The sequence below is a fragment of the Xanthomonas sp. NCPPB 3582 genome (genome assembly GCF_041475735.2).
GTDB lineage: Bacteria > Pseudomonadota > Gammaproteobacteria > Xanthomonadales > Xanthomonadaceae > Xanthomonas > Xanthomonas codiaei.
Map to the genome: position 1 here is coordinate 4,681,084 of NZ_CM192968.1, position 113,781 is coordinate 4,794,864.

Annotated in this window: 100 protein-coding genes, 5 other RNA genes and 2 pseudogenes (2 of these 107 cut by a window edge); 60 read left to right on the forward strand and 47 right to left on the reverse strand. The window is 66.1% G+C overall.

Annotated elements, in window-relative coordinates:
- On the forward strand, positions 1–429 hold the 3' portion of the coding sequence (ilvD, locus tag ACCQ05_RS19865) for a dihydroxy-acid dehydratase (protein WP_228961877.1). The gene continues 1,410 nt to the left of window position 1, outside the view; 429 of the gene's 1,839 nt are visible here — the last part of the coding sequence; the start codon falls outside the window, past its left edge; it ends in the stop codon at positions 427–429.
- A gap of 256 nt (positions 430–685) precedes the next feature.
- On the opposite strand, the pseudogene ACCQ05_RS19870 reads toward ilvD, so the two are convergent.
- A pseudogene (locus tag ACCQ05_RS19870) lies at positions 686–1,703 on the reverse strand (integron integrase).
- Between the two features lie 1,135 nt (positions 1,704–2,838).
- Between ACCQ05_RS19870 and ACCQ05_RS19875 the strand changes: the two are divergent.
- The 8 genes from ACCQ05_RS19875 to ACCQ05_RS19910 all read left to right on the forward strand — a co-directional run bounded on the left by ACCQ05_RS19875 (position 2,839) and on the right by ACCQ05_RS19910 (position 8,144).
- Positions 2,839–3,819, forward strand: a complete 981-nt coding sequence (locus ACCQ05_RS19875) for an IS5 family transposase (RefSeq protein ID WP_372392214.1) — start codon at positions 2,839–2,841, stop codon at positions 3,817–3,819.
- A gap of 339 nt (positions 3,820–4,158) precedes the next feature.
- Positions 4,159–4,509: a hypothetical protein gene (locus ACCQ05_RS19880; RefSeq protein ID WP_372392216.1), complete on the forward strand. Its 351-nt coding sequence runs from the start codon at positions 4,159–4,161 to the stop codon at positions 4,507–4,509.
- 430 nt (positions 4,510–4,939) lie between these two features.
- The gene (locus ACCQ05_RS19885; RefSeq protein WP_506191529.1) at positions 4,940–5,446 is read left to right on the forward strand and encodes a YbbD-related protein; all 507 of its coding nucleotides are present in this window, start codon (positions 4,940–4,942) and stop codon (positions 5,444–5,446) included.
- A 285-nt stretch (positions 5,447–5,731) separates the two neighbouring features.
- Positions 5,732–6,049 carry a hypothetical protein gene (locus ACCQ05_RS19890; protein ID WP_372392217.1) on the forward strand — a complete coding sequence of 106 codons (318 nt, stop codon included), beginning with the start codon at positions 5,732–5,734 and terminating at the stop codon, positions 6,047–6,049.
- Between the two features lie 101 nt (positions 6,050–6,150).
- On the forward strand, positions 6,151–6,366 hold the full coding sequence (locus ACCQ05_RS19895; RefSeq protein ID WP_372392219.1) for a DUF4287 domain-containing protein: 216 nt from the start codon (positions 6,151–6,153) through the stop codon (positions 6,364–6,366).
- A 344-nt stretch (positions 6,367–6,710) separates the two neighbouring features.
- Complete coding sequence (locus tag ACCQ05_RS19900; RefSeq protein ID WP_372392223.1) at positions 6,711–7,085, forward strand: hypothetical protein; 375 nt, start codon at positions 6,711–6,713, stop codon at positions 7,083–7,085.
- Positions 7,082–7,408 (forward strand): hypothetical protein, encoded by a 327-nt coding sequence (locus ACCQ05_RS19905; RefSeq protein ID WP_372392224.1) that lies wholly within the window; start codon positions 7,082–7,084, stop codon positions 7,406–7,408. The genes ACCQ05_RS19900 and ACCQ05_RS19905 overlap by 4 nt, the downstream gene beginning before the upstream one ends.
- A 436-nt stretch (positions 7,409–7,844) precedes the next feature.
- Positions 7,845–8,144 (forward strand): DUF5655 domain-containing protein, encoded by a 300-nt coding sequence (locus ACCQ05_RS19910; RefSeq protein ID WP_228962276.1) that lies wholly within the window; start codon positions 7,845–7,847, stop codon positions 8,142–8,144.
- 73 nt (positions 8,145–8,217) lie between these two features.
- Here ACCQ05_RS19910 and ACCQ05_RS19915 read toward each other — a convergent pair whose 3' ends face one another.
- Both ACCQ05_RS19915 and ACCQ05_RS19920 read right to left on the reverse strand, forming a co-directional pair.
- Entirely contained in the window at positions 8,218–9,042 is an 825-nt protein-coding gene (locus ACCQ05_RS19915) for an IS3 family transposase (RefSeq protein ID WP_228964733.1), read from the reverse strand.
- Positions 9,042–9,356, reverse strand: coding sequence for a DUF1153 domain-containing protein (locus ACCQ05_RS19920; protein ID WP_372390370.1), 315 nt, complete (start codon positions 9,354–9,356; stop codon positions 9,042–9,044). The genes ACCQ05_RS19915 and ACCQ05_RS19920 overlap by 1 nt, the downstream gene beginning before the upstream one ends.
- Before the next feature lie 275 nt (positions 9,357–9,631).
- On the opposite strand from ACCQ05_RS19920, the gene ACCQ05_RS19925 reads away from it, so the two are divergent.
- Complete coding sequence (locus tag ACCQ05_RS19925) at positions 9,632–9,904, forward strand: protein kinase family protein (RefSeq protein WP_228962277.1); 273 nt, start codon at positions 9,632–9,634, stop codon at positions 9,902–9,904.
- A 271-nt stretch (positions 9,905–10,175) separates the two neighbouring features.
- Here the strand turns inward: ACCQ05_RS19925 and ACCQ05_RS19930 are convergent, their stop codons facing one another.
- Entirely contained in the window at positions 10,176–10,607 is a 432-nt protein-coding gene (locus ACCQ05_RS19930; RefSeq protein WP_228962278.1) for a winged helix-turn-helix transcriptional regulator, read from the reverse strand.
- 134 nt (positions 10,608–10,741) lie between these two features.
- On the opposite strand from ACCQ05_RS19930, the gene ACCQ05_RS19935 reads away from it, so the two are divergent.
- Both ACCQ05_RS19935 and ACCQ05_RS19940 read left to right on the forward strand, forming a co-directional pair.
- Positions 10,742–11,620 (forward strand): SDR family oxidoreductase, encoded by an 879-nt coding sequence (locus ACCQ05_RS19935; RefSeq protein ID WP_104543118.1) that lies wholly within the window; start codon positions 10,742–10,744, stop codon positions 11,618–11,620.
- Positions 11,621–12,306: 686 nt separating this feature from the next.
- Positions 12,307–13,764, forward strand: a complete 1,458-nt coding sequence (locus ACCQ05_RS19940) for an OprO/OprP family phosphate-selective porin (RefSeq protein ID WP_228962279.1) — start codon at positions 12,307–12,309, stop codon at positions 13,762–13,764.
- A gap of 404 nt (positions 13,765–14,168) precedes the next feature.
- On the opposite strand, the gene ACCQ05_RS19945 is transcribed toward ACCQ05_RS19940, so the two are convergent.
- Complete coding sequence (locus ACCQ05_RS19945; RefSeq protein ID WP_228962280.1) at positions 14,169–14,537, reverse strand: winged helix-turn-helix transcriptional regulator; 369 nt, start codon at positions 14,535–14,537, stop codon at positions 14,169–14,171.
- A gap of 191 nt (positions 14,538–14,728) precedes the next feature.
- Here ACCQ05_RS19945 and ACCQ05_RS19950 point away from each other — a divergent pair, with 191 nt between their 5' ends.
- The gene (locus tag ACCQ05_RS19950) at positions 14,729–15,712 is read left to right on the forward strand and encodes a quinone oxidoreductase family protein (RefSeq protein ID WP_372392225.1); all 984 of its coding nucleotides are present in this window, start codon (positions 14,729–14,731) and stop codon (positions 15,710–15,712) included.
- A 60-nt stretch (positions 15,713–15,772) separates the two neighbouring features.
- Positions 15,773–15,848: non-coding RNA, sX9 sRNA (locus ACCQ05_RS19955), on the forward strand.
- Positions 15,849–16,430: 582 nt separating this feature from the next.
- On the opposite strand, the gene ACCQ05_RS19960 is transcribed toward ACCQ05_RS19955, so the two are convergent.
- The 6 genes from ACCQ05_RS19960 to msuE form a co-directional block, all read right to left on the reverse strand.
- On the reverse strand, positions 16,431–17,432 hold the full coding sequence (locus tag ACCQ05_RS19960; RefSeq protein WP_228964937.1) for an NADP-dependent oxidoreductase: 1,002 nt from the start codon (positions 17,430–17,432) through the stop codon (positions 16,431–16,433).
- Between the two features lie 58 nt (positions 17,433–17,490).
- Entirely contained in the window at positions 17,491–18,351 is an 861-nt protein-coding gene (locus tag ACCQ05_RS19965; protein WP_228964938.1) for an oxidoreductase, read from the reverse strand.
- A gap of 159 nt (positions 18,352–18,510) precedes the next feature.
- Entirely contained in the window at positions 18,511–19,242 is a 732-nt protein-coding gene (locus ACCQ05_RS19970; protein WP_372392227.1) for a TetR/AcrR family transcriptional regulator, read from the reverse strand.
- A 104-nt stretch (positions 19,243–19,346) separates the two neighbouring features.
- The gene (locus ACCQ05_RS19975) at positions 19,347–20,378 is read right to left on the reverse strand and encodes a methionine synthase (protein ID WP_372392228.1); all 1,032 of its coding nucleotides are present in this window, start codon (positions 20,376–20,378) and stop codon (positions 19,347–19,349) included.
- Positions 20,379–20,407: 29 nt separating this feature from the next.
- Positions 20,408–21,391: a DUF1852 domain-containing protein gene (locus ACCQ05_RS19980; RefSeq protein WP_228964941.1), complete on the reverse strand. Its 984-nt coding sequence runs from the start codon at positions 21,389–21,391 to the stop codon at positions 20,408–20,410.
- Between the two features lie 162 nt (positions 21,392–21,553).
- Complete coding sequence (gene msuE / locus ACCQ05_RS19985) at positions 21,554–22,147, reverse strand: FMN reductase (protein WP_372392230.1); 594 nt, start codon at positions 22,145–22,147, stop codon at positions 21,554–21,556.
- A gap of 178 nt (positions 22,148–22,325) precedes the next feature.
- Here msuE and ACCQ05_RS19990 point away from each other — a divergent pair, with 178 nt between their 5' ends.
- On the forward strand, positions 22,326–23,240 hold the full coding sequence (locus ACCQ05_RS19990) for a LysR family transcriptional regulator (protein ID WP_372392231.1): 915 nt from the start codon (positions 22,326–22,328) through the stop codon (positions 23,238–23,240).
- Positions 23,241–23,415: 175 nt separating this feature from the next.
- Positions 23,416–24,294 carry a methylenetetrahydrofolate reductase gene (locus ACCQ05_RS19995; RefSeq protein WP_372392232.1) on the forward strand — a complete coding sequence of 293 codons (879 nt, stop codon included), beginning with the start codon at positions 23,416–23,418 and terminating at the stop codon, positions 24,292–24,294.
- A 59-nt stretch (positions 24,295–24,353) separates the two neighbouring features.
- Here ACCQ05_RS19995 and ACCQ05_RS20000 read toward each other — a convergent pair whose 3' ends face one another.
- Entirely contained in the window at positions 24,354–25,304 is a 951-nt protein-coding gene (locus tag ACCQ05_RS20000; RefSeq protein ID WP_506191530.1) for an IS481 family transposase, read from the reverse strand.
- 337 nt (positions 25,305–25,641) lie between these two features.
- Between ACCQ05_RS20000 and ACCQ05_RS20005 the strand changes: the two genes are divergently transcribed.
- Complete coding sequence (locus ACCQ05_RS20005; RefSeq protein ID WP_372392234.1) at positions 25,642–27,591, forward strand: choice-of-anchor X domain-containing protein; 1,950 nt, start codon at positions 25,642–25,644, stop codon at positions 27,589–27,591.
- Between the two features lie 720 nt (positions 27,592–28,311).
- On the opposite strand, the gene purU is transcribed toward ACCQ05_RS20005, so the two are convergent.
- The 6 genes from purU to ACCQ05_RS20035 all read right to left on the reverse strand — a co-directional run bounded on the left by purU (position 28,312) and on the right by ACCQ05_RS20035 (position 35,482).
- The gene (gene purU / locus ACCQ05_RS20010; RefSeq protein WP_372392235.1) at positions 28,312–29,163 is read right to left on the reverse strand and encodes a formyltetrahydrofolate deformylase; all 852 of its coding nucleotides are present in this window, start codon (positions 29,161–29,163) and stop codon (positions 28,312–28,314) included.
- A gap of 214 nt (positions 29,164–29,377) precedes the next feature.
- On the reverse strand, positions 29,378–29,770 hold the full coding sequence (locus ACCQ05_RS20015) for an XVIPCD domain-containing protein (protein WP_228963413.1): 393 nt from the start codon (positions 29,768–29,770) through the stop codon (positions 29,378–29,380).
- Positions 29,771–30,568: 798 nt separating this feature from the next.
- Positions 30,569–31,444: an NAD(P)-dependent oxidoreductase gene (locus ACCQ05_RS20020; RefSeq protein ID WP_228963411.1), complete on the reverse strand. Its 876-nt coding sequence runs from the start codon at positions 31,442–31,444 to the stop codon at positions 30,569–30,571.
- 35 nt (positions 31,445–31,479) lie between these two features.
- The gene (locus ACCQ05_RS20025; protein WP_372392236.1) at positions 31,480–32,577 is read right to left on the reverse strand and encodes an NADH:flavin oxidoreductase/NADH oxidase; all 1,098 of its coding nucleotides are present in this window, start codon (positions 32,575–32,577) and stop codon (positions 31,480–31,482) included.
- A gap of 80 nt (positions 32,578–32,657) precedes the next feature.
- Positions 32,658–33,539, reverse strand: coding sequence for an NAD-dependent protein deacetylase (locus ACCQ05_RS20030; RefSeq protein WP_372392238.1), 882 nt, complete (start codon positions 33,537–33,539; stop codon positions 32,658–32,660).
- A 674-nt stretch (positions 33,540–34,213) separates the two neighbouring features.
- Positions 34,214–35,482 carry an MFS transporter gene (locus tag ACCQ05_RS20035; protein WP_372392239.1) on the reverse strand — a complete coding sequence of 423 codons (1,269 nt, stop codon included), beginning with the start codon at positions 35,480–35,482 and terminating at the stop codon, positions 34,214–34,216.
- 97 nt (positions 35,483–35,579) lie between these two features.
- On the opposite strand from ACCQ05_RS20035, the gene ACCQ05_RS20040 reads away from it, so the two are divergent.
- Together ACCQ05_RS20040 and ACCQ05_RS20045 are read left to right on the forward strand one after the other, a co-directional pair.
- Positions 35,580–36,467 (forward strand): LysR family transcriptional regulator, encoded by an 888-nt coding sequence (locus ACCQ05_RS20040; RefSeq protein WP_372392240.1) that lies wholly within the window; start codon positions 35,580–35,582, stop codon positions 36,465–36,467.
- Positions 36,468–36,621: 154 nt separating this feature from the next.
- Positions 36,622–37,290 (forward strand): VOC family protein, encoded by a 669-nt coding sequence (locus tag ACCQ05_RS20045; protein ID WP_372392242.1) that lies wholly within the window; start codon positions 36,622–36,624, stop codon positions 37,288–37,290.
- Positions 37,291–37,624: 334 nt separating this feature from the next.
- On the opposite strand, the gene ACCQ05_RS20050 is transcribed toward ACCQ05_RS20045, so the two are convergent.
- From ACCQ05_RS20050 to ACCQ05_RS20060, 3 genes are all read right to left on the reverse strand, one after another.
- On the reverse strand, positions 37,625–38,074 hold the full coding sequence (locus ACCQ05_RS20050; RefSeq protein ID WP_372392243.1) for a hypothetical protein: 450 nt from the start codon (positions 38,072–38,074) through the stop codon (positions 37,625–37,627).
- Positions 38,075–38,670: 596 nt separating this feature from the next.
- On the reverse strand, positions 38,671–39,477 hold the full coding sequence (locus ACCQ05_RS20055; RefSeq protein ID WP_372392244.1) for a TatD family hydrolase: 807 nt from the start codon (positions 39,475–39,477) through the stop codon (positions 38,671–38,673).
- A 594-nt stretch (positions 39,478–40,071) separates the two neighbouring features.
- Positions 40,072–40,989 (reverse strand): LysR family transcriptional regulator, encoded by a 918-nt coding sequence (locus ACCQ05_RS20060; protein WP_372392245.1) that lies wholly within the window; start codon positions 40,987–40,989, stop codon positions 40,072–40,074.
- A 140-nt stretch (positions 40,990–41,129) separates the two neighbouring features.
- Between ACCQ05_RS20060 and ACCQ05_RS20065 the strand changes: the two genes are divergently transcribed.
- From ACCQ05_RS20065 to gvpU, 8 genes are all read left to right on the forward strand, one after another.
- Entirely contained in the window at positions 41,130–42,182 is a 1,053-nt protein-coding gene (locus ACCQ05_RS20065) for a Rieske 2Fe-2S domain-containing protein (protein ID WP_228963395.1), read from the forward strand.
- 18 nt (positions 42,183–42,200) lie between these two features.
- Positions 42,201–43,160, forward strand: a complete 960-nt coding sequence (locus ACCQ05_RS20070; RefSeq protein WP_372392246.1) for a PDR/VanB family oxidoreductase — start codon at positions 42,201–42,203, stop codon at positions 43,158–43,160.
- A gap of 258 nt (positions 43,161–43,418) precedes the next feature.
- A complete protein-coding gene (locus ACCQ05_RS20075; RefSeq protein WP_228963391.1) occupies positions 43,419–44,732 on the forward strand; it encodes an NCS2 family permease in 1,314 nt (437 codons plus the stop codon).
- Positions 44,733–45,063: 331 nt separating this feature from the next.
- Positions 45,064–46,608, forward strand: coding sequence for an adenosine deaminase family protein (locus ACCQ05_RS20080; protein ID WP_228963389.1), 1,545 nt, complete (start codon positions 45,064–45,066; stop codon positions 46,606–46,608).
- A gap of 149 nt (positions 46,609–46,757) precedes the next feature.
- A complete protein-coding gene (locus ACCQ05_RS20085) occupies positions 46,758–47,942 on the forward strand; it encodes a nucleoside hydrolase (protein WP_372392247.1) in 1,185 nt (394 codons plus the stop codon).
- Between the two features lie 102 nt (positions 47,943–48,044).
- Positions 48,045–49,505, forward strand: coding sequence for an AtzE family amidohydrolase (locus ACCQ05_RS20090; RefSeq protein WP_228962786.1), 1,461 nt, complete (start codon positions 48,045–48,047; stop codon positions 49,503–49,505).
- On the forward strand, positions 49,505–51,085 hold the full coding sequence (locus ACCQ05_RS20095; RefSeq protein ID WP_372392248.1) for a gamma-glutamyltransferase family protein: 1,581 nt from the start codon (positions 49,505–49,507) through the stop codon (positions 51,083–51,085). The genes ACCQ05_RS20090 and ACCQ05_RS20095 overlap by 1 nt, the downstream gene beginning before the upstream one ends.
- Positions 51,086–51,311: 226 nt before the next feature.
- Positions 51,312–51,779 (forward strand): gas vesicle accessory protein GvpU, encoded by a 468-nt coding sequence (gvpU, locus tag ACCQ05_RS20100; RefSeq protein ID WP_104543064.1) that lies wholly within the window; start codon positions 51,312–51,314, stop codon positions 51,777–51,779.
- 4 nt (positions 51,780–51,783) lie between these two features.
- Here the strand turns inward: gvpU and ACCQ05_RS20105 are convergent.
- From ACCQ05_RS20105 to ACCQ05_RS20115, 3 genes are all read right to left on the reverse strand, one after another.
- Positions 51,784–51,859, reverse strand: a non-coding RNA gene (locus tag ACCQ05_RS20105) — sX9 sRNA.
- A 351-nt stretch (positions 51,860–52,210) separates the two neighbouring features.
- Positions 52,211–54,712, reverse strand: a complete 2,502-nt coding sequence (locus tag ACCQ05_RS20110; RefSeq protein WP_372392249.1) for a S9 family peptidase — start codon at positions 54,710–54,712, stop codon at positions 52,211–52,213.
- 111 nt (positions 54,713–54,823) lie between these two features.
- Complete coding sequence (locus ACCQ05_RS20115; protein WP_372392250.1) at positions 54,824–55,711, reverse strand: alpha/beta fold hydrolase; 888 nt, start codon at positions 55,709–55,711, stop codon at positions 54,824–54,826.
- Positions 55,712–56,076: 365 nt separating this feature from the next.
- Here ACCQ05_RS20115 and ACCQ05_RS20120 point away from each other — a divergent pair, with 365 nt between their 5' ends.
- A complete protein-coding gene (locus ACCQ05_RS20120) occupies positions 56,077–57,018 on the forward strand; it encodes a LysR substrate-binding domain-containing protein (protein WP_372394193.1) in 942 nt (313 codons plus the stop codon).
- A 416-nt stretch (positions 57,019–57,434) separates the two neighbouring features.
- Here ACCQ05_RS20120 and ACCQ05_RS20125 read toward each other — a convergent pair whose 3' ends face one another.
- Positions 57,435–58,328, reverse strand: a complete 894-nt coding sequence (locus ACCQ05_RS20125; protein WP_104543058.1) for a LysR family transcriptional regulator — start codon at positions 58,326–58,328, stop codon at positions 57,435–57,437.
- A 318-nt stretch (positions 58,329–58,646) separates the two neighbouring features.
- Between ACCQ05_RS20125 and ACCQ05_RS20130 the strand changes: the two genes are divergently transcribed.
- The 8 genes from ACCQ05_RS20130 (at position 58,647) to ACCQ05_RS20165 (ending at position 65,285) form a co-directional block, all read left to right on the forward strand.
- Positions 58,647–59,933, forward strand: coding sequence for an allantoate amidohydrolase (locus ACCQ05_RS20130; RefSeq protein ID WP_506191531.1), 1,287 nt, complete (start codon positions 58,647–58,649; stop codon positions 59,931–59,933).
- The gene (locus tag ACCQ05_RS20135) at positions 59,923–61,179 is read left to right on the forward strand and encodes a pyridoxal-phosphate-dependent aminotransferase family protein (protein ID WP_372392251.1); all 1,257 of its coding nucleotides are present in this window, start codon (positions 59,923–59,925) and stop codon (positions 61,177–61,179) included. The genes ACCQ05_RS20130 and ACCQ05_RS20135 overlap by 11 nt, the downstream gene beginning before the upstream one ends.
- Positions 61,176–62,066, forward strand: a complete 891-nt coding sequence (gene puuE, locus ACCQ05_RS20140) for an allantoinase PuuE (protein ID WP_372392252.1) — start codon at positions 61,176–61,178, stop codon at positions 62,064–62,066. Before ACCQ05_RS20135 ends, puuE begins: the two co-directional genes overlap by 4 nt.
- Positions 62,063–62,458, forward strand: coding sequence for an oxalurate catabolism protein HpxZ (gene hpxZ, locus ACCQ05_RS20145; RefSeq protein WP_372392253.1), 396 nt, complete (start codon positions 62,063–62,065; stop codon positions 62,456–62,458). Before puuE ends, hpxZ begins: the two co-directional genes overlap by 4 nt.
- Positions 62,455–62,946, forward strand: a complete 492-nt coding sequence (uraD, locus tag ACCQ05_RS20150) for a 2-oxo-4-hydroxy-4-carboxy-5-ureidoimidazoline decarboxylase (protein WP_372392254.1) — start codon at positions 62,455–62,457, stop codon at positions 62,944–62,946. The genes hpxZ and uraD overlap by 4 nt, the downstream gene beginning before the upstream one ends.
- Complete coding sequence (gene hpyO / locus ACCQ05_RS20155) at positions 62,943–64,364, forward strand: FAD-dependent urate hydroxylase HpyO (RefSeq protein WP_372392255.1); 1,422 nt, start codon at positions 62,943–62,945, stop codon at positions 64,362–64,364. Before uraD ends, hpyO begins: the two co-directional genes overlap by 4 nt.
- A complete protein-coding gene (gene uraH / locus ACCQ05_RS20160) occupies positions 64,334–64,693 on the forward strand; it encodes a hydroxyisourate hydrolase (protein WP_104543044.1) in 360 nt (119 codons plus the stop codon). Before hpyO ends, uraH begins: the two co-directional genes overlap by 31 nt.
- Positions 64,694–64,811: 118 nt before the next feature.
- Complete coding sequence (locus ACCQ05_RS20165; RefSeq protein ID WP_228962796.1) at positions 64,812–65,285, forward strand: YehS family protein; 474 nt, start codon at positions 64,812–64,814, stop codon at positions 65,283–65,285.
- Between the two features lie 574 nt (positions 65,286–65,859).
- Here the strand turns inward: ACCQ05_RS20165 and ACCQ05_RS20170 are convergent.
- A complete protein-coding gene (locus tag ACCQ05_RS20170; RefSeq protein ID WP_372392256.1) occupies positions 65,860–67,977 on the reverse strand; it encodes a methyl-accepting chemotaxis protein in 2,118 nt (705 codons plus the stop codon).
- Positions 67,978–68,160: 183 nt separating this feature from the next.
- Here ACCQ05_RS20170 and hrpB point away from each other — a divergent pair, with 183 nt between their 5' ends.
- Both hrpB and ACCQ05_RS20180 read left to right on the forward strand, forming a co-directional pair.
- On the forward strand, positions 68,161–70,662 hold the full coding sequence (gene hrpB / locus ACCQ05_RS20175; protein ID WP_372392257.1) for an ATP-dependent helicase HrpB: 2,502 nt from the start codon (positions 68,161–68,163) through the stop codon (positions 70,660–70,662).
- A gap of 454 nt (positions 70,663–71,116) precedes the next feature.
- Positions 71,117–71,548, forward strand: a complete 432-nt coding sequence (locus ACCQ05_RS20180; protein ID WP_104544324.1) for a hypothetical protein — start codon at positions 71,117–71,119, stop codon at positions 71,546–71,548.
- On the opposite strand, the gene ACCQ05_RS20185 is transcribed toward ACCQ05_RS20180, so the two are convergent.
- The 3 genes from ACCQ05_RS20185 to ACCQ05_RS20195 form a co-directional block, all read right to left on the reverse strand.
- Positions 71,503–72,027 (reverse strand): alpha/beta fold hydrolase, encoded by a 525-nt coding sequence (locus ACCQ05_RS20185; protein ID WP_372394197.1) that lies wholly within the window; start codon positions 72,025–72,027, stop codon positions 71,503–71,505. The genes ACCQ05_RS20180 and ACCQ05_RS20185 overlap by 46 nt on opposite strands.
- Before the next feature lie 112 nt (positions 72,028–72,139).
- On the reverse strand, positions 72,140–72,691 hold the full coding sequence (locus tag ACCQ05_RS20190) for a pseudouridine synthase (protein ID WP_372392258.1): 552 nt from the start codon (positions 72,689–72,691) through the stop codon (positions 72,140–72,142).
- Between the two features lie 108 nt (positions 72,692–72,799).
- Positions 72,800–73,654, reverse strand: coding sequence for a class I SAM-dependent methyltransferase (locus tag ACCQ05_RS20195; protein ID WP_372392259.1), 855 nt, complete (start codon positions 73,652–73,654; stop codon positions 72,800–72,802).
- 233 nt (positions 73,655–73,887) lie between these two features.
- On the opposite strand from ACCQ05_RS20195, the gene ACCQ05_RS20200 reads away from it, so the two are divergent.
- From ACCQ05_RS20200 to ACCQ05_RS20215, 4 genes are all read left to right on the forward strand, one after another.
- Positions 73,888–74,856, forward strand: coding sequence for an aldo/keto reductase (locus ACCQ05_RS20200; protein WP_372392260.1), 969 nt, complete (start codon positions 73,888–73,890; stop codon positions 74,854–74,856).
- 91 nt (positions 74,857–74,947) lie between these two features.
- Complete coding sequence (gene curA / locus ACCQ05_RS20205) at positions 74,948–75,976, forward strand: NADPH-dependent curcumin/dihydrocurcumin reductase (protein ID WP_372392261.1); 1,029 nt, start codon at positions 74,948–74,950, stop codon at positions 75,974–75,976.
- A gap of 65 nt (positions 75,977–76,041) precedes the next feature.
- A complete protein-coding gene (gene dkgB / locus ACCQ05_RS20210) occupies positions 76,042–76,845 on the forward strand; it encodes a 2,5-didehydrogluconate reductase DkgB (protein WP_372392262.1) in 804 nt (267 codons plus the stop codon).
- A 274-nt stretch (positions 76,846–77,119) separates the two neighbouring features.
- Positions 77,120–77,422 (forward strand): hypothetical protein, encoded by a 303-nt coding sequence (locus ACCQ05_RS20215; protein WP_372392263.1) that lies wholly within the window; start codon positions 77,120–77,122, stop codon positions 77,420–77,422.
- Positions 77,423–77,565: 143 nt separating this feature from the next.
- Here the strand turns inward: ACCQ05_RS20215 and ACCQ05_RS20220 are convergent, their stop codons facing one another.
- The gene (locus tag ACCQ05_RS20220; protein WP_167394749.1) at positions 77,566–77,982 is read right to left on the reverse strand and encodes a hypothetical protein; all 417 of its coding nucleotides are present in this window, start codon (positions 77,980–77,982) and stop codon (positions 77,566–77,568) included.
- 217 nt (positions 77,983–78,199) lie between these two features.
- Between ACCQ05_RS20220 and ACCQ05_RS20225 the strand changes: the two genes are divergently transcribed.
- Positions 78,200–78,997 (forward strand): DUF2884 family protein, encoded by a 798-nt coding sequence (locus ACCQ05_RS20225; protein WP_372392264.1) that lies wholly within the window; start codon positions 78,200–78,202, stop codon positions 78,995–78,997.
- Positions 78,998–79,127: 130 nt separating this feature from the next.
- Here ACCQ05_RS20225 and ACCQ05_RS20230 read toward each other — a convergent pair whose 3' ends face one another.
- The 5 genes from ACCQ05_RS20230 to ACCQ05_RS20250 all read right to left on the reverse strand — a co-directional run bounded on the left by ACCQ05_RS20230 (position 79,128) and on the right by ACCQ05_RS20250 (position 83,218).
- Positions 79,128–79,829 (reverse strand): alpha/beta fold hydrolase, encoded by a 702-nt coding sequence (locus ACCQ05_RS20230; RefSeq protein WP_372392265.1) that lies wholly within the window; start codon positions 79,827–79,829, stop codon positions 79,128–79,130.
- 168 nt (positions 79,830–79,997) lie between these two features.
- Complete coding sequence (locus ACCQ05_RS20235; RefSeq protein ID WP_228962806.1) at positions 79,998–80,426, reverse strand: organic hydroperoxide resistance protein; 429 nt, start codon at positions 80,424–80,426, stop codon at positions 79,998–80,000.
- A gap of 112 nt (positions 80,427–80,538) precedes the next feature.
- Positions 80,539–81,000 carry a MarR family winged helix-turn-helix transcriptional regulator gene (locus ACCQ05_RS20240; protein WP_228962807.1) on the reverse strand — a complete coding sequence of 154 codons (462 nt, stop codon included), beginning with the start codon at positions 80,998–81,000 and terminating at the stop codon, positions 80,539–80,541.
- Between the two features lie 382 nt (positions 81,001–81,382).
- Positions 81,383–82,477 carry a cell division protein ZapE gene (gene zapE / locus ACCQ05_RS20245; protein WP_228962808.1) on the reverse strand — a complete coding sequence of 365 codons (1,095 nt, stop codon included), beginning with the start codon at positions 82,475–82,477 and terminating at the stop codon, positions 81,383–81,385.
- A gap of 78 nt (positions 82,478–82,555) precedes the next feature.
- On the reverse strand, positions 82,556–83,218 hold the full coding sequence (locus ACCQ05_RS20250) for an alpha/beta hydrolase (RefSeq protein WP_104543719.1): 663 nt from the start codon (positions 83,216–83,218) through the stop codon (positions 82,556–82,558).
- Positions 83,219–83,284: 66 nt separating this feature from the next.
- Between ACCQ05_RS20250 and ACCQ05_RS20255 the strand changes: the two genes are divergently transcribed.
- The gene (locus ACCQ05_RS20255) at positions 83,285–84,160 is read left to right on the forward strand and encodes an EamA family transporter (RefSeq protein WP_372392266.1); all 876 of its coding nucleotides are present in this window, start codon (positions 83,285–83,287) and stop codon (positions 84,158–84,160) included.
- 93 nt (positions 84,161–84,253) lie between these two features.
- Positions 84,254–85,486 (forward strand): type III secretion system effector protein XopR, encoded by a 1,233-nt coding sequence (gene xopR, locus ACCQ05_RS20260; RefSeq protein ID WP_372392267.1) that lies wholly within the window; start codon positions 84,254–84,256, stop codon positions 85,484–85,486.
- 175 nt (positions 85,487–85,661) lie between these two features.
- On the opposite strand, the gene ACCQ05_RS20265 is transcribed toward xopR, so the two are convergent.
- Positions 85,662–86,987, reverse strand: a complete 1,326-nt coding sequence (locus tag ACCQ05_RS20265) for a GTP-binding protein (protein ID WP_372392268.1) — start codon at positions 86,985–86,987, stop codon at positions 85,662–85,664.
- A gap of 61 nt (positions 86,988–87,048) precedes the next feature.
- On the opposite strand from ACCQ05_RS20265, the gene ACCQ05_RS20270 reads away from it, so the two are divergent.
- Entirely contained in the window at positions 87,049–87,435 is a 387-nt protein-coding gene (locus ACCQ05_RS20270) for a MerC domain-containing protein (protein ID WP_372392269.1), read from the forward strand.
- 92 nt (positions 87,436–87,527) lie between these two features.
- Here the strand turns inward: ACCQ05_RS20270 and ACCQ05_RS20275 are convergent, their stop codons facing one another.
- The 3 genes from ACCQ05_RS20275 to ACCQ05_RS20285 form a co-directional block, all read right to left on the reverse strand.
- A complete protein-coding gene (locus ACCQ05_RS20275) occupies positions 87,528–89,246 on the reverse strand; it encodes an ExeM/NucH family extracellular endonuclease (RefSeq protein WP_372392270.1) in 1,719 nt (572 codons plus the stop codon).
- A 284-nt stretch (positions 89,247–89,530) separates the two neighbouring features.
- Positions 89,531–89,606: non-coding RNA, sX9 sRNA (locus ACCQ05_RS20280), on the reverse strand.
- Positions 89,607–89,666: 60 nt separating this feature from the next.
- Complete coding sequence (locus ACCQ05_RS20285) at positions 89,667–90,185, reverse strand: c-type cytochrome (protein WP_104543729.1); 519 nt, start codon at positions 90,183–90,185, stop codon at positions 89,667–89,669.
- A 282-nt stretch (positions 90,186–90,467) separates the two neighbouring features.
- On the opposite strand from ACCQ05_RS20285, the gene ACCQ05_RS20290 reads away from it, so the two are divergent.
- The 4 genes from ACCQ05_RS20290 to ACCQ05_RS20305 are packed head-to-tail and all read left to right on the forward strand — an operon-like array spanning position 90,468 to position 93,388.
- Positions 90,468–91,112, forward strand: a complete 645-nt coding sequence (locus tag ACCQ05_RS20290; protein ID WP_104543731.1) for a DUF4198 domain-containing protein — start codon at positions 90,468–90,470, stop codon at positions 91,110–91,112.
- Positions 91,113–91,134: 22 nt separating this feature from the next.
- Entirely contained in the window at positions 91,135–91,443 is a 309-nt protein-coding gene (locus ACCQ05_RS20295; protein WP_104543733.1) for a DUF3649 domain-containing protein, read from the forward strand.
- A complete protein-coding gene (locus ACCQ05_RS20300; RefSeq protein ID WP_372392271.1) occupies positions 91,440–93,056 on the forward strand; it encodes a PepSY-associated TM helix domain-containing protein in 1,617 nt (538 codons plus the stop codon). Before ACCQ05_RS20295 ends, ACCQ05_RS20300 begins: the two co-directional genes overlap by 4 nt.
- Positions 93,053–93,388 carry a DUF3325 domain-containing protein gene (locus ACCQ05_RS20305; RefSeq protein WP_372392272.1) on the forward strand — a complete coding sequence of 112 codons (336 nt, stop codon included), beginning with the start codon at positions 93,053–93,055 and terminating at the stop codon, positions 93,386–93,388. The genes ACCQ05_RS20300 and ACCQ05_RS20305 overlap by 4 nt, the downstream gene beginning before the upstream one ends.
- A 207-nt stretch (positions 93,389–93,595) precedes the next feature.
- Here the strand turns inward: ACCQ05_RS20305 and ACCQ05_RS20310 are convergent, their stop codons facing one another.
- The 3 genes from ACCQ05_RS20310 to ACCQ05_RS20320 all read right to left on the reverse strand — a co-directional run bounded on the left by ACCQ05_RS20310 (position 93,596) and on the right by ACCQ05_RS20320 (position 95,197).
- The gene (locus ACCQ05_RS20310) at positions 93,596–94,123 is read right to left on the reverse strand and encodes an RES family NAD+ phosphorylase (protein WP_372392273.1); all 528 of its coding nucleotides are present in this window, start codon (positions 94,121–94,123) and stop codon (positions 93,596–93,598) included.
- Positions 94,120–94,494, reverse strand: a complete 375-nt coding sequence (locus ACCQ05_RS20315; RefSeq protein WP_228962817.1) for a DNA-binding protein — start codon at positions 94,492–94,494, stop codon at positions 94,120–94,122. The genes ACCQ05_RS20310 and ACCQ05_RS20315 overlap by 4 nt, the downstream gene beginning before the upstream one ends.
- 85 nt (positions 94,495–94,579) lie before the next feature.
- Entirely contained in the window at positions 94,580–95,197 is a 618-nt protein-coding gene (locus tag ACCQ05_RS20320) for a TetR/AcrR family transcriptional regulator (protein WP_372392274.1), read from the reverse strand.
- Between the two features lie 128 nt (positions 95,198–95,325).
- Here ACCQ05_RS20320 and ACCQ05_RS20325 point away from each other — a divergent pair, with 128 nt between their 5' ends.
- From ACCQ05_RS20325 to ACCQ05_RS20360, 8 genes and pseudogenes are all read left to right on the forward strand, one after another.
- Entirely contained in the window at positions 95,326–96,489 is a 1,164-nt protein-coding gene (locus ACCQ05_RS20325; RefSeq protein ID WP_372392275.1) for an isovaleryl-CoA dehydrogenase, read from the forward strand.
- 10 nt (positions 96,490–96,499) lie between these two features.
- A complete protein-coding gene (locus ACCQ05_RS20330; RefSeq protein WP_372392276.1) occupies positions 96,500–98,110 on the forward strand; it encodes a carboxyl transferase domain-containing protein in 1,611 nt (536 codons plus the stop codon).
- 234 nt (positions 98,111–98,344) lie between these two features.
- Positions 98,345–100,372, forward strand: a complete 2,028-nt coding sequence (locus tag ACCQ05_RS20335) for an acetyl/propionyl/methylcrotonyl-CoA carboxylase subunit alpha (RefSeq protein WP_372392277.1) — start codon at positions 98,345–98,347, stop codon at positions 100,370–100,372.
- A gap of 98 nt (positions 100,373–100,470) precedes the next feature.
- A complete protein-coding gene (locus ACCQ05_RS20340; protein WP_372392278.1) occupies positions 100,471–102,552 on the forward strand; it encodes a S9 family peptidase in 2,082 nt (693 codons plus the stop codon).
- A 158-nt stretch (positions 102,553–102,710) separates the two neighbouring features.
- A pseudogene (locus ACCQ05_RS20345) lies at positions 102,711–103,388 on the forward strand (transposase); the annotation flags it as partial.
- Between the two features lie 70 nt (positions 103,389–103,458).
- Positions 103,459–103,534: non-coding RNA, sX9 sRNA (locus ACCQ05_RS20350), on the forward strand.
- A gap of 468 nt (positions 103,535–104,002) precedes the next feature.
- A complete protein-coding gene (locus ACCQ05_RS20355; protein ID WP_372392279.1) occupies positions 104,003–105,205 on the forward strand; it encodes a putative peptide maturation dehydrogenase in 1,203 nt (400 codons plus the stop codon).
- Positions 105,206–105,233: 28 nt separating this feature from the next.
- Entirely contained in the window at positions 105,234–105,470 is a 237-nt protein-coding gene (locus tag ACCQ05_RS20360) for an NHLP-related RiPP peptide (RefSeq protein WP_372392280.1), read from the forward strand.
- 75 nt (positions 105,471–105,545) lie between these two features.
- Here the strand turns inward: ACCQ05_RS20360 and ACCQ05_RS20365 are convergent, their stop codons facing one another.
- The 4 genes from ACCQ05_RS20365 to aceB form a co-directional block, all read right to left on the reverse strand.
- Positions 105,546–108,029 carry a putative peptide modification system cyclase gene (locus ACCQ05_RS20365; RefSeq protein WP_372392281.1) on the reverse strand — a complete coding sequence of 828 codons (2,484 nt, stop codon included), beginning with the start codon at positions 108,027–108,029 and terminating at the stop codon, positions 105,546–105,548.
- A 3-nt stretch (positions 108,030–108,032) separates the two neighbouring features.
- A complete protein-coding gene (locus ACCQ05_RS20370) occupies positions 108,033–109,109 on the reverse strand; it encodes a GGDEF domain-containing protein (RefSeq protein WP_228962826.1) in 1,077 nt (358 codons plus the stop codon).
- 190 nt (positions 109,110–109,299) lie between these two features.
- Positions 109,300–110,595, reverse strand: coding sequence for an isocitrate lyase (aceA, locus tag ACCQ05_RS20375; protein WP_104543761.1), 1,296 nt, complete (start codon positions 110,593–110,595; stop codon positions 109,300–109,302).
- Between the two features lie 162 nt (positions 110,596–110,757).
- A complete protein-coding gene (gene aceB / locus ACCQ05_RS20380; RefSeq protein WP_228962828.1) occupies positions 110,758–112,374 on the reverse strand; it encodes a malate synthase A in 1,617 nt (538 codons plus the stop codon).
- A gap of 119 nt (positions 112,375–112,493) precedes the next feature.
- On the opposite strand from aceB, the gene ACCQ05_RS20385 reads away from it, so the two are divergent.
- On the forward strand, positions 112,494–113,450 hold the full coding sequence (locus tag ACCQ05_RS20385) for a LysR family transcriptional regulator (protein ID WP_372392282.1): 957 nt from the start codon (positions 112,494–112,496) through the stop codon (positions 113,448–113,450).
- A 164-nt stretch (positions 113,451–113,614) separates the two neighbouring features.
- Here ACCQ05_RS20385 and ACCQ05_RS20390 read toward each other — a convergent pair.
- Positions 113,615–113,690: non-coding RNA, sX9 sRNA (locus ACCQ05_RS20390), on the reverse strand.
- Between the two features lie 48 nt (positions 113,691–113,738).
- Between ACCQ05_RS20390 and ACCQ05_RS20395 the strand changes: the two genes are divergently transcribed.
- Positions 113,739–113,781, forward strand: partial view of a helix-turn-helix domain-containing protein gene (locus ACCQ05_RS20395; RefSeq protein WP_372392283.1) — the start only. Its footprint extends 632 nt past the window's final position; the window shows 43 of its 675 coding nt (coding positions 1–43); the start codon lies at positions 113,739–113,741; its stop codon lies off the right edge, out of view.

The following is a 113,781-nucleotide window of genomic DNA, read 5'->3' on the forward strand; positions in this document are numbered from 1 at the left end:
GGCGATGTCGTGGTCATCCGCTACGAAGGCCCCAAGGGCGGCCCCGGCATGCAGGAAATGCTGTATCCGACCAGCTACCTGAAGTCCAAGGGCCTGGGCAAGCAATGCGCCCTGCTCACCGACGGCCGTTTTTCCGGCGGCACCTCCGGCCTGTCGATCGGCCATGCGTCGCCGGAAGCGGCGGCAGGCGGCGCGATCGGGCTGGTGCGCGACGGCGACAAGATCCTGATCGACATCCCCAAACGCTCGATCGATCTGCTGATCTCCGACGAGGAACTCGCCCTGCGTCGCGCAGAGCAGGATGCCAAGGGCTGGAAGCCGGCGGAGCTGCGCCCACGCAAGGTCACCACGGCGCTGAAGGCGTACGCGTTGCTGGCGACCAGCGCGGACAAGGGCGCGGTGCGGGACAAGGCGTTGCTGGATGGTTGAAGCTGGCTGCTACGATAGATCGAGCAGGCGTCAGATGGCCGCATAGCGCAGTTGTGCAGGAGTGATACGTCGTGGCTCACGGATGCATTCGCGCCCATCTGCGAATGCGCGCAATGTTGGGTGGGTCGCGCTCGGCCAGTGCAGCAACTGGCTGCCGTCATCGCGCACAATCGAGTCTGAAAAGCGTGTCTCAGGCGCAATCATGGTGGCTTGCTTGGCAGCAAGCGGCCATCCGCTGCATCAGTCGCGCGGCAGCTCACGCTTCATCACCAACACTGCCCAGCCCATCCAATGGGCTGCGAACCGCCGACGCACCGCGTCCCAGCACATGCGTGTAGATCTGCGTGGTGGTCATGTCCTTGTGCCCCAGCAGCTCCGGTCCGGTGCGGATATCGTGGCCGTCCTTCAGCAGATGCGTGGCGAACGAATGCCGCAACGTATGGCAGGTCGCCGGCTTAACGATGCCAGCCTGCTGCCGTGCCGACTGCACCGCACGCTGCAGAATTTCTTCGAAGACATGGTGCCGGGCAGGCCTGCCGCTGCGCGGATCCCGCGACCGGCGCGCAGACGGGAACAGATAGTGCCACCCCGGCTCAACGTCGGCATTGGGATCCTTGCGCGCCAACGCGTGCGGCAAGAAGACCCGACCGGCACCGGCAGCCAGATCCGCCGCATGCACTAACAGTGCGCGTTCGCGTTGCCGCTGTAGCGCCTCCCGCAGGCTGTGCGGCAACGGCACCCAGCGGTGCTTGCCCCCCTTGCCATCGCACCACGATCTCGCCACGCGCGGCATCCACGTCCTCGATGCGCAGGCGCAGGCCTTCCATCAACCGCATCCCGCTGCCGTACAGCAGGCTGCCGATCAGCCAGCACGGCCCCGCCAGCACCGCCAGCAGACGTGCCACCTCCTCGCGCGAAAGCACTACCGGAATGCGCCTGGGCCGCTTGGCGCGCACCAGGTTTTCCTTCCACGGCAGCTCGATGCGCAGCACTTCGCGGTAGAGGAACAGCAACGCGGCCAATGCCCGGTTCTGCGTCCCCGCAGACACCTGCCCATCGGTCGCCAAGCGGGTGAGGAACGCCTCGACCTCCGCCTGCTCCATCTGCGCCGGATGGCGCCTGCCGCTGGCCAGGATGAAGCGCCGTATCCAGCTCAGGTAGGCCTGCTCGGTGCGTAGGCTGTAGTGCCGAACCCGCAGGCGGTCACACACCTGATCGAGTAGCCGAAGCGGTGGAGGTGCTGTTATGCCGTTGTTCTTGAGGGTGTATCTCATACGCCTGCGTCCTTGCTGGATAACACTGAAAGCATCCGGATGGTCGCGGCCGCTTGCCATCGTGCAATCCCGTGACCCCGGCTAGGAATTCCCCGTTCACAAAGTGCCAGCAATCGAAGATACTCAGCGAAACACCGAATTTCGGCGGTTCAATAGTTGTTAGGCAGCTTGTGAAGCATCAATCCCACTCATGGCAACAAGCTGGCTCGGTTGCGCTTTGGCGCTACACGGAGAATCAGCGCAATTACCCTGGTTGGAACCTCTCGGCGGATGTGGCGGGCTGTGTCTCCCTGCTCGCCTTGCTTGATGCGCTTGAGGCAGACGGAGTTGCCGCCTCTCGTACCCTAAGCGTCACACGGCCTACGGCAGCAATTCTTCGCGTTCCAGACAATCGCTCATCCGCTTGGCTTGCCCCATCAAAGTTCCTCTTATCGTTCTCGCCAGATCAAGCTAAATGGACCTTCCCTGAGTCACTGGATCCGGCCATGCTCACTGTGGGCGCAGATTGGCTGGCTCCGCTTCGGCAATGCGTCGCGGGCATTGCTCGTGGTGAAGGTGACTATTCCATTGGAAATTCCGGCAATAACAATCTTCAACTCTGGTTTTGGTGGCAGCCGGCCGCTGCCTAACAATTCATTCAAGCCGACGTCGCTTCGCGGCGCGGCTTAATTCAGGCGTTAGGCTTCAGAAAAGCATGGGTACTACATACCGATTCATTGCCGCTCCATCCGAACCATCCGAAGTGCTCGGATGGTTCAGGTCGCTGCCGTCGCCGCCCGAGGAAGTGTCCACAGGCCGCGGGTCTACCCTCTACTTTAGGGAGTGCGGTCCGCTCATCTACGGCGCAAACGGAAGTATTGATCCAATGATGTCTCCCGTTGCGACGGTCTTCCTACCGCAGACGCGTCGCGGCTCACTATGGACGGTTGGTGAAGTTCACTTTTTGGCAACGCCGTTGCGCCAGCAGTTCCCTGGGCTTCACAAAATCAGCTCCGCGTTCTCAGAATGGCTCGCACACTTTCCATGCATCTACACAAACAAGAACAAAGAAAATGAGTTCGGCTACTATCTAGGGAAGGTCTGATCAACTCACCACAGATGCGCGACACTAGCGTCTCATGTAGAGGACTCATCCATGCAGCTGACGTTCGGTGACGCTGAGGGCCTGGGCAAGCGTAAGCAGACCCGGCGCGAGATATTTCTGGCCGAGATGGAGCAGGTCGTTCCGTGGCAGCAACTGCTCGGGCTGATCGCGTTGCACTATCCTACGTCGGGGCGGCCAGGTCGGCAGCCGTACGCACTGGCGACGATGTTGCGGATTCATTTGCTGCAGCAATGGTATGCGTTGAGTGATCCGGCGATGGAAGAAGCGCTGCACGAGATCCCGACCTTACGTCGCTTTGCCCAGCTCGGTGGGTTGGACGACATTCCCGACGAGACCACGATTCTCAACTTTCGGCGCCTGCTGGAGACCCATGGCCTTGCCGCACGGATGCTGGAAGTGGTCAACGCGCATCTGGCGCGCAAGGGCCAGAGCCTGCGGTCGGGCACGATCGTCGATGCGACGCTGATCGCTGCGCCCAGTTCGACCAAGAATGCCGACCATGCGCGCGACCCTGAGATGCATCAGACCAAGAAGGGCAACCAGTGGTATTTCGGGATGAAGGCGCATATTGGTGTGGATGAGTTTTCCGGTCTGGTACATCACGTGCAGTGCACCGCAGCCAACGTAGCCGATGTCACAGTGACGCATGCATTGCTGCACGGGAAGGAAGACAGCGTGTTCGGCGACAGCGGCTACACCGGTGCGGAAAAGCGCGACGAGCTACAGCGCTGCGAGGCTGCATTTTTCATTGCCGCCAAGCGCTCCACGATTCAGGCCATAGGCAACAAGCGCGAGCGTGCTGGGGCAGAACGTTGGGAACACTTCAAGGCCAGCGTGCGCGCAAAGGTGGAGCATCCATTCCGGGTGATCAAGCACCAGTTTGGCTACACCAAGGTCCGCTATCGCGGCTTGGCCAAGAACACCGCGCAGGTGCTGACGTTGTTTGCGCTGTCCAACCTGTGGATGAAGCGAAAGCAGTTACTGTCCGCTGCGGGGAGCGTGCGCCTGTGATCGGGAGATGATGTCCGGATCGCGCCGAAAATGGTGCAAGTTTCGACTATTCAAACGCAGATCCTTGGAGAAATGCACCTCCCGCGTCCTCAGGCCTCATTGATCAGACCATCCCTAGAAGGCTCTATAAAACATTATGACCCGCCTGTGCATGCGTTTGACTCAGGGTTGAGCGCACTTGAGTCTGGTCGCTACTTCGTCGGGGATGATGACAATGACCATACGCTTGACTCTTTGTGCAAAGCACTCCGGCTCCGGGGAGTTGACTGTGCTTGGGCCTAACAACTCATTCAAGCCGAACCCGCTTCGCGGGTCGGCTTAATTCAGGCGTTAGGCGCCGTGTCCAACAACTACGTTGTTAAAATTACGTCACCTGGCCCGCGCCCCGAGTTCTATCGGATCGCCGAGTACTTGTGGGGCGTCGGCTGCAACATCGACTCAGACGGTGATAGCAGCTCCGCCGACGACCGGAGCTGGACAGAGCTATCATTGTCGCTACGCGGCTCGCCTGGGCAATACTTAGACATTGATCCAATCTCCCTAGAGCCATTGGTGCTGGCAATCCGCTCTCCGCAAGAGTCTCTTTGCGCAAAGGCAGCAGAGTTCATCGTTTTCTATTCGGGCGGTATTGCAGAGTCGCTGGCGCCTACCAATTCATCCAAGCCGAACCCGCTTCGCGGTTCTGCTTAACTCAGGCATTAGGCCACGCAGATGCAGCTATCGACAATCCCGATGAAGAACTTCCAAGCTAGGATTCAGTTGCCATCAGGCGAATTGGTCACGCGCTGCTTCAGGCCGCAAGCAACGGGTCGTTAGTCGTGGTACTTCACGGGCGCAGTGTTGCAGATTTCATTGGAAGAGGATGGGTTAGATGCCATCCATCCGTGCACCAAGCAATTGCAGCACTCGAACAGGCTCTTGAACGCGAAAGGCCAGACTAACCATTCACTCAAGTCAGACTCCCGCCACTCTGGTCGGCACATTGCAGAGTTAGGTGCCCATGGAGCAACCGTGTACATGTGTAGAATCTCAGTGCACTCATATACCTCGCTATCGCCCGGCAGGCGTCTTCGCGCGCGTCCTGGCCCATCCAATCCAGGCGAAATGATTGCGGGCATTGATGCAACGCCGACCTTTGCGGGCACCTGTAGCCCAATACCTCAGTCAGCCAGGTTCCACCTTACCGCATGCCTTAAGCCGGACTCAACCGCATGAGTATCGATCATGTCTTCCAGGTCTTGTGCTCATCGCTTCCGGCTGCAGTTTTCTGTCCGATACCGTTACAAGCCAGTACGCAACATTGGCCGACGCACGTGCCAATCGAATTTTCGAGCGTGGATGGTTACCAGATGTCCTTCCAGGCTCATCTTACAATATCATCACTTCCAATAACCTGGATCTCGACACATCTACCGGCGAGTTCTCTTTTGATCCAAGCGACGGGCAAGAACTCCGTAGCCGTCTCAAGCCAGGGGCACCTCTTCGATCCAGGTTTGCAGGCTGGCCAGGCATCACTTCGAATTACAAACGCGATGGATTCTCTGCATTTTCTTATCAACAAGAGCAGTGCACGTGGTCCTTCTTCTGCCGCCTGGAACGCGGTGAATGCATCTATTTCATGTGGTGAATCCTCATATTTCTAGCATTCATTCACCGAGGCCTTTCGCCTGCTTTTTTTAATCAGGCGCCAGTTTCTGAAAAGCATTCCCCACATCTCCGACATCGAAGTAGCATTTTAACCATGCAAGCACGCCACCTTCGGTGGCCATTGGATACCGCGCGAGTAAAGGCTGGGCATGAAAGCGACCTCGGCTAGCATAGGTTTCAAGAACTGGTTCAAGCTTGATCGGCTTCGCAGTCCGGTATCATGATAGGAGGCGCGCGGTTATCATTGCTTATGATGGAGGCTTGTGTGACCACATCACGCCTTAAGAGCATTACCTTGATGGCCAGCATATCTTGCCTGGTGATCGTCGCCGCCGGCTATGCGTCGGCACGCGCAGCGCTGGCCGGTGTCGAACAAGACCTGCGTGCATACGTCATCACCCACGCAGTATCCGGCGTCGATCTCGACGGGCGGGCACCACCCAGGCGCATCGAAGTGTCTTCGGAGGTTTCCTGGCCCTTCGTCGTAGTCGGTTCTTACTCCGTGCCCCGCGACCTTCATTTTCGTCGCCATCAGACGATTTATCTTGTTGCCCCATGGGGCGTCCATGTGCTCAGAAAGTGAGTTGATGCTATTTGATCCGCTTCCAAACGAATTTCTCACGCACGTCCTGGCCTGCCACGCGAGACCATGGCGACCACTCATTCCACCAGGTAGTAGCTAGCATGACGAACGACGAAAAGAGCAAGGGTCCCGCATCTTACTTTCCATCGATTGAGAAGACCTACGGGAAGCCAGTGGCGCATTGGCTCAGCATTCTCGACAGTCTTCGCGACAAAAAGCACATGGAACAAGTGGCCATCCTAAAAGCTGACCACAAGATCGGTCACGGGCATGCCAATGCGCTGGTTGCTCACTACCGTAGCCAGGCCAAGGATTGATCTTGTCATCGACCACAAATCCTGTGGATTCTCGCTACAATCACCAGACGCACGAGATCCAGACGCACGAGATTTTCGGCGAGGCAGGATGCATCGGCGCAGCCGGCGTGCGCTGGTACTGGCGCTGATAGAGCTCAACCACGGGTAGCAACGCCGGACACGTTTGGTGGTATCACCTGCCGGGTCGCGTGGGCGTATGGCGCTCGCTGACGTGGCTTTGCGCAGGCGTAGCAACCATTGATAGTTCACAGGAGTGTGTATGAGTGCAGTTGCACAACCGGCCCCATGTGCGATCAGTCCGCGCGACAAGAAAGCGCAGGCCACATCAGCCAGAGCGATCTTCCATGCGAGATCAAGCATCTGTTTGGCTGGAAGCCGGTAGCGCCCTGGAGTTTATCGACTCGACAGGCGAGGTGCGCCGGCATGCACTTGGTGCCGTGTCGGGGTGGTTTCATTTTTTCATTCGGGTCCATGCCGATCTTGGCTGCCAGACGGACTGCGTGATTTCCCAGACCGAGCAGCTCGACCCAGATGCGTTTGTCGCCGGCAATGCATCGGGGATCATGTTTCAGCCGTTCTTCCTGCCCGGTGCGGACATTTCCAACTCGGTCCTTGCCAGCAGGGGCTGTTCACCAGGGGACTGCACTTCAGCGGAATGGTCACCAATGGCAACGTGCTGCTTTCCTGCGCGTGCGAGCGTTGCAAGGGTTCTTTCATGATCCGCTCCTACCACAGCGGCTTTAGCGAGGCGGGTTACTTTTATTCCGGTTCCGGCAGCTACACCATCACCGTCGACAGCCATCTGCCTGGCAGCCCGGCGGCGTTGTCCGAGCCCGATGCGCAAGCGCTTGCCGCGCTGGAACAGGCACTGCCCCTGGCACCGGACGGGTCCAGCTACGCCTACCTCAACCCCTTTCGTTGCCCACATTGCTCCCGGCCCTACATCGATTTCGAGGCGAACCCAGGGTTGCGGCCGAACGAGTACTATGGGAATGACTTCGAGGGTTCCACACTGCTGCGATACGTTGCCGAGCCTGTCTAACGCGAGGTGGGATATCTGGCGTATGGCGGCGAGTCTGTCTGCCACTTCGAGGGCTGTCGCTCACCCTGGCGGCAGGAACGCGTCACGATGCAGTAAGAGTGGCCGCATGAGCGAGCCCATGCTCTCTGCAGACAGCGTCAATGCCATGGGCCGGATTCATGCCGCCGTTCGTGGCAAGCTGAGCGCCATCGGGAGTGAGGATGGCCTTGCGATGCAAGCGTGTTCTGGACATGCCAGAGAGTGTCGAGGTATCAACCATGCGCAGCCCCGATGGCTGGGCAACTGGCCAGGAAGTTCTCGGTTCGACCCACAAGGCTAGGTCCTTATGACAGACATGTGGATATGCCCGGCATGCAGTCGACAGTTCACGCGCAAGGGGCAGCGTCACGTCTGTGGCACCGGCGATTCGGAAAGTGTCTTGCGCGATCGGCCAGCCGTGCTGGTCGAACTCTACGCCGCACTCGATCACTTCGTAACGACCCTTGGACCGGTCGAGCGTGTGGCACGGGAGCGCTATGTGCTGCTGCGCAGTCGCCGCGTGTTTGCGGATGTGATCGTGATGCGCGATGCCCTACGGCTGGCCATCCACCTGGATGGCCCGACGGACCACGCGCTCTTCATCAAGCGGGTGTCGGACGGAACGCGTTTCACCGTGGTCGCGAAGCTGCGGTCGCTGGACGAGCTTGACGCCATGAGGCCGTTCCTGGCGCAGGCGTATGAGCAATCGGTGGCCTGAAGTCGTCGGTCGCTCTTGATCCATCGATCGACGGCCGGGTTGAGGTGTAATGACCCATCGGTTTCTGCTCAGGTCATGCAGTTAATGTAGCGGCATAGGCCGCATCCGGGGTCATCATCTTCAGCGCCTGGTGAGGGCGCTGTTGGTTGTAGAAGGCGATCCAGTCAGCAATCACTCGCAGCGCGTGTGTGTGGCTCTCAAAGCGATGTCGGTGCACGCACTGTTCCTTCAAGGTCCGGATCACACGCTCCACCATCCCGTTCTGCTGTGGGCAATGCGGGGTGATGAACTCCTGCATCAGCCCATAGCTGCGAACCAGTCGGGTGTAGTCGCGGCTGGTGAACACCAGACCATTGTCTGAGCGAAGCAGAAATGGCTCCTGCACTCGGCCCAGCGTGCCGTAGCGTGTGATGAGCGCCTGCTCCAGTGCGGCAGATGCCGTGCTGGCTTTACCGGTCCGTGACAGGTGCCAGCCGAGCAGTTGCCGCGTGCTGCAGTCGATCACCAGCGCCAGACTCAGCCAGCCGTCCTTGCCGCCCCAAACGCGACACAGATCAGTGGCCCAGCGTTGATCCGGCTTCTCGGCGCGGGAGACCTTGGCTTCAATGCGCGGGCGCTGGCCAAGGGCACGCTTGCGCACCTGCCAGCCCTTCAGCTGGAAGATCCGCTGCACCGTGTTTTTGTTCATACCAAGCAGCGCAGCGACCGTGCGATAGCCGAAACTCGGCTCCGTCTCGATCATCTTCTTGATCGGTTCGGCCAGCTCCGGCTTCACTTTGGCTGGCGATCTGGTCGGCTTGTAGTACGTCGTGCGACGTGCCACACCGAACCATTGGCACAACTTGGTCATCGGAACCGAAACACCTTCGTCCTTCAGGCCCTGCTGGACCGAGAGCATCAGCTCTCGTCCTTTCCCAGCAGGGAGGCCAGCTTTTTTCGGGCGCGGATCTCCAACATCGCCTCGCCGTAGGCCTCCTGCAAGTCCTTCAGCTGCCGCTCGTACTGCTCGCGCACGTCCTCGGGCTTCGCCCGTAGGGCGTTCTTCATGCCTCGCTTGCCCTCCTCAACCCAGTTCTCGATCTCAGCCGGGGTCAGGTCGAACTGCCGGCTGGCCGCTGCTACCGTCGTCTTGCTCTGGATGATCTCAAGCACCAGCGCTGACTTGCGCCGGGCGGTCCAGCGCTTGATCTCTTCTTCCATCACTTCGCTCATCGGTGTCTCCTTCGGGGAAAGTAACACCTGAGCAGGAAATCAGTGGGTCATTACAGAGGCGTCATCCGGGGATCTTGTCGGCCTTGCGCGTCCAGCACGCCACGTTGCCGGGGGCTTGCCATACGCTGGAGCCCGTGGCGACGAATCATCTTTCCCGATTCGGGATGTCGTGCTTGAATGCGCAACAGGGTGCATGCCTGCAACTGCAGGTTGATACCGCAGCAAGCACCGACTTCGTGACATGCCGCGCTACGTCCTTGAGAGATCGTTAGACGATGGATCGTTTCAATGCTGAGGCAATTGCCCGTGCGGTAACCCTGCAGGACGTTGCGGAGCAGGAAGCACGGCGCGTCCAACGTGCCAAGCAGGCCAGACGGCTGATCGAGCAACGCAAGGTAGCCGGTCTGTCGCTGGCTGGCTTCGTGGTGGGGGCGCTTGGCGCACATATGGTCGGCGAACGCTGGCTTGAAGGCGCACTGGTCTGTTACTTGTTCGCTTCGGCGATGGGTTGGTGCTGGATGCACTGGCGCAATCCGGACCTGCGATAGCGCAACAGCTGGGTAGCAGGGTCACCGCCACCATCGCACTCACGCTGCCAAGACGCGGGAAGCATCGGCCGCCGCAGGTGCAACGGTGTCGCACCTATGCAATACCGTTGGCTACCTTGCGCAATGCGCTGGCTTGAAGCCAGACCTCCTACCCGGTCGCATAGTGTTGCCTGCTCTACGGGCGTGATGCCCGAACCGAGCAGGCGCTTGGCGGCAGCGTCAAAGCGCGATACTTGGCCGCGACGCGACGCGCAATCGCCAGGCTCAGCCCTCAGGCCATCGCCTCGTCGGCATCCAGTGCGGTCACCGGCTGCTGGGCGCGATCGAAACGCTCGCGGGCAGCACGGATTGCGGCATGGTTTTCGCCGGCCCAGTTGAGCAGCTGCGACACCGGGCCCAGCAGGGCGACGCCGAGCTTGGACATCGCGTATTCCACGCTGGGCGGCTTGGTGGCGTAGACCTTGCGGGTGATCATGCCGTTGCGCTCGAGGTTACGCAGGGTCTGGGTCAGCATCCGCTTGGAGATGTCCGGCACGGCGCGCTGGATGGCGCTGAAGCGGGAGGGGCCGGGGATCAGCGTCAACAGGATCAGCAAGGTCCACTTGTCGCCGATCTGGTCCAGCACATCGCGCACCGGGCATTTGGTGGCATCGAAGGGACCTTCCAGGGAAGGCGGTGGCGGGAACAGGGCAATCGCATTCACGGGGTATCTCACGGTAACCAGGGGGAGTAAAACTGCCTCCTTGCGAAGGACCGGGCGGTCCTGACAATAGGCTCGCGGACCACAAGGTCTAAATACTAGACCAAACCTCTTCTCTAAACCTATTGGAGCGCACCATGGCACATGCTTCCCCCCTGATCCTTGTCACCGGCGCCAGCGGGCAACTGGGCGCGCTGGTCGTCGACGCGTTGCTAGAGCACGTGCCTGCCAACCGCATCGTAGCAACGGCCCGTGATACTGCGTCACTCGCCGGGTTCGCAAAACGCGACATCACGGTGCGTCAGGCCGACTACGCCGACCCGCACAGCCTGGATCAGGCCTTTGCCGGTGTCGGTCGAGTGCTGCTGGTGTCGTCCAATGCCGTTGGCGCACGCGTGCCGCAGCATCGAAATGCGATCGAAGCGGCCAAGCGCGCCGGGGTCGAGCTGCTCGCCTACACCAGCATCCTGCATGCCGATACCAGCACGCTGTCGCTGGCCGAAGAACATGTGGCCACCGAAGCCCTGCTGCGCGACAGCGGCGTGCCGCATGTGCTGCTGCGCAATGGCTGGTACACCGAGAACTACACCGGCGCGATTGCGGCCGAGGTGGAACACGGCGGCGCGATGGGCAGCTCCGGCGAGGGCAGGATCAGTGCTGCCGCGCGCGCGGACTATGCGGCGGCGGCGGCGGCAGTGCTGGCGTCGGACGCACCGCAAGCCGGGCAGGTCTATGAACTGGCAGGCGATACCGCCTTCACCATGGCCGAGTACGCGGCAGAGGTGTCGCGGCAGTCGGGCAAGCCGGTGGTCTATCACGACCTTCCCGAGGCCGACTACGCCGCGGCGCTGGTGCAGGTGGGCGTGCCGGCCGGGTTCGCGCAGGTACTGGCGCAGTGCTCGGCATCGTCGCGCGGCGGTAGCCTGTTCGATGACAGCCATACGCTGAGCCGGCTGATCGGGCGCCCGACCACGCCATTGCGCGAGACGGTGGCGGCGGCGCTGGCGGCTCGGTAAGTACGCTGCAGGTAACCGGCGGCCGGCAGCCTTGGCCGTTGGCCGCCGGGATGAGCGCTGCGCTGCGCGATCGCGCGTGGCCGGTGACTGCAAGCAAATGCCGACCTGCTTGCGGCAGCATCTCTGACTAATGGCCCGCCAGTCCCTGACCTGTAGTCGCCCAGCCGGCGGCGGCCCCCAATCCGCGTGATGACGACGCGGGCCGTCGCTTGAGCGACGCGCCCCGCCCCAGTGGCGGCCCTGTGGAGAGCCGGTAGCCGGGTGCGACCGATCGGCGAGGCGTGCCGGTGTCAGGAAGCCTTGCGGCTGCCCCCTGTCGTTCCCGGCCCTGCCGCTCAGGGATGCAGTACGGAACGCTATGCGGCGCGACCGCCACAGGCTGTGACCTCCCCGCCCCGATGGCGGCACTGTTCCCGCACGCTGCCGGTCCGGCTGGAGCGGACGGCGCGTCTTGCGCTGGTCGCATAACTGACACCGCACGGACACGCTGGTGACACAAGCGCCCCAAGGGATGCGCTGGGCCTGTCACCAAACTGACATCAAATCTAAATATAACTACTGCCATTGCCGCGCCGTCAGGGACGACCAGGCATCTGGGTAGAGGGTCCACTGCCGTGTCTGCAGCCCGCTGGCGCACCGGCCTGACCGCTCCACCGCCCTCGATTTCCCTTATACGAGCCGGATCCATGAAAAAACGCAATCTCGCCACCGTCCTGTGCGCCCTCAGCGCGACTGCCAGCGGCAGTACGCTGGCCGCCGAGCTGGAGCTGTACGTCGACCGCAAGACCAAGCAGATCTTCGCCGAGCCGGCGCCGGGCCGCGACAAGCTGGGCAAGTTCGTGCAGGTGGACGAAAACGGCAAGCTGCCGGTGTCGGCAATGCCCGCCGCGCCCGCCCAGCCGCTGCCACCGGCGCCGGGTGCCACAACGCCGGCCGATACCGCCATCGCGCAGACCGCTCCTGCTCCCGCTGCAGCACCGGCGCCCGTACCGGCCAAGTCGGCCGACGCCGGCAAGAAGTGGTACGACAAGCTCAGCCTGCGTGGCTACACCCAGATCCGTTACAACCAGGGCATCGGTGGCGATGCGCAGGACCTGCGCGCGCCGGGCGACCGCTTCATCGGCAACGACCAGAGCCTGGGCATCCGGCGTGCACGCCTGGTGCTGAGCGGCGATCTCAATGATCACGTGTCGCTGTATTTCCAGCCCGACTTTGCCAGCACGCCCTCCGGCTCGACCACCTCCAACTTCGCGCAGCTGCGCGATGCCTACGCCGACATCTTCTTCGACAAGAAGCGCGAATACCGCGTGCGCGTGGGCCAGTCGAAAATGCCGTACGGCTGGGAAAACCTGCAGTCCAGCCAGAACCGCCTCACCCTGGACCGTGCCGACGCGCTCAATTCCGGCCTGCGCGACGAACGCGATATCGGCGCGGTGTTCTACTACAGCCCCACCGTGGCCAAGGGCCGCTTCCAGGACTTGGTCAAGTCCGGCCTGAAGGGTTCGGGCGACTACGGTGTGATCGGCGCGGGCGTCTACAACGGCCAGGGCGCCAATCGCGCCGAGCGCAACGACAGCATGCATGCGGTGGTGCACGCCACCTACCCGTTCAAGTTCGCCAACGGGCAGTATCTGGAAGTGGGCGCCGACGCCTACAGCGGGCGCTTCGTGCCAACCGCGGCGGCAGTGAACATCGGTGGACGCAGCTTCACCCCGGCCATCACCGACCCCAACGGCTACACCGACCAGCGCGTGGCCGCGCACGTCATCTACTACCCGCAACCGTTCGGCCTGCAGGCCGAATGGACGGTGGGCCGCGGCCCGGAGCTGGATGTGGCGCAACGTCGCATCCGTACCCGTTCGCTGAGCGGCGGCTATGTGCAGGCGATGTTCAAGCACGACTTCAACTACGGCACCCTGCTTCCGTATCTGAAATGGCAGACCTACCGCGGCGGCTCCAAGTTCGACACCAACGCGCCGCGCATGCGCCTGGACGAAGTGGAAGCCGGCGTCGAATGGCAGCCGATGGATGCGCTGGAGTTGGTGTTCGCCTACGCGAAGATGAAGCGCACCGATGTCACCACTGCGCCCTATCCGGTGGTGGAAGGCGATCTGCTGCGGCTGCAGCTGCAGGTCAATTACTGAGCCACGTCACGTGGCCTGCGTCGCGCGCGCGATGCAAGCATCGGCATGAGGCAACGCTGCCGTGCCGATACCGCAAACGCCCCGCTCAGGCGGGGCGTTCGTGTTGTGGCCTGTCATCGTCTCGCTGTGCTGTCGACACTCGCTGCGCGTGGAGTGCATGCATCGCGGTCGATTGCTGCCGCAAAAAGGAACCGTTCCATAACGCACAGCGTGTCAGCTACAGGCGCAAGACGCGTTGTACGGCGCGTCTTGCGTTGCGGTTGTCCTCGCCTGCCAGGTCCTCGCACGTGTGGATGCATCGCCACGCATTTCGATGCCTGCCATCTGGCATCGCAGCGACACTGTCCATGCCTGAGCTGCATACCGCCACAGGCATGCCATGCTGCCTACCGCCACATCGGCGCCTACGCCGCTTCGCGGTCGAATGCTTCCCGCGCCTGTGCGATGGCATGCTGATTGTCGAGCGTCCAGGCGCATAACAACTGAATCGGCTCCTTCAACCGCAGACCGAGCGGAGTGATGCGGTATTCCACCGCGATTGGCGAACGCACGATCACCGTGCGCGCAATGATGCCGTTGCGCTCAAGCCGACGCAGGCATTGGGTCAACGCCTTCTGCGACACGCCTTCGAGATTGCGCTTGATGGCGTTGAAGCGCAGCGGCATCACCAGCAGGCAGGCCAGCACCATCACCGACCATTTGTCCGCAAGTTGCTCCAAGGTTTCACGGCCCGGGCAGTCGAATTTGAAGGCGGGTTGCATCGCTGTATTCATTGCAAGTGTCTCGTGGGATACCTAGTGGACAACTGGTGTCTGATTGACATCAGGTTTACAGAATATACCTTGTGATGCGTCCCTCGACGATCGGCTGTACAGCCTTGCGCCCGGGACAGCATCGCCTGCCGATCCCCGATTGCGGCAGGCGGCTCCGGCCAGCCGGCCTCCTGACACAGCGAGCATGCATCATGAAGGCAGTACGGTTTCACCAGCACGGCGACGCCAATGTGCTGGTCTATGAAGAGATTGCGCAGCCGCAGCCCGGCAAGGGCGAAGTGCTGATCAAGATCGAAGCGGTCGGCCTGAACTTTGCCGACGTCATGCGCCGGCGCGGCGATTACATCGAGTCGTCTCCACTGCCGTACACCCCCGGGATCGAGGTGGCCGGTACGATCGACGCCCTCGGCGAGGGCGTCACCGGGCTGGAAGTCGGCATGGCGGTGCTGGCCACGCCGGGCGTAGGCGGCTATGCGCAGTACATCGCCTTTCCCGCTGCGCTGGTGATGCCGTTGCCGCCGGGCGTCAGCGCGATACAGGCCGCCGCCGTGGTCGCGCACGGGCTCACTGCAGGCGTTGCGCTACGGCAAGCCGCGCGGCTTGCGTCGGGCGAGACGGTGTTGATCGAAGCGGCGGCCGGCGGTGTGGGCTCTTTCGCGGTGCAACTCGCAAAGCTCTACGGCGCCGGCAAGGTGATTGCCGCCGCCAGCACCCCGGAAAAGCGCGCACTCGCCGAGCGCCTGGGCGCCGATGCGTCGGTGGACTACACGGCGCCAGGCTGGGCCGACCAGGTGCTGGCACTCACGGAGGGCCGCGGCGTGGATGTCGTCCTGGAAAGCGCCGGTGGCGATAGCGTGACCGAAGCCCTGCGCGCATTGGCTCCGTTCGGCCGCATGGTGTTCCTGGGTCAGTCCAGCGGTGAGAACACCTTGCTGGACCCCTGGCAACTCACGTTGAAGAACCACACCGTCACCAGCTTCTATATCGGCGGCTACATGGCGCTTCCACAGCTGATGCAATCCACGCTGGGCGAGATCATGGGGTTCATCATGGGTGGCAAACTCGCGCTGCAGATCGGCACCGTATTGCCGTTGTCGCAGGCCGTCCAAGCGCATCGCCTGTTGGAAAGCCGTCAGACTACGGGCAAGGTGGTGCTGCAACCCTGGGCGGAATAAGAGCAGCTAGCAAACCTACTGCGCGGCCGCCAGGCGGGCGCGGTCGGTGCTCGGTGCGGCATGTACCACTCGTACACTGCGGTTCCTCCGCGCCGTCCGCACCCACCTGACGACCGCTCGCTACGTCTTGTTAGCCGCTCTAAACCCCCGCTGACAGGACGACCGCGCCGGCCATCGGCTGCGGTCTTTGCCGGCAGTCGCCACGCAACAGGGCTGCATGGCGAAGCTGCCGCTGAGCTTCGACCTCATTGCAAGACTGGACGCAACTTGGGCATGGGCGACGGCACCGTAGCACGGTTGCTTGTACGACATGACGCCCGCAGCAACCGTCAGATGGGGGTTGCTGCGCATGTTGCGTATTGCGTCTGGCACGCGTCATCCGTACTGCACTGCGCGAAGGGCGACAAGCTGTACTGGAGTGTTGCGCGGCTGACGTGCTATCCGAAAGCAACCCGGCGTCGCTGCGTGTGCATCGGCAGCTGTTGCCCAAGCAGACCGCTGAGGTGACGGCCTTTGGCGCGCATTGCTGCAGAAGTGGCTCGCCTGGCGACCAGGGCGCAACACGCAGGCACGACGCGCGTGCAGCGAAGACGCACACGGCGTGGATGAATGCCTACGCCGTCATCGATGTCCATGTCCATGTCCATGTCCATGTCGTCATGTTTGCCGACACACTTCCAAAACCCTGTCTCCGATGCCGCACCGCAAGGCCCCGCCACTACGCCAAGGTGACCACGACCTTGCCCTTGGCGCGGCCGGTATCCACGTGCGCAAGCGCATCTTGCGCGCACGCAAGCGGATACACCGAGTCGATCACTGGACGAAGCGCACCGCTGTCGAGCAATGCCGCCAACGTGCGCAGCTGCGCGCCATTGCCGCGCATGAACAGGAAGGTGTAGGACACCTGGCGCTTTCTGGCCTGCGCACGCACCTGACGGCTGAGCAGACGCATCGCCAGCCTGAGCGGAAACGCCAGCCCGAGCTGCTGCGCAAATGCCGGCGTCGGCGGGCCGGACAGCGATATCAGCGCACCGCCGGGCTTGAGCACCTGCAGCGAGGTGAGGAGCGTCGGGGTATCCAGGCTGTGCAGCACGACATCGTAGTCGCGCAACAGCGTCTGGAACTCCTGCTGCTTGTAGTCGATCACCAGATCGGCGTCCAGCGACCTGACCAACTCCACATTGGCAGTGCTGGTGGTAGCGGCTACATACGCTCCCAGATGCTTGGCCAGCTGGATCGCGATGGTGCCCACCCCACCGGAGCCGGCATGGATCAACACCTTCTGCCCGGGCTTGAGCGCAGCGGTCTCCACCAGTGCCTGCCAGGCGGTCAGACCGACCAGCGGAAACGATGCGGCTTCTTCCATGCTCAGGCTGGCGGGTTTGGGCGCCACCACCGCCGCATCGATCGCCACATACTCGGCCAGAGTGCCGATGCGGCCCGGCTCGGTCTTGGCGAATACCGCATCGCCAATCGCGATGTCGCGCACTGCGGTGCCGACCTGCGTCACCACGCCGGCCACATCGTTTCCCAGCACGAACGGGGTCTTGAACGGCAGCAGCAGTTTGAATTCGCCATCGCGCACCTTGGCGTCCAGCGGATTCAGGCTGGCGGCGCTGACCTTGATCAATACATCGTTGGGGCGCAGCTGCGGCATCGGCATGTCGCCGATCCGCACCGGGCCATGTTTCTTGTACTGGTCGACCATGACGGCTTTCATGCGTGTCCCCGCCAGGCGCGTGCCCCAGGCTTGGTATCGGTGCGATCGGTCCAGTGCATCACGCGCGTGCTCCTGCAGCAGCCGAGCCGCTGCCGCGAGCTGGCGATGCGACCTGATCCAGCTTGAGTTCCTTGCGCAGCGCATTGCCGAGCATGCGATTGGGCAACAGGCGACGCAGCAGGCTCATCTGCCTGGCCACCTTGCCGGCGGTGTAGCGCACCTTCGGTCGTGGGTCCTGCGCTGCCTTCAAAACGACCTCGGCTACGACGCTCGGTGCATCGGCCTTCTGCATCACGTCAGCCACGTGTGCGGCCAGATGCGCGCGCAGGTCACGGTAGATCTCCAACGGTGCGTCCGGCTGCAGCGAATTGGCGTCGAATGGCGTCCTGGTGTACGCCGGCTCGATCACCGAGACCCGGATACCCCAATCGCGCAGTTCGTGATCCAGCGATTCGCTATACCCCTCGATCGCATGCTTGCTGGCCACATACAGCGCCGTATACGGAATCGGCACCAACCCTAGCACCGACCCGATGTTGAGGATGCGTCCACCGCCTTGCTTGCGCATCTGGCCGATCACCGCGTTGGTCATGCGCACGGTGCCGAAGAAATTGGTGTCGAACACCGACTGTGCCTGCGCGATGGAGCTTTCTTCTGCCGCGGCGGGCGCAACGCTGAAGCCGGCATTGTTGACCAACAGGTCCAGGCGGCCCTGCTTGCGCAGCACGGCGTCGATGGCGAGGGCCACCGACTCGTCGTTGGTGACGTCCAGCGACAGCATCTGCACGCCGGGCGTGCTCGAGCGGCCACCACGGCGGCTGGTGCCATAGACGGTGTAGCCGGCCTTGGCCAGGTGGGCGGCGGTGGCTTCGCCGATGCCGGAGGAGGCTCCGGTCACGAGTGCGATCTTGCTGTTCATAGGTGCCTCTTTCTCGGGGTTTGGGGCTCCGGCAAGCCAGTGAGTGCTGCCGTCGCACGCGGTGATGGTGAGAAGCCGCGGCTGCGGCGGACTGCGATCTGCATGTCTAAATATTACGCACATAATATTTTTGGACAGCACTCGATCCGGGCATTTTGCTCAGGCTGCGCCGAAGTGTTCGAGTGCCGCCTTGCGCATCGCAGCCGACAGGGCGGGGTCGTCCACGGCGCGTGCCAGCATCAAGGTGCCCGTCATGGCGCAGACTGTCACCAGTGCCCGAGCATGCGCTTGTGGTGTTCCCCAGTCCGGCGACTGGCGGGCGGCCAGGTCGATCATTTCCTTGATGCGACGCGTTGCCGCCTGGCGCACTTCCGGTGCCTGACGCGGCATCTCCGAACCCAGCGCAGCGATCGGACAGCCGGATTCGACGTTGCTGACGTGCTCATCGGACAGATACGCCCGCATCAACGCCCGCGCCGCCTGCTCCGGCGGCACTGCAGCCACGATCTGCGCGGAGTTGGCAACCGTCTGCGCGCCCGCGTGGTCGGCAGCCTCGGCCAACAATGCATCGCGCGATGCGAAGTGCGCATAGAAGCCGCCATGGGTCAGCCCGGCCTCTTTCATGATGTCGGCCACGCCGGTGCCGTCGTAGCCGGTGCGCCGGATCGCACGTGCAGCGACTTCGACGATGCGTGCATGGCTGTCAGCCTTGCGGCCTGACAATGTGCGAGAGCGTGGCGAGGTCTTTTTCATGATGGTCATCATACATGAGCGCTGCCGCGATGGAAGCCGCATGGCCTGCTGTCCGACGAGCGGTAATCGCCTAGGGCGGGGTCCCGCCTGCTTTCGTGGCCCAGCGGCGCCGCTGCTCGCCGCCTGCCACTGGCGCATCCTCAAACGTACCGCAACCACGGGGGCCTCGCCGGGCTGAGCGCCACATGAAATGCGCCGCTCTCCCTTTCTTCAGGCCCCTGATCTACGCAGGCACAGGCGCGTTATTGCGCCGACAGCTCCGCACGAATGATGTTTGCACCTGCACTGAGCGCCTTGAGCTTGCCGCGTGCGACCTCACGCGCAAGCGGTGCCATGCCGCAGTTGGTGGACGGGTAGAGCTTGTCGGCGTCGACAAACCGCAGCGCCTTGCGCAGCGTGTCTGCCACCTCTTGCGGGGTTTCGATCGTGGAGCTTGCCACATCGATGGCGCCGACCATCACCTTCTTGCCGCGGACCAGTTCGATCAGATCGATCGGCACGTGCGAGTTGTGGCACTCCAGCGAGATGATGTCGATGCTGGAGGTCTGCAGCTTGGGGAACGACTCTTCGTACTGGCGCCACTCCGACCCCAGGGTCTGCTTCCAGTCGGTGTTGGCCTTGATGCCGTAGCCATAGCAGATATGGACGGCAGTCTCGCATTTGAGTCCCTCCACCGCGCGTTCCAGCGTCGCAACGCCCCAGTCGTTGACCTCGTCGAAGAAGACATTGAAGGCCGGCTCGTCGAACTGGATGATGTCCACGCCGGCGGCTTCGAGTTCCCTGGCTTCCTGATTGAGGATCTTGGCAAATTCCCAGGCCAGCTTTTCGCGGCTCTTGTAGTGCGCGTCAAACAGCGTATCGATCATGGTCATGGGACCGGGCAGCGCCCACTTGATGGGCTGGACGGTCTGCTCACGCAGGAATCTGGCATCGTCCACGAACACCGATTTGGGGCGGCTGACTGCACCGACGACGGTCGGCACGCTGGCATCGTAGCGATTGCGGATCCTGACCGTCTGGCGCTTTTGAAAATCGACACCGCTGAGATGTTCGATGAAGGTGGTGACGAAATGCTGGCGGGTCTGCTCGCCGTCGCTGACGATATCGATGCCGGCGTGCTGCTGTTCCTGCAGCGACAGGCGCAAGGCGTCCTGCTTGCCTTCCACCAGTGCGTCGTCCTGCAGTTTCCAGGGCGACCACAGTGTTTCCGGTTGCGCGAGCCAGGACGGCTTGGGCAGGCTGCCGGCGGTTGAGGTGGGGAGCAGCTTTTTCATGATGGGTGATGTCTTGCCTTGGGGGGTGATCAGGACGCGTGGCGGGATGCCCATTGCGCAAGCAGGTTGCCGTAGGGCTGGATGAAGTGCTCCTGGGTGAACCTGCCCTGCGTGACGGCCAGCCGGCTGCGCTCTTCGCGGTCGTAGACGATCTGGGTGGACGAATAATCCTGGTGCTTCAGGCTTGGCTGATAGCTCGCCCCCGCCGCGGAATTGGCGTTGTAGATTTCTGGCCGGTAGATCTTCTGGAAGGTCTCCATCGTGCTGATGGTGCCGATCAGCTCCAGGTTGGTGTAGTCACCGAGCAAATCGCCGAAGAAGTAGAACGCCAGCGGGGCAACGCTGTTGGGCGGCATGAAATAGCGCACCGTCAGGCCCATCTTTTCGAAATACTGATCGGTCAACGAAAACGCATCCTGCCTGTATTCGATACCCAGGATGGGGTGCCGGTTCCCGGTGCGGTGATAGGTTCTGCTGGTGGAGACGCTGATGCAGATGACCGGCGGCTTGTCGAAGCGCGCGGTGTACGCATCCGAGTGCACGAAGTGCTTGAACAGGGTGCCGTGCAGGCTGCCGAAATCCTCGGGGATGTTGAAACCGGAGCTGTCCTGGTTGTGCGCTGGCAGCAGCACGCTGAAATCGTAGTCGCGCACGTAGGACGAAAAATTGTTCCCCGCAATGCCGTCGATGCGCGCACCGGTGTGTCGATCGACGATGGTGGGCTTCAATATCTCGATCAACGGAAAGGCATCGCCCGCGTCACGGCCGCCGATGTGCATCTCGGCGGAGACGATTTCGAGTTCGACACCGTAGCGGTCACGCGCGGGGTTGTCCCAATGCGCCAGGTCGTTGAAGCGGTTGTTGATCATCGCCAGCGTGTTGCGCAGATTCTCCTGGCGGCGCTGGCCTCTGGCCAGGTTGGCGAAGTTGGTGGTGTTGCGCGTCGTGGCCGAGGGTTGGTAGTCCTCGTCAAACTTGAGGCTCTTGATGGTGAAGGTGAAGTCCTGAGTCATTGCGACTGACGCCTGGTTTCGTTGAATGAGACGCGCGCCCTGCGGCGCGGCGGGTGTTGTCGGCTGTGCACGCGCCTGGCATCTGGATCGGCCGGCATGCCCCAACCAATCCGGTCGCGGCGGGCACAGGTGGCCCGCACGCAGCCGTGAAGCGGAGGGCGCTCAGGCCGCGGCGACCGCGGTGGCGGCGCTGGCGCGTGCCTGCCGCGTCAACGCGATCAGCGGCAGTGCCCGTTGCACCGCCAGCCTGGCCCGCTCGGCCAGTGCTTCGTTGTGCACGCGGTAGTCCAGGAAATCCCGGTCGGTGGCGTAGACGCCCAGCGGCAACGTACGTGCCTGGAAAAAACTGAAAAGCGGCCGCAGTTGATGGTCGATCACCAACGCATGGCGTTCACTGCCGCCGGTAGCCGCCAGCAAGACCGGGACGTCGATCAGGGCATCCTGGTGGACGAAGTCGAAGAAATGCTTGAACAGCCCGGTGAACGAACCGCGATACACCGGCGTTGCCACCACCAGCACGTCGGCCTGCTCCACGGCGGCAAGTGCCTGCTCCACCGTGTCATGCAGCTGCGAGCGCCACAGCGCGCCGGCAAAGTGCGGTGCCAACGCCCCGAGTTCGACCAGCTGTGGCTCGCACGCCATCTCGTCGCCGATCAGGGACATCAGGTGCTGTGCCAACGCGGCGGCCTTGGAAGGGCGTTGCAATCCGCCGGACACGGCGACGACGCGGAGCGGGTGTGGCGGGTTTGCAGTCATGGGCGGAGACCTGAGCGGTGGGGAAGCGTATCGCCGCCGGACATGCAGGCCGGCTCCAGAGGATCCTGGCGCAGGCGTGTTCACACACGGACCAACGACGACGCAATCGATGCTAGGGGTCGCATCCAATGAAGTAAAATGGTGTTATTTCACCAATCCATGAATTCGGATCATCTGAATGCTTGAGCGCATCCACCTCACCATCGTCCAACAGGTCGAGCAGCAAGGCTCGCTGACGGCCGCTGCAGGCGTGTTGAACCTCACCCAGTCCGCGCTGAGCCACAGCATGAAGAAGCTGGAGCAGCAGCTGGGCACCGACGTGTGGCTGCGCGAGGGGCGCAGCCTGCGGCTGACCCAGGCCGGGCAATATCTGCTTGCGGTGGCGAACCGGGTGCTGCCGCAACTGGATCTGGCCGAAGAACGCCTGCAGCAGTTTGCGCAGGGCGAGCGCGGCGCGCTGCGCATCGGCATGGAATGCCATCCCTGCTACCAATGGCTGCTCAAGCTGGTGTCGCCGTATCTGGCCACGTGGCCGGATGTGGATGTGGACGTGAAGCAGAAGTTCCAGTTCGGCGGCATTGGCGCGTTGTTCGGCTACGAGATCGATCTGCTGGTCACGCCCGACCCGCTGTTCAAGCCCGGGCTGCGGTTCGAGCCGGTGTTCGACTATGAGCAGGTGCTGGTCGTGGCCAAGGGCCATGCGCTGGCATCGGCCGCCTACGTCAAGCCGCAGCAGCTGACCCGCGAGGTACTCATCAGCTATCCGGTGGACCTGGAGCGCCTGGATATCTACAGCCAGTTCCTGCTGCCGGCCGGTGTCACGCCCCGCCGCCACAAGGCGATCGAAACCACCGACATCATGATGCAGATGGTGGCCAGCGGCCGCGGCGTGGCCGCCATGCCGCGCTGGCTGGTCGAGGAATATGCGGCGAGGATGGACGTGGTGCCGGTCCGGCTGGGTGCGCGCGGCATCCCCAAGCAGATCTTCCTGGGCGCGCGCGAGGCCGATCTGGGCATCGACTATGTGCGGGCCTTCATCGAACTGGCACGCCAGCCAGCAAACGCCTCCGCCCGTCCGCCGGCAGCCAACTGATGGGTGCTATCGCCCGGTGTAGGCCGTATCTCCTGCCTCGCCGCCACGCCGCGATGGGTTGCATGACTGCTGCGCCGCGCTCTGGTGCTGCGATGACAAGGCCGCTATCCGGCGGCGTTCAATCCGCGTGCGCGTGCCGGAGCCTGCCGCTCTTCGAAGAACGGCACAACCGTTGATGCATCCAGACATCTCCAGACCTGCAAGCGCACGCATCGACGCCTATTCGTTGGAAGTGGGCGCGAACGACATCGACGCATTGGCCGCAGTGGCAGCGCGGATCATGCCCGGCTCCCTCATCGCCATCCCGTCCCTGCCCGGCCAGGACAACGCGACGCGCCTGGCGGCCGCACGCAGGATACGCGCGCTTGGCTTTGCGCCCATGCCGCACCTGGTGGCGCGGCGCATCGCCTCGCTAGAGGACTTGCGCGCCATCGTCGGGCGCGCCGTCGCTGACGCCGGCGTCGAGCGCTGCCTGGTGATCGCGGGTGATCCGTCGACCTCGATCGGGCCGTTCCAGGACAGCCTGTCGCTGATTGTGACAGGCGTCTTCGAGCGCGCAGGAATCAAGTGCATCGGCGTGGCCGGACACCCGGAAGGCCACCCGGCCCTGCCTGCAAGCGCTCAATGGGATGTCCTGGAACGCAAGTGTCGCAACATCGCCGAGCGCGGCATGGCGCCGCTGATCGTTACCCAATTCGCGTTCGATGCCGATCGTGTGTTGAAGTGGTTGGAGACGCTGCGCGCGCGTGGCATCGACCATCCGGTGCGTGTGGGCGTGCCTGGTCCTGCCGGGGTTGCGGTACTCGCCCGCTATGCCGCCAGGTGCGGTGTTGGCGCAAGCGCGGCAATGCTCTCCAGCTACGGCGCCTCGATCGGCAAGCTGCTTGGAACGGCAGGGCCGGACCGCTTTGTCGATCGCCTTGCCGCCGGCCTCAGCAACGCGCATGGCGATGTCCGCCTGCACCTGTTTCCGTTCGGCGGGATCGCGCGCTCCATCGGATGGGTGGAGCAGTACCGCTCCCGGAGCAACCCCACGCATTCCACCGACCTGTAGACGCGTCGGCCAAATGGCGCGAGTCCCATAGAGCCGCCGAACGCACGCCGGGCGCTGTGCTAGATGTGTAAACCCACCACGTTGTTCAGTGGAATGTGGATGCGGGAGATGGGGGGGCGTTTTCTGAGACTGGCATGGGGCCGATGCCAGTTGTAGTGATGGAGCCAGGGCAATAGGTGCGCGGCACGTTGCTCGGAGTTGTCGTAGCGGTGGGCATAAGCCCACTCGCGCAATGCCGTCTGGATGAAGCGTTCTGCCTTGCCGTTGGTGCGTGGGGTATAGGGGCGGGTGCGGTAGTGCCTGAGGTTGAGGCGCCGGATGGTGCGGGCGAAGGCCTTGGAGCGATAGCAGGCGCCGTTGTCGGTCAACACCCGCTGGAAGGTCACGCCCAGGCTACGGTAGTAGCGCAATGCGGCGATCAACGCCCGGCAGGCACTAACACCGCACTCATCTGGATGCAGGCTGGTAAAGGCAACGCGGGAGTGATCGTCGATGGCGACATGGACATACTCCCATCCAGCGCCTCGGCTGGTCTGGGTACGGTCCCCCGTGACGCGATGGCCGGCTTGCTGGAAGCGCCCAAGCTTTTTGATGTCCAGATGCAACATGCCGCCAGGCTGGGGGTATTGGTAGCGCACGACAGGGGGCTTGGGTTCCAGTTCGGCCAGGCGATGCAGGCCGGCACGGCGCACGATGCGCGCGATGGTGCTGTGGCCCACGTTCAGGTGGGTGGCGATCTGCCAATAGGTGGCGCGTTGTCGGCGTTGCTGCAGGATCTGCTCGACCAGTTCCGGCGTCGTGGCATGCGGACAGTGTTGAGGGCGCGAAGAACGGTCCTGCAGGCCGTCCTCTCCCAGCAGGCGGTAGCGCGCCAGCCATTTGTAAGCGGTCCGCACGCTCACGCCACTGGCGTGCGCGGCCTCTTCCACGCGCAAGCCGTGCTCCACGATGCGCTGCACGAGCAAGGCTCGACCTCGCGGCGTCAAACGGGCATGTTTATGCAGGTTCATCCGGGGCTCCTGGGGGCTGGGTTGGTGTGGTAACCCCCATCTTCCAGATCGGCCCCGGATGAACAACCTACTGAGAGATCACAGCTAGACGTCAATCCACGCGGCCGTTCGATATGGAATAAACCGCAATTCCAGGCATGTCCGCGACTCGTATCACAGTCTGTACTATTCATTACTGACGTTTCTTGCTGCATGCGTTGGGTGTTGCGGCGCACAGCAGGCTTGTCATACGAGCGATGTATAACCTTTGGCGAATCGCGGCGAGGGGGCGCCGCATCCGATGCCGTTGCTGCGCGCGATGGCATCGCATCCGCAACGTCCAAGGAGAGATGTCGCCATGCCCAAGCCCTCGTTGTTGTCCGTGATGTGCGCCCTGTCGCTGGTGTCGATGCCGCTGGCGGCGGCCGAGTTGCAACCCAAACAACTGGCCGGCCCGCCCGAGGAATTCGCGCAGATGCGCGCCCCCGATCCGGCCGAGTCGGCAATCCTGTCAAAGAGCGCCTTGTTGCCGGTGGAACTGACGCCAGCCGGTAACGCCGCGCGTTGGCAGGGCACGCTGCCGGTGGAAAATGGCAAGCTGCGCTTCATGGTGCTGGCCGGCGACCAGGCATGGGACGCCGCCGTGGCGGCACCACGCGTTGCCGGGGTACGCGCCGCCGCCGCGCCGCAGGTGCAGGCACAACGCACCGTGCTGGGCACGGCAGACAACGGCACCGCCGGCATGCGCTACGCGGTGGACGCCGCACAGAACGGCAACTGGTCGTTGACGCTGCAATCGGCCTCGCCGCTGACGCAGCGCGGCTATGTGCTGATGGAAGGCGATGCCCGTACGCAACTGGCCTCGTATCCGCGCGACCGCCAGCACCTGGTAGGCAAATCGCTGACGCTCAATGCGATGCTCAGCGGCAGCGATGCACGCGGTGCGACCTTGCTTGCCAGTCAAGCCGGGCAGATCAATACCGCCAGCCTGCGGGTGATCGATCCGCAAGGCGCAGTGCGCGTGCTGCCGATGGCCGACGACGGCGCACACAACGATGGCGCGGCCGGCGATGGCGTGTATGGCGGCAGCTTCCAACCGGGCCGCGAGGGCACCTGGATTGCGCAAGTCATCGTGCGCGGCCGCGATCAGGCGGGGCAACCCTTCGTGCGAACCAGCGAACATGTGATGCCCGTGCTGGATACCTCCCTGCGCCTGATGGGCAATGCGCTCAGCGCACGCGCGGCCGATGGCACCCGGCTCACGCTTGCATTGCCGGTGGCTGCGCGCGGAAAGGCACCGTCGCACTATCGTGTGTTCGGCCAGGTCTGGGGCACCGATGCCAAGGGCCGCGACGTGCCGGTGGCGTGGATCGGCGGCATGCTGGCACCGCAGCAGGGACAGCTGCCGCTGAGCCTGGACGAGCGTTGGATTGCACGTGCCGGCGCACGCGCGCCGTTCTCGCTGCGTGGGCTACGTATCGAAGACCCCGATTACTACATCCCGTTGGCGCAGGCCGACAGCTTGCCGCTGCAAGTGCCTGCGTTGCGGCGCGCCAGCATCGCGCGTGCCACCGGCGCCATCGACGAAAGCATGCGCATGGGGCCACGCCCATCGACGCTGGCCGCTGCGATGGCACAGCCGCAGGCGGCCGGCTCGCAACTGGTGCTGGTGCACGGCTATTGCTCCAACGGCGTGTGGCCGCAGGCGCAGTTCACCAACGCCTCCACCTTCCTGGACGCCAAGCAGAACCGCAGCAACGACCAGTTCGCACAGCGCATCGCGCAGTTCGCCAGCCAGTGGTCGTCGTTTTCCACCGTGGCGCACAGCCAGGGCGGCATGGCCGCGCTCCACCTGTACACCTACTACTGGAGCGGCCTGGATAACGCCAGCGGCGGGCGCGTGATGCAGTCGGTGGGCACGCCGTATCAGGGCACCAACCTGTCCGGCATCCTCGCCGCGGTGGGTTCGTGGTTCGGCGTTGGCTGCGGCAGCAATACCGACCTCACCTACGACGGCGCCAAGGCCTGGCTGGCCGGCATTCCCGCCGACGCACGCGCCAAGGTCAACTACTACACCACCTCGTTCGCCAAGACCAATTGGTACACCAACGACTACTGCAATGCCGCCTCGGACCTGGTGTTGAACGACCCGGAAGACGGCACCGTGGAGCAGGCCAACGCGCAGCTGCCCGGCGGCGTCAATCGCGGCCACACCACCGGCCAGTGCCACACCACCGGCATGCGCGACCCGGCGCAGTATCTGGACGCCAGCCGCAACGCAGTGATGAATTCCAACGCGGCGAGGTGATGGCAATTGATACGGAGATGGTCGGCCTTTTGTGCCGGCCATCTCCTTGGTAGATCCGTTGACAAGGCAAGTTTACGGTGATGCGCGTTTTCAACGAAACTGCCGCCACGCGGATAAGCCGACCGTTTCGGGTGGTCGACGTATGATTTGATTACATGGCAGCAAACTCTTTGGATAGAGCGGCCGTAAGAGATGGGCTTATGGAGCAAATCTTTCGAGTGAATCCGTCGTAGTAATCGAAGTTTGAGGCCATCCATGAAACACGACCCGCACTGCTGTTGAAGTAGATCAGTACACGAAGATCCATGTCACTGATCTGCCTCGGCGATGCCTGGCAAGGCGCGCTTACCAGTAAACGTATCCGCTTCAGCCGCGCCCCCTCGGTGATGTGAGCATGGGTACCGGCTGAAGTGACCATCGAGGCTTCGGTCAATCGTATGATCGAAGTGGCTTCAAATGGCCTGAAGTAGACGTCAGCGGATCGTGTGGTATCCGGCTCTGTGCACGCCGAAAGATAAAGTGCCGCAAGGGCCGCCAAGCATCTCTTCTTCATGCTGAAGCCTTCTGTTTTTTGCTCCTAGTATCGCAAGCTAGCCGCACTTTAAGGCGCTGCGGGCTTGCAAGTTCACTAGTGCTGCACTCTGATTCGTTTTACTCGCTTGCAACTGTGGTCGCCGGGTCCGATCGATGGGCCTATGCGGAGATTGTCACGCCGCACCGTCAGCGAAACACCACCGTGCGGTGGCCGTTGAGCACGATGCGATGCTCGACGTGGCGGCGCACGGCGCGGGCCAGCACCAGCGATTCGGTGTCGCTGCCCACGCGCACCAGGTCGCGCGGGGTCATGGCATGGTCCACACGGGCGGTGTCCTGTTCGATGATCGGGCCTTCGTCCAGGTCTTCGGTAACGTAATGGGCGGTGGCGCCGATGATCTTTACCCCGCGCGCGTGCGCCTGGTGATACGGCTGCGCGCCCTTGAAGCTGGGCAGGAAGCTGTGGTGGATATTGATCGCACGGCCGGCCAGTGCGCGGCACAGGGCGGGCGAGAGGATCTGCATGTAACGCGCCAGCACCACCAGGTCCACGCGCAACTCCTGGACCAGCGCAAGCAGCTGGGCTTCCTGCGCAGCACGGGTGTCTGGGTTGACCGGCAGGTGGTGGAAGTCGATGCCGTAGGACGCGGCCAGCGGCGCGAAGTCGGCATGGTTGGAGACCACGGCCACGATGTCCACTGGCAGTTGCCGGCTGTGCATGCGAAACAGCAGGTCGTTGAGACAGTGCCCCTGCTTGCTCACCAGCACCAGCAACCGCGCGCGGCGGCGCGCATCGTGCAATTGCCAGGCCATCTGGAACTCGTTGGCGAGCAGTGCGAACCGCTGCTCCAGGCTGGCGATCCCAGTGCCGGGCGGCTTGTCGAAATGCACGCGCAGGAAGAAGCGGCCGCTTTCGTCGTCGCCGAATTGCTGCGCGTCGAGGATGTTGCAGGCCAGGTCGAACAGCAGGCCGGTGACGCGATAGACGATACCGGTGCGGTCGGGGCAGGAGAGCGTGAGGATGTAGTCGGAGCGCATCGGGCGATGATAGCCAATGCATGTGGCCACCGGCGCAGTGCTTGCGTCGGTAACTTTTGCGACAAGCAGAGGCGCGGCATGCCATGCAGCGGAGCTGCAGATGGGGGCACGGCCGCGACCTGCGGCGTTATGGTCAATCCCGATCGCGGCGGTTGGCACTGTGTAGACCGCGTGCGCAGCGACTTGCGACAGGGTCACTCGTCGGTCGGGTGAGTCAGCGCGGCGGCAAGCGCAGCATCAGGCGACGGTTGATTTCTTCCAGCTGCGCCAGCGAATCCTCCACCGAGGTCTCCATCGCATCCTGGGTGGTGATGTGCGCACGCAGGTGCGCCGGGTCGGACAACTCGCCACGCACCAGAAACACGTTCTCGCCCACTTCGCCGACATGCCGGCTGAGTACCACATGGTCCACCTGATCGAAGCCATGCTGCTTGGCCAGCGACAACAGGCGTGCGGTCATGCGTTCGCTGGCCGCGTCGGTGGGTTTGTTCAATTCGGCATCGAGCACGGCAACCGCCTCGCGGATCTGCGCGAACAGGTAATGGTCCGGATGCTCGGGATGGTCCGGGCCGACCTGGCCTTTGTCGATGACTGGCGGGGTGGTCATGATGCGTCACCGGCATAGGCCGCTACGCGCGATGGGCGCGCTGAAGAACCGGGCCTGATGTGCAGGTGTCGCATCGCATTCTCCCTGAAGGCGCTGGTGGTGGCTGCAACGCCATGCGCATGGCGCAGATCGTTACCGGACCGAATCGAGCAGGCACCTTAGCCGCTTGCGGAGATTGCCTCAAGCCAGCCGGTGCCTGGAGCACGCCATCAAGCTGCCACGGCCCTGCGATGCGCCGTGCGGCGGCGTTCGTTCATCTCGTGCGCCTCGTATGGTGGCTTGGGTGCCAGCGTAAGGGGACGCTGCATGGAGGGCTTGTGATGGGTGGCAGCAGCGGATGGCGCTCTGCTTTGAGGCAGGCCACCGCAGGACCGGATTGCCATAGGCCTGCAAGTGACTGCGCGCGGACTGCGCACCTGTGCCTGTGTGTTTAGCTGTGCAATAGGCCCGCAGCGGCGTGATTAGCTTGCCGCTCAACGCAGATGGTGGGCTGCGCTTCAGTTGTGTCGGTTGACGTACCCTCACCCCAACCCCTCTCCCGCGGGGAGAGGGGCTTTATTCAACAGCTGGCGTCTTGCCGACGTGCACAAGCTGTGGCTTTGCTCGCTCCATCGCCAGAAGGCGCTGCATCCGTCGCTGCGTCATGGCAACGTAGTGAGTGTTACTTGAACGCGGGCATGGAGTGGGCGTTGGACGCAAGGCGGCTCCACAGCAACGCCTACGTTCTTCGCGCTGCCGAACTCGCACCGGCAAGACGCTTCGCCACAAGCACACTGCCGCCATCGTCTCTCACTTGCGCTACGCCTGCCCCGCCCGGCGCGCTGCCACCTCGGCCAGTACCGCCCAGTCGGCATCGCCGTCGCCATCGGCGATCGCCTCGTCCAGGCTGGCGCGCAGCAGCTCACCCAGCGGCATGGGCACCTGCTTCCCGGCGCCGGCCTGGATCGCCAGATCCACATCCTTGCGCCCGAGAGTGGCGGTAAAACCGGCGGGGCTGTACTGGCGCTGCATGATCAACTTGCCGTAGCCCTGGTACGCCGGCGCGGCGAACAAGGTGCTGGTCAGCATGCCCAGGAACTGGGTGGTGTCCACGCCATGGCCGCGGACCAGCGCGCTGGCTTCGGCCATGGCGCCGATGGCGCTGGCCAGGCAGACGTTGGCCGCCAGCTTCACCGCATTGGCCTGCTCTGGCGCGCGACCGATATGCCAGGTCTTCTGCCCCAGCGCATCGAACATCGGCTGCACGCGTGCCAGCGCGGCATCGTCGCCGGCGGCCAGGATGTTGAGCTTGCCCGCTTCGGCCGCATCGACACGGCCGAGCACCGGTGCCGCCACGTAGGCGATACCGCGCTCGGCGTGCAGGGCGGTCAATTCATGCGCCAGCGCCACCGAGATGGTGGCCATGTTGACGTGCACGCTGCCGGCCGGCAGCGCATCCAGCACCCCGCCTTCCAGCATGGTCTGGCGCACCGCGTTGTCGTCGGCGAGCATTGAAAACAGCAACGGGCCATGCGCGGCCGCCTGCGCGGCCTCCACCACCGTGGCACCTGCAGCGTGCAGCGGCTGCGCGCGTTCCGGCGAGCGGTTCCACACGCTCAGCGCGAAGCCGGCGCGCAGCAGGTTATGCGCCATTGGCAGGCCCATCGTGCCCAACCCCAGAAATCCTATCGGCATGCGTGTCCTCTTCGGTATGGCCTGCGTGTCGGGCGTCAGCTGGCGAACACGCCGCGCGCCTGACGCGGCTCGCTGCGCAGATATTGCGGTGCCGGCGTGACGCTGGCACCCAGTGCCGCGGCGGCATGCCAGGGCCAGCGGGGGTCATACAGGATGCCGCGCGCCAGGGCGATGGCGTCGGCCTGGCCGTCCTGCAGAATTGCCTCGGCATGCGTCGGCTCGGTGATCAGGCCGACGCCGATTACCGGCGTGCCCACCTGCGCGCGGATCGCCTGCGCAAACGGGATCTGGTAGCCGTCCTGCAGTGCGATCTGCTGGCGCGGATCCAGCCCGCCGCTGGAGACATGGATGTAGTGCGCGCCGCGTGCATCCAGTGCCTTGGACAGCGCAATGCTCTGCTCCAGATCCCAGCCACCGTCCACCCAGTCGGTGGCCGAGATGCGTACGCCCACCGCCATCCGTGCCGACACGGCCGCGCGCACCGCGTCGAAGATGCGCAGCGTCAGCCGCATGCGGTTCTCCAGCGAGCCGCCATAGGCATCGCTGCGCTGGTTGCTCAGTGGCGAGAGAAACTGATGCATCAGATAGCCGTGCGCGGCGTGCAGCTCGATCAACTGCAGGCCCAGCCGTTCGGCACGGCTGGCCGATTCGACGAATGCGGCCACCACCGCGTCGATGCCGGCCTCATCCAGCGCCTGTGGCGAGGGCTGGCTGTCGCGGAACGGCAGCGCCGAGGCGGATACGGTCTGCCAGCCATTGGCATGGTCGGGCGCGATTGGCGCGCCGCCGTTCCACGGCAGGTCGGTGGAGGCCTTGCGCCCGGCATGTGCCAGCTGGATGCCGATCGGCATCGGCGACCAGCGGCGTACCGATTGCAGCACTTCGCTCAAGGCCTGCTCGGTGGCGTCGTCGTACAGCCCCAGATCGGCGTAGCTGATGCGCCCTTGCGGCAGCACCGCAGCCGCTTCCAGGATCAACAGGCCCGCGCCCGATTGCGACAGGGTGCCCAGATGGATGCGATGCCAGTCGTTGGCGCAGCCGTCCTGTGCGGAGTACTGGCACATCGGCGCGATGACGATGCGGTTGGCGAGCGCAAGCGGGCCGAACGCGATGGGAGTGAACAACTGGCTCAAGGCAACATCCAGGCGCAGCGGGGGGCGCCCATTGCACTGCGTACCGCGCCGCCGCACAACCGCTGCAATGGATCACTGCGTCATGCGCAGCGCGCACTGTCGTCGCTGGCCGCTGCGGTGTGCAGCGGATCAGGCGGTGGCTGCAGAAAGGCCAGCGCATCGGCGCAGGAGCGTTCAACCTTCAGGCTCAACAGCGCATCGGCGCGCGTGCGCCCGAAATTCAGTGCCGCGATCGGCACCCCGTTGCGTGCCGCGGCCTGCACGAAGCGGAAGCCGGAGTAGACCATCAACGACGAGCCCACCACCAGCACCGCATCGGCGGCCTGCAGATGCGCGAACGCACGTTCCACCCGCTCGCGCGGCACGTTCTCGCCGAAGAACACCACGTCTGGCTTGAGCACGCCGCCGCAGGCCGGACATGGCGGTACCACGAAGCTGTCGAACGCCACATCGTCCAGATCCGCATCGCCGTCGGGCGCCTGGGCGGCCTCCAGGTCGGCCCAGCCGGGGTTGGCCTGCTCGAGTAGCAGCTGGAACTCGGCACGCGGCATGCGACGTTCGCAGCCCATGCAGCGCACCACGTCCAGCCGGCCGTGCAGGTCGATCACCGCCTGGCTGCCGGCGGCCTGGTGCAGGCGGTCCACGTTCTGAGTGAGCAGCAATTCCAGTTGGCCACGCGCTTCCAGTGCGGCGAGTGCGTGATGGGTGGCATTGGGCTTGGCCAGCCCGAAGCGCGGCCAGCCCACCAGGCTGCGCGCCCAATAGCGCTGGCGCGTGGACAGCTCGCCCATGAAGGCCTGGAACGTCACCGGTTGCGGACGCTTCCAACCACCTTGCAGATCCCGGTAATCGGGAATGCCCGAATCGGTGCTGCACCCGGCGCCACTGAGCACGAACAGGCGTTGGTGACGCTCGATGAACGCCTGCAGCGCGTCGTCGGCTTGGGCAAGGACAGCGGTCATCGAACAACTCCAATTGCCATGGGATCACCTTGCAGACACAGCCTGAGCGCAACGCGCGACGCACTGCAAACTCTACCGGACCGACTGCAGCGCACGCTCGCTCGATGCTGCAGCGAACCGCGTGGACGCAGCGCGCAAGGTCATCGCGCATGGCCCAGCATCCAGTACGCACCGCTGATGGCGTTGGATGCATCCGGACGGTAGCGATCTGCTACTGCGGGCCAGTCATGACATTGGGGCCGGGGTGGTCGATTCCAAGCAACCGCCTGGAGGGTGGCGCGTCGTCATGGGAGGGGCCGCCACCCAGAAGTGCAGCAGTCGGCCGGCGGCGTTGCGATCACCGACAGGCCGGTTGTACGAGCGTGACGCAGCATCCTGGAGATGTACTCCAGAACCAGGGAGTGCGCATCTTCGTGCCCGACACCAATGTGAGGGTCAAGCGTGGCGTGCCGCATATGCTCGACAGATGGTGACCTCTTCCACATCGACACCCACGCTGCGGATCGGCGCGCCGGCGCGCGTGTCTGCTGGCCACCCTGGCGCAGCAACCATCTGCGGTTTCCGCGCCGCAACGCGCGCGCGGCAAGCGCGTCAGCTCGTCCGGCTAGTGCACGCCGCCGAGGCGTGCCGTGGGTGCCGCTGCTGCGATCGCTGCACTGCCCTGTCGGCCTGGATCATCGGCCACGTGCTGGATGCGGCGCGAAGCGGCCGTAGGGGCGGGCATCGTCCGCGCGTTGGCGCAAGACACGCGCCGCAGCAAACGCCAGCGCCAGCAGCGTCAGGCACATGCCGACCAGCCCGGCCCACCCACCGTGCTGCCAGAACCAGCCGCCCAGCGCACCGATGACGCTGGAGCCGGCGTAATAGGCCAGCAGATACAGCGACGCGGCATGGCTGCGGTGCGCGCCACCGAGCCGGCTCACCCACGCGCTGGCCGCCGAATGGGCGATGAAAAAGCCGATCGTCAGCAATACGATGCCGGCCACCACCAGCGCCAGCACAGGCGCCAGGGTCAGCGCCACGCCGACCACACAGCACACGATGCCGGCGCTGACCACCGGCCCGCGACCGAAGCGATCCGACGCCGCGCCGGCCACCGACGAGCTGACGATGCCGAACACATACGCGCTGAAGATCAGGCCGATCTGGCTCTGGCTCAGCGCGAATTCCGGCCCGCCCAATCGGAACCCGGCGTAGTTGTAGAGACTGACGAACACGCCCATCAACAGGAACGGCAGCGCCAACAGCCACGGCAGGTTGCGGTCGCGCAGATGTCCGGCCCAGGCACGCAGGTGGAAACGCAGGTTGACCCCATGCCGGCGCACGAAATGGCGCGAGGGCGGCAACAGCCCCAGAAAGGCGAACGCGCACAGCAGGTCGAACCCGCTCAGCAGTGCCAGCGCGGTGCGCCAGTCGCTGTGGTCGGTCAGCACGCTCATCACGATGCGCCCGGTCATGCCACCGAATGCATTGCCGGCCACATACAGGCCGGTGGCCGCGCCCAGCTTGCTGGCGGGCAACTCTTCGCCCAGGTAGACCATGGCCACCGCCGGCACCCCACCCAGCGCGATGCCGGACAAGCTGCGCACCACCACCAGCGCATGCCAGTCCGGCAGGAAGGCCGCCACCAGATTGAGGACCGCGGCCAATGCGATCGAGGCGAACATCAGCCCGCGCCGGCCCAGGTTTTCCGACACCGCGCCGGCACAGAAGATCGCCAGTGCCAGGCCGCCGGTGGCCAGCGACAGCGGCAGCGAAGCCACCGCCGCATCCACGCCGAAACTGCGCGCAAATTCCGGCAGCACCGGCTGCACGCTGTACAGCAGCGAGAAGGTGGCAAAGCCGGCCAGGAACAGGGCCAGCCGGATGCGGCCGGTGGCCGGCGCGGCGGCATCGAGAACCGCGGCAGCGCTACGCAATGGGCGGGGATCGGACGAAGGCACGCGGACTTGGGGGAAACGTGGGACGGCGAGTATTCGCCCGCCATCACCCCCTGTCCAATATATGATGCTTGCAGTTGCCATATATGAAACAGATGCCATGGAGCTGCGTCACCTGCGCTATTTCCTTGCGGTTGCCGAAGAGGGCAACTTCACCCGAGCGGCCGTGCGGGTCGGTATCGGCCAGCCGCCGCTCAGCCAGCAGATCCAGACCCTGGAGCGCGAACTGGGCACGCCGCTGTTTCGCCGCACCCACAGTGGTGCCGAGCTGACCCCCGCCGGCGAGGCCTTCCTGGGCGAGGTGCGCCGGGTATTGGCCGATGTGGAACACGCCGCCGAAACCGCCCGGCGCGTGGCGCGCGGAGAATCGGGCCGCTTGCGCATGGGCTTCACCGCCTCGGCGGCCTTCAGCCCGGTGGTGCCGCGGCTGATCCGCGATTTCCGCCGGCAGTGGCCGCAGGTGGAGTTGCTGCTGGAAGAGACCAACACCGCCAGCCTGCTGGTGGGGCTGGCCGAAGGCCGCCTGGATGCGGCCTTCGTGCGCTATGGGTTGAGCACCCCGCCGGACCTGCACCTGCTGCGCTTTGCCGATGAGCCGATGAAGATCGCGGTGCCGGCCGCGCACCCGCTGGCCGCCCGCAACAGCGCACCGCTGGCCGCGCTGGCCGGCGAACCCTTCATTCTGTTTCCGCGCAGCTTCGGCTCCAGCCTGTACGACGAGATCCTGGCGGCCTGCCGCGAATCCGGCGTGACCTTGCGCATCACCCAGGAAGCACCGCAGATGTCCTCGATCATCAACCTGGTCGCTGCCGAACTGGGCGTGTCGGTAGTGCCTGCCTCCACCGCGCAATTGCAGCGTCCGGGCGTGCGTTACCTGGATATCGATGGGCGCATGCCGCTGGCGCGGCTGGCGCTGGCGGCGGCCCCCGGCGCGCTGGAGGATGCGCCATTGGTGCGCCATCTGTGGGCGTTAGCGGAAGCGATCTGAGCGCTGCTGCGCCGGCGACGCCACGCCCCAGGCACTAGCATCGCGACCGAACACCACGACAACGGCGCGCCGTTGCAGGACTCACCACGCGCCTCTTGACCTCAACTGCGATTGAGGTTGTCCAATGCAGGCCCCTCCCATCGACTTGACTGCCATGCATCTTCGTCATCTCGTCCTGCCCTGCCTGGACCCCGATCTCACCCTGCGTTTCTATCGCGACGTGCTGCAGCTGACGCCGCACGGCAACAGCGTGCGCATTGGCTGGAGCACGCTGGAATGCGTGCAGGCGCAACATCCGGTGGGCAGCATGCACCTGGCCTTCAACGTGGCCCCGTCGCGGTTCGAAGCCGCTGCGCACTGGATCGGCGCACGCGCCACGCTGTTGAGCGACCCGCAGGGGCGGCAACGTTTTGCGCTGGATGGCGTATGGCAATCGCAGTCGGTGTATTTTTCCGGCCCGGATGGTGCGGTGCTGGAGTTGATCGCCCGCAACGCGTTGCAGCAGGCAGCCACCGGCCAGGGCGCGTTTCATGGCGAAGAATTGTTGTGCCTGAGCGAGATCGGCCTGCCCAGCAACAACGTGGCGACCGTCATCCGCAGCCTTGGGCATCACTTCGGCGTGCAGCCCTTCGCACCCGCCGTGGACGGCTTCGCCGCGCTGGGCGACGACCATGGTCTGTTGATCGTGGTGGACCAGGCGCGTCGCTGGTTTCCGCAGCAGCGTCAGCTACCCTGGGCAGACGGCGTGCGCGTGAGCGTGGATGCGCCCCAGCCCGGCCTGCATCTGCGCGATGCGCAAGGGTGGGAGCTACTGGCGGCTTAGAGCGGCGAGCAAACCATGCATAACCATCAGCCGCATGCGGCCGATGCCCGCAATTGGCATTCACCATGCAAAGGCATCGGTTTCTGTGCGTCGCCCCTCCTGGCTGACGACGCCTCGTCAGGCTCTGTCAGACGGCGCTTCATGCGGCCAGTCCAGGTGGATGGCCCCAATCACAGCCAGACCCACGCTTGGGCACTGCTGTTGTGATGGCGCTACAAGGCCACATGCGAGATGGCGGAACCCGCCTGGCCGGTCGGGCATCCAGGGCTCGCGTCGGGCAAGCATTGCGCCGCCTCGATCGTCGAGGCGACGCAATCCACGCCCCGTCCTCGCGTTACAGGTAGTACCAGCTCACCCGGGCGGTCATCCCTCCGGCGCCGTACGACTCCACCGCCACCGTCATGACCGGGTTGCCACGGGCACGGCCACCAACGTAGAAACACTTGACGTATTGGAAACCGCGCTTGGCCGGACATTGGCCGTTCGCGTAGCCGACACGCTCGCCAACGATCACCATTTCGTTTGCGGCAGTCAGACGCATCCGGTCCCAGTAAGCATCGGTGTCGGCATTGTTGCAGCCGCTGATCTCGCCCCCGACCTTGGAGTCGTTGTACCAGCTCGTTGCCGCGCAGTTGGCGAGGCGTTTGACGGCGGTAGCCCGATAGGACAGGTCTCCCTTGACTTTCAATGTATCCGCATATGCGGCGGTCACGCCGCCTAGCGTGAGAGTGAGCACTGCAGCCACGGCGAACACGCCGCGCTTCAGATAGCGGGAGGTGCGCATGATCTCTTCCTTTCAGTGCGATGGGCCGATTGCCCGGCAGTGACGTTGGACATGCGCCGTGACCGCACGAAGACCGGGAAATGACCGAGCCATCTCATCCGCTTGCGGCGTTTCGATCCTGGCCACGGACCGCACTGCATATCCCCTTTCATATCGGGAACATGCCCAATCTCGAACCGCACCTTGATATCTGCATGCATCCTGGTCTCTCCACCGGCAGGACCAATCGCCAACACCGATGCCGCACTGCGCGACGATTGGTGAATACGGCGGCATGCATAAGCCGCCATGTCAGCGATAAATGCATTGCGTGCTGCTCCACGCTGCAGCGCGTGCGCCATCGGCAAGCCAAGCGGCCATCGCCTCACTGCGCACGGATGGAGAAGTATACCTGCGGTCCTGTGCTGCCGCTGGTAGCTCGCTCGCTCAACACCACATCGCACGAGCGCCGTTTCGCGCCATGCATGGCAAGGCCGCTGGACTGCCGCCCGCATTGGCAAACCGATGCATGGCGCGTCACTGTATCGATGTTCGGGGCATCTTCATCCCGGCATTGCACTTGCGCAGTGACGCGGCCGCTGCGCATGGCCGCTGACTCAATCGGCTGCGACAGAGACCGGCAGACGGAAGAAACTGCGCGCCGCCGCCGTGCTGTTGGCGGCGGTCACGGCGACCGTTTCGCCACGGTCGCGTGCCAGCTCCTCGACGATATGCGACAGGAACATCGGCTCGTTGCGGCGGTCCTTGGGCATGGGCTTGAGCGTGCGTGGCAGCAGGTAAGGCGCGTCGGTTTCGATCATCAACCGGTTGGCGGGGATGTTGCGTACCAGTTCGCGCAGGTGCGCGCCACGGCGCTCGTCGCACAGCCACCCGGTGATGCCGATGTAGTAATCGCGATCGAGATAGGCGAACAGTTCTTCGCGCGTGCCGGTGAAGCAATGCACCACGGCCGCACCCAGCTTGCCGTCGAAACTGCGCATGATCGACAGGAAATCCTCGTGCGCATCGCGCTGGTGCAGGAACAGCGGCTTGCCGTTGTCGGCCGCCAGCTGCAGTTGACGTTCGAAGGCCTTGTGCTGGGCCGGGCGCGGCGCGAAATCGCGAAAGTAATCCAGCCCGCATTCGCCCACGGCCACCACCTGCGGATGCGCGTGCAGGGTACGCATTTCCGTTTCGCATTCGGCGGTGAATTCCACCGCATGATGCGGATGCACGCCGGCGGTGGCATACAGGAAACCGGGATGCTGCTGCGCCAGCTGCAGCGCCAGCGGCGAATGCTCGCGACTGGCGCCGGTGACCACCAGCTGCGACACCCCGGCCTCGCGGGCGCGTTGCAGCACCGCTTCGCGATCGCGGTCGAAGGAGTCGTGGGTAAGGTTCGCGCCGATATCGATCAATTGCATGGTGCGGGTGTGGCCTGAAAGAGCAGAGACGATTGTACTGGGTGGGCATTGCCCTCATCCGCCCTGCGGGCACCTTCTCCCGCAGGCGGGAGAAGGAACAGCTGCTGCGGCATCTGCATGCTGTTGGTGGTATCGGCAGCTGTGGGTGGTATCGGCAGCTGTGGGTGGTATCGGCAGCTGTGGGTGGTATCGGCGGCTGTTGGTGGTCTGCGCGCGCGGCAGGCAATGTCTGCAGACTCTCGTCAGCGTCTGCACGCTCTGTACGTACCCGAACACGGCTGACAGCACTGCATGGCACCCGCAGCGCCTGCACACCATCGCCCTGCAGCGCGTGCGTCGTCGTTCCCCTCTCCCACCCGCAGGAGAGAGGCAGGGGTGAGGGCCGCTTGCACAACACACTCACCCCACCGCCGGCACCGCCATCGATCTTCGCCGCCAGCATCTGGATCACCATCTGCGCCGAGCGCGACAGCCGTTGCGGCGGAGCCACGCACAGCGCCAGCGTCCACGCCATCGGCCTGCACGAACGCACCGCCGTTCCCCTCTCCCGCCTGCGGGAGAGGGGCAGGGGTGAGGGCCGCCTGTACAACACACTCACCCCACCACCGGCACCGCCATCGCATCGATCTTCGCCGCCAGCGCCTGGATCGCCAGCTGCGCCGAGCGCGAGAGTTGCCGTTGCGGGGCCACGCACAGCGCCAGCGTCATCGGCTTGGTCAGGTGCTGGCGGAATGGGACGAAGGCCAGGCGTCCGTCGGCCACGTCGGGTGCGGCGTCCAGCCACGACATCAGGCCCACGCCGGCACCGGCACGCACCAGGCCGCGCAGGGTGCGCACGTCGTTGCAGTGGGTGAGCCGCTTCACATCGATGTGTTGGCGCTGGTACAGCACCTTGGCATGCTCGCCCACGATCAGCGGCGCGGCCGGCAGCAGCAGGCGGTGCTCCAGCGTTTCGCTCAGCTGCAAGTCGTTGCGGCCGCTCAGCGGGTGACCTACCGGCATGGCAATGCCCAACGGAATGTCGGCGAATGCGCGCACCTCCAGGTCCACGCTGCTCACCGGGTCCAGCAGCAGGCCGATGTCCACATCGGCGGAAGTCACCATCTCCATCACCCGCTGGTTGCGCGCGGTGGACAGGTTGAAGGTGATGCCCGGGTACTCCTGCACCAGCGATGCGACCGCCTCCGGGACCACGCCCTCGCTAAGCGCGTCGATCATGGCGATCTCCACATGGCCGCGGCGCAGCCCCTTGAGCTCGTCGAAGCGCTCCAGCGTGCGCGCATACGCCTTCTCCCAGCCGCGCACATCCACCAATAGCAGCTCGCCGGCGGCAGTGAGCCGCAGCCGCCCGGGCAGGCGCTCGAACAGCTGCGCACCCAACTCTTCCTCGGCCTTGAGGATCTGCCGGTCGATTGCCGAGGCCGAGACGTGCAGCACCTCCGAGGCCTTGCGGATGCTGCCGCAGCGGGCCACTTCGATGAAGTAACGGGTGAAGCGGGAGAAGGTCAGCATGGGGTGGGACTCGCGTGGCGTTGCATTTTTTGCAATGGCTGGACGGAAAAACGATGTTTGATCACACACCCCCGGCTTCCTAGAGTCAATCCAGGCCCCTGCGACGGGTGCCGCTCCCGCCTCACGCCAGAGACCGCCCCATGGATGTCGCCGTCCCCGCCCTGCCCCTGCACTGCACCTTCGCCGCCGCCGACTGGCAGCGCCTGGCCCAGCACTGGCACGCGGTGGCGCTGAGCAGCGAGGTGGGGCAGGCGCCGTTCAAGGCCACCCTGCTGGACGAGCCGCTGGTGCTGTACCGCCTGGGCAGCGAACTGGTGGCCGCGCGCGATGTCTGCCCGCACCGCGGAGTGCCGCTGAGCATGGGCACGGCCGATGGTGGCGGCGTGGTCTGCGCCTACCACGGGCTGCGCTTCGGCGCGGGCGGGCGCTGCAATCACATTCCGGCCAGTCCCACGCAGAACATCCCGGCCCGGATGCGCCTGCACACCTATGCGGTGGCCGAGCGCTACGGCCTGATCTGGGTGTGCCTGGCCAAACCGGCCGGGGTGGGCGAGGCCGAGGTGCAGATCCCGCCGATGCCGGGTTGGGACGAGGACGGCTTCCAGCAGATCGTGTGCCCGGCCTTCGACATCGCCGGCAGCGCGGCGCGGCAGCTGGAAGGCTTCATCGACGTGGCGCACTTCGCCTTCGTGCATACCGCCACGTTCGCCCAGCCGGACAAGCGCGAAGTGCCGGCCTACACCACCACCGAAACGCCGACCGGCTTCAACGCCGATTACCTCAGCAGCGTGGCCAATTATTCGGTGGACATGCCGCTGCCGGACGTGGACCCGAGCTTCCAGTGGCTGCGCCACTTCGAGGTGCATCTGCCGTTCACCGCCACGCTCACCATCCACTTCCCGGTGCCGGGTAAGCGGCTGGTGATCATGAATGCCGCCAGCCCGGTGTCCAAGCACAAGACCCGCCTGCTGGTGCCGATCGCGCGCAACTTCGACACCCATCTGCCGGTGGAGGACGTGCATGCCTTCAACCTGCGCGTGTTCGAGGAAGACCGCGCCATGGTGGAAGCGCAACGCCCCGAATACCTGCCGCTGGACCCGCTGCTGGAGGTGCATATCCCGGCCGACCGCAGCTCGATCGCCTACCGCCGTGGCCTGCGCAGCCAGGGCTATAGCGATTTCTTCCTGCGCTGACCGCCAAAGGAGCGCGCCATGAGCCTGCATGAAGTGCGTGTTGCCGCCGTGGCCGAGCAAGGCCACCGCCAGCGTGCGATCCGCCTGGAGCCGATCGGCAACGAGTTGCCCGCGTTCGAGGCCGGCGCGCACGTGGACCTGCATCTGCCGGATGGCTTGATCCGCCAGTATTCGATCGCCAGCGCGCCGCATGTGCGCGATCACTATGTGCTATGCGTCAAGCTGGCCGATGCCTCGCGCGGCGGCTCGCGGCATCTGTGCGAACGGCTCAGTACCGGCGACCGGCTACGCATCTCCAGCCCGCGCAACCTGTTTCCGCTGCATCCGGGCGAGCGGCATGTGCTGCTGGCCGCCGGGATCGGCATCACCCCACTGCTGTCCATGGCCGAAGCGCTGGAAGCGCGCGGCGAGGCCTTCGTGTTGCATTACTACGCGCGTCGGCACGCCGACGTGGCCTTCAGGCAGCGGCTGCAGCAAGGCTTCGTGCACGGCCAGGTACATCTGCACCTGAGCGATGGCGGGCAGAGCCCACGCGTGCATGTGCCCGAGGAACTCGGCCAGGCACGCGCGCACGATCAGCTGTACCTGTGCGGGCCGGCCGCCTTCATGGATCACTTCACGCAGCTGGCCCGGGCGCATGGATGGAGCGCTGCGCAGCTGCATCGCGAACACTTCGCTGCCACCGATGCCAGTCACGGCCACACGGCGGATCGCGCCTTCGAAGTGGAGCTGGCCGCCAGCGGCCGCGTGCTGCAGGTGCCGGCCGATTGCAGCATCGCCAACGCCTTGCTGGATGCCGGGATCGAGGTGCCGCTGTCCTGCGAGCAGGGCATGTGCGGGGCCTGCCTGACCGGTGTGATCGCCGGTGTCCCCGATCACCGCGACAGCGTGCTCGGCGATGCCGAACGCGCCAGCAATACGCAGATCACCCTGTGCTGCTCGCGCAGCCGCTCGCCGCGCCTGGTGCTGGATCTTTGAACCGGCAACATCGTGCGCGCACCGCATGCGTTGCACAGGTCCCGGCAGGCCGCGCACCGCTCCCCGGCCCCGGCCATCCCGATGCACGACGGCGATCACGCGCGGCAATGGCCCACGGCGCTGGCAAATCCGCACGCACAAGGCAAGATGGGCAGCCTGCATCCACGGGCCGCGCTCTGGATGCCCTGCGTTGAAGAGAGCCTTGCCGATGCCTGCCTGCCATGAGATCCCCTTGTTCCATCGTGAGGCCGCACGCTGATGCGCTGGCCCGGATTCGCGCTGGCCGCCAACGGCAGCACTGCGCGCACGGAGCTGCTGGCCGGCGCCACCACCTTCCTGACGATGGCGTACATCGTCTTCGTCAACCCCGACATCCTGGCCACCACCGGCATGGACCATGGCGCGGTGTTCGTGGCGACCTGCCTGGCCGCGGCGCTGGGCTCGCTGCTGATGGGCGTGCTGGCCAACTACCCGATCGGCATGGCGCCGGGCATGGGCCTGAATGCGTTCTTCGCCTTCACCGTGGTGGGCGCGCTGGGTTACAGCTGGCAACAGACGCTGGGGCTGGTGTTCGTTTCCGGCTGCCTGTTCCTGCTGCTGACCGTCACCGGCGCGCGGCGCTGGTTGGTGGACGGCATTCCGGCCACGTTGCGCAGCGCAATCGCGGCCGGCATCGGCCTGTTTCTGGCGCTCATCGGCCTGCAGAAGGCCGGGCTGGTGGTGGCGCATCCGCAGACCTTGCTGACGCTGGGCGACCTGCATCGGCCCGAACCGCTGCTGGCGTTGGCCGGGCTGCTGTTGATCGGCGTGCTGGAAGCACGACGCGTGCGGGGGGCGATGTTGCTCGGCATCCTGGCCGTCACCACCGCGGCGCTGGCGCTGGGCCTGGTGCGCTACCAGGGCGTGCTGTCGCTGCCGCCCAGCCTGGCGCCGACGCTGCTGCAGCTGGATATCGCCGGCGCGCTGCACGGCCATGGCGGCAGCGGTGCGCTTGCGGCGGTGCTGCATGTGGTGCTGGTGTTCGTGCTGGTGGAGATGTTCGATGCCACCGGCACCTTGATGGGCGTGGCGCAGCGCGCCGGCCTGCTGCGCACGCAGGCGCAGCGCCGGCAGTTCGACCGCGCGCTGCTGGCCGACAGCACCGCCATCCTGGCCGGTTCGTTGCTCGGTACCTCCAGCACCACCGCCTACGTGGAAAGCGCCGCCGGCGTGCAGGTGGGCGGGCGCACCGGCCTGACCGCGCTGGTGGTCGCCGGCTTGTTCCTGCTGGCGCTGCTGTTCTCGCCATTGGCGGCCATGGTGCCGGCGTATGCCACCGCGCCGGCACTGATCTATCTGGCCTCGGTGATGCTGCGCGAGTGCACGCAGATCCAGTGGGACGATGTCGGCGAAGCGTTGCCGGCGGCGATCTGCATGCTCGCCATGCCGCTCACCTACTCCATCGCCACCGGTCTGGCGCTGGGCTTCATCACCTACGCAGCGCTCAGGCTGGGCAGCGGCCGCTGGCGCGGTGTGCACCCGGCCACCTGGGCGATCGCCGGCTTGTTCGTGCTGCGCTATGCGCTGGAATGAGCCGATGCTGGCATGCGCAGATGCGTGCTCGCGCAATCGCGCCGCATATGGTCGTCACGGGCGCTGCATGGCACGCGCGACCGTGATTGCCTGGCGCGCGAACAAGGCTGCCGGCAGCGTGGTGCGGGGCGTCGGGCAGCGCCTGCGCAGGGTCGGTGATGCGGTGTGCGCCAGCCCTCCGGCTGGCATCGCGCACGCCATCGTGCCGGCATGGCCGCATGCCTGTCTCCGCCTTGCCTGCGGGCCGTCGCCTGCGCTTCACTGCATGGCGTCGTTGCGCAGACGCCTGCAGCCACCCGGCCCCCTGATGTCTTTATCGAGTTCATCCCGCATGTCGCCTCTGCATCGTTATCTGATCCTGAGTCTTTGCGCGTTGTTGCCCTGCATCGCCCAGGCACGCACGGTTCCCGCTCCTGCGCAGCAGCGCGAGCAGCAGGTGGCGCAGCTGTTCCACGCCGCCGCCGCGCAACCTGCACAGCTGCGCGCCTGGCTGCAGGCCATGCCCAAGGGCGGCGACCTGCACAACCACCTGTCCGGCTCGGTGTATGCCGAGGACTACCTGCAGTGGGCCAGCGAAGACGGCGCCTGCGTGCAGCTGGATGACCTGAGCCTGCATGCGCCGCCCTGCGGCAAGGGGCAGGAGCCGGCCAGCGGCCTGGCCGCCCGCAATGCAGCGTTGTACGGGCGGGTGGTGGATGCCTTGTCGATGCGCCGGTTCCTGCCCACTGCCGCGCAGCCCAGCGGGCACGGCCAGTTCTTCGGCAGCTTCGGCAAGTTCGATGCGGTGGTGCGGGCGCGTGTGGCCGATACCGTGGCCGCGGTACTCGACCAGGCCGCGCGCGATCGCGTGCCCTACGTGGAAATCATCGCCAATCCGCCGCAGATGGAGCAGGCCGCACAACGCATGCAGGCACTGCCCTGGCACGGCGATGACGACAGCGCCAACCTGGCCGCCCTGCAGCAGGCGTTGCCGCCGCTGGTGCAGGCCGCACAGGCGGCGCTGGCCGACACCGATGCGCAGGTGCGCCGCGTGCTGCGCTGCGACCAGGCCGATGCGCGCCCCGGCTGCCGGGTCGCCTATCGCTATGTGCCGTATGTGTTGCGCGTGCTGCCGCAGCCGGCGGTGTTCGGGCAGATGGCGCTGGCCCATGCGCTGGTGACCGCCGGTGGCAGCCGCGCGGTGGCGGTGAACATCGTTGCGCCCGAAGACAACCCGGTGGCGCTGGCCGACTACACGCGGCATATGGCGATGTTCGGCTTCTTCGCCACGCGCTATCCAGGCGTTGCGCTGTCCCTGCATGCTGGCGAGCTGACCCTGGGGCTGGTGCCGCCGGCACAATTGCGCTCGCATATCCGTCAGGCGGTGGACGTTGGCGCACGCCGTATCGGCCATGGCGTGGACCTGCCCTACGAGGACGATGCCGAGGCGCTGCTGCAACAGATGCGCCGCAAACAGGTGGCGGTGGAGATCAACCTCACCAGCAACGATGTGATTCTAGGGATCAAGGGCGCCGCGCACCCGTTGTCGATGTATCTGCGCGCAGGCGTGCCGGTGGTGCTGTCCACCGACGATGCCGGCGTGTCGCGTGCGGACATGACCCACGAATACCAACGCGCCATGCAGGAACAGGGCATCGACTACCCCACGCTCAAGCAGCTGGCGCGCAATGGCCTGACCTACAGCTTCCTGCCCGGTGTCAGCCTGTGGGCTGCCGATGGCAGTGCCGTGCAGGCCTGCCGCAACGCACTGCAACGCGAGGCAGACGATGCCGGCTGCCGCGCCTTTCGCCAGGCCAGCGAGAAGGCGCGGCTGCAATGGCAGCTGGAACTCGACCTGGCGCAGTACGAGCGCTCGCTGCTGGCGCAGCGCAGCTAGCGCTGGCAGCGGCACCCGTCACTCGGGAGCGCGCCCTTGCGCGAACAGGCTTCACCCGCGAACGCCACCTCGCGCGCAGGCATGTTCCTCCTCACGCAACGTCCGCTCCATCTCCGCTGCACCACATTCCACTCCACGACCGAAGCGCAATGACCGACCCCAACGCCGCCCCATCCAGACGCCGCGTCATCCTCGAAGACGACATCGATGGCTTCACGCCTGCGCATGTCCTGCTGTTGCAATCGCCCGAGGTCGAGGTGCTCGGCATCAGTGCGGTGAGCGGCAATATCTGGCGCGACGAAGTGCTGGCCCATACCTGCCGCCTGCTGGAACTGGCCGGCCACCCGCAGATTCCGGTGCTGCCGGGTCCGGTGCATCCACTGCTCAACAGCGAGGCCGCCACCGAGCGCTGGGAAGCGCTGTACGGCAAGCTGGTCTGGAAAGGTGCGTGGACGCGGCAGTGGGTGGATGGGGATACCGTGCAGAGCGCGCCGCGCTACCACGCGCACGACGTGGTGCCCGACCTGGCATTGGGCAATCCCAGCGTGGTGCGCCCGGCCGACGAACCGGCCGCGTTGTCCATGCTGCGCATGGTGCGCCAGTACCCGGGCGAGGTGAGCATCGTTGCCACCGGCCCGTTGACCAATCTGGCGCTGGCGCAATCGCTGGACCCGGCGTTCGCCACCCTGGCACGCGAACTGGTCTACATGGGCGGCAGCCTCAATCCAAGGCAGCAGCGCAACAGCGTCAGTGCGCGGCAGTTCGCGCGCGAGTTCGTCCATTCGCCCCGCCGCGAATTCAATATCCGCTGGGATCCGGAAGCGGCCCGCATCGTCATGCACGCCCCGTGGCGCAGGATCACCATGGTGCCGGTGGATCCTTCCACCGCCACCGAACTCACCCCGCACCTGCTCGCGCGCATGAGCGCCGCCGACACCGTGATCGGGCAGGCGCTGCGGCGGCGCGAGCCGGGTTTTCCGATGTGGGACGAACTGGCCACGGCGTTATGGCTGCGCCCCGAGCTGGCAACCCGTACCGAAACCCTTTACGTCGACACCAACACCGCCTTCGACGCCGGCTATGGCGACATCCTGTCATGGGCACCGGGCTACCAGCCGGGCCTGGGCGAGCAGGCGCAACGCGTGGTGCATGCGGTGGATGTGGAGGCGTTCGAGCAGTTGTTGATCGACCGCCTCACTGCGCCGCAGCCGCCAGCAGTCGGGTTGCCGCTCCCCCTTCTCCCGCCGGGAGAAGGTGCTCGAAGGGCGGATGAGGGGACGCCAGCCGATAAAAATGCGATGCCCGCTGAGTACGACAACGAGCCAGCGGCATGAGCCGCTGACACACCTCCAACTCCCGGGGCACCCTCACCCCAACCCCTCTCCCGGCGGGAGAGGGGCCCGACCCGCACCAGCACCAGCAACCCAAGGTGACCCATGCAACTCCCAGCGCAGTGGCAAGCCGGCATCGATCGCAATACCGACATCCTGCGCGGCCATGCGCACCTGTTGAGCAGTTTCAACCCACCACGTGCCGCGGGCCATGACACCGCCGGCCCACGTGGCCAGATCGCGGCCATCGTTGCCACCTCGCGTAGCCAGCCCGCGCAGATCGCGCGCCTGGCCACCCAGACACTGGCGCGCATCCACCAGGCCAACGACCGCCTGTGCGCGATCACCCGCCTGCTGCCGGCACGCGCCGCCGCCGATGCCGCGCGTGTGCAATCGGCGCTGAGCGGTGGCGGCGATGGCGGTGCGCTGGCGGGCGTGCCGTTCGTGGTCAAGGACCTGTTCGATGTCGCCGGCCAGGTCACCACCGCCGGCGCGGCGGTACGCGCGCACTGCGCGCCGGCCCACCGCGATGCGGCGGTGGTGCAACGCCTGAGCGATGCCGGTGCGGTGCTGGTCGGCACTGCCAACATGGACGAATTCGCCTACGGCTTTGCCACCGTCAACGCGCACCACGGCACCACCGCCAATCCGCACGACTACCAGCATCTGGCCGGCGGCTCCTCGGGTGGCTCGGCGGCAGCGGTGGCGGCGGGGCTGGTGCCGTTCGCGCTGGGTTCGGACACCAACGGCTCGATCCGCGTGCCCGCCGCGCTGTGCGGCGTGTATGGCCTGCGCCCGACGCATGGCGCAATTCCGCTGGAGGGCGTGTTTCCCTTCGTCGATGCGCTGGACGTGGTGGGGCCGTTCGCGACCTGCGTGGCCGACCTGCGCCGCGTGCAGGAGGTGTTGCTCGGACAGCCGATTGCAGCCTGCACTGCCAACACCCTGCGCATCGCCCGGCTTGGCGGCTGGTTCCAGCGCAATCTCGATCCCGAACTGGAGGCTGGCCTGGGCGCGCTGCTGCAGGCCTGCAACAGCAACGCGGTGGTCGAATTGCCGGAAGCCGAGCGCGCACGTGCGGCGGCCTTCGTGCTGACCGCCGCCGAAGGCGGCCACCGTCATCGCGCCGCCCTCGCAACGCAGGCCGAGCAGTTCGACCCGGCCACGCGCGACCGTCTGCTGGCCGGGCTGCAGCTGCCGGCCAGCGCGGTGGCCGATGCGCAGGCCTTCGCCCGTTGGTTCGCTACCGCGATGCGGGCGCTGTGGGACGAGGTGGATGTGTTGATCGCGCCAGCCACGCCGTGCGTGGCGCCGCGCATCGACCAGGACACCATCCAGATCGACGGCCTGTCGGTCTCGGCACGCGCCAACCTGGGCATCTTCACCCAGCCGCTCGGCCTGGCCGGATGCCCGGTGCTGGCCGCGCCACTGCCGCGTCCGGGCCGCCTGCCGTTAGGCGTACAGCTGATCGCCGCGCCCGGCCGCGAAGACCGCCTGTTCGCCCTCGCCGCGCAGCTCGAACGCGATGGGCACCTGGCCTTCAGCCCGCCGGCGGAGGGCCAGTGATGCTGCAGACCTTGCGCGCCTGCCGCGGCATGGTGGTGGCACCGCATCACCTGGCCGCGCAGGCCGGCCGCGATGTGCTGCGCGACGGCGGCACCGCCATCGAAGCGGCGGTTGCCACCGCCGCCTGCCTGGCGGTGGTGTATCCCCACATGACCGGTATCGGCGGCGACGGCTTCTGGCTGATTCGCGAGCCGGATGGCCACGTCCACGCCATCGACGCCTGCGGCCGCGCCGCGCGTGCAGCGACCCTGGACTACTACGCCGGCCAGGCCGGCATCCCCTGGCGCGGTCCCGCTGCGGCCAATACCGTGGCCGGCACCGTCTCCGGCTGGGCATTGGCGCTGCAACGGGCCGATGGCCGGCTGCCGCTGCAGCGCCTGCTCGCCGATGCCATCCATCACGCCGCCGCCGGTGTTCCGGTCACCGCCGGCGGCGCCCAGATAGCGGCCGACAAGGGCGGCGAACTGCGCTGCCAGCCCGGCGCCTACGCACGCATCTTCGAACCCCACGGCGTGCCCCTGCGCGAGGGCGTGCTGCTGCAGCAACCGCAGCTGGCAGACACCCTGCAGCGGTTGGCCGACGCCGGCCTGGACGGTTTCTATCGCGGTGCACTCGCCGCCGACATCGCCGCCGACCTGTATGCGCTCGGCAGCCCGCTGCATGCCGACGACCTGGCCGCGCACAGCGCCGATCGCAGCGTGCCGTTGTCGGTGGGCATTGCCGGCGCACGCGTCTACAACCACGCCCCACCCACCCAGGGCCTGGCCTCGCTGCTGATCCTGGCGTTGTTCGACCGCCTGCAGGTGACCCAGACCGACAGCCTTGCGCATGTGCACGGCCTGGTCGAAGCCACCAAGCAGGCCTTTCTGATCCGCGATGCGCATATCGGCGACCCGGCGTGGATGACGCTGGACGCGCAGGCACTGCTGGACGACAGCGCCGCGCTCGACGCGCTGGCCGCACGCATCGACATGACCCGCGCCCTGCCCTGGCCGCAACCCTCGCAGGCCGGCGACACGGTCTGGTTCGGCGCCATCGATGCCGCCGGGCGTGCGGTCAGCTGCATCCAGTCCACCTACTTCGAGTTCGGCTCCGGCCTGGTGCTGCCACGCACCGGCATCACCTGGCAGAACCGCGGCTGCAGCTTCCGCCTGGCGGCGGACGGCTGGAACGCGCTCGCCCCGGGGCGCAAACCGTTCCACACCCTCAACCCGGCGCTGGCCAGCTTCGACGATGGCCGCGTCATGGCCTACGGCACCATGGGCGGCGAAGGCCAACCTCAGACCCAGGCCGCGCTGTTTTCGCGTTACGCCCGCTTCGACATGCCGCTGCAGCAGGCGATCACGGCGCCGCGCTGGTTGCTCGGCCGCACCTGGGGCGAGAACAGCACCACGCTGAAGCTGGAAGACCGCTTCGATCCGGCGCTGGTGCAGGCCTTGCGCGAGGCCGGGCACGCGGTGGAACTGCTGCCTGCCTACACCGCGGTGATGGGGCATGCCGGTGCCCTGGTGCGGCAGGCCGATGGCGTGATCAGCGGCGCGAGCGATCCGCGCTCGGACGGCGCCGTTGCAGGGTGGTGAGCACGGCGAGCGGTGTGCCACACGATGGCATGGCCTGCCGAAGCGATCCCGCGCGCATCCGGGGCAGGCGTCGATCCATCACAACACGGTGCTTTCGTCGCTGCCCGAGCGAACCCGGCCGCAGTCACTGCAGGAGGACGTGTGCCATGCTTGCGCACACCATGGCCGGTGACCTAGATCCGGCATGGACATGACGCGTCGTCGAATCCACCTAGAGGAGAGCAACATGACAGACCAGGATCAACATCAACCGTCGCTGGAAGACGTCAAGCTGGCGTTCGACGGCCAGAGCGTGGATTGGTACCTGCAGAAGCTGGTCGGCATTGCCAACGCTTCCAATACGCAGTTCGGCATCACCCTGTTCGTGGAGGGCGTGGTCGTCTCGGGCCAGCTGGTGAGCGGCAAGCAATACTTCGAAGCCTTCGCGCAGGAATTTTCTGCGGCGTTTCCCGGCAGCGACGAGGAGAAGGAAGACATTCGTCTTGCATTCGCCAGCCATGCCAGCATTTACGACGCCGCCGCCGACGATGACGACGGCCAGCAGAGCAGCGCACCGCCGCAGTTCATCCACCTGATCGATGCGCGTTGCTTCTCACCCGGCGGCCAGCCGCTGCCCAGCAACCGTGGCGTGCTCTGGCGCGGCAAGGTCAATGCGGTGTCCGGTTTCACCCTGGGCTCGCTGTCCGCCGACTAAGAGCGGCTAACAAAACGTAGCGAGCGGTCGTCAGGTGGGTGCGGACGGCGCTGAGGAACCGCAGTGTACGAGTGGTACATGCCGCACCGAGCACCGACCGTGCCCGCTTGGCGGCCGCGCAGTCGTTTTGCTAGCTGCTCTAAGAGGGTGATGCGGCCCCAGGTGATGCGAGGTACCGATCACGTCACCCGGCGGCCAAGGCATCGCTGCGATCGCATTGCTGCAAGCTCGGCTTTCCGCAGCCTGGCGCACACCCGCTGCGCAGCGCATGGCCGGTGGCATCACCGGCCATGCGATGGCTCGCGACCAGGCGCGCGCCCTGCAGATGGGCCAGGAGCGCGCCTTGACCAGCAGCATCGGCGCGCAAGCAACGCCCCACTCCCGCACCGACGCCATCGCGGTGTCAGTCAGCCTGCTCCAGGGTAGCGGGCCTAGCGATCCTGCGTGCTGCCGGCACCGCGTGGCGGCGCATTCTTTACGTAACGGTCAAACCAATCCAGCATCTCGGCCACCACGTCTTCTGTGGATTCGCGTGCGCTGTACCAGTGCGGCTCGAAGGGCAGCAGCACCAGGCGCGCGGTGCCACCGTTGCCGCGGATGGCCTGAAACAGGCGTGGAGCCTGGGTGGTTTCGGTACCGGGGTTGGCATCGTCCATGCCATGCACGATCAACAAGGGCTCGTCGATCTTGTCGGCGTGGAAGAACGCGGAGGCTTGCGCATAGACCTCCGGTGCGGCCCAGAACGAACGACGCTCGTTCTGGAATCCAAATGGCGTCAGCGTCTTGTTGTAGCTGCCGCTGGTGGCGGCACCTGCGCGGAACAGATCGGTATGCGCCAGCAGATTGGCCGTCATCAACGCGCCGTGGCTATGTCCGGTGACGCCGATGCGTTGACGGTCGACGACCCCCAACTCCACCGCCTTGTCCACCGCAGCGGTGGCATCGTCCACCAGCTGCTGCAGATAGGTGTCGTAGGCGGTCTTGGGGTCGCCCACGATGGGGAAAGCGGCATTGTCGATGATGGCGTAACCGGCCAGCAACAAGAGCTGGTAGTAGCCCAGACGGGTGAACTCGCGCTCGCTGGCGCCGCTGACCTGGCCGGCCTTGGAGGGGTCGGCATAGTCGAGCGGGTAGGCATACAGGATCGCCGGTACGCGCGTGCCTTCCTGGTAGCCGGGCGGCGTGTACAGGGTGAACGACAAGTCCACGCCGTCCTTGCGCTTGTAGCTCACCAGACGCTTCTTGATCTGCCGCACCAGCGGGGTCGGATCGGGGAACCGGGTGATCTGCGTCGCGGTGGACGCAACGACAGCCTCGCCTGCGGCCGCAGCCGATAGCGGTTGGCCCAGGGTGCGCAGATACACGTTGGGCGGATCGGTCAGCGACTGATGCCAGGTCAGCAGGCGCGACACATCGTCGCCGGCAAATCCGAAGAACACCTCGTCCACCTGGGCATCGCTGCGGAACAGCCGCCGGGTCTTGCCGGTGGCAAGCTCATAACGATCCAGGAACGGCCGGTCGCCGGCCGGCGAGGCGCCTTGCCCACTCAGGAACAACGCGCCCTGGGTCTGGCGCAGCACGGACTGGCCGTTGGCGAGCACCTGCATTTCAGGCAGGCCGGGATCGGCGTACAGATCGTCGGTGGACAGGTCGAACAACACCCGTCCGCCAGCGGCAGGGCGGTCGACATCCACCAGCGTGGTCCGCCGCCAATGGCGGTTTTCGTCGTACTCGTCCAGTAACGCCTGCCCGCCGTCGGCGAACCAGGACAGGCCTGCATACCGCTGCTGCACGCGCCCCAGCTCGCGCGGCCTGGCGGTAAACGGTGCCGCCAGCGTCATCAACCTGTCGCGTGCGGGCACGCTGGTTTTCCAGTCGCCGCCGTCCAGTGCCTCGGCCCACACCAGCGTGGCCGGCTGATTGGCGCGCCAGGAGTAGGCGCGGGGGCCGGTCGCCACACCCTGCACCGGCACCCGGTCTGCAACCGGCAGAGTGGCCAGCACACGTTCACCGCCAGTTTCCAGATCCAGCACCGCGATAGCGTGGGCGAACCGCGTATAGGTGGTGACATAGGAATACGGCGCCTTCAACCGTTCCACCAGCACATGCCGGCCATCCGGCGCGCCGTCGACCGTGTCGTACACCGCCGGGGTCCCAAGCTTGCGTTGGCGACCGCTCGCCGCATCCACCGTGACGAGTTGTGCGGTGGCGTAATAGGTGAACAACGCCTCGTCCTCTGGACTGGACAGCGTATCGCGGGCTTCGTAGGTACTGCTTTCACCCTTGCCCTGGATGGTTTCCTTGACCTCCGGGCCCGGCGGCAGCGCAGGCTTGCGTGGTGCGGGGCCCAGCTCGCGCGGCACGGTCTTCAGCAGCAGGGTGTCGCTGCCGCCCAGCCATTGGATCTCGCCCCCAAGCACAGGGTTGAGCTGCACATCGTCGATCCTGCGGACCTGTCCGGTGGCGGTGTCTCCCACCCAGAGTTCGACACGGTCGGCGGCGGTGTTGTTGAAGGCGAAGCGGCGCCCGTCGGGCGACCACACCGGCAACGCCGGGCAGGCGTCGGCCGGCAGGGCCACGGCCGTCTGCGTGCCGGTGGCAATGTCCATCAGGCTGAAACCCTGCAGGCAGGCGCGAATGCCGTAGCCGTTGGACATGTCGTGGCGGCTATGCGTGCGCGGCTCCACCCGCACGCCGGCGAGCTTGAGATAGGGCTCGGCCAGCCGTGCGATCGGCGGATACGGGTTCCGCTGCACCAGCAGCAAGGTCCTGCCGGTGGGATCCAGCCGCGGCGATGGATTGAGCGGTGCACGCATCACGCTCAACAACGGCTCCGGCGGCTGTCGGTAGCCGCCCTCCGCGGTGCCTGCGAACGCAGGTGCTGGCAAGAGGCTGACGAGCAACAACCCTATCCATCGGTGCGAGGTGGCCATGCGGGACTTGTCGGAGGAGAGTGGCGGCACGCTAGCACGCACAACTGCCACCTCCCTGCGCGCGTGCGCACCTCTGTCGCCGCTTTCGCATGCCAGGCACCGGTGCCCGGATTACGCCGATCCACCGAGCGCACGCGACAGGAAATCACGCAGGTACGCCGCAATCTCCGCCGCATGCGTTTCCAGCGCGAAGTGGCCGGTGTCCAGCAGGTGCACTTCGGCGTTCGGCAGATCGGTGCGATAGGCCTGCGCGCCGGCCGGCACGAAGGCCGGATCGTGCCGGCCCCACACCGCCAGCAACGGCGGCTGATGGGCGCGGAAATACGCATGGAACGCGGGGTAGGCCTGCAGGTTGCTGCGGTAGTCCAGGATCAGGTCCAGCTGGATTTCTTCGGCACCCGGGCGCGCCATGTAGGCGATGTCCAGGGTGTAGCCGTCGGGCGAGAGCCTGCTCGGATCGGCACCGGTGCCGTACTGCCACTCACGGATGGTCTGCGCCGACAGCGAGGCACGGCAGGCCTGGCGGTTGGCGTCCGTCGGCTCGCGCCAGTACGCCTGCCAGGCATCCCATTGATCGCTGAAACCCTCCAGATAGGCATTGCCGTTCTGGCTGACGATGGCACTGACCTTGTGCGGGTTTGCCGCTGCCAGCCGCAGGCCCACCGGCGCGCCGTAGTCGAAGACATACAGCGCATAGCGGTCCAGGCCCAGCGCCTCGGTGAAGCCTTCGATCACCTTGTAGAGCGCCTCGAAGGTGTAGTCGAACTGCCCACGCGGCGGCGCCTTGGTCATGCCGAAACCAGGCAGGTCCGGCGCGATCAGGCGGTACTGGCTTGCCAGCAACGGCATCAGGTCGCGGAACATATGGCTGGCGCTGGGAAAGCCATGCAGCAGCAATAGCACCGGTGCATCCTGGCGCCCGGCTTCGCGGTAGAACACGTGGACATCGCCGACCTGTTGGGTGCGATAGCGGACACGCTGGGTGGGATCGTGGGACATGCTGTCTCCTGCAAGGGGTGGGACATGGCGGCCAGGCGTGTCGGCCGCCCGCAGTACGCCGGCACCCAAGGCCAGCGCGGTGCCGATCCAGGACGCGCGCAGGACACTGCGGCGCTCGCGCAGTGCCGGAACGTCGTGTGGAGTGAACGCGGTGCGTGACTCGGCGGGCATGGGATCCGGCAAGGGCGTGTGGAATGGTGGCCATGCTAGGTGCGCCGGCATGGCGCGAGAACCACCGTGGGGTTGAATGGAGCATTGCGTGGCGCGCAATGCCGCGCCCGGCGGTTGCGCTCGCATGCATGTAGGGCAGACGCACCTTGGCGGCTCGCTCACTGCGGGCTGCTAGGCTTCGCGCCTTGTCGAAGGTGATGGTCGAGCGCGAGGCATCGGTGGATCGCATCCAGGAAATGACGCTATTCGCGGCGCTGGCCGAGCAGGCGAGCTTTGCCGGGGTGGCGCGCAAGCTCGGCATTTCCACCGCCACGGTCACCCGCACCATCGCGCAGCTGGAGCGCCGTCTCGGCGTGCTGCTGGTGGTCCGCAGCACCCGCAGCATGCGGCTCACCGAAGCCGGCCAGCAGTACGCCAGCGATTGCCGGCGCCTGCTGAGCGAGCTGGACGAGCTGGAGACGCGCGCGGCCGGGATGCACGCACTGCCTGGCGGCGTACTCACGGTGACCGCACCGCAGATGTTCGGCGCCCTGCACGTGATGCCGGTGGTGACACGCTTCCTGCAGCGCTACCCGCAGGTGCAGGTGCGCGCCGTCCTGCTGGATCGGGTGATGGCGCTGCTGGATGAGGGCATCGATGTCGCCGTGCGGATCGGTGCATTGCCCGACTCGTCGCTGACCGCCATCCCGGTCGGCAGCGTGCGCCGCATGGTGTGCGCCACGCCCGGTTATCTGCGCACGCACGGCATTCCGCTGCATCCGGATGCGCTGATGCAACACGCCACCGTGGCGATCTCGTCGGCCGAGCGCGCACCGCGCTGGCCGTTCCGGGTGGATGGCCGCGAGCATCTGGTGGATGTGGGCGCGCGGCTCAGCGTCAGCGCCTCCAACGCCGCCATCCACGCCGCACTGCAGGGTTGGGGGCTGACCCAGGTGCCGTCCTACCAGGTGCGCGAGTACCTGCGCAGCGGGCAACTCGCCTGCGTGCTGGAAGGGTTCGAAATCGCGCCGGAACCGGTGCATGTGGTGCATGTGGAAGGACGTCGCGGCTCGTCGAAGGTGCGCCGCTTCGTCGACGAGTGCGTCGACGCATTACGCCAGGAACTTGGCGAGGCGCCTCCGGCCGGAGGGACGTAACGCTGCATCGGGCTGCAATCAACAGCGCCACGCACAGCGACATCGAACCCACCGCGCCCCAGCGCTGGCGCGTATCTGCAACCGCATCACGCGGTGCTGTATCGGTGGCAACGGTATTGGCTGGCATCACGGGGCCTCACAAGAACGTGCAGAACGACCTCGCGCCACCGGCATGACGGATGGCCGGGGACGAGGTCTGGGAATGGAATGGCAGCCGATGTCGGGCATCGGCTTCGGGCCGGCAACAGGACGACCGCGCAGTCTGGCTGTGCTGGCGCGCGGCGTGGTGGAGGCGAAGATTACGTAGGCCGCCGCCGGCGATAAAGATCGATCAGCCGCACGGGCCTATGAGGCGCACTCATGAGCCGTGCCTTGTCCTGACCGGTACGCGCGCCGTTGCGATGCTGCGCGCGGCATCACCCTTTGTAGCGCAGCGCGTCCAGCACCAGATTGAATGCCGGCGAAGAGTGCCGGCGGCTGGGATAGAACGCATGCAGGCCCGGCCAGGTCGGCGACCAGTCCTGCATCAGCCAGCGCAGCCGCCCGGCCTCCAGATGCGGGCGCACCAGGTCTTCCTGCACGAACGCAATGCCGAAACCGTCCAGTGCCGCATCCAGCGCTTCGTAGATCCCGTTGAAGATGAGCTGCCCCTCCACGCGCACGATGACTTCGCGGCCATCTTTTTCCAGCTCCCAGGCATACAGCCCGCCGGCGCTCTTCATGCGCAGGTTGATGCAGGTGTGGGCGGTCAGATCCTGCGGCGTGGTCGGCACCGGCCTGCGCGCAAGATAGGCAGGCGAGGCCACCAGCGCCATGCGCATGTCCGGCGCGATACGTGCGGCAATCATGTCCTTTTCCACCTGGTCGCCCAGGCGCACGCCCAGATCGTACCGGTCGGCCACGATATCGGTCAGGCCGTTGTCCACCACCAGCTCCAGCTTGATGTCCGGGTACTGGCGCAGCAGCACGGCCAGCCGCGGCCACAGGATTTCGCGCGCAGCATAGTCGGTGGCGGTGATGCGCACGCTGCCGGACGGGGTCTCGCGCATCACGCTCAGTGCCGACAGCGCTTCCTCGATCTCGGCGAACCGCGGTGCCACGGTCTGGATCAGGCGCTCGCCCGCCTCGGTCGGCGCCACGCTGCGGGTGGTGCGGGTGAGCAGTCGCAGCCCCAGCGTTGCTTCCAGCCCGCGGATGGTGTGGCTGAGCGCCGATTGCGATACGCCCAGCGTGGCCGCGGCACGCGTGAAGCTGCCTTCCCGCACGATGGCGATCAGCGCCAGCAGATCCTTGAAATTATCGCGTGCCATTGGTGAATCCGATTCATGCTCTGCAGGACTGTAGCAGCCTGGTCGTGGGCTACCCGGTGTTCCTGGCGATGGTGACGGTTGTCCATTCTCCTTGCCGCAGATCCGGCCGGCGCCTGCGCTGTCGCGTTTTTTGCAACGCCACCCTCGAAAAAAACCGCTTTGGGGCGACACGCCTGCCTTCGTATAGTCGAAACGACCGCCCTCCCGCCGTGGATCGGCCCCACGCCTTCCCTTTCAAGGACGCAGCATGTTCCCTTCCGCCACTGCGTTGGCCCTGCCGTGTGCAAGGCATCCGGATCGTTCCAGCCGGGCTGGCGCATGCTGAGTACAGCGGTTGCCGTCGATCAGGCAGCGTCCGGACAGGCGGCATCCGGCGCGCGCGCGGTGGCGCGTTGCGACCGGCTGGGCGCAGCGCCTTTCAGCGACACACCCGGTGGCCTGTTCCGCGCCTGGCTCAGTCCCGCACACCGCGCCGCGGTGGCGCAGGTGGGCGAGTGGATGCGCCAGGCCGGGATGCAGGTGCGGCTGGATGCGGCGGCCAACCTGATCGGACGCTACGAGGGCATGCACGCCAATGCACCGGCGCTGCTGATCGGCAGCCACCTGGACAGCGTGCGCGATGCCGGCCGCTACGACGGCCCGCTGGGCGTGCTGCTCGGCATCGAGTGCGTGGCCGCACTGCAGGCGCAAGCGCGCCGGCTGCCGTTCGCGATCGAAGTGATCGCCTTCGGCGACGAGGAGGGCTCGCGCTTTCCGGCGTCCATGTTCTGCAGCCGCGCGGTGGCCGGCACGCTCGATGCGACCACGTTGACGGTGAGCGACGCGGCCGGCATCGATGTCGCCAACGCGTTGGCAGAGTGGGATCTGGACATCGCGCAGATCCACCACGCCGCGCGCGCGCCGGGCAGCGTAGTGGCGTATCTGGAGACGCATATCGAACAAGGCCCCGTGCTCGAAGCCGAAGGCCTGCCGGTGGGTATCGTCACTGCGATCGCCGCGCAGCGTCGTTTCGCGCTGCGCTTCGACGGCCGCGCCGGGCATGCCGGTACCACCACGATGGCGCTGCGTCGCGATGCCTTGAGCGCTGCGGCCGAAGCGCTGTTGGCGATCGAACGCATCGCGCGCGATGGCGGCAACGGTCTGGTCGCCACCGTCGGCAAACTGCAGCTCGCCCCCGGTGCGGTCAACGTGGTGCCCGGCCGGGTGGACTGCACGCTGGACGTGCGCGCCGGCGACCACGCCACCCGCGACGCCGCGGTGCACGCGATCGAACACGCACTGGACCGCATCGGCGGCGAACGCGGCATTGCGATCGCCATCGAGTCGCTGCAGACCCTGGCCGCCAGCCCCTGCGCACCGGCGCTGATGGCCCGGCTCGAACAGGCCGTCGCCGCGCAAGGCATCGCCCCACGGCGGCTGGTCTCCGGCGCCGGCCACGATGCGATGACGATGGCCGCGCTGTGCCCGACCGCCATGCTGTTCGTGCGCTGCGCCGGCGGCGTCAGCCATCATCCGGACGAACACGTCGACCCGGCCGACGCCGAGGTCGCGCTGGCGGTCATGCGCCACTTCATCGATCACCTGGGAGCGCCCCTTGTCACCTGACCTGCGTCACCTGCACACCTTCGCCGAACTCGATCCGCCACAGCGGCTGCTGATGGGCCCCGGCCCGGTCAATGCGCATCCGCGCGTGCTGCGCGCGATGGCCGCCGACCTGCTGGGGCAGTTCGACCCGGAGATGACCGGCTACATGAACGAGGTGATGGCGCTGTACCGGCCGCTGTTCGGCACCGATAACCGCTGGACGTTCCTGGTCGACGGCACCGCTCGCGCCGGCATCGAAGCGGCGCTGGTGTCGCTGGTGCAACCGGGCGACCGCGTGCTGGTCATCGACTTCGGCCGCTTCGGCCTGTTGCTCACCGAAATCCTGCAGCGCCTTGGCGCGCAGGTGCACAGCGTGGACGCGCCCTGGGGCGAGGTGGTGCCACAGCAGGCCATTGCCGAGGCGATCGAACGCGTGGCACCCAGGCTGGTGGCCACCGTGCACGGCGACACCTCCACCACCATGGCGCAGCCGCTCGACGGCCTGGGTGCGCTGTGTCGCGCCGCCGGTGCGCTGAGTTACGTGGATGCCACCGCCACCCTCGGCGGCATGGAGATCGCCGCCGACCGCTGGGGCGTGGACGTGGTCACCGGTGGCCTGCAGAAATGCCTGGGCGGGCCCTCCGGCTCGGCGCCGATCACCGTATCCGAGCGCGCGGCCGAGGCCATCTTTGCGCGCCGCCATGTCGAGCGTGGCATCGTGCGGGCCGACATCGCCAATGGCAGCGGCCCGCGCATCGCCTCCAATTATTTCGACCTGGCGATGATCATGGATTACTGGTCGGACAAGCGCCTCAATCACCACACCGAAGCCACCACCATGCTCTACGGCGCACGCGAATGCGCCCGCGTGGCATTGCAGGAAGGCCTGCCCGCACGCTTCGCCCGCCACGCCGCCGCCGGCCGCGCGGTGAGCGCGGGCGTACGCGCGATGGGGCTGGAGGTGTTCGGCAGCGATGCGCACCGCATGACCAACGTCACCGGCGTGGTGATTCCGCCGGGCATCGACAACGATGCGGTGCGCCGGCGCATGCGCGAGGATTTCGAAATCGAGATCGGCACCGCGTTCGGCCCGCTGCAAGGCAAGATCTGGCGCATCGGCGCAATGGGCTACAACGCGATGAAGCACAAGGTGCTGATCACCCTGGCCGCGCTGGAAGCGGTGCTGCGTGCCGAAGGCTACGCCTGCACGCCGGGCCTGGCAGTGGAGGCCGCGCTGGCGGCCTGGCACGCGGAGCCTGTGGCATGAGCGCCGCGCGCGACCTGGTCGGCTACGGCGCCACGCCGCCGGCCGCGCACTGGCCCGCTGGCGCGCGCATTGCCGTGCAGTTCGTGATCAACTACGAAGAAGGCGCGGAGAACTGCGTGCTCAACGGCGATGCCGGCTCGGAGGCGTTCCTGTCGGAAATGGTCGGTGCGCAAGCGCAACCCGGCGCACGCGCCATGGCGATGGAAAGCCTCTACGAATACGGCAGCCGCGCCGGCTTCTGGCGGCTGCACCGGCTGTTCGCCGCGCGCGGCGTGCCGGTCACCGTGTTCGGCGTGGCCAACGCGTTGGCGAGCAATCCCGAGGCGGTGGCGGCGATGCAGGCCGCCAACTGGGAAATCGCCAGCCACGGTCTGCGCTGGATCGACTACCAGCAGGTGGATGAGGCCACCGAGCGCGCGCATATCGCCAAGGCCATCGCCGTGCACACCCAGGTCACCGGCAGCCGCCCGCTGGGCTGGTACCAGGGCCGCACCAGTCCCAATACCGCGCGCCTGATCGCCGAGGAAGGCGGCTTCTTCTACGACGCCGACAGCTACGCCGACGATGTGCCGTACTACGACCGCCGCCACGGCCGCGCGCAGTTGATCGTGCCGTACACGCTGGATGCCAACGACATGAAATTCGTCGCCTATAACGGGTTTGCCGATGGCGAACCGTTCTTCCGCTACCTGCGCGATGGCTTCGAGCAGTTGCGCAGCGAAGGCGGGCGCATGCTCTCGATCGGCCTGCACGGGCGCATCGCCGGCAAGCCGGCGCGTGCCGCGGCGCTGGCACGCTTCGTCGATCACGTCTTGGCCAGCGGCGATGCGTGGGTGGCGCGACGCATCGATATCGCCCGCCATTGGCTGCAGGTGCATCCGGCATGAGTATCGATGCATCGCAGATCGATCTGCCCGAGGTGATCGCGCAAGTGACTGCTGCCTTCCACGCCTACGAGGACGCCTTGATGCGCGACGACATCGCCGCAATGGATGCGCTGTTTCATGCCGCGCCCAGCACCGTGCGCTACGGGGTGGGCGAGGTGCTGTATGGCATTGAGGCGATCCGCGCGTTTCGCATCGGCCGTGGCGGCTCGCCGCAGCGCCGGCTCACGCATGTCGAGGTGCATGGCTTCGGCCAGGATCTGGCCACCACCCATGCCGAATTCGAGCGCGAGGGCAGCAGCGCGCGCGGCCGCCAGAGCCAGAGCTGGGTGCGCTTTGCCGATGGCTGGAAGGTGGTGGCCGCGCACGTCTCGCTGCAGGGGAGCCACGCATGAGCGTGACCGACGATCCCGTGCTGGACGATGCGGCGTTCGTCGCGCGCTACCGCGAGCTGTTCGAGCACTCGCCCTGGGTGGTGGAGCGCGCGGCGCGCCGGCGCCCCTTCGAGGACCTGCACCGCGGCTTGATGCAGGTGGTGGTGGAGGCCTCGGCCGAGGAGCAGATCGCGTTGATCCGCGCGCATCCCGAACTGGCCGGCAAGGCCGCGGTCGATCGCACGCTCACCGCCGCCTCCACCGCCGAACAGGCCTCGGCCGGGCTGGATCGGCTCAGCGAGGCCGAGTTCCAGCGCTTCCACGCGCTCAACCAGGCCTACCGGCATCGCTTCGGTTTTCCGTTCGTGATCTGCGTGCGGCTGCACGACAAGGCCGGCATCCTGGCCGCGCTGGAACGCCGCCTGGATGCATCGCGCAACGAAGAGATTTCCACCGCCCTCGCCGAGATCGGCAAGATCGTGCAGCTGCGCCTGGAGGCATTGCCATGAGCCTGGCCCAGCTCGAACGCGACCTCGCCCGCGACCTGCAACGCCTGGCCCACGGCGGCGATGCCTGGGTGGCCCCGCGCGTGCATCCGGCCGGGCATGTCTACGACGCCATCATCGTCGGCGCCGGCCAGAGCGGCCTGGGCGCGGCCTTCGCGCTGCAGCGCGAGCGCGTGCACAACGTGCTGGTCATCGACGAAAACCCGGCCGGCCAGGAAGGCCCCTGGGTGACCTACGCGCGCATGCAGACGCTGCGCACGCCCAAGCAGATCACCTCGATCGACCTGGGCGTGCCGTCGCTGACCTTCCGCGCCTGGTGGGAAGCGCAGCACGGCGCCGCCGCCTGGGACGCGCTGGACAAGATTCCGCGCGGCAGCTGGATGGACTACCTGCGCTGGTACCGCGCGGTACTGCGGCTGCCGGTGCGCAATGCCACCCGGCTGGTGCGGGTGGAGCCGGACATCGCACCCGGCATCCACCGCCTGCATCTGGCGATGGGGGCACCGCTGCTGACCCGCAAGCTGATCCTGGCCACCGGCATCCAGGGCGGCGGCCAATGGGTGGTGCCCGACTGGATCGCCCACGCCCTGCCCGCGCATTGCTACGCGCACACTTCCGGCCACATCGATTTCGCCGCGCTGGCCGGCAAGCGCGTGGGCATCCTGGGCGGCGGCGCATCGGCGTTCGACAATGCCTGTTTCGCGCTGGAGCAAGGCGTCGCCAGTGCCGAGGTATTCGTGCGTCGCAGTGAGCTGCCGCGCATCAACCCGTTCCGGCACATGGAGCAGGCCGGCATCATTCCGCGCTTTCTCGCCCTGCCCGATGCGGACAAGTACCGCATGATGGCCAGCTTCTTCGCGCACAACCAGCCGCCCACCAACGACACCTTCCAGCGCGCCTGCGCGCATACCGGCTTCGCCCTGCACCTGGGCGCGCCGTGGCGGGAGGTGGCCGAGCGCGACGGCGCGGTGGTGGTGCGCACGCCGCAGGGCGACCACCGCTTCGATTTCCTCGCCATCGCCACCGGCCTGGTCACCGACCCGCAGCTGCGCCCGGAGCTGGCCGCGCTGTCCGGGCGCATCGCCTGCTGGGCCGACCGCTACCAGCCGCCGCCGGGCCAGGCCAATCCGGTGCTGGATGCCCATCCCTACCTGGGGCCGGGCTTCGAACTGCTGCCGCGCACGCCAGAGGATGCCGCGCTGCTGCACGGCCTGTTCGCCTTCAACTATTCGGCGCTGATCAACCACGGCCCCTCGGCCGCGGCGCTGTCCGGGCTGAAGGTGGCACTGCCGCGGCTGGCGCGCGCGGTGGCCGACCAGCTGTTCCTGGACGACCGCCAGGCCATCGTCGATGGCTACCTGGCCTACGACCAGCCGGAATTCGTCGGCCAGTGGCCGCAACCCACCCAGGCGGTGGCATGAGCACGCTGTCCACCCACGTGCTGGATACCGCGCTCGGGCGTCCGGCCGCTGGCGTGCCGCTGCGCCTGTTCGCCGGCGACACGCTGCGGCTGGAGGCGGTCACCAATCCCGATGGACGCTGCCCGGCGCTGGCGGCGCTGGCGTTGTCGCCCGGCCGCTATCGGCTCGAATTCGATGTGGCCGCCTATTGGCGCAGCCTCGGCACCCCGCTGGCCGACCCGCCGTTCCTGGAGCAGGTACCGATCGCCTTCGGCATCGCCGACGACGGCCATTACCACGTGCCGCTGCTGCTCTCGCCCTATGGCTACTCGACCTATCGCGGCAGTTGAGCGCGCGGTGCGCAGCCGACCGGGCACTGCCGTGCCCGCGCCGGCGTGTAAGGCTTGTTTCACTCCGGCCCCGTAGACTATGCGCTTTCCGGCCACGGGCCGGGGCTCCGGAATGGTCATGATCCACAACGATGTACTGCGCAGCATCCGCTACATGCTCGACCTCAGCGACGACAAGGTGGTGGAGATCACCCACCTGGCCGACCCCGGGTTCGCGCTCGACAAGCCGCAGGTGCAGGCCTGGCTGAAGAAGGAAGACGAGCCCGGTTTCGCGCCCTGCACCGATGCGATGCTGGCGCGCTTCCTCGATGGCCTGGTGCTGCGTTTCCGTGGCCGCGACGAAAGCCAGCCGCCACGCCCGCTGGAAACCCGCGTCGGCAACAACCTGGTGCTGAAGAAGCTGCGCGTGGCCTTCGAACTGAAGGACGTGGACATGCACGCCATCTTCGCCAGCGCCGGCTTCCCGCTGTCCAAGCCGGAACTGTCGGCGCTGTTCCGCCAGCCCGGCCACAAGAACTTCCGCCCCTGCGGCGACCAGCTGCTGCGCGCCTTCCTCAAGGGCCTGACCGCGCGGGTGCGCGAAGCCGGTTGAGCTGTGAAATGGAGATTGGCCTGATGCGGCGGGCCTGACGGCACCGCGGTGCGATGTCCTGGTTGTTCGATTAACCACCCGCCACTCTCTGCTGCGGCGTTCTCGTCGATTGCAGGACCATTGGCGGTCTGGATGCCGCCATCGAGCCGCCACGGATGGATTTACCGCGTGTAGCGCAAGCGGTGAGGGCACTGCGCCCTGGACGCTGCGCGTTTGCTGCAGGGCCCTTGCCCGCCCACCATCGCAGGACACGCTGCAAGTCGCTCCATGTAAGCTCTTTGGCGGCATGCCGCCAACGGTCCCGCGACGGTAAACGAGCAAGGACCAATGGAGAGTGCCGGTGTGCACGGTGGCAAGCACTGCACGAGCTGCTTCCGATCAGCTGGCTGTCGTGTCGCTCTGCGACCGCCACCAGCAAGGACACGCAGCCTGCAAGGCGCTCGGCCTTTTGCTTAGCGACCGACCGACATTCGGTGTGCGTTGCCCTCGACCAACCAGCGACCAACCAGGCGTTTGACCTGGCTGTTGGCTGCATCCAAAGGCATGGCGGGCGTGCATGACCTGTGGTCCTGTGTCATGCCGCAGCCGCCAGGCGCGGTGTGCGTGCATCCAGGCGGAACACCGCTACCGCTTCGCTCAGCTCCACTGCCTGTTCTTCCATCGCACGCGCGGCCGCCGAGGCTTCTTCCACCAGTGCCGCATTGCGTTGGGTGGTCTCGTCCATGTCGTTGACCGTGCGTGCAACCTGTTCGATGCCGGCCGACTGCTCGCGCGAGGCGGCGGAGATCTCCGCGATCAACGTGGTGACCTGCTGCACCGACTGCACGATGTCCTGCATCGTGCGTCCGGCCAGTTCCACCCGCGCGCTGCCGCGCGCCACGCTGTCCACCGAGGCATCGATCAACTGCTTGACCTCCTTGGCCGCGCCGGCCGAACGCTGCGCCAGCGCACGCACTTCTGAGGCCACCACGGCAAAACCGCGGCCCTGTTCGCCGGCACGTGCGGCTTCCACCGCGGCGTTCAAGGCCAGGATATTGGTCTGGAAGGCGATGCCGTCGATGACGGAGATGATCTCGGCGATCTTCCTGGACGAGCCTTCGATCTCGCCCATGGTATCGACCACGCTGGCCACCATTTCACCGCCACGGCCGGCGATCTCGGCCGCGGCCTGCGCGCCCCGGCTGGCCTGCTGCGCGGTCTCGGCGTTCTGCCGCACGGTGGAGGTCAGTTCTTCCATCGAGGCCGCGGTTTCTTCCAGGTTCGCCGCCTGCTGTTCGGTGCGCTGGGCCAGGTCGTTGTTGCCGGCGGCGATTTCCGCCGATGCGGTGCGGATGGTCTGCGCCGCCAGCGTGATGTCGCCGACGATATCGGTCAGGCGCTGCACGGTGGCATTGGCGTCGTCGCGCATCCGCGCGAACACGCCCTGCTGGTTGCCGTGCATGCGCGCGGTCAGGTCGCCATCGGCAATGGCCTTGAGCAACTGCGACAACTCGGCCAGGTTGAGGTCCACGTTCTGCATCAAGCCATTGAGGCCCTCGACCATGCCGCGGAATTCGAACTGATACGCGTCGGCGTTGCCGCGGGTGGCGAAGTCGCCAGCGGCGGCGGCGTCCACCAGGCCGCGGATTTCGCCATTGATCGCGGCCAGGTTGCGCTTGGTGGTGTCCATGGCCTCGGTGATCTGGGCCTTTTCGCCGGGCAGGCGCGGCATGTCCACCGACATGTCGCCCACCGCGTAATGCTGCATCACCTGCAGCATGGTACCGATCAGGCCGACCTGCGCACCGATCAGGCTGTTGGTGTTGTCCACCATGCGGCCGTAGGCACCAGGAAAGGCCTGTGCATCCATGCGGTAGCTCATCTGCCCGGCATCGTGGCGCTGGGCCATGTCCGCCTGTGCGCTGGAGACATCGGCCAACGTGGTGACCACCTGCCCCATCGCCTGGCCGAGCAGGCCGATCTCGTCGCGCGTGGCGACCGCCGCGCGCGCCGACAGATCCCCGGCCGCCACCAGGCGCGCCGCCTGTGCAACGGTTTCGATCGGACGCACGATCGCGCGGCGTATCCACCACCCCAGCACCACCACCAGGCACAGCGCTGCGGCGATGGTGGCAACAGCCGAATACACCAGCTTGCGCTGCGCCGACTGCGAGCCGGCCAGCACCGCCGCATCGGCCAGCATCTTGCTGCGCTGGACCAGCGCTTCGAGCGTGTGGCTGGGCGCGCGGTCCTGGCCCTTGACCAGTTGGTCGCCCACCTGGGTGTCGTAACCGGCGGCAGCGAACTTGCCCAGCGCCGCTTCGTAGTTGGCCTGCAGGCCCAGGTGCGCGGTGGCGAAGTCCTGCGCCAGCGCGCGGACCTGCGGATCCTGCGCCGCCTTGGCCAGCGCCTCGGTGCTGGCTTGTACCTTCTTGCCCTGCTCGCGGAAGGCTGTCAGATGCTTGTCCAGCTGCGCCGGGTCGCGCCCGCGGATCAGCACGTTCTTCCACTCCTGCACCTGCAGGCGGAAATCGCGGGTGATCTCTTCGCTGCTGGAGGCTTGCGCGACCTCTGGCGGCACCTTGCCCGACAGGCTCAGCCAGGCCGTACCCAGGCCGCCGAGCGCGCACAGCAGGATGACAGCCAGGCCCAACGCAAGCGCGCCCAGCAGTTTGCTTTGCAGGCTGACGAACTTCGGCATGGTGGAGGACATGGTGAATTCAGTCGGAGGAGTTGTGAGGGTTATCGACGTGCCGGCCCGGCTCTGAAGCCGGCACAGGACCGGGACGGGCGCGATGGCGACGGACCGGCGCCATCCGGTGCGCATTCCCCGACAGCCTTCACCCGCGTACCCGACCATCGTGCAGGCGGCCACCCGCGGCGTATCCTGCCGCGCATGAATGACCCCGCGTTTCCGATCGCCCCACTGCTGCCCCAGCTGCTCGGCAGCTTGAACACGCATCCGCGGCTGGTGCTCGAGGCTCCGCCCGGCGCCGGCAAGACCACCCAGGTGCCGCTGGCGCTGCTGGATGCGCCCTGGCTGGCCGGGCGCCGCATCGTGATGCTGGAGCCGCGCCGGGTGGCCGCGCGCAGCGCCGCGCTGTTCATGGCGCGCCAGCTGGGCGAGCCGGTCGGCGAGACCGTGGGCTACCGCATCCGCTTCGAGAACAAGACCTCCGCACGCACCCGCATAGAAGTCGTCACCGAAGGCATCCTGACTCGGATGATCCAGGACGACCCCATGCTGGAGCGGGTGGGCGCGCTGCTGTTCGACGAATTCCACGAACGCCATCTGGCCGGCGACCTGGGCCTGGCGCTGGCGCTGGATGTGCAGGCGCAGGTGCGCGATGACCTGCGCATCGTGGCGATGTCGGCCACGCTCGATGGCGAACGCCTGGCCGGCTTTCTGGACGCGCCCCGGCTCAGCAGCGCCGGGCGCAGCTTTCCGGTGGAGATCGCGCATTTTCCGGCGCGCCGCGACGAGGCCACGGAGCCGCAGGCACGCCGTGCGGTGGAACATGCGCTGGCGGCCCATCCCGGCGATGTGCTGGTGTTCCTGCCCGGCCAGCGCGAGATCGCGCGGGTACAGGCCGCGCTGGACGACGTCCTGGACCCGGCCATCCAGGTGCTGCCGCTGCACGGCGAACTCTCGGTGGAGGCGCAAGGCCAGGTGCTGCAGCCGGACCCGCAAGGCCGTCGCCGCGTGGTGCTGGCCACCAACGTGGCCGAATCGTCGGTGACCCTGCCGGGGGTGCGCGTGGTGATCGACAGCGGCCAGGCGCGCGAGCCGCACTACGATCCCAACAGCGGATTCTCGCGGCTGGATGTGGTGACCATCGCTCAGGCCTCGGCCGACCAGCGCGCCGGCCGCGCCGGGCGCGTGACCAGCGGCTGGGCCTACCGGTTGTGGCCGCAGTCGCAGCGGCTGGAGCCGCAGCGGCGTGCCGAGATCACCCAGGTGGAGCTGGCCGGGCTGGCGCTGGAACTGGCCGCCTGGGGCAGCGATGCGCTGCGCTTTGTCGATGCGCCGCCCGCCGGCGCCCTGGCCGCCGCACGCGAACTGCTGCAGCGCCTGGGCGCCCTCAGCGACGGTGGCGGCGTCACCGCGCTGGGTCGCCGCATGCTGGCGCTGGGCACGCATCCACGCCTGGCCGCCATGCTGGTGCAAGCCGGCGACGCGACGCGCCTGGCCCTGGCCTGCGATCTGGCCGCGTTGCTGGAGGCGCGCGATCCGCTCCGGCAGGGGGGCGATGGCCTGCCCGCGCGCTGGCGTGCCCTGGCCGCGTTCCGCCAGGGCCGCAGCGCGCCCGACGCCAACCGTGGCGGCCTGGCCGCCATCGACAGCGCCGCCAAGCAATGGCGCCGCCGGCTGCGCTGCGACACCGCCCCGCCGGCCAGCGTGGAAGCGCATGTGTTGGGCGACCTGCTATCGCATGCCTTCCCCGACCGCATCGCCGCCCGCCACCCGGCCGACCCGCTGCGCTACCAGCTGGCCAATGGCCGCAGCGCGCGCCTGTTCGACCATAGCGACCTGCGCGGCGAACCCTGGCTTGTGGCCAGCGAACTGCGTTACGAGGCCAAGGACGCCTTGCTGCTGCGGGCCGCACCGGTGGACGAGACCTACCTGCGCGCCAGCCTGCCCGAGCGCTTCGTGCAACAGGACGTGGTGCAGTGGGACGCGGACAAGCGCGCCCTCATCGCACGCCGGCAGTCCAGCTTCGACCGCATCGTGCTGGACAGCCGCCCCGCCGGCCGCGTCGACCCGGCGCAGGCCGCCAGCGCCCTGACCGAAGCGGTGCGCCAACTCGGCCTGGACGCCCTGCCCTGGACCGAGACCCTGCAGCAATGGCGGGCCCGCGCGCTGTCGCTGCGGGTGTGGATGCCCGAGCTGGACCTGCCCGACCTCACCGATGCGGCGCTGCTGGCCACGCTGGACAGCTGGCTGCGCCCGGCCTTCGCCGGCAAGACCCGGCTCGACGCGCTGGAGGACGCCAGCCTGGGCGAAGCGCTCAAGGCCGCCCTGCCCTGGGAGCGCCGCCAGGCCATCGACCGTCACGCCCCCACCCGCATCCCGGTACCATCGGGCATGGAGCGGCAGATCCACTACGCGCTCGACCACGCCCAGCACCCGCTGCCACCGGTGCTGGCGGTCAAGTTGCAGGAACTGTTCGGCCTGGCCGACACCCCGCGCATCGCCGACGGCCGCATCCCGCTCACGCTGCACCTGCTCTCCCCGGGCGGCCGTCCGCTGCAGGTGACCCAGGACCTGAAGAGCTTCTGGGCCACCACGTATCCGGATGTCCGGAAAGAGATGAAGGGACGGTATCCGCGGCATCCGTGGCCGGACGATCCGTGGACCGCCACGGCCACCCACAGGGCAAAGCCACGCGGCACCTGATGTGAGCCCTTCTCCCCTGAGGCGAGAAGGCGCGGCACGCGCGCCACTGGCGCGTGTGCCTTGGAGCGCCTGCGCCGCACGCACGCGCGGGCCGGGACGCAGAGCAGAGGTTGGGGTGAGGGTACGGGCGAAGCCGTAGTAGCGTCACTTCTGAAGGCGCGTGACGACGCGTTTTTCGTTCCAGGCACTGGCAAATGCCTGAGGCGTACCCTCATCCGCCCCTTCGGAGCCCTTCTCCCCCAGGGAGGGGGACAATGTCCGATGGGGGAAGGGACTTTCAACGTCGACACCGGTCAAGTTTCAGACCTCCGTCGCTTGCGGGACAAGCACCCGTCGCAGCGGTGTACAGCGTCCTTCCTAACCGCGAGCCAAACAGCGCCCGATCCCGCTAACACCGTCTATACGCACCAGCCCACAGACTGCGTCCCACGTACTCAGAAAGGAAACGCCCCCAATGAGCAAGCTGACTGTCATCACCGAACGCGCCCTGGAGCGTGCCCTGGAACTGGCAGGCAATGCCGGCGACCATCTGCGTCATGCCGCCTCCAATGCTGGCGACCAGGCCCGCCATGCGGGCAGCAGCCTGCGTAGCTTCGGCCCCGGCGCCAGCGAGTGGCTGAAGACCGGCGCCGCCCTGGGCGCAGTGCGCACCGGCGGCAAGGTCGCCAGCAAGCTGGTCAAGCGCAACCCGGCCGTCACGGTGGCTGCCGCCGTCGCAGGCCTGGGCCTGATCGGCTATGCCGTCTACCGCAAGCGTCAGCGCGATCAGCAGACCCTCGGCGGCAACGTGCACCGCCTGGATCGCGAACACGCCAGCAATGCCAGCGCGCGTCGTGCGGCCTACCAGCGCCGCGCTGCAGTGACCCCGAGCGACGGCATCGAGTAACACGCCAGCCTCGCGCGTTCCCCGACGCCACGGCGCCCTGCCGTGGCGTTTGTGTGTGTAACGCCTGTGTGTAATGCCCGCTTCGCCGCGCAGGATGGCTGTCTTGCCGTCCCGGTCAGTGGCGGCGGCAGGAGGCAGTGCAACACGGCGCCGCCGACGGAGTGGCCGGCCACATGCACCTTCGGCGCACCGATGCCACGGATATGGGCGGCTACATGATGGGATTGATCGAGCAGCGTCAGGCCGTCGAGATCGCGGTCGCGCTGCTGGTCATAGCCGATGAGATCCGGCGCATGGACCTCCACACTGGCGAACCGGGCGAGGATCATCGGATCGCGGAGGTGGCCGAACAGCCTGTGTACGAGAACGATCGGCTGTGAGATGGGGAGCGTCATGCAGCCGACTCCATGCGCGCGATGGCGTGAGCGCAACGCGTGCACCGATGCTCGCGCTTGAATCGGGCAACAGTCGCGCAACATCGGCAAATTGCGCAGCCGTCTGCCGGGCACGCGCAGCGGCCGGAACACGCCGCCGGAGCGTGGCGCGGTACCGGCGATTGCCAGCGCCCGACAGCACTGGCGGCAGGGAATGCTAACGGGCCGCCGGCTCCAGCTGGCGCCATTGTCCCGGTGCCAGGTCGTCCAGCCGATAGCCGCCGATCGCCACACGCACCAGCCGCAAGGTCGGCAATCCCACCGACGCGGTCATGCGCCGCACCTGGCGGTTGCGTCCTTCGGTGATGCGCAGCTCCAGCCATGCATCGGGCACGGTCTTGCGCACGCGCACCGGCGGATCGCGCGGCCATAGCTGCGGCGCCGGCTCCAGCCTGCGCACCTGCGCCGGCCGGGTGGGTCCGTCGTTGAGCAGCACGCCGTCGCGCAAGGCCTGCAGCTGCGCCGCATCGGGATCGCCTTCCACCTGCACCCAGTAGGTCTTGGGCTGCTTGTGGCGCGGGTCGGTCAGCCGATGCGCGAGCGCGCCGTCATCGGTCAGCAGCAACAGGCCTTCGCTGTCATGGTCCAGGCGGCCTGCCGCATACACATCGGCAGGCAGGCCGAATTCGGCCAGGGTGCGCTTGGGCGGTTGCGAGCGGTCGCTGAATTGCGACAGCACGCCATGGGGTTTGTTCAACAGCACCAGCATGGACAGTCCGTTACGAAAGCGCCGCAGAGGCGGCTGCGCCACCATCGCAGCACCGCGCCGCAGCCTGCATGCCGTTCGCAGGTTGCGAACGGCATGCGGGCCCAGCGATCACTGCTTGACGAACTTCAGCGTCATGCGGTCGCTTTCGCCGATCGCCTTGTACTTGGCATCGTCGGCGGCATCGTGGTTGTTGCTCGGCGGCAGCGTCCACACGCCACCGGGATAGTCCTTGGTGTCGCGCGGGTTGGCGTTGAGCTCGCTCTCGCCGGCCAGTTTGAAGCCGGCCGCTTCGGCCATCGCAATCACCTGCGCCTGGCCCACGTACCCGCTCTTGTCGTCGGCCGGCACATCGGCCTTGGCGCGATGCTCGACCACGCCGAGCACGCCGCCGGGCTTGAGCACCTTGTAGAAGCCGGCGAACATCGCCTCGGCAGTGCCGGCCATGCGCCAGTTGTGCACGTTGCGGAAGGTCAGCACCAGGTCGGCCGAGTTGTCCACGCCGAACGACGGCGATTTGGGCACATACGACACGAACGACGGCTTGCCGTAGATGTCCGGCTTGGCCTTGAACTTCTTTTCCAGCTCGTCGCGGGCGCGCTGGGCATAGTCGCTCGCGCGCCCCTCGGCAGCGGACGCCGGATCGACCACGGCCGCCACGTACTTGCCCTTCTGCCGCAGGTAAGGCGCCAGGATTTCCGAATACCAGCCGCCGCCCGGGGTGATCTCGATGACGGTCTGGGTGGGCTTGATGCCGAAGAACGCCAGGGTCTGGCCGGGATGGCGATACTGGTCGCGCTGCACGTACACGCGGTCGCGCCAGTTGCCGTCGATGGCAGCCTGCAGCGCGGCATCCGGCGCAGGCAGGCTGGCGCTGTCGGCCGGCTTCATCGCCATCGCCAGCGGCGCACTCATCGCCACCATGACACCCATCACACACGCACAGGCCAGCTTGTTGCCGATCATCGCAGCGCCCTCTTCCAGGTAAAAAGTAGCGCGAGCCTAGCATGCGGCCCACGGCCTGCCATGTGCCCGAATCGCAGCGCTCCACACCGACGCCTGCGAACGCGATCGCCGAGTTGTTCAAATCCTGTGAGCCGACCGCTGCGATCGGCGGAACGCTGAATCCACATCGGTGTCACACGCATCATCGGCACGCATGACTATCCTGTCGGCAGTTCGAATCAGGAGCATCCGTGATGACTCACCCCCGCGCACTGGGCCGCTCCGGCCTGCAGGTTCAACCCATCGTCTTCGGTGGCAATGTGTTCGGCTGGAGCGCCGATGAGGCGACCTCGTTCGCGTTGCTGGACGCCTTTGTCGATGCCGGCTTCAATCTGATCGACACCGCCGATGCCTACTCCGGCTGGGTGCCCGGCAACCGCGGTGGCGAATCGGAAACCATCATCGGGCGCTGGCTGGCACGCAGCGGCAAACGCGACAAGGTGCTGATCGCCACCAAGGTCGCCAAATGGAGCGAACACCCCGGGCTGTCGCCGGACAATATCGCCGCTGCCGTGGAGGATTCGCTCACCCGCCTGCAGACCGATGTGATCGATCTGTACCAGGCGCACGAGGACGACGAATCGATTCCGCTGGAAGCCACGCTGGCTGCGTTCGGGCGGCTGATCGAACAAGGCAAGGTGCGCGCGATCGGCGCGTCCAATTATAGTGCCGCACGCCTGCGCGATGCGCTGGACATCTCCGAGCAGTACGCCCTGCCGCGCTACGAGAGCCTGCAGCCGGAATACAACCTCTACGACCGCGCCGGCTACGAAGCGGAACTGGAACCGCTGGCACGCGAGCGCGAACTGGGCGTGATCAGCTATTACTCGCTGGCCAGCGGCTTTCTCACCGGCAAGTACCGCAGCGCCGACGACGCCGGCAAGAGCAGCGCGCGCGGCGCCTCGGTGGTCAAGCAGTACGTCAATCCGCGTGGGCTGCGCATCCTGCAGGCACTGGACGACCTGGCCGCCACCCATCGCGCAACCCCGGCGCAGATTGCGCTGGCCTGGCTGATCGCACGCCCGGGGCTGACCGCACCCATCGTCAGCGCCACCAGCGTGGACCAGTTGCACGACGTGCTGGCGGCCGCGCAGCTGTCGCTCAGCGCCGAGCAGATCGCACAGCTGGACAGCGCCAGCGCGCCGGAACCGGCGGCGGCATAACGCACCGCCTCATCACGCACTCCCGCGCGCAGCCGCCCCGCGGCTGTGCGCCCATTGCCGCGCTCGCGCGGCACCGTTGCGAGGAACTCCCATGTCATCGATCACCAATCGCCGCGTCGTGCTGGCCTCGCGCCCGCAGGGCGAACCCAGCGCAGACAACTTCCGCATCGAAGAGCTCAGCCTGCCGCCGACCGGGCACGACCAGATCCTGGTACGCAACCGCTTCCTGTCGCTGGATCCGTACATGCGCGGGCGCATGGACGACGGCCCCTCCTACGCCGCACCGGTGGCCATCGATGCAGTGATGGAAGGCGGCACCATTGGCGAAGTCATTCAATCGCATCATGCCGATTACCAGCCCGGCGATCTGCTGGTCCTGCCCGGCGGCTGGCAGACCCACACGCTGCTGACACCCGCCACACCGCTGCGCAAGCTGCCCAAGGACGACAGCCTTCCGCTGAGCACCGCGCTCGGCGTCTACGGCATGCCCGGCTTCACCGCGTATGCCGGCCTGCACGAAATCGGCAAGCCACAGGCCGGCGAAACGCTGGTGGTGGCCGCAGCCAGCGGGCCGGTCGGCGCCACGGTGGCGCAGCTGGCACGGCTGCAGGGCCTGCGCGTGGTGGCCATTGCCGGTGGCGAAGAAAAAGTGCGGTATCTGCGCGAATCGCTGAAGGTGGACGTGGCGCTGGATCACCGCGCCGACGACTTCGCCGCACAGCTGCGCGCGGCCACGCCCGACGGCATCGATATCTACTTCGAGAATGTCGGTGGCAAGGTGTTCGATGCGGTGCTGCCGCAACTCAACGATTTCGCACGCCTGCCGATCTGTGGCGTGATCGCCACCTACAACAGCCGCGGCCAGGTGCTGCCGGGCCCGGATCGCCTGCCCGAGTTCATGGGCCTGATCCTGCGCAAGCGCCTGACCGTGCGCGGCTTTATCCAGCACGATTTCATCCGTCTGATGCCGGCCTTCCTGCGCGAGATGGGTCAATGGCTGCGCGAGGGCAAGATCCAGTACCGCGAACACGTGCTGCACGGCCTGGACAGCGCCCCGCAAGGCCTGATCGACGTATTGCGCGGCAAGAACTTCGGCAAGGCCGTCGTCGCACTCGACTGACATCGCCTCGGCCACGCCGGGCGCGCGCGTCCACCAATCCCCAATCCCGTTACCCAAGGAACACAATGACTGTCCCCGCATTCGGCCTCGGCACTTTCCGTCTCAAGGACCAGGTCGTCATCGACTCGGTGCGCAATGCACTGGAACTGGGTTACCGCGCCATCGATACCGCACAGATCTACGACAACGAGGCGCAGGTGGGCCAGGCCATCATCGCATCCGGCGTGCCGCGCGATCAGCTGTACCTGACCACCAAGATCTGGGTCGATAAATTCGCGCGCGACGCGCTGATTCCCAGCCTGCAGGAAAGCCTGCGCAAGCTGGGCACCGACCATGTCGACCTCACCCTGATCCATTGGCCTTCGCCAAAGGACCAGGTGCCAATGCGCGAGTACCTGGAAGCCCTGGCCGATGCGAAGGCACAAGGCCTCACGCGCGCCATTGGCGTGTCCAATTTCACCATTGCGTTGATCAGGCAGGCCATCGAGATCCTGGGCGCCGAAGCGATCGCCACCAACCAGATCGAGGTGCATCCGTATCTGCAGAACCGCACCCTGATCGCGTTCCTGCGTGAGCAGGGAATCCACGTCACCTCCTACATGACGCTGGCCGTGGGTGAGGTGTTGAAGGATCCGGTGATCCTGGCCATTGCCGCGCGCCACGCGGCCACGCCGGCGCAAGTCACGTTGGCCTGGGCCCTGCAGCAGGACTATTCGGTGATCCCGTCTTCGACCAAGCGGGCAAACCTGGAGAGCAATCTCAAGGCGCAGGCGCTGCAGTTGAGCGAGCAGGACATGGCCGAGATCGCCGCACTCGATCGCGGGCAGCGCCTGGCCAATCCCAAGGCCATTGCACCCGATTGGGACTGACAACGCGCAACACCGCGCCACCACTGCGTGGCGTGAGTCGTCCGGCAGTGCACAGCGCAAGGAACGCCCGATTGGCCATGTACGCGCGTCCGGGGCGTCTGCCGAGCCCGTCTGATGGCAAGGCGATGGGACTACGGCGGTGCTGCTGCCGGCCCCATCCATGGCCCGACAGGCGCCAGCGTGCGATGACCGCTCGTCGTCGCACGTTGGTGAGCGAGGACAGGCGCTGCTACGGTGCCGGCACAGGGGTCGTCTGGCTCACGGAGTCCTGCCCATGCATCGCGCATCCGTTCTGACCCGCCGCGACATCGACGTCGACGCAGAGATCGCCTACTGGCGCGATGTCCACGCCGAAGGCCATCTGGGCGGCTACAATTTCGCCGATTACGCCCGCGTGCTGACCCTGGGCTACGACATCTACCTGGCCTACCCGCGCGCCACCGAAGCGCAGCTGTATCGCGTACTGCAGGACGGGTATTACCACTACCAACCGGTGCTGTCGGTGCCGTGGGATCAGGCGCGCTGGATCGTGCGACATGCCTGGCGGCATATGGAAGAGGCCAGCGCGCTGCATTGAGCGTTGATCGAAGCCGCTGTCGTTGGCAACGGTGCAGTGGTACTGCCCCGGGCTGCGCACGGAGGCAACGGAGGTCGTGGAACAGGCTGCCCGATGCCGCCTGCGCGTCGCCGGGGCGTCCGCACAGCCGTTGGTCGGCGTGCCTAGTTCAACTGCACCGGCGCCACTGCCTGCCGATCGATGCGGTGCTTTTCCGCCAGGGCCTGCATGCCCTGCAGTGTGGAGGCAATCAGGCTCGCGTAGCGCAACCGCCACAGCGTGGCGCGGTCGTTGTCGTCGTGGGTGCTGCCCAGTCCGTCCAGGACCTGCGGCAGGCGGCGGTCCGCCAGCGCCGAGGCGGCCAGATAGGGCTTGTCGGGCGCAATCACATCCACCGGCGCGCGCCAGTCGTTGGCGACCTGGCGGGCGATGCCGGCCAGGTGGGACAGCTGGTGCATGCCGATCAGCGTCTCGTGCAGCATCTCGCGGCACGCCCATTGCCACAGCGCCACCTTTTCCGACGGGTCCTGGGCAATCTCGGTCAGCGCCAGGTCCACCTTTTCGATACGTGAGTCGAGCATTGCTGAGCTCCGATGCTGCTGTGCAACATAATTCACACCATCGGCCGTGAGAATCAAGTGAGCCGGCCGTTCGAAAGATGTCAGCGTGCGGATGCTCGACCCGGTTCACGCTTCGGATGGACCGTGATCGGCTGGCACCGCCGGCCTCCTGACTTCCTGCCCATGCACTTTGCCTGGCCGTGCGTGATGCTGCAGTCCCCGTCCAGCGGCCACCCGCATGCGCCTTGTTCTCGTGCCGCTTGTGCTGCTGGCCACCTGCGCGGCGCATGCCCAGCCGGCCGCGCCGATACTGTCCTCCCGCCAATGCGCGGTGAGCACGTCTTACGACGTCCTGGCCGATGGCGGCGGGATCTGGCTGCGTCGCAAGCAGGGCGCACCGCGCGAGATCTTCTTCCATGGCGGAGAACTCAACGTGGACCGCCAGCCGCAGCCGGTCAGCGCCGCCGACGCGCAGCGCTTGCGCGAGCTCGAACAACGCACCCGCGCTTTGATGCCGGCGGTGACCTCCATTGCGCATTCGGTGGTGGACATCACCTTCGATGCACTGGGCGGGGTGGTGCACGTGCTGTCCGGCAGCGCGCGCCAGCAGCGCAAGGTCGAGCGGCTGCGGACCGGCGCGCTGGCGCAGGTCGATGCCAGCCTGGGACGCGGGCGCTGGGAACAGGAGCTGTTCGATGCGCGTTTCGAAGCCAGCGTCGAGCACGCCGCCGAAGACCTGGCCGGCAGCCTGAGCCGCAGCGTGATGTGGACGGTGATGACCGGCCGCACCGCGCAGCTGGAGCAACGCAGCGCCCAACTCGACACGGGGCTGGAACAGCAGATGCAGCAGCGCAGTCAAGCGCTGGAGGCACAGGCGCAGGCGGTGTGCGTGCAGGCGCAGGCGTTGTACGCCATCCAGCAGTCGCTGGACTATCGCTTTGGCGGCGAATCGCTGCAGATGCTGGAACTCACCCCGCCTGCGCACGGCGACGACGCGCCAGCAGCGGGCACCATCGTGGCCGCAACCGCGCAATAGGCGCAACGCAGGTGGGTGGGTGGGTTGCCGTGTGCAGTGGCGCCACGCGCAAGACTGCGTTGCAGATCCTTGCGGGCACGCTTCACTGATGGCCTGACCAGGAATCGAACCCGGCCCCGTGCGCCGCCGCCTAGCGCAGCAGCCACTCCCGCAACGCCTGCGACACCGCCTGCGGTTGCTCCAGCGGCGACAGGTGTCCGCACATGGGCAGCTGCACCAACTGTGCCTGTGGCGACAGTGCCGCCATTTCTTCATGCAGGGCCGGTGGGGTGATCGCATCGTCCGCACCGCACAGGACCAGCATCGGCCCGGCATAGGCGCGCAGCACCGCGCGGCCATCGGCGCGCTGCAGGCGGTTCTGGCGCAGGAAGACCTCCACGCCCAGCCGCTGGGTCATGCCGCGCACGCGCTCCAGCAGGGCCTCGTCCTGCCAGCGCGAGGGATGCACGTAGCGGCGCATCAGCCGTTCGCCGAATCCGTGGAACGCGCTGCCGGCACGGACGCTGGCTTCCTGGACACGCCGCTGCGCGATGCGCTCGGGCGTATCGGCACGTGCCGATGTATCCAGCAAGGCCAATCGCTCGATCCGCTCGGGCGCGATGCGCAGCAGTTCCTGGGCGACATAGCCGCCCAGCGAAAAACCGGCCAGCGCAAACCGTGCAGGTACCTGGTCGAGCAACTGCAAGGCCAGCGTGCGCATGTCGTCGGCGCCGGTCAGGTCGCCGACCACGCACTCGGCCAGATCGGCCAGCGCAATGCGCTGCGCCTGCCACAGGTCGGCGTCGTTGAGCAGCCCAGGCAGCAACAGGAGGGTGGGACGTGCTGCGCTCATGCGACGGCAGGTCCGGACGATGGCGGGACTGATGACGGTGTCATCGTTGCAGTGTGACGCGCCTGCACGGCCGACGAAATGGCCAAGGCGTCAATGCCAACGGCCCGACGCATGCGCCGGGCCGTTGGCTGACATCGCCGTGCGCATGGCGCACGGCACAGGCCCGCATCAGGCCAGGGTCAGGGTGACGTCGATGTTGCCGCGGGTGGCGTTGGAGTACGGGCAGACCTGGTGCGCCTTGTCGACCAGCGCCTGCAGCTCGGCCTTGTCCATGCCCGGCACGGCGATACGCAGTTCGACCGCGATACCGAAACCGCCCGGGATCTGGCCGATGCCGACGCTGCTGTCGATGCTCACTTCGCCCGGCAGCTTGAGCTTGTCCTGCGCCGCCACGGCCTTCATCGCACCGATGAAGCAGGCCGCGTAGCCGGCCGCGAACAGCTGCTCGGGATTGGTGCCATCGCCGCCGGCGCCGCCGAGTTCGCGCGGAGTGGACAGCTTGGCATCCAGCGCCTTGTCCGAGGACACGGCACGGCCTTCGCGGCCGCCGGTGGCAGTGGCGTGGGCGGTGTAGAGGATCTTTTCGGGTGAGGCCATGGTGGTTCTCCAGGGTTGAGCGCAGTGCGCGTTGAAGACAGTGAAGAGGGATGACTGCAGGTGCGTGAGCGTCTGCGGTCCAGGGTGGATGTGCGGTGCTGCCGGTGACCGGCTAGGCCGTGCCAAGGCCGGTCCGGAGCTTTTCCAAGTCGTGCTTGAGTTGGCGCAATTCGTCCAGCGAGCAGGCCGAGGCGCACAGCACCTGCTCGGGCACGCCGCCGGCCTTGCTGCGCAGCGCGCGCCCAGCGTCGGTCAGCGCAATGATGACCTGGCGTTCGTCGCTGGCCGCACGGGTGCGCGTCACCAGGCCGGCGGCCTGCAGCCGCTTGAGCAAGGGCGTCAGCGTGGCCGAATCCAGATACAGCCGCTCGCCGATCTCCGACACGCTGCGGCCGTCGGTCTCCCACAGCACCAGCATCACCAGGTACTGCGGATAGGTGAGATCGAGCGCCTTGAGCAGCCCGCGATAGAGCTTGTGCATCGCCAGGTTGGCCGAATACAGCGCAAAGCACAGCTGGTGGTCGAGCTGCAGCAGCGCGTCGGTGCGGGCGGCCTTGGTGGGTGCGGTGTCCATGGCTGCAATTTACATAGCGCGCTATTTAATTTCAAGCGACTTTTTGACTGGGACCTGAGCGGAAGGCCCGCCGGATTCGTCATCCCTGGACCATAGGCCACGGTGCGTTATTGCGCTGGGTGCAGCAGATTTACATCGGTCGCCTTGGGCCATGCCCGGCATGCAGTCAACGATGGTGCAATGCCCAGGTTGCGGCCGCCTGTCGCGGCGGCCACTCGCTGCCGGACGCAACGCCCTCACGCAGGTGCGTCGTCGCAGCCGAAGCCGGCCACGCCTGCCGATGTCCTGGCCGACCGGGCGGCTCCCGGCCTCGGCCAATGCACCGAACGCCGCAAACCAGGCGGTGCGACCACGAGACCGCAGCCGCCAGCTCGAACGCCGCTTACGCCCGGTGCGCGGTGGCCAGATACTCCGCGCTCTGCATCTCGATCAGGCGCGAGGCGGTGCGCTCGAAGGCACCGGCCAGACGCTGGCCGCTGTACAGACCCGGCGGAGCGTCCTGCGCGGTGCAGACCAGGTTGACGTGGCGGTCGTACAACTCGTCGATCAGGTTGACGAAGCGGCGCGCGGCATCTTCGTTCATGCGGTCGAAGTGCGGAATGCCGCCCAACAGCACCGTGGTGAACTCGCGTGCGATCTCGATGTAGTCGGCCGGCCCGCGCGGGCCTTCGCACAGCGCGACGAAATCGAACCAGGCAATGCTCTTGCCGCGTGCGCGCACCGGGATCTTGCGCGCTTCGATCTCGATATTGCCCGCGCGTGGCTCGGCATTGCCGCTGAGCTCGCTCCAGCGCTGCAATAGCCAGTCATCGGCCTGCGCATCCAGCGGCGCGCGGTACACCGGCGAGCGCGTCAGCGCGCGCATGCGGTAATCCTCGGTGCCCTCGGCGTAGAGCTCTACGCAGAATTTCTGCAGCAAGCCGATTGCCGGCAGGAAGCTGTCGCGCTGCAGGCCGTTGGCGTAGAGATTTTCCGGCGCGGTATTGGAGGTGGTCACCAGCGTCACGCCTTCGGCGAACAGGCGTTCCAGCAACCGTGCCAGCAACATCGCATCGCCGATATCGGTGACGAAGAACTCGTCCAGCACCAGCACGCGCAGGTTCTCGCGCCATTGCTGGGCAATCCGGGCCAGCGGGTCGCTCTGCCCGGCGTGCTCGCGCAACTGCTCGTGTACGCCGCGCATGAAACGGTGGAAATGCGTGCGGTACTTCTGCTTGATCGGCAGGCCGTCGTAGAACAGGTCCACCAGGAAGGTCTTGCCGCGCCCCACTCCACCCCAGAAATACAGGCCACGCACCGGCTCGGGCTTTTTCCAGAAGGCCGAGAGCCGGTCCAGCCAGCCGTCCTGCGCGCTGTCCAGCAGCGCCTCGTGGATACGGTCCAGTTCCGCCAGGGCCGCCTGCTGGGCGGGGTCGGCGCGCCAGTCGCCACGTCGTACGCCGGCGGCGTAACGCTGCGACGGGGTCATCTCACTCATTGCGGTTCTCCGCGGACGGCAGCTGCCATGCCCGCTCAACGGCGCATCGGCAGGCGATGCGCATGGGCCGTGCCGCGGTCAGACAGCGGCCGGCAACCAGCGCCGGACACCATGCTGGATCGCACCGCGCAGGTCGATCAATTTGCGGTGGAAGAAGTGGCTGGTGTCGGGCATGCGCACCAGCTCGGGCTGCTGTTCCAGCGTTTCCAGCCAATCGTACACCGCCTGCGGATCGACGATCTCGTCGGCATCGCCCTGGATCACCAGCCACTGCGCCGGCGGCTGCATGTCGCTGAAATCCCAGCGCCCGGCCGGCGGTGCGATCGAGATCAGCGCCTGCGGCGCCAACGCGCCGGCCGCGCGCAGCGACACATATGCACCGAAGCTGAAACCGGCCAGCCACAGTGTGTCGCCGGGCCGCTGCGCACGCACCCACTCGGCCACCGCGCGCAGATCGTCCTGCTCGCCTTCGCCGTGATCGAACGTGCCGGCAGAATTGCCGACGCTGCGGAAGTTGAAGCGCACCACGGTGATGCCGAGCTCGCGCAGCGCGCGCGCGGCCATGGTGACGACCTTGTTGTGCATGCTGCCGCCCTCGGTGGAGAGCGGATGGCAGACGATGGCGGTGACCGGTTGCGCGGTGACATCGGTCTCGGGCAGATCGACGGCGACATCGAGCGGGCCGACCGGGCCGTCCAGCGTCAACGCAGCCGATTCGGTGGGGAATGGGGGATTGGACATGCCGTCATAATAGCCGCCCCGCCGGCCGCGTTCATCGCCCTGCCTGCACACTTCGTTGCGTTGCCCATGCATTTTCTGCTGTTTGCCGTTGTCTGCAGTGTCCTGGTGTCGGTGGTTCTCAAGCTGCTGCCGCGTTATCGCCTGGACGCGGCACAGGCGATCACCTGGAACTACGCCACCGCCGCGCTGCTGGCGTGGCTGACCCTGCATCCGTCACTGGACGCGCTGCGCGCGCCGACCACGCCCTGGCTGGCACTGGTCGCATTGGCGGTGGCATTGCCTTCGGTCTTCATGCTGCTGGCACGCGCGGTCGCCACCGCCGGCATCGTACGTGCCGACATCGCACAACGACTGTCGCTCTTGCTCTCGCTGGCGGCGGCCTTCACGCTCTTCGGCGAACCGGTCAATGCCTGGAAGCTGGCGGGGCTGTGCCTGGGCCTGCTGGCCATCGTCTGCATCCTGCACCGGCCACGTCACGACGCCGGTGCGGATGCAGCGCCGGCCTCGATCGGCTGGCCATGGCTGGCGGGAGTGTGGATGGGCTTTGCCCTGATCGATCTGCTGCTCAAGCACATCGCGCAGGCCGGTACGCCGTCGTTGACGTCATTGACGCTGTGCTTTGCCCTGGCATGCGTGCTGATGCTTGGCATGCAAGGCATCCGCAGGGGCGGTGCTGCGCATTGGGGCTTTGGCAACCTGCTCGCCGGCGTGCTCCTTGGCGCGCTCAATTTCGGCAATATCCTGTGTTACGTGCGCGCCCACCAGCTGCTGCCGCATAGCCCGGCCACCGTCTTCGCCAGCATGAATCTGGGCGTGGTCATCCTGGGAGCGCTCGTCGGCAAACACGGATTCGGCGAGCGCATCGGCCACCGCGGATGGGTGGGGCTGTTGCTGGCGGCGCCGGCAATCGCTGCGATCGCCTGGGGGATGCGTTTGGGCTGACGAAGACATTCGGTCGGCGCGACTCCGATTCGCGACTCGCCTTGAGGGATAGGCAGCGATGCCTACCATGGAGGTGAACCATGGGAGAGTGTGATGCGCTTTATTCCGATATTTAGCAGCCGCCATCGCGTCGCGCCGGAACCGCACAGCCCCCACTCGACCGATACGACGCCGTTGCTTCCAACCGCCTCACCACAGCACCCGCTGTCTCACGCCCCCAAGCCCACGGCAGCACAGGGCGCGTCGACATCCCATCGCGGCATGCTCGCCTCCGCGCGCAGATCGCTGGCATCGTTGCGCAAGCAGCTGCCGTTGACGTGCATGGGCTCTCCAACCCTTGAAGCAGTGGGCAGCCCACCCGCGCGCACGCCAGCGGTGACGCCCGGCCGCACGCAGCAGATGCACGGGCGGCAAGCACGCGTCGATCAGTATCGCCAGCCGTCCATGCCGGACAGAACGGATCACGCGCATGCGCAGCGACCGCGACCGCGGCAGGCGCCGCCCGCAAGGCAGGGGGCATGGGTTCCGCCCCAGCCCGCGCGTGCGCAGCAACCGCACGGGCCACAACGCCCCGTCGATCGGAGAATGCACCCTCCCATCCCCGAAAGAATGCGCCGGGACGAGGACCAGCCATTGCAGCACGGCAAGCCGGCATCGCATTCGGTGCCGATCACGTCCAAGCCCTCGCAATCGTCGGAGTCATCCCCGGATCTACGGCTCGGACGGCGTCCCTCGTTGCGCAGCCTGAATCGGGAACTGGAGGAGATCACCAGGCAGTGCAGCGATATTCAAAAGCAGCTGTTCATGGAGGACCGCGAGGCAACTCCCGAGGAGCAACAACTGCTCAAGACACGTGCGGCCCTGATCGCCCTGCGCAACGAGGTCCGCGATAGTCAGCTGGAAGCGCTGCTGGTCGCACTGGCACCAATGGAAGACATCTGCGCACCGCAGACCACCACCAGCCGCCTGGCTATCGTCCAGATGGACGTCATGCAGCACAACCGGCGTGAAGTGCTCAAGGCACGGAGCAAGCTTGTCGACGCCGACGCCCTGGCCAGAAACTACGCACGCGCGGAGCGGCGACTGGAGTCGCTGAAGCAAAGCAACGCACCCAAAGACCAGGTACGACGCCTGCAACGCATGATGCAGGGCTACCAGAACATGCTTGCGTTGGAACAGATCGTCAGGAGCACCGACGATCAGTTGGAACGCCTGGGAGCGCCGCGCCTGATGGCCAGCATCCCCACCACTGCCGACGAGCGTCGACGGTCCCTCGAAGAAGAAAGAGATGCCCACCAGGAGGCACTCGACAACGGTTACTACTGACGATCCGCACAGCGCCGTGTGGAGGGCGCCCTGCATGGCGGCCAGAGGCAAGTCATGCGGCGCCAGCACGTGGCGACGCATCCGCAGCCCGCGCTGCAGATGCGGATGCAGGCCTGCGGCAAACAACGTCGGGAACAGGAGCGAACGGCTGTCCACCGCATGATCCGCACCGCCATCAACGCTGCCAGTGCGGAAACGGGTCGTCCAGCAGTTGCCAGTGCGCCGGGCCCTGGCGCAATTCCTGGTCGCTGAGCAGGCAGGCATCCAGCGCCGCGCGCGTGCGCGGCGCATCCATCTCCACGCCGATCACCGCCAGCTCCTGGCGGCGATCGCCCCACAGCGGGTGCCACAGCCGCTGCATGGCGGCGTACTCGCTGGCATCGCCGACTTCATGCGGCTGCGGCAGCGGTGCGGTCCAGCACCGGATCTGCTGCCGCTGCCAGCCGATATCGGTATACGGCAACGGCGTCATGCCAATCGCCACCGGCTGGCCCTGCAGGTGCGCATCCACGCGGTGGCGCGCGGCAAACCAGAACCCGGCCGCATTGGTCTGGGTGGTGCCGCCCACGCTGGACAGCTCGCCGACCCAGTCCATGCGGCTGGCCAGCCAGAAGAAGCCCTTGCTGCGAATCACCTGCGGCAGACCGCTGTGCACCACGCGCGCGAAGCGCTGCGGATGGAACGGCCGGCGTGCGCGGTACACGAAACTGCTGATGCCGTACTGCTCGGTTTCCGGGGTGTGCTGGCCGCGCAGTTCCTGCATCCAGCCCGGCGCCAGCTGCGCGCGGGTGAAGTCGAACCTGCCGGTATCGAGCAGGTGGTGCAGCGGCACCTCGCCATGGGCCGCCTCCACGATCTGCGCCTCGCGGTTGAGCGCACGCAGCACCGCACGCAGGCGTTGGCGCTGCGCCGCATCGATACGGTCGCACTTGCTGATCACCAGCACGTCGGCAAATTCCACCTGCTCGCCCAGCAGTTGCACCAGCCCACGCGTGTCGTCCGGGCCGGCTTGCTGGCCCAGCTCGGCGAGCGTGGACGCCGAACCGAAATCGCGCAGGAAGCCGCTGCCATCGACCACGGTCACCATGGTGTCCAGGCGGGCGACGTCCGACAGGCTGAAGCCGTCGGCATCACGCACCGCAAAGGTGGCCGCCACCGGCATCGGCTCGGCGATGCCGGTCGATTCGATCAGCAGGTAGTCGTAGCGGCCATGCCCGGCCAGGCGTCGCACCTCCTGCAGCAGATCGTCGCGCAGCGTGCAGCAGATGCAGCCATTGCTGAATTCCACCAACGTCTCTTCGGTGCGGCGCAGGGCCGCCCCACCGTCGCGCACCAGCTGCGCGTCGATATTGATTTCGCTCATGTCGTTGACGATCACCGCCACCCGCAACCCGTGGCGGTTGTGCAGGATGCGGTTGAGCAAGGTGGTCTTGCCGGCACCCAGAAAGCCGGACAGCACAGTGACGGGAAGACGCGAATCGCGGACGGAGGACGATGACATCCGGACAGCCTCGTGGAAATGAAGTGTTACTATATAACACTTGATCGCCGAGACCGATGCCATGCGGGCCCCCACTTCCTTCTTCGACAGCTCGGCCATCGCGCTGTCCAGCCTGTGCCTGCTGCACTGCCTAGCGCTGCCCCTGCTGGCAGCGGCTCTTCCGCTGTTGGGGGCCTGGAATCAGGCCGAGTGGGTGCACCTGGTGTTTGCCACGGTCGCCGTGCCCCTCAGCGGCTACGCGCTATGGAGCACGCATCGGCGCCATGCGCTGCCGACCGCGGTATGGGCCTTGGCCGGCTGCGGGCTGGCCGGACTGGTGCTGGGCGCCAGCGGCCTCGCTGGTGAACGGCTGGAAACACCGATCACGGTGACCGCCAGCCTGCTGCTGGCCAGCGCGCACGTGCTCAATCTGCGGCTGCGCCGTCGCCGTGGCAGCTGTGCTGCGTGAGCAGGGCAGCGCGATCGATCAGGCGCCCATCGGCACCTGGCGGTCGTATGCGAAGAGCAGCACCTACACAGGCGCCCGCACCGACCCACCGACTACAGCGAGAATCCCAGCAGCACAGGATCGTGATCGGAGCTGCGCCACGGGCCGGGCAAGTTGCGCTTGGCATAGCCGGCCTCGTCCATAGCATCGGCGTTGACATGCCATTCGACCGCGCCACGCAGCTGCTTGGCCATTGCCGGGCTGAGCAAGGCATGGTCCAGGCGCCCGCTCATACCGTCGTAGACGTAGCTGTAGGGCTGCTTCACCCCGGCCACCGCAAACGCGTCCTGCCAGCCGCTGGCGCGCAGGCTGCGCATCGGCGTTTCCATCGCATACGCATTGAAGTCGCCCAACAGCACCGCCAGCTTGGTCTGCGCGCCAGTGGGGTCGGTTTGCAGCCATTGGTGCAGGCGCTTGGCCGATTCGGTGCGGGTGGCGTTCCAGCAGGCCTGGCCGTCGTGCTGGTCGGCGTCGGCGCCGCTGGCGTTGCCGCAGCCCTTGGATTTGAAGTGATTGGCGACCACCACGAACGTCGCCCCGCGGGTGCTGCGAAATGCTTGCGCCAGCGGGACCCGGCTATGGCCGTCGAACGGCCCGCCGGTCAGCGTGGCCGGCTTGCCGACCGGGGTGAGCTGGCTGCTGCGGTAGATGATGCCGACCCGGATCGCATCGTCGCCGGGGCCACTGCCGGTATCGACGAAGCGCCAATCCTTGTCGGTACCGGCGGCGTTGAGCGCAGCCACCAGTTGCGCCACCGCGGTGTCGCCGTCGTTGCCATCGTTTTCCAGCTCCATCAACGCGGCCACATCGGCGCGCAACGGCACGATGGTGGCGACCAGCTTGGTCAGCTGCGCCTGGAACTGCTCGGGCGTGCGGGCGCCGCGCTTGGTCGGGAAACCGCCGCCGCGGCCATTGCCGTTGAAGAAGTTCTCCAGGTTGAACGAGGCGATGCGCAGATCCCCGCCCACCTGCGGCGCCACTGCGGCCGGCATGGCCGGCAGGGTCAGCGGAGCCAGCACCTGGATGCGGTACTGCCCGTCGTAGCGCTGATCGACGATGCCATCGACCGATTTGAGCAGGCTGCCGCTACGCAACACCGCATCGGCGGGCAGATAGGACACCGTCTTGGGGTTGCGTCCGTTGCGGGCGTCGTCCAGCAACACCCGGCGACGCGCGTTGTCCGCCTCCACCTGCGCGAACGCCGGCGTGCCAGCCGCGGCCAGCTCGGTCGGCTGCCACAGCCGCCCGCCGAAGCCGGCAATCAGTTCACCGTAGGTGTCCAGCCGGTCGCTGCCGTTGAGCGTCAGCGCCGCGATGCGCACATGCTCGCCTTCCAGCACCTCCCAGTTGGCGGGCGGCCCGCTGAGCATGCGCACCGGCACTGGCTGGCCACTGGCGAGCTGCTCGATGCTGCTGGCGTCCACGCTGGTCAGGCTGGCCTGACCACCGGCCGACACTTCGCGCACCGTGCCGACGATGCGCACGCGATCGCCCACACTCACCTGCGCATCGCCGGCGCCGGTGACGAACAGCCCATGCGAGCGCCGTGGCTCGAAGCCGGGCTGCTGCACGAACAGGCCAGCCAACCCGACGCGCGTATCGGCAGTGACGATGCCCTCCACCTCCACCACGCGGCCGTCGTACGGGCTGCGGCTGTCTTCGCCCTGCACGTCGGCGATCGAGAGCCGCTGCGCGGCGCCATCGGCGGCGCTGCACAGCAGTGGAGCCAGTAGACCGACCAGACCGAGCACAACCAGCGGGCGAAGCGACATCGAACGACTCCATCAAGGGTGGACCAAATACAAACGCCGCCCGAAAGGCGGCGCGTGACAACGAAAGCGCGGAAACAGGCTAGCAAACCGCGATGAAGTGACGCCAGGCGGAATCTCCACACGAGCGCGAGGCAACGGCGTCGCGCCTGGTCGCTCGAGCCTGCACCACCGTCTGCGATCACCACGCCCACTCTGGCGAACAACAGCCAGGCCGCTCGCCAGGCAATGCAGCGCAACTGCAGCCCTGTTCCCCAAGGCTCCCCGCCGGCCGGGGGGCTTAGAGCGGCTAACAAAACGTAGCGAGCGGTCGTCAGGTGGGTGCGGACGGCGCGGAGGAACCGCAGTGTACGAGTGGTACATGCCGCACCGAGCACCGACCGCGCCCGCCTGGCGGCCGCGCAGTCGTTTTGCTAGCTGCTCTTACTTCAGATTGCCCAGCATCCAGTCGACGGTGGCGCGCACCTGCTCTTCGGTCAGTGCCGGGTTGCCGCCCTTGGGCGGCATGATGCCGCCATCCGGGCCGGTGTAGCCCTCGATCGCGTGCTTGTACAAGGTGTCCTTGCCCTGGGCGATGCGCGCATCCCAGTGCGCGTGGTCCAGCGTCGGTGCCTTGCCCACACCGGTGGTGTGACAGGCGGTGCAGAGGTTGTCGTAGATGGTCTTGCCGTCGGTGGTGCCGCCGTAGGCGGACTGCGACGCCGCCTTGGCCAGCGCTGCGGCCTGCGCCGCGGCCTGCGCGGCCGCACCGGTGGTGCCCGCATAGACGGCGCCGGCCGGCGCGATGCGTTGCTGCACGCGTTTGGCGGCAGTGGGCGAGACCTCGTCGGGAATGGCACGTTGCAAATAAGCTGCCAGGGCGATCAGCCCCAGGGTGATCACCACCAGTAAACCGATCACCATCGAGAATTTTTTCAGGAACTCGAGGTCGTAATTCCGCACGCGCTCACCCCTGGCTGTTGGTCGAAGACCTCTGCTAGCGCCGGAGTATAGAGCACAGTTCAGGCCAGTCTGACCAGCGTGCATGACAGTTTCGACTCCGATGTGCGCTGCACCCCCGGTGGGCCGGCGCTGCTGTCGGCACCCACGCTCGCGCCCGCTGGAGAATTGCCGCAACGCCGCATACGCGCATTGGTCTGCATTGTGGGAATTGCGTATCATTCCCAACAACACTCGGCGGCGCGGATCTCGCCTCGCCGGTCCCGCCCTTGAGGAGTCGCCGCCATGAAGTCCTTCCTGCTGTCCTGCCTGGCCTTGGCCAGCATCAGTCTGTCCGCCCAGGCCCACGAAATCTGGATCGAGCGCGATGGCAGCGGCCCGGTACGCATCTACTTCGGCGAGCCGGCGCAGGAAACCCTCGACCACGGCCATGACGAGATCAAGCGCGTGGTCAAGCCGAGCGTGTTCGGCACCGCCGGCAAGGCCGGCGCCCTGCAGCGCGGCAGCGAGTTCCTGACCGCGCCGTTGTCCGGCAGCGGCGATGCCTGGCTCAGCGACGACAGCGTGTTCGAACCGTGGAAGGGCGAAGCCGGTGGCTTCGAAACCGTGAGTTATTACGCACGTGCCGGACGCGCCACCACCTCGGCCAAGCTGGATCTGGAACTGGTTCCCACCACCGCCAACGGCAACACGCTCACCGTGATGTACCGCAACAAGCCGCTGCCCAAGGCCGAAGTCACCGTGATCGACCCGCAGAAGTGGCAGAAGACGCTGACCTCCGATGCCAAGGGCCAGGTCACCCTGCCGACGCTGCGCCCCGGCCGCCACATCCTGGTGGTCAACACCAAGGAACCGGTCAAGCGCGAGATCGCCGGCAAGCAGGTCACGCTGGTGCACCACATCAGCACGCTGACCTTCCAGGCCGAGTAACGGCTGCCACGCCGTTCCCCGCATGACGACCGCCGCCCGACCGCTGGCCTGGTTCAAACGCCCCTGGCTGGGCGTGCTGTCGCGCACCCTGGCCGCCATCTTCGGCGGCTATGCGCTGGCCAGCGCCACCAATCTGGTGCTGGCGCTGGTGCTGCCGATGCCGCGCAGCGAGGCGGTGTTGACCAGCATGCTGCTCGGCATCGTGGTGTGCGCCTGCGCGCCGCTGTGGGCATTTTCCACCGCCAGCCTCTGGCGCGCCTGGGCCGGCATCGCGGTGCCGGCGGCGCTGCTGTTCGCGCTGGCCGCGTGGCTGCAACGGGGCGCGGCATGAAGCAGGGGTTCCGCCAGTCGATGGCCTGGCTGCACACCTGGACCGGCCTGCTGGTCGGGTGGGTGCTGCTGCTGATCTTCATGGGCGGCACCGCCAGCTATTACCGCGACGAAATCAGCCGCTGGATGCGCCCGGAGCTGCCCACCACCACGGTGAGCACGGCCACCGCGCTGCGCAGCGCCGAGCAGTACCTGCAGACCCATGCGGCCGATGCGCTGAGCTGGAACATCAGCTTGCCGGATGCACGCACGCCGGTGGTCAGCATGTACTGGCAGAATCCCGCGCCCGCCGACGGCAAACCTGCCGGACGCCGGCAACTGTACGGCAATGCCAACATCGACCCGGCCACCGGAAAGGAAATCGCCGCGCGCGATACGTTGGGCGGCGAATTTTTCTATCGGCTGCATTTCGACCTGCATTACGTGCCGGTCGTGTGGGCGCGCTACATCGTGGGGTTCTGCGCGATGTTCATGCTGGTGGCCATCATCAGCGGCGTGATCACCCACAAGAAGATCTTCAAGGACTTCTTCACCTTCCGCCCGGGCAAGGGCCTGCGCTCGTGGCTGGATTTCCACAATGTCAGCGCGGTGACCGCGCTGCCGTACCACGCGATGATCACCTACACCGGCATCGTGACCTTGATGTTCATGTACCTGCCATGGGGCATCAAGGCCCGCTATGCAGGCGATGAAATGCGCTTCTACGACGAGTCGGCCAACCGCGTGGCCGACTCGCGGCAGGCGGCCGGCACGCCGGCGCGCCTGCTGCCGCTGGAGCAGTTCGCAGAGCGTGCGCGCCGCGACCTGCACGGTGCCCAGATCGGCAACGTGGCGGTGTCGCTGCCCAACGATGCGCATGCCGCGGTCGGCGTCAGCCAGGTCTCTGCCAGGCTCTCCAGCAACGCGCCTTCCATCCTGTACGATGGCATCACTGGCCAACCCCTGCAACGCAGCGGTGCGCCCGGTGGTGCCAGCGAAACGCGCGGGGTGATGGTGGGCCTGCATATCGCCCACTTCGCCGGCCCATGGCTGCGCGTGCTGTTCTTCGGCTCCGGCCTGCTGGGCTGCCTGATGGTGGCCAGCGGCGTGGTGATGTGGGCGGTGAAGGAACGGCCCAAGCATCTGAAGGCCGGGCGGATCGGATTCGGCCTGCGCCTGGTGGATGCGCTCAACATCGGCACCGTGGCCGGCCTGCCGATCGCCTTCGCCAGTTTCTTCTGGGCCAACCGGCTGCTGCCGGTGGCGCTGGACGGGCGTGCGGCGATGGAGGCGCATGTGTTCTTCGCCGCCTGGGCGACGGCGCTGCTGGCAGCCTTCGTGTGGCCGCGGCGTGCGATGTGGAGCTGGCAGCTGTATCTGGGCGGTGCCTTGTTTGCGCTGGTGCCCCTGCTCAACGCGATCACCACCGATGTGCATCTGGGCGTGACGCTGCCGGCCGGCCAATGGATGCTGGCCGGGGTGGACCTGGTGTGCCTGGGGCTGGGCGGCTGCCTGGGCATCGCCGGCTGGCGGCTGCAGCACTGGACCGCGCCGCAATCGGCGGCTGCACGCCGCCAGCGCGCGGCCGCGGTGCCTGCGCCGGAGAGCCGCATGCCGGTGCAGGAGGGCGCATGAATGTGCTGCTGTTGCTGGCGCTGAATTTTTCCGGCTTCGCCGCGTTATGCCTGGCGATGGAGAAGCATCAGCACGAGGTGCGCGGCCGCGGCCTGGGCGCTGCGCGCACGCGCCAGTTGCGGGTGATCGGCTGGCTGCTGTTGCTGCTCACCTTCGGCCTGGCCGTGCACGCACAGGGCTGGGGCATCGGGCCGGTGCTGTGGCTGGGCAGCCTGACCGCTGCCGCGGCCGTGCTGGCACTTTGGCTGCTGCCGTATCGGCGCGGGCTGATCCTGCCGGTGGCACTGCTCGCGCCGGTGCTGGCGGGCATGGCGCAGCTGCTGGCAGGTTGATCGGTTGCGATGCACTCGCGCTCTCGGCGCAGTGGTGTGCCGGGAGCCTCGATGCCTGCATCACGCGTCACACACCGCGCTGCGCAAGCACAGCCCACGCAGTCTTCCAAGCGCGGTTTGCGGCATGCCCTGGGCATCGCAACCGCAGACGCCAGGGGCTGTTCGACGAGCGCGCCGCAACTGCCGTACATGCGGCGCACACCACCGCTACCCCGCGGCGGGCGGGTCGCCCCAGCTGCGCCCATCGCGCGGCAGGCGGCCGTCGTCGAGCACACGCAGCACCTGCTCGGGCTGCAGCATGTCCAGGAACAGCACCACGTTGACGCCCTCCGGCAATGCCATGCTGGGGAAGATCACCCCGGAGATCTGCGCCTCGCGCAGCAGGTCGCCGAGCACCCAGCCCACCGGTTCGACCTTGTTGACCAGGGCCTTGCGCCAGTCGTCGGTCCAGTCGGCCCACAGAGCGTCCCAGCTGGCGTCGAGCAGGCGCAGGTCGGCCAGCGCCGGAAGCTGCGCGGCATAGCTGACCAGCGTGAACGGCGGCAGGAACGGCGCCGCCTGCGCATATTCGGCCGCGGCGGTATCCAGTTGCAGCGACAGATACAGCGCCGGCTGGCCGAAGCGATTGAAACGCCCGCCCGAGCGCGCGGCACCGGCGCCGCTCAACGGCTCGGCGGCCCAGCGCGGGGTGAAGGCGCGATACAGCGTGCAGTGCGCCGGGGCGCTGAGCTTCAACCAGCCGCCCCGGCGGCCACGGTGCGCAGGTAGGTCAGTGCATCGTCGGTGCGGCCCTGCTTGACCACTTCCAGCAAGGTGGCGAATTCGAAGGCGGGGATCGGGGTGTTCTTCAGGTGGAAGACCAGCTGGCGCTCGTCCGGCTGGAGTTGCGCCATGGCCACCAGCAACCGCGACAGGTTGCGCAGCAACTCCTGCACGCGCGGGCTTTCCGGGTGCACGCGCAGGCTGTTGCGATGCACGCCGGCCAGCTCTGCCAACTCCTGCTGGGACAGTTCCAGCAGGCCGGCCATGGCCGAAGGCGACAGGATCGTGCGGTCGGGCGCGCGCAACCGTTCGGTCAGGGACAGCGGATTGAGGACGGCGACCATGGGTGTGCCCGGGCAAGAGACGTTGCACAGTATATGCACAGTCCTGCGCATCCATCCAGCACAGTGAATGCAGGGTCAGCCGGTGTCAGGCCTGCGCAGGGGCCCCTACCGCGCGCAGGCAGAAGCCGCAGATCGCCTCCACCAGGTGCTCGCCCTGCTGCGGATCGCCGCGGCTGGGCGCGATCGGCCCGACCAGGGCCTCGGTGAAGGCGCCGACGATGCAGGCGGCCGCGGCATCCAGGGACTGTTCGGGAAGCTCTCCGGCGGCCACGCCTTCGGCCAGCAATTGCCGGAACACCTCGCCGAACAGGCGACGGCCCCGGATGCGCTCGGCGTCCACCTCGCCTTCCACCGGCTCGGCGATGAAGGCGTAGGCCAAAGCCGGGCCGGCCAGCGCACGCCGTATGAAGGTGGCGATGGCACTGCGCAGGCGCTCGCTCGCCGGGGCCGGGGTGCTGGCAATGGCGCGCAGGATGGTCATCTCCCGCTGCACGGCGGCATGCAGAACTTCCACGAACAGCTCGGCTTTGGACGGGAAATGCCGATAAATCTGCCCGGTCGAAACACCTGCGGCCGCGGCGACGGCGGTGATCGGGGCGTTGCGGTAGCCGCCCTCGGCGATCAGCACCCGCGCCGCCTGCAGGATGCGTTCGCGATTGCCAGCCAGGCGTTCTTCCATCAGGGCGGAGCGTCGATATGCCATGGTGTGATTCTGGGTTCAATAGTTGAATTTTAGTTCACTTTTTTGTCACAGACCGCTAGGCTGCCCACATCCGCCGCGCGGCCCGCCCGCTCCCACCCGGCACGTCCCGATCCCTGTGGAGTTGCTGCATGCATGTGCCGTCCTTGAATTTCGAGCTTGGCGAAGAGATCGATCTGCTGCGCGAGAGCGTGGCCGCCTTCGCCAGCCACCATATCGCCCCGCTCGCCGCTGCGGCCGATCACGACAATGTCTTTCCTGCGCAACTGTGGCGACTGTTCGGCGAGCAAGGCCTGCTGGGATTGACCGTGGAAGAAGCATACGGCGGCAGCGGCATGGGCTACCTGGCGCATGTGGTGGCGATGGAAGAGATCTCGCGCGCCGGCGGCGCGATCGGGCTCTCGTATGGGGCGCACTCCAACCTGTGCCTCAACCAGCTGCGCAAGAACGCCAGCCACGAACAGAAGCAGCGCTACCTGCCCAAGCTGTGCAGCGGCGAGCACGTGGGCGCGCTGGCGATGAGCGAGGCCGGCTCCGGCTCGGACGTGGTGTCGATGAAGCTGCGTGCCGACGCGCGGGGCGACCGCTTCGTGCTCAACGGCAACAAGATGTGGATCACCAACGGCCCCGACGCCGATGTGCTGGTGGTGTACGCCAAGACCGACCCGGACGCCGGCGCACGCGGCATCACCGCCTTCATCGTCGAAAAGGGCATGCCGGGCTTTTCCACCGCGCAGAAGCTCGACAAGCTGGGCATGCGCGGCTCCAACACCTGCGAGCTGGTGTTCAGCGATTGCGAAGTGCCGGCCGAGAACGTGCTGGGCACGCTCAACGGCGGCGTGCGCGTGCTGATGTCCGGGCTGGATTTCGAACGGGTGGTACTGGCCGGCGGCCCGCTGGGGCTGATGGCTGCGGCGATGGACGTGGTGCTGCCGTACGTGCACGAGCGCAAGCAGTTCGGCGAGCCGATCGGCACCTTCCAGTTGATGCAGGCCAAGCTGGCCGACATGTACGTGGGCCTCAATGCCTGCCGCGCCTATGTGTACGCAGTGGCGCGCGCCTGCGATGCCGGGCGCACCACGCGCCAGGACGCAGCCGGCGCGATCCTGTACGCCGCCGAAAAGGCCACCTGGCTGACCGGCCAGGCGATCCAGGTGCTGGGCGGTAATGGCTACATCAACGATTATCCCACCGGGCGCTTGTGGCGCGATGCCAAGTTGTACGAGATTGGCGCGGGCACCTCGGAGATCAGGCGCATGCTGATCGGCCGCGAGCTGTTCGAACGCACCGCCTGACGGAGCCACCATGAGCGTGATCACCAGCCAGCTGCAGATCAGCAGCGACAGTTTCCAGGCCAATGCCGCGGCCATGCGCGCAGTGGTGGAGGATCTGCGCCGCACGTTGACGCAGACCGCGCTTGGCGGCAGCGACGCCGCACGCGCCAAGCACACTGCGCGCGGCAAGTTGCTGGTGCGCGAGCGCATCGATGCGCTGCTGGATCCGGGTAGCGCCTTGCTGGAAATCGCGCCGCTGGCCGCACACGGCATGTACGACGACCAGGTGCCCTGCGCCGGTGTGGTGGCGGGCATCGGCCGCGTGTCCGGCATCGAATGCGTGATCGTGGCCAACGATGCCACCGTCAAGGGCGGCACCTACTACCCGATGACGGTGAAGAAACACCTGCGTGCGCAGGAGATCGCGCAGCAGAACCGGTTGCCGTGCATCTACCTGGTCGATTCCGGCGGCGCCTTCCTGCCGCTGCAGGATGAAGTCTTCCCCGACCGCGATCACTTCGGGCGGATCTTCTACAACCAGGCCAATCTCTCGGCCAACGGCATCCCGCAGATCGCTTGCGTGATGGGCTCGTGCACCGCTGGCGGTGCGTATGTGCCAGCGATGAGCGACGAGACGGTGATCGTGCGCGAGCAGGGCACGATCTTTCTGGGTGGCCCGCCGCTGGTCAAGGCCGCCACCGGCGAGCAGGTCAGCGCCGAGGAACTGGGCGGCGCCGACGTGCACACGCGTATCTCCGGTGTCGCCGACCATTTCGCCGACAACGACCTGCAGGCATTGGCGCGCGTGCGCGCCATCGTTGCCAATCTCAACTGGCGCAAGCCGCCCATGCCGCTGGCACTGCGTGCACCGCTGCCGCCGCGGCATGCGGCCGATGAGGTGTATGGGGTGATTCCGGCCGACACCCGCAAGCCCTTCGATGTGCGCGAGGTGATCGCCCGCATCGTCGACGACTCGCGCCTGGACGAATTCAAGCCACGCTATGGCAGCACCCTGGTCACCGGCTTTGCACATCTGCACGGCTACCCGGTGGGCATCATCGCCAACAACGGCATCCTGTTTTCCGAGTCCGCGCTCAAGGGCGCGCACTTCATCGAGCTGTGCGCCCAGCGCGGCATTCCGCTGGTGTTCCTGCAGAACATCACCGGCTTCATGGTGGGCCGCAAGTACGAACATGGCGGCATCGCCAAGGACGGGGCCAAGCTGGTGATGGCGGTGGCCTGCGCCAAGGTACCCAAGTTCACCGTGGTGATCGGCGGCTCGTTCGGCGCCGGCAACTACGGCATGTGCGGCCGCGCCTATTCGCCCAATTTCCTGTGGATGTGGCCGAACGCGCGCATCGGCGTGATGGGCGGCGAACAGGCCGCCAGCGTGCTGGCCACGGTGCGCCGCGACGGCATCGAGGCCAAGGGCGGCGCCTGGTCGGGCGAGGAGGAAGACGCTTTTAAGGCACCGATCCGCGCGCAGTTCGAGCAGCAGGGCCATCCGTACTACGCCAGCGCACGGCTGTGGGACGACGGCATCATCGACCCGGCCGACACCCGCCGCGTGCTGGGGCTGGGCCTGTCGGCGGCATTGAATGCGCCGATCGAACCCACGCGGTTCGGCGTGTTCCGGATGTGAGCGGGCGCGTGCGCAGCCGGGCACGGCGCATGCAGGCGCGCGAGCCGACCCGCATCGTTTCCTGGCCTGTGCCGCAGGTGTGCAGCGGTTCTGGGCCACTGCCAGCACATTCGGTCGCGCTGGAGGCGTGCCGCAGCAACGCCCTGCCCCCCTCACGCACAGACACCCGTTTTCCATCGCACCCCCTGATTGCACGACCACCCGCCACGCCGGCGATGTGCAGAGACCGAACCGATGACCCAGCAGCCTTCCATCGCCACCGCGCGCCAGCGCCCCTTCGACAGGATCCTGATCGCCAATCGCGGCGAGATCGCCTGTCGGGTCATCGCCACCTGCCGCCGACTGGGCATTGCCACCGTGGCGGTGTATTCGGACGCCGACCGCAACGCGCGGCATGTGCGCCTGGCCGATGAGGCCATCCACATCGGCGCAGCGCCCGCGCAGCAGAGCTATCTGCGCAGCGAGGCGATCCTGGAGGCCGCACGCGCCAGCGGCGCGCAGGCGATCCATCCCGGCTATGGGTTTCTTTCGGAGAACGCCGGCTTTGCCGAGGCCTGCGCCCAGGCCGGCATCGTCTTCATCGGCCCGCCGGCAAACGCGATCCGCGCGATGGGCGACAAGAGCGCGGCCAAGGCCTTGATGCAACGCGCCGGCGTGCCGCTGACGCCCGGCTACCACGGCGACGAGCAGGCGCCGGACTTCCTGCGTGCGCAGGCCGACGCGATCGGTTACCCGGTGCTGATCAAGGCCAGCGCCGGCGGCGGTGGCAAGGGCATGCGCCGGGTCGATGCCAGCGCCGACTTCGCGCAGGCGCTGGCGAGCTGCCAGCGCGAAGCGCAGTCGGCCTTCGGCAATGCGCATGTGCTGGTGGAAAAATACGTCGAGCGTCCGCGCCACATCGAGATCCAGGTGTTCGGCGATACGCAGGGCGAGGTGGTGTATCTGTTCGAGCGCGACTGCTCGGTGCAGCGCCGGCATCAGAAGGTGTTGGAAGAAGCGCCCGCACCCGGCATGACCGATGCACGCCGTGCCGCGATGGGCAAGGCGGCGGTGGATGCGGCGCGCGCGGTGGGCTATGTCGGCGCCGGCACCGTGGAGTTCATCGCCGGCCCGGATGGCGATTTCTATTTCATGGAAATGAACACCCGCCTGCAGGTGGAGCATCCGGTGACCGAGCTGATCACCGGCACTGACCTTGTGGAGTGGCAGCTGCGCGTGGCCGCCGGCCAGGCGCTGCCGCGCCGCCAGCACGAGCTCCAGATCACCGGACATGCACTCGAAGCGCGGTTGTATGCCGAAGATGCCGACCGCGGTTTCCTGCCCTCCACCGGCACCTTGCGCCAGCTGCAGTTGCCGGCCGCCAGCGCACACGTGCGCCTGGATGCCGGCGTCGAGCAGGGCGACACCATCAGCCCGTACTACGACCCGATGATCGCCAAGCTGATCGTCTGGGATGTCGATCGCCCCGCCGCGCTGGCGCGCATGCGCACTGCGCTGGCGCAGGTACACGCCGTCGGTGTCACCACCAACAGCGCCTTTCTCGGGCGGCTGATCGACACCGCCTCGTTCGCAACCGCCGACCTGGATACCGGCTTGATCGAGCGCGAGCAGGCGGCGCTGTTCCCGGCTGCGGTGGCACCGGATGACGCCTGGTGGTGCGTTGCCGCGGTGTTGGTCGCCGCGTCACGGCCCCAGCCCGCGCCCGACCCGGCCGACCCGTTTTCGCCGTGGCAGGCCGGCGATGGCTGGCGGATCGGTGCGCATGCGGCGCAGCGCGTGCAGCTGGAAGCCGCCGGCGAGCGCCGCGACCTTGGCGTCCGCCGGCACGGCGACGCCTGGCAGGTGACGCAGGCAGACCAGACCCACACGCTGCGCTACCACGCGCAGGACCAACACGTCCGCGTGGAAGTGGATGGCCGGCAATGGCAGGTGCAGGCGCTGCGCGATGGCACCACGCTGACCCTGATCGGTGCCATGCAACGGGCCGTCTTCCACCATCACGACGCGCTGGTCGAGGCCGATCAACCCGCCCACGATGCCGGCGGGCTGACCGCACCGATGCCCGGCCGCATCGTCTCGCTGGTGGCCGCGGTCGACCAGGCAGTCGCCCGCGGACAGGCACTGGTGGTGCTGGAAGCGATGAAGATGGAGCACACCTTGCACGCTCCGAGCGACGGCACGGTCAAACGCTACCTGGTTGCCGAGGGCGAACTGGTGGCCGATGGTGTCGCGTTGGTGGAATTCGTGTCCGCATCTGCGTAGCGCGGCAGCCGGGATGACCAACGGCAGGTAGGCAAACGTGACGCGTGCCTCTAGCGTGCGATGGCGGCTGGCCTGGCCGTGTTCCCACCGGAGGCTTCATGCAACGCCTGCTCCTCGTGTCCAGCATGCTGCTGGCACTGTCCGCCTGCAACGACAAGACCGCCCCCACCGAGAAGCACCCCTCTCCCGCACCGGCGGCCAGCGTAGCTGCGACGCCACCGGCGCTGATCACCCGTGAGGCGCTGTTCGGCAACCCCGAGCGCGCCAACGTCAGCATCAGTCCGGATGGCAAATACCTCAGCTGGGTGGCACCGCTGGACGGCGTGCTCAATGTCTGGGTCGCGCCGGTGGATGCGCCGGACCGGGCGCGCGCCATCACCAAGGACACCGCGCGCGGTATCCGCGCCTATTTCTGGACCCATCGGCCCGATACGCTGCTGTACCTGCGCGACACCGGCGGCGACGAAGACTTCCATCTGTATGCGGTCAATCTCGCCGATGGCAGCAGCACCGATCTCACCCCGTTCAAGAAGACCAATGCCGAGGTGTACCGGATCAGCGCGCAACACCCGGACGCGATCATGGTCGGCATGAACGACCGCGATCCCAAGTGGCATGACCTGTACCGGGTGGACCTGGCCTCGGGCAAGCGCACCCTGGTGCAGAAAAACACCGACAGCCTGGACTCCTATCTGCTGGATGGAAACTTCCAGCTGCGTTACGCCACGCGTGCCACCGACGACGCCGGCCGGGAACTGCTGGTACCCGATGGCAAGCGCTGGAAGAGCGTGGACCGCATTCCGTTCGAGGATGCCCTCACGACCTTGCCCGCTGGCCTGACCGACGACGGCAAGACGCTGTACATGCAGGACTCGCGCAATCGCGATACCGCTGCGCTGTTTGCCATCGACACCGCCAGCAATGCGCGCACGCTGCTGTTCGAAGACCCGCACGCCGATGTCGGCACCACCTTGAACGACCCGAAGACCGGCGCGGTCCAGGCGGTTTCCAGCGAATACCTGCGTGAGCAATGGAAGCCACTGGACACCGGCATTGCAGCCGATCTCCAGAAGCTCAAGTCGCTCGGCGACGGCGATGCCGACGTGGCCGCCCGCACCCTGGACGACCGCATCTGGATCGTCAGCTATTCGGCGGCGGAAACTCCGCTGACCTACTATCGCTACGATCGCGCCGCCGGCGGCAAGCTCACCAAACTGTTCTCCGCGCGCCCGGCGCTCGATGGCAAGCCGCTGGTACCGATGTGGCCGCAGGAGTTGACCTCACGCGACGGCCTCAAGCTGGTCAGCTACCTCACCCTGCCTGCTGAAGCCGACGCCAATCACGACGGTAAGGCCGACAAGCCGGTGCCGCTGGTGCTGTCCGTGCATGGCGGCCCGTGGGCGCGCGACAGCTATGGTTACGGCCCTTATCAGCAATGGCTGGCCAACCGCGGCTACGCCGTGCTGCAGGTCAACTTCCGCGGCTCCACCGGCTTCGGCAAGGCCTTCACCAATGCCGGCAACGGCGAGTGGGCGGGCAAGATGCACGACGATCTACTCGATGCGGTGCAGTGGGCCGTCAAGCAGGGCGTGACCACCCCCGACAACGTGGCGATCATGGGTGCCAGCTACGGCGGCTATGCCACGCTGGTCGGCATGACCTTCACTCCGGACAGCTTCAAGTGCGGTGTGGACATCGTCGGCCCGGCCAACCTCAACACCTTGCTCGGCACCGTGCCGCCGTACTGGGCCAGTTTCTACAAGCAGCTGACCCGCCGCATGGGCGACCCGGCCACCGCCGCCGGCAAGCAGTGGCTCGCCGAGCGTTCGCCGCTCTCGCATGTGGACAAGATCAGCAAGCCGTTGTTGATCGGCCAGGGCGCCAACGACCCGCGCGTCAAGCAGGCCGAGAGCGACCAGATCGTCAACGCGATGAAGGCAAAGAACATCCCGGTGACCTATGTGCTGTTCCCCGACGAAGGCCACGGCTTCCGCCGCCCGGAAAACAGCAAGGCCTTCAACGCGGTGACCGAAGCCTTCCTCGGCCAATGCCTGGGCGGCCGCGTGCAGCCGATCGGCTCGGATCTCGACGGCTCCAGCATCACCGTCCCGGAAGGCGCGGAGAAGGTGCAGGGCCTGCCCGAAGCGCTGAAGACGCATACGCAGGCGATTCGGCAGTAGCCGCTATAAGAACAGATCCTTCATGGACGATGTACGCTGAATACCGATACCGGCGGAACTCCGCCGGCATCGATGCCGGGCTGGATGACAGCCGCGGAAAGCGCTTCGAGGCTTGAACTTGAGGCTTTCGCGGCTATCGTAAGCGGACGAAGCCACCGCGCCCTTATCCGACCGACGTCTCCGATGAAGAATGGGCCCTCGCTGCGCCCTACTTGACGCTGATGGATCCACAGGCACCGCAGCGCAGGTATGACCTGCGCTTGATGTTCAACGCATTGCGCTGGATGGCGCGTGCTAGAGCGCCCTGGCGCTTGATTCCCCACGAGTTTCCGCCGTGGGAGGCGGTCTACCAGCAAACCCAACGGTGGTTGCAGGCTGGCTGCTGCGAAAGCGGACCACGTGCCTACAAGCGCAAGAATGGCAGCAAGGTGCACATGGCGGTGGACACGCTCGGCCACCTGCTAGCAGTGCAGGTCACCCCAGCCGACGAGCAGGAACGCGCCCAAGTGCGATCGCTGGCGCAGTAAGTTCAGCATGTCACCGGCGAGACGGTGAAATTGGGGTTTGTCGATCAAGGCTACACCGGCGAAGGGCCAGCCGAAGCCGCACAGGAGGAAGGCATCGAACTGCACGTCGTCAAACTGCCGGAGGCTAAGAAACGCTTTGTATTGCTACCGCGCCGTTGGACTGTGGAGCGCAGCTTCGGTTGGGTCACTCGGTTCCGACGCCTGGCCCGTGATTACGAACGCCTACCTGAAACCCTGGCCGGACTCCACTTCGCCGTCTTCTCCATCCTCATGCTTGGAAATGCCGCGTCTCTATTTCAGAGTTCATAACACGCTCTAAGAGCAGCTAGCAAAACTACTGCGCGGCCGCCAGGCGGGCGCGGTCGGTGCTCGGTGCGGCATGTACCATGCGTACACTTCGGTTCCTCCGCGCCGTCCGCACCCACCTGACGACCGCTCGCTATGTTTTGTTAGTCGCTCTAAGCTTACTGATCCCTGCCACTCTACGAGCAATGGGATTTCGTCAGATGCGTATGGACGCAACGTTTAAGAGGCCACAGCAGAAGTGGACCGGCGTTCAGAAGCGCAAAATCCAGACCCGATCGCTGCAGCGCCAGAGAATCTCCCAGCTATTCGCCCAGCAATACGTACGTCACCGCGTACAGGTACAGCGTCACAGATATTCGGTTCTGGCGTCGCGATCGACTATGTTTGAGCGACTGCGCTGCTCAGCGATGCTCATCCAGTCCAGCTGATCGTCTATTTCTGATGCTTATCGGCCTGATTACGCCTAGCGACACATCTTTCTCAGCAGGTTCAGAGCGGACAGCGAGCCTAAAGGAGCGAGACCTAGGCTTCGCAACTACACTATAGTACGAGGGCATTGCTCACGCTCGGGCCGCAGCATAAGCATGTCCATTTCCTAGAAACATGCCCTGATTGAAATGAAGATAAAACGTAGAGAACTCTGCTTTTTTCAGATCCAAGATAATGTGCAACCCGACTTGAGTGGGCTCCTCCGCGGAGAGGTACGGCTCACGCAGAAAACGACGGTCACTCTACTCTGTCCGATCAATGGTGAGCGCATCCCACTAACGGCGGAAGAGCTTCACTTTATTGCCTCCCTGCCTGTTGGCTGGACTGAAGTGGCGACACCATCGAACCTGAGCATTTCCGGAAGCTCGCTTTCTAGATTGGTCCGTTTAGGGATACTTATTTCTGACGATACAAATGACGGCAGATCCATCGCACTGGCCGCTTCCGAAGAACTTTGCAAGCAAATTGGCTGGCATCCCCTAGCGCAGCTTTATCACAGCATGACCAGATGGAGCGACAAGAGCACACCCGACGCGACGGAAGACATGGGAAAAGAGCACCGTCAGGCGCAACTGACGCAACACGCAGCTATACATGGGCCAATTCCAACCCATTTCCCAGACCATCCAGGAGGCCTCGGAAAGATCGCCTTACCCGAACCGGCTGACTACGACACATTTGATGAAGTGCTGCTAAAACGAAAAACGACTCGTCACTTCGATACGTCGCGCGCGTTGCCGGAATCCATCTTCGGCACGATTTTACATCGAACGTTCGGAGCGATGGGCACCGAAGATCTTGCTCCTGGGATGACGGCAATCAAGCGTACCAGCCCTTCGGGAGGGTCTCTACACCCTATTGAGGCCTACCCCTTGGTCATGAATGTCGAAGGATTGAAGCCTGGACTTTACCACTACGAGAGTAGCCGCCATCATCTTAACTACCTTAAGCCGATGTCTCTCGAGGAGGCACGAAGGACCGCAAAAATCTTGGTGATCGGTCAGACCTACTTTTCGGACGCAGCTGCACTGGTTTTTCATGTGGCGCGCCTGGACAGGCATCACTGGAAGTACCGCAACCACCCCAAAGCCTATCGTGCAGTCACGCTCGACTCCGGCCATCTCAGCCAGACATTCTATTTGCTAGGATCCCATCTCGGACTAGGTACGTTCTATACTGCAGCCATCAATGATGCCAATTTGGAAGAGTTGCTTTGCTTGGACAACCTCAAAAGTATGGTAGTAGGTGCCAATGGGGTTGGCATCATTGATGAATCTCAAAACAGCTTGCATCTCTCGCCCACACGGATGCCCAAGCGGGCCACCGTCTAGATCATTCAAATTTCTAACAGGGGATTAAATGTCTACACTTGAAAATTCAAGGAACCTTTTGCAGCGCCTCGCTTCAGACGATAAATTTCGTACGCTGATGGAAAGCGACCCGGTTACCGCATTTGCTGAGTATGGATTTACTTTTGACAAGGATGAAGCGCCCGTTGAAGTGGACCTTCCGAGCAAGGAAGAGATCAATAGTGGCTTGGAAGAAATGGCTAAGCGAATTGAAGGCAGTTGTGGATTTGACGTTTTTCGTCGTTAACGGTTCTGGTGAGGCCGACTTCGGCCTCACTCCTACACCCTCACTCTCATGGCGTGACCCCACGCGATGCAGCACTCAGTGAAGCAACAATGCATCGATCACTGGCGGTCGATCTGGCAACCATTCTGCGTAAATGCGAGCACGTGCACGTATCTCTGCGCCTTCATCCTTCGATTTTTCCAGAGATCTTCCGAGCGCCTGCTTGGCACGAGTCCGCTCCACCTCAGTCAGGGAAAGAGCAGCCGAGTCGGAATACGCTTCAAGCAGGTCTAGAGCAGCCTCAGGTCTATTTGCGACTGTTTCCATCCTTGCTCTTAAGATAGCAGACAAATTGCTCAAGGTTGCAAAAGGGGAAGATTGCTCGTCCTTTGCAGCCAGACGTAGCGCCCGCAGCGCGAGCGTAGGGTCGCCGTCTCCGGCTGAGACGTAAGCGGAATACAAGGCAGCGACCAGGATGCACTCACGTGTGCGGCCGGTGCTTGAGCCTATCGAATTCTCCGCCAACCGCAACAGCTGCCTGGACTCTCTAAGGCGCACGACTTGATCTGACTCGTGCCCAATGACTGCTAACGCTGTCGCACGTGCAAGCCAATCGTAAGGCAGCTTCGGGGCTTCGATGGTGTTTACCAGAGTCTCTGCCTCACTCTTTGCCTCATCCCAGCGACCCGAATCAGCCAAGACCGTCACTTCTGCGGCAGCCCGCGCAACGGCAAGGAACGATTCTTCCTTGGCTACTGGATGGAGCTCAGCAAGTGCATCTTCGGGCATCCGCGACGCCGCTTTTATCAGAGCACATTCAACGGAGTTCGATCTAAATCCAAGCCGCTTTGAGGCCTGACAGTCGGCGGCCGCCAGGTCAAGACGACCCAATGCCATCTGAGCCATCGCCCTGTACTGCATTGCGAGGGGCAACGTAATTGCCTGGGGACTCGCCGCACGTTGACTGTATTTCAGCACTCCCGAGTAATCATTGGCCAACCGCATTCCTGATGCGGTATTAAATGCAGCCACATCGAAGTCGGGGTAGAGATCAGACAAAGACTTCCATTTTTGCAAATAACCTTTCTCGCTTAAAAATAACGACAATTGCGCGTCGGCGTAGAGTCGTTCGCGATTTGTTAGCCGAGGAGCGCCATCCAGAGCGTGCCGCATTTCTTCCTGTGCGCGCGAGACATCTGTTCGCGAATAAGCTACACGAGCAATCGCAATTCTTGCCATCGCGAAGCTGGGGTCCAAGGTAAGCGCGATAGTGAAGTATTGCTCGGCAGCACCCAAGTCCTTCAGGGCATATGCCCGCTGCCCCAGAGTGAATGAACGCAACGCATCAATATTCTTGGTTGTGACCTTTTCAAGAGGTGCAGAACTACGCCCGATCAGATCCGGCTGCTCACCTAGCGATTTTCGCAACGCTGCCCCGACATCCCCAATTGAAGCGACTACGCTATCTGCGCCTCTTCCTGAAGCAGACAATGCGAGGACGGTAGCTGAGGTCTTAGGGTTGATTACCTCAAGATCGACGCGAATATTCCCCGCAAACTCTGAAATCGTTGGCAGCAGCAGCGCTCTCGCACCCAGTCTCTCAGAAACTTCCGAGCCTAGCTGTCTGCCCATGCTCATTTCGGGTTTCCCCATCATCGCAAGCACATTTTGCGCACGCTCCGCGGGCACGACATTAATGTAGCGAGATTGTTCGATGCTCGTACGCAGAGCCGCCTCGACCGCTCCCTGATAACGGCTGTCCTTCAAGGTATTCTGCAGGTCTCCCACCACCACCCAGTCGCGCTCGGCAAAGGCGATCGCCGGCTGCGGGCGAAGGAACAACCACACAGCGATTCCCACCGCCAGTACCACGCAAACCTCGGCCAACAACGCCGCCGGCCGGCGCCAGAGCGGCACGTCGCGCCAGGCCTTGGCGGAGTTCTTCGGCATGCGCAGCGGGGTCAGGCCGACTTCGCCGACTTCGTAGATCTCCATCGGCGTGGGCACGCCCTTGAAGCGCCAGCGGCCGTGCGATTTCCACAGGATGCGCTCGGCGCGCTCGCCCAGTTCGCGTGCAGCGCGATGCGTCAGCGATTCGGCGACGGCCGAGATCAGGATCTGCCCCGGCCGCGCCATCGACATCAGGCGCGCGGCAGTGGGTTTGGCCAGCCCTTCCACTTCCAGGGGTTTGGCGCCGATGCTCACCGCCTCGTCGCTGTTGCGCCAGGTCAGTACCTCGCCGACGTGCAGGCCTTGTCGGGCGCGCAGCGTCTGCGCATGGCTCTCGCTCATCGCCTTCAGGCCGCGGGCATAGTCCAGCGCGAAGCCCAGCCCGTCGATGGGGCGGTCGAACAGCAGCAACAGGCCATCGGAACGGTCGATCAGGCGGCCGCGCCACTGCTGCTGCAGCTTGAGCACCAGGCGGTCATGCTCGCGGAACAGCACGGCGGCGGCATTGTCGCCGATGCGTTCGACCAGCGCGGTCGAATCGCACAGGTCGGTCAGCAGCAGGGTGCGCAGGCGCGGCGCCTGGATCGCCTCCGACGACGCGTCCTTGCGTGCGTGGGTGCGGGCGCTCATGGCTCAGCGGGTATCCGGTTCACGTGCAAGGCCGGGAAGCGGCGCGGTGGTCATGGCGAGCGCGTCGTGCGTGCACAGCACGTTGCCGCCTTGACGCTTGGCTTCGTACAACGCGCTGTCGGCAAGCGTGTACCAGTCGTTCCAGGCCGCATCCGCATCGATCATGCACAGCCCGACGCTGACCGAGCAGCCCTGCTCGCCCTGGCCGTTGCACAGCCGCGCTTCCACCGCGCGCACGATGCACTCGCCGATGTGATGCACCAGCTCCGGAGTTCCCTGCGCCACCAGCACGCAGAATTCGTCGCCACCTAGGCGGCAGGCCAGGTCGCCTTCGGCGATCACCGAACGCAGCGCATGCGCCACGTTCTGCAGCACGCGGTCGCCGGCCAGATGGCCGAATTCGTCGTTGATGCGCTTGAAGCGATCGCAATCGATCAGGATCAGCCCCACGCCGGGCACATTGCCGGCGCGCCGGCATTCCTGCAGATGGAGCGACAGCCCGCGGCGGTTGTGCAGGCCGGTGAGCTCATCGGTGCGGCTGAGTTCTTCGGTGTGGTTGAGCTGGTGCGAGGTGACGTAGAGATTGTCCAGCGCCGCTTCCAGATCGTGGTTGCGACGGCGCAGCTGGCGGATCAGCAATTGCTCGTTGTTGACCACGCGCACGATCGAGCGGCGCAGGAAATGCGCCACCATCGATGGGTCGTGATCCACGAGCCGTTCAAAATCGGTGTGCGCCAGTTCGATCAGGCGGCTGTCCATCGAGGCGCTGGCGCCGGCACTGCGCGCATGGTCGCCGATCAGCAAGCCGAGTTCGCCGAAGAATTCGCCAGGCCCCAGATGCTTGAGCATCAGGTCTTCGCCGAAATCCAGATCGATCTGTCCGCTGATCACGATGAACATCTGCGTGCCAACCGCACCGCGCTCGAACAAGGCCTGGCCTGCCGCGATATCGCGGGTACGACCGAAGCGGGCGAAGAACGCCAGCTCGTCGGCTGTCATCGACGCATGCAGCCCGTCGGACAGCGTTTTGGCAACGCTTCCGGTCGGTTCGACCGCACCTGCGGTGTTATGGCAAGTCATCCCTCTTCCTTAGGCCGGCCTGCAACGTTAGCCCGTGGACAAATCCTACCGTAGCCGTCTGTTCAGCACCACATCACAGTACTTCTCATCAAGTAAGAGACGAAATGACGGGTATCGGAAGCAAAAAGGGACTCGGTTTCCCGAGTCCCTCCCCCTCCCAGGGTGGCGACATGCGGTGGCCTGCTGCAGGCTAGGCCGCCTTCTCGCCGTGGAACTGCTCCTCTTCGGTGGAGCCACGCAGCGCGGTGGTGGACGACTGGCCCTGCTGGATGGCCTGGGTCACCGCGTCGAAATAGCCGGTGCCAACCTCGCGCTGGTGCTTGACCGCAGTGAACCCCAGGTCCGCCGCTGCGAACTCGGCCTGCTGCAACTCGACGAACGCGCTCATCTGCCGCCGCGCATAGCCATGCGCCAGCTGGAACATGCTGTGGTTCAAGGCATGGAAGCCGGCCAGGGTGATGAACTGGAACTTGTAGCCGTAGCTCGCCAGCTCTTTCTGGAATTTGGCGATGGTGGCGTCGTCCAGGTTCTTCTTCCAGTTGAAGCTCGGCGAGCAGTTGTAGGCCAGCAGCTTGCCGGGGAATTTGGCGTGGATGGCCTGTGCGAAGGCGCGCGCGAATTCCAGATCGGGCTTGCCGGTTTCGCACCAGATCAGATCGGCATACGGCGCATAGGCCAGCCCGCGACTGATGGCCTGGTCCAGTCCGTTGCGGGTCTTGAAGAAGCCCTCGACGGTACGCTCGCCGGTGGTGAATGCACGGTCGTTGGCATCCACGTCGCTGGTGATCAGATCGGCCGCTTCGGCATCGGTGCGGGCGATCAGCACGGTCGGCACGCCCAGCACATCGGCGGCCAGGCGCGCGGCGTTCAGTTTTTCGATCGCCTCGCGGGTGGGCACCAGCACCTTTCCGCCCATGTGCCCGCACTTCTTGACCGAGGCCAGCTGGTCTTCGAAGTGCACGCCGGCGGCACCGGCCTCGATCATCGCCTTCATCAGCTCGAAGGCGTTGAGCACACCGCCGAAACCGGCTTCGGCATCGGCCACGATGGGCTGCAGGAAATCGATGCTGTCGTCGCCTTCGGCGTGGTGCAACTGATCGGCGCGCAGCAAGGTGTTGTTGATGCGCTTGACCACCGCCGGCACCGAGTCGGCCGGGTACAGCGACTGGTCCGGATACATCTGCCCGGCCAGGTTGGCGTCGGCGGCCACCTGCCAACCGGACAGGTAGATCGCCTTCAGGCCGGCCTTGACCTGCTGCATGGCCTGGTTGCCGGTCAGCGCGCCCAGGGCGTTGACGAAGGGCGTGGCGTGCAGCGAGGTCCACAGCTTGTCGGCGCCCAGCCGGGCCAGCGAGTGCTCCACGTGCACGGTGCCGCGCAGGCGCACCACGTCGGCGGCGGTGTAGTTGCGGGTGATGCCGGCCCAGCGCGGGTTGCTGGCCCAGTCCTGCTGCAGGTGGTCGGCGCTTTGCAGTGCAGTGCTCATCTTGCGTTCTCCTGAAGAGGTACGACGGATGGAACGGGAAAGGAAACGCGTGCATGACGCGGCACGCGGCATGGCGAGGCCTTGCGTTGCGCGCAGGTGCGCAACGGGCGGTGTGGAGCGTGGAGGTGAGCGCTGCAGCGTTGAGGCGGCTGCAGCGGGCGATCAGTCGATCAGGCGATAGGCCGGCACGGTGAGGAAGTCGGCCAGTTCATCGGCGCGGCTGAGTTCTTCCAGCAGCGCGATCGCCTCATCGATGCGCGCAGCGCCGGGCAGCGTGCTGGCGCTTCCCAGCCGCGCCGGCAGCGCGCGCAGGCTGGCCTGCAACAGTGGCTGATCGATGGCGGTGCCATCGTCCAGGTGCTGACCGTGATGCAGCCATTGCCACAGCTGCGCGCGGCTGATTTCGGCGGTGGCGGCGTCTTCCATCAGGTTGTGGATCGGCACGCAGCCGTTGCCATCCAGCCACGCGGCCAGGTAGCGCACGCAGACTTCGACATTGCCTTCGAAACCGGCGCGGGTGATGGTGCCGGGGGACGGGGCGATCAGCATGTCGCGCGTCACCTGCACATCGTTGCGCAGCACGTGTTGCTGGTGCGCGGTGGGCATGTGTTCGTCGAACAGCTTCATCGCCACCGGAATCAGCGCCGGGTGCGCCACCCAGGTGCCGTCGTGGCCGGCGCTGACTTCGCGCAGCTTGTCGGCACGCACGCGGGCCATGGCCTGTTCGTTGGCGGCCTCGTCGTGGTTGATCGGGATCTGCGCGGCCATGCCGCCCATCGCATGCGCACCGCGGCGGTGGCAGGTCTTGATCAGCAGCTCCGAGTAGGCCTTCAGGAACGGCTGGGTCATGGTGACCTGGCCGCGCTCGGGCAGCACGCGGTCGCGGTGCGCGCGGAAGGTCTTCAGGTACGAAAAGATGTAGTCCCAGCGCCCGCAATTGAGCCCGACGATGCGCTCGCGCAGCGCGTGCAGGATCTCGTCCATCTCGAACACTGCCGGCAGCGTTTCGATCAGCACGGTGACCTTGATCTGGCCATGCGGCAGGCCCAGCATCGCCTCGATATGCGACAGCGCGGTCTCCCACAGCGCGGCTTCTTCCATGCTCTGCAGCTTGGGCAGGTACAGGTAGGGGCCGCGGTCCTTGGCCAGCAACGTGCGGGCGTTGTGGAAGGCGAACAGCGCCGCGTCGAACAGACCGCCGGCCAGCGGCTGGCCATCGATGTGGACGTGTTTTTCGTCCAGGTGCCAGCCGCGCGGGCGCACGATCAGCACCGCGCGCTCGGCCTCGGGGCCCAGTGCGTAATGCTTGCCGTTGGGGGCATCGAAGCTCAGATCGCCACGCACCGCAGCGGCCAGGGTGCGCTGGCCGGCCAGCAAGTTGCGCCAGGTGGGCGCGGTAGAGTCCTCGAAATCGGCCATGAACACCTTGGCGCCGGAGTTCAGCGCGTTGATGACCATCTTCGGATCGGTGGGGCCGGTGATCTCCACGCGGCGGTCCTGCAGCGCCGCCGGCAGCGGGGCCACGCGCCAGTCGCCGGCGCGGATGGCGCGGGTGTCGTCGCGGAAGTCGGGCAGCTGGCCGGCATCGAAGGCGGCCTGGCGCGCGCGCCGCTGTGCCAGGCGCTGCTGCCGGCCGGGTTCGATGGCGCGGTGCAACGAGACCAGCAGGGCCAGCGCGGCCGGCGGCAGCAGCTCGGCCTGCCCTGCAACCTGGGTGGTCAACGACAGACCGGGCGTGGCGCGGTCGGTGGGGCGTGAGGCGAAAGCGGTGGCAGACATGTGGGAGATCCTTGTGCATCCGGACCTGCACCGTGCGCCGGCAGCCAGTATTTGACAAAGCAGTTTTATCAATGCTGTAAATAAGCTGGACTTATACTCGACTGATCGGCAGCTGACAGATGGCGCCAACCCCGCGTTTTTCCTACAAATCCGACCGGCTCAAGCCCCTGCGTGCGTTTTGCCAGACCGTGCGCTTGGGGTCTGTCTCACGGGCCGCTGAGGCGCTGTATGTCAGCCAGCCGGCGGTGACGCTGCAGTTGCAGGCGCTGGAGCGCGATCTCGGTGTGGCCTTGTTCGAGCGCTCCGGGCGGCGCCTGGCGCCCAGCCGCGAGGGCCAGCTGCTGTACGACATGACGCTGCCGCTGGTGGAGAGCCTGGACGGGCTGGAAGCCAGCTTTCGCGAAAAGGTGCGCGGGCTGGATGCCGGCGACCTCACCATCGCCGCCAACAGCTCCACCATCCTGTACCTGCTGCCGCGCATCGTGGAGAACTTCCGCGCGCGCCACCCGGATGTGCGGCTGACCCTGCACAACGCCATCAGCGCCGACGGCACCGACCTGCTGCGCGAGGATGCGGTGGACTTGGCGGTCGGCTCGATGCTGGATGTGCCGGCCGACCTGTCCTACGCGCCGGTGTATCGCTTCGAGCAATTGCTGATCACCCCGCCCGATCATCCATTGGCGCGCAAGGCCAATGTGACGCTTCAGGATCTGTCGCCGTATCCGCTGATCCTGCCGCCGCGCCGGCAGGTCACCTACCGCCTGGTCGACCTGATCTTCCAGCAGGCCCGCGTGCCATACACGGTGGCGCTGGAGGTGGGCGGCTGGGAGGTGATCAAGCAATACGTGGCGATGGGCATGGGCATTTCCATCGTCACCGCGATCTGTGTGACCGATGCCGATCGCGACCGGCTTGCCACGCGCTCGCTCAAGGATTTTTTCCCCACCCGCAGCTACGGCGTGGTGGTGCGCAAGGGCAAGTACCTGTCGCCGCAGGCACGCGCCTTCATCGAACTGATCCAGCCGGATCTGTTCACCCCGCGCGGCTACGACGAAGGCGGCGATTCGGAGCGTTGAGGCAATGGCGCTGCCGCGGCGCGACCACCGCGGCATGTCTGGACACACCGCGTCCTCCAGGTGCATCGACGCGTTTTGCCGCAGACTGCCGCCATGTCCTCAGACACCCAATCCCGCTACACGCAACTGCCACCGCCACCCGAGTTGCGCACCCAGCTAAGAGCGGCTAGCAAAACGTAGCGAGCGGTCGTCAGGTGGGTGCGGACGGCGCGGAGGAACCGCAGTGTACGCGTGGTACATGCCGATTCCGAGCACCGACCGCGCCCGCCTGGCGGCCGCGCAGTAGTTTTGCTAGCTGCTCTAAGTTGCAGCTGGCGCTATCGGCAAGGTG

Coding starts and splice junctions, on each gene's coding strand:
- ACCQ05_RS19875 (WP_372392214.1), top strand. CDS start 2,839: ATGCAGCTGACGTTCGGTGACGCTGAGGGCCTGGGCAAGCGTAAGCAG.
- ACCQ05_RS19885 (WP_506191529.1), top strand. CDS start 4,940: ATGCAACGCCGACCTTTGCGGGCACCTGTAGCCCAATACCTCAGTCAG.
- ACCQ05_RS19895 (WP_372392219.1), top strand. CDS start 6,151: ATGACGAACGACGAAAAGAGCAAGGGTCCCGCATCTTACTTTCCATCG.
- ACCQ05_RS19900 (WP_372392223.1), top strand. CDS start 6,711: ATGCGAGATCAAGCATCTGTTTGGCTGGAAGCCGGTAGCGCCCTGGAG.
- ACCQ05_RS19905 (WP_372392224.1), top strand. CDS start 7,082: ATGATCCGCTCCTACCACAGCGGCTTTAGCGAGGCGGGTTACTTTTAT.
- ACCQ05_RS19915 (WP_228964733.1), bottom strand. CDS start 9,042: ATGCTCTCGGTCCAGCAGGGCCTGAAGGACGAAGGTGTTTCGGTTCCG.
- ACCQ05_RS19920 (WP_372390370.1), bottom strand. CDS start 9,356: ATGAGCGAAGTGATGGAAGAAGAGATCAAGCGCTGGACCGCCCGGCGC.
- ACCQ05_RS19925 (WP_228962277.1), top strand. CDS start 9,632: ATGGATCGTTTCAATGCTGAGGCAATTGCCCGTGCGGTAACCCTGCAG.
- ACCQ05_RS19935 (WP_104543118.1), top strand. CDS start 10,742: ATGGCACATGCTTCCCCCCTGATCCTTGTCACCGGCGCCAGCGGGCAA.
- ACCQ05_RS19940 (WP_228962279.1), top strand. CDS start 12,307: ATGAAAAAACGCAATCTCGCCACCGTCCTGTGCGCCCTCAGCGCGACT.
- ACCQ05_RS19945 (WP_228962280.1), bottom strand. CDS start 14,537: ATGAATACAGCGATGCAACCCGCCTTCAAATTCGACTGCCCGGGCCGT.
- ACCQ05_RS19950 (WP_372392225.1), top strand. CDS start 14,729: ATGAAGGCAGTACGGTTTCACCAGCACGGCGACGCCAATGTGCTGGTC.
- ACCQ05_RS19960 (WP_228964937.1), bottom strand. CDS start 17,432: ATGAAAGCCGTCATGGTCGACCAGTACAAGAAACATGGCCCGGTGCGG.
- ACCQ05_RS19965 (WP_228964938.1), bottom strand. CDS start 18,351: ATGAACAGCAAGATCGCACTCGTGACCGGAGCCTCCTCCGGCATCGGC.
- ACCQ05_RS19970 (WP_372392227.1), bottom strand. CDS start 19,242: ATGCGCCAGTGGCAGGCGGCGAGCAGCGGCGCCGCTGGGCCACGAAAG.
- ACCQ05_RS19975 (WP_372392228.1), bottom strand. CDS start 20,378: ATGAAAAAGCTGCTCCCCACCTCAACCGCCGGCAGCCTGCCCAAGCCG.
- ACCQ05_RS19980 (WP_228964941.1), bottom strand. CDS start 21,391: ATGACTCAGGACTTCACCTTCACCATCAAGAGCCTCAAGTTTGACGAG.
- msuE (WP_372392230.1), bottom strand. CDS start 22,147: ATGACTGCAAACCCGCCACACCCGCTCCGCGTCGTCGCCGTGTCCGGC.
- ACCQ05_RS19990 (WP_372392231.1), top strand. CDS start 22,326: ATGCTTGAGCGCATCCACCTCACCATCGTCCAACAGGTCGAGCAGCAA.
- ACCQ05_RS19995 (WP_372392232.1), top strand. CDS start 23,416: ATGCATCCAGACATCTCCAGACCTGCAAGCGCACGCATCGACGCCTAT.
- ACCQ05_RS20000 (WP_506191530.1), bottom strand. CDS start 25,304: ATGAACCTGCATAAACATGCCCGTTTGACGCCGCGAGGTCGAGCCTTG.
- ACCQ05_RS20005 (WP_372392234.1), top strand. CDS start 25,642: ATGCCCAAGCCCTCGTTGTTGTCCGTGATGTGCGCCCTGTCGCTGGTG.
- purU (WP_372392235.1), bottom strand. CDS start 29,163: ATGCGCTCCGACTACATCCTCACGCTCTCCTGCCCCGACCGCACCGGT.
- ACCQ05_RS20015 (WP_228963413.1), bottom strand. CDS start 29,770: ATGACCACCCCGCCAGTCATCGACAAAGGCCAGGTCGGCCCGGACCAT.
- ACCQ05_RS20020 (WP_228963411.1), bottom strand. CDS start 31,444: ATGCCGATAGGATTTCTGGGGTTGGGCACGATGGGCCTGCCAATGGCG.
- ACCQ05_RS20030 (WP_372392238.1), bottom strand. CDS start 33,539: ATGACCGCTGTCCTTGCCCAAGCCGACGACGCGCTGCAGGCGTTCATC.
- ACCQ05_RS20040 (WP_372392240.1), top strand. CDS start 35,580: ATGGAGCTGCGTCACCTGCGCTATTTCCTTGCGGTTGCCGAAGAGGGC.
- ACCQ05_RS20045 (WP_372392242.1), top strand. CDS start 36,622: ATGCATCTTCGTCATCTCGTCCTGCCCTGCCTGGACCCCGATCTCACC.
- ACCQ05_RS20050 (WP_372392243.1), bottom strand. CDS start 38,074: ATGCGCACCTCCCGCTATCTGAAGCGCGGCGTGTTCGCCGTGGCTGCA.
- ACCQ05_RS20055 (WP_372392244.1), bottom strand. CDS start 39,477: ATGCAATTGATCGATATCGGCGCGAACCTTACCCACGACTCCTTCGAC.
- ACCQ05_RS20060 (WP_372392245.1), bottom strand. CDS start 40,989: ATGCTGACCTTCTCCCGCTTCACCCGTTACTTCATCGAAGTGGCCCGC.
- ACCQ05_RS20065 (WP_228963395.1), top strand. CDS start 41,130: ATGGATGTCGCCGTCCCCGCCCTGCCCCTGCACTGCACCTTCGCCGCC.
- ACCQ05_RS20070 (WP_372392246.1), top strand. CDS start 42,201: ATGAGCCTGCATGAAGTGCGTGTTGCCGCCGTGGCCGAGCAAGGCCAC.
- ACCQ05_RS20075 (WP_228963391.1), top strand. CDS start 43,419: ATGCGCTGGCCCGGATTCGCGCTGGCCGCCAACGGCAGCACTGCGCGC.
- ACCQ05_RS20080 (WP_228963389.1), top strand. CDS start 45,064: ATGTCGCCTCTGCATCGTTATCTGATCCTGAGTCTTTGCGCGTTGTTG.
- ACCQ05_RS20085 (WP_372392247.1), top strand. CDS start 46,758: ATGACCGACCCCAACGCCGCCCCATCCAGACGCCGCGTCATCCTCGAA.
- ACCQ05_RS20090 (WP_228962786.1), top strand. CDS start 48,045: ATGCAACTCCCAGCGCAGTGGCAAGCCGGCATCGATCGCAATACCGAC.
- ACCQ05_RS20095 (WP_372392248.1), top strand. CDS start 49,505: ATGCTGCAGACCTTGCGCGCCTGCCGCGGCATGGTGGTGGCACCGCAT.
- gvpU (WP_104543064.1), top strand. CDS start 51,312: ATGACAGACCAGGATCAACATCAACCGTCGCTGGAAGACGTCAAGCTG.
- ACCQ05_RS20110 (WP_372392249.1), bottom strand. CDS start 54,712: ATGGCCACCTCGCACCGATGGATAGGGTTGTTGCTCGTCAGCCTCTTG.
- ACCQ05_RS20115 (WP_372392250.1), bottom strand. CDS start 55,711: ATGTCCCACGATCCCACCCAGCGTGTCCGCTATCGCACCCAACAGGTC.
- ACCQ05_RS20125 (WP_104543058.1), bottom strand. CDS start 58,328: ATGGCACGCGATAATTTCAAGGATCTGCTGGCGCTGATCGCCATCGTG.
- ACCQ05_RS20130 (WP_506191531.1), top strand. CDS start 58,647: ATGCTGAGTACAGCGGTTGCCGTCGATCAGGCAGCGTCCGGACAGGCG.
- puuE (WP_372392252.1), top strand. CDS start 61,176: ATGAGCGCCGCGCGCGACCTGGTCGGCTACGGCGCCACGCCGCCGGCC.
- hpxZ (WP_372392253.1), top strand. CDS start 62,063: ATGAGTATCGATGCATCGCAGATCGATCTGCCCGAGGTGATCGCGCAA.
- uraD (WP_372392254.1), top strand. CDS start 62,455: ATGAGCGTGACCGACGATCCCGTGCTGGACGATGCGGCGTTCGTCGCG.
- hpyO (WP_372392255.1), top strand. CDS start 62,943: ATGAGCCTGGCCCAGCTCGAACGCGACCTCGCCCGCGACCTGCAACGC.
- ACCQ05_RS20165 (WP_228962796.1), top strand. CDS start 64,812: ATGATCCACAACGATGTACTGCGCAGCATCCGCTACATGCTCGACCTC.
- ACCQ05_RS20170 (WP_372392256.1), bottom strand. CDS start 67,977: ATGTCCTCCACCATGCCGAAGTTCGTCAGCCTGCAAAGCAAACTGCTG.
- hrpB (WP_372392257.1), top strand. CDS start 68,161: ATGAATGACCCCGCGTTTCCGATCGCCCCACTGCTGCCCCAGCTGCTC.
- ACCQ05_RS20180 (WP_104544324.1), top strand. CDS start 71,117: ATGAGCAAGCTGACTGTCATCACCGAACGCGCCCTGGAGCGTGCCCTG.
- ACCQ05_RS20185 (WP_372394197.1), bottom strand. CDS start 72,027: ATGTTGCGCGACTGTTGCCCGATTCAAGCGCGAGCATCGGTGCACGCG.
- ACCQ05_RS20190 (WP_372392258.1), bottom strand. CDS start 72,691: ATGCTGGTGCTGTTGAACAAACCCCATGGCGTGCTGTCGCAATTCAGC.
- ACCQ05_RS20195 (WP_372392259.1), bottom strand. CDS start 73,654: ATGATCGGCAACAAGCTGGCCTGTGCGTGTGTGATGGGTGTCATGGTG.
- ACCQ05_RS20200 (WP_372392260.1), top strand. CDS start 73,888: ATGACTCACCCCCGCGCACTGGGCCGCTCCGGCCTGCAGGTTCAACCC.
- curA (WP_372392261.1), top strand. CDS start 74,948: ATGTCATCGATCACCAATCGCCGCGTCGTGCTGGCCTCGCGCCCGCAG.
- dkgB (WP_372392262.1), top strand. CDS start 76,042: ATGACTGTCCCCGCATTCGGCCTCGGCACTTTCCGTCTCAAGGACCAG.
- ACCQ05_RS20215 (WP_372392263.1), top strand. CDS start 77,120: ATGCATCGCGCATCCGTTCTGACCCGCCGCGACATCGACGTCGACGCA.
- ACCQ05_RS20220 (WP_167394749.1), bottom strand. CDS start 77,982: ATGCTCGACTCACGTATCGAAAAGGTGGACCTGGCGCTGACCGAGATT.
- ACCQ05_RS20225 (WP_372392264.1), top strand. CDS start 78,200: ATGCGCCTTGTTCTCGTGCCGCTTGTGCTGCTGGCCACCTGCGCGGCG.
- ACCQ05_RS20230 (WP_372392265.1), bottom strand. CDS start 79,829: ATGAGCGCAGCACGTCCCACCCTCCTGTTGCTGCCTGGGCTGCTCAAC.
- ACCQ05_RS20235 (WP_228962806.1), bottom strand. CDS start 80,426: ATGGCCTCACCCGAAAAGATCCTCTACACCGCCCACGCCACTGCCACC.
- ACCQ05_RS20240 (WP_228962807.1), bottom strand. CDS start 81,000: ATGGACACCGCACCCACCAAGGCCGCCCGCACCGACGCGCTGCTGCAG.
- zapE (WP_228962808.1), bottom strand. CDS start 82,477: ATGAGTGAGATGACCCCGTCGCAGCGTTACGCCGCCGGCGTACGACGT.
- ACCQ05_RS20250 (WP_104543719.1), bottom strand. CDS start 83,218: ATGTCCAATCCCCCATTCCCCACCGAATCGGCTGCGTTGACGCTGGAC.
- ACCQ05_RS20255 (WP_372392266.1), top strand. CDS start 83,285: ATGCATTTTCTGCTGTTTGCCGTTGTCTGCAGTGTCCTGGTGTCGGTG.
- xopR (WP_372392267.1), top strand. CDS start 84,254: ATGCGCTTTATTCCGATATTTAGCAGCCGCCATCGCGTCGCGCCGGAA.
- ACCQ05_RS20265 (WP_372392268.1), bottom strand. CDS start 86,987: ATGTCATCGTCCTCCGTCCGCGATTCGCGTCTTCCCGTCACTGTGCTG.
- ACCQ05_RS20270 (WP_372392269.1), top strand. CDS start 87,049: ATGCGGGCCCCCACTTCCTTCTTCGACAGCTCGGCCATCGCGCTGTCC.
- ACCQ05_RS20275 (WP_372392270.1), bottom strand. CDS start 89,246: ATGTCGCTTCGCCCGCTGGTTGTGCTCGGTCTGGTCGGTCTACTGGCT.
- ACCQ05_RS20290 (WP_104543731.1), top strand. CDS start 90,468: ATGAAGTCCTTCCTGCTGTCCTGCCTGGCCTTGGCCAGCATCAGTCTG.
- ACCQ05_RS20295 (WP_104543733.1), top strand. CDS start 91,135: ATGACGACCGCCGCCCGACCGCTGGCCTGGTTCAAACGCCCCTGGCTG.
- ACCQ05_RS20300 (WP_372392271.1), top strand. CDS start 91,440: ATGAAGCAGGGGTTCCGCCAGTCGATGGCCTGGCTGCACACCTGGACC.
- ACCQ05_RS20305 (WP_372392272.1), top strand. CDS start 93,053: ATGAATGTGCTGCTGTTGCTGGCGCTGAATTTTTCCGGCTTCGCCGCG.
- ACCQ05_RS20315 (WP_228962817.1), bottom strand. CDS start 94,494: ATGGTCGCCGTCCTCAATCCGCTGTCCCTGACCGAACGGTTGCGCGCG.
- ACCQ05_RS20320 (WP_372392274.1), bottom strand. CDS start 95,197: ATGGCATATCGACGCTCCGCCCTGATGGAAGAACGCCTGGCTGGCAAT.
- ACCQ05_RS20325 (WP_372392275.1), top strand. CDS start 95,326: ATGCATGTGCCGTCCTTGAATTTCGAGCTTGGCGAAGAGATCGATCTG.
- ACCQ05_RS20330 (WP_372392276.1), top strand. CDS start 96,500: ATGAGCGTGATCACCAGCCAGCTGCAGATCAGCAGCGACAGTTTCCAG.
- ACCQ05_RS20335 (WP_372392277.1), top strand. CDS start 98,345: ATGACCCAGCAGCCTTCCATCGCCACCGCGCGCCAGCGCCCCTTCGAC.
- ACCQ05_RS20340 (WP_372392278.1), top strand. CDS start 100,471: ATGCAACGCCTGCTCCTCGTGTCCAGCATGCTGCTGGCACTGTCCGCC.
- ACCQ05_RS20355 (WP_372392279.1), top strand. CDS start 104,003: ATGAAGATAAAACGTAGAGAACTCTGCTTTTTTCAGATCCAAGATAAT.
- ACCQ05_RS20360 (WP_372392280.1), top strand. CDS start 105,234: ATGTCTACACTTGAAAATTCAAGGAACCTTTTGCAGCGCCTCGCTTCA.
- ACCQ05_RS20365 (WP_372392281.1), bottom strand. CDS start 108,029: ATGAGCGCCCGCACCCACGCACGCAAGGACGCGTCGTCGGAGGCGATC.
- ACCQ05_RS20370 (WP_228962826.1), bottom strand. CDS start 109,109: ATGACTTGCCATAACACCGCAGGTGCGGTCGAACCGACCGGAAGCGTT.
- aceA (WP_104543761.1), bottom strand. CDS start 110,595: ATGAGCACTGCACTGCAAAGCGCCGACCACCTGCAGCAGGACTGGGCC.
- aceB (WP_228962828.1), bottom strand. CDS start 112,374: ATGTCTGCCACCGCTTTCGCCTCACGCCCCACCGACCGCGCCACGCCC.
- ACCQ05_RS20385 (WP_372392282.1), top strand. CDS start 112,494: ATGGCGCCAACCCCGCGTTTTTCCTACAAATCCGACCGGCTCAAGCCC.